The sequence below is a fragment of the Paenibacillus sp. J22P165 genome (genome assembly GCF_059692015.1).
On record NZ_JCAUAP010000008.1, the window covers coordinates 57,672 to 173,014 of the forward strand.

Annotated in this window: 115 protein-coding genes (2 of these 115 cut by a window edge); 30 read left to right on the top strand and 85 right to left on the bottom strand. The window is 41.7% G+C overall.

Annotation, left to right across the window (positions count from 1 at the left end):
* The 4 genes in view from AC58QM_RS20370 to AC58QM_RS20385 are tightly spaced (at most 58 nt apart) and all read right to left on the bottom strand, a layout consistent with a single transcriptional unit that may run on beyond the window.
* Nucleotides 1-1,160, bottom strand: partial view of an ABC transporter substrate-binding protein gene (locus AC58QM_RS20370; protein ID WP_497286682.1) — the 5' portion only. The gene continues 160 nt to the left of window position 1, outside the view; only the first 1,160 of its 1,320 coding nucleotides appear in the window; the start codon lies at nucleotides 1,158-1,160; the stop codon falls past the left edge of the window.
* Between the two features lie 33 nt (nucleotides 1,161-1,193).
* A complete protein-coding gene (locus AC58QM_RS20375) occupies nucleotides 1,194-2,744 on the bottom strand; it encodes an FAD-dependent oxidoreductase (protein ID WP_497286683.1) in 1,551 nt (516 codons plus the stop codon).
* A 58-nt stretch (nucleotides 2,745-2,802) separates the two neighbouring features.
* A complete protein-coding gene (locus AC58QM_RS20380) occupies nucleotides 2,803-3,927 on the bottom strand; it encodes a hypothetical protein (RefSeq protein WP_497286684.1) in 1,125 nt (374 codons plus the stop codon).
* 51 nt (nucleotides 3,928-3,978) lie between these two features.
* Entirely contained in the window at nucleotides 3,979-5,703 is a 1,725-nt protein-coding gene (locus tag AC58QM_RS20385) for an amylo-alpha-1,6-glucosidase (RefSeq protein ID WP_497286685.1), read from the bottom strand.
* 177 nt (nucleotides 5,704-5,880) lie between these two features.
* Between AC58QM_RS20385 and AC58QM_RS20390 the strand changes: the two genes are divergently transcribed.
* The 4 genes from AC58QM_RS20390 (at nucleotide 5,881) to AC58QM_RS20405 (ending at nucleotide 10,471) form a co-directional block, all read left to right on the top strand.
* Nucleotides 5,881-6,753: a helix-turn-helix domain-containing protein gene (locus AC58QM_RS20390; RefSeq protein WP_497286686.1), complete on the top strand. Its 873-nt coding sequence runs from the start codon at nucleotides 5,881-5,883 to the stop codon at nucleotides 6,751-6,753.
* A 205-nt stretch (nucleotides 6,754-6,958) separates the two neighbouring features.
* Nucleotides 6,959-8,281: a spore germination protein gene (locus AC58QM_RS20395; protein ID WP_497286687.1), complete on the top strand. Its 1,323-nt coding sequence runs from the start codon at nucleotides 6,959-6,961 to the stop codon at nucleotides 8,279-8,281.
* Between the two features lie 5 nt (nucleotides 8,282-8,286).
* Entirely contained in the window at nucleotides 8,287-9,381 is a 1,095-nt protein-coding gene (locus AC58QM_RS20400) for a hypothetical protein (protein WP_497286689.1), read from the top strand.
* A complete protein-coding gene (locus tag AC58QM_RS20405) occupies nucleotides 9,371-10,471 on the top strand; it encodes a Ger(x)C family spore germination protein (protein ID WP_497286690.1) in 1,101 nt (366 codons plus the stop codon). Before AC58QM_RS20400 ends, AC58QM_RS20405 begins: the two co-directional genes overlap by 11 nt.
* Before the next feature lie 82 nt (nucleotides 10,472-10,553).
* On the opposite strand, the gene AC58QM_RS20410 is transcribed toward AC58QM_RS20405, so the two are convergent.
* A complete protein-coding gene (locus AC58QM_RS20410; RefSeq protein ID WP_497287097.1) occupies nucleotides 10,554-11,441 on the bottom strand; it encodes a LysR family transcriptional regulator in 888 nt (295 codons plus the stop codon).
* A 118-nt stretch (nucleotides 11,442-11,559) separates the two neighbouring features.
* On the opposite strand from AC58QM_RS20410, the gene AC58QM_RS20415 reads away from it, so the two are divergent.
* Complete coding sequence (locus tag AC58QM_RS20415; RefSeq protein WP_497286691.1) at nucleotides 11,560-12,747, top strand: MFS transporter; 1,188 nt, start codon at nucleotides 11,560-11,562, stop codon at nucleotides 12,745-12,747.
* Between the two features lie 107 nt (nucleotides 12,748-12,854).
* Here AC58QM_RS20415 and AC58QM_RS20420 read toward each other — a convergent pair whose 3' ends face one another.
* The 12 genes from AC58QM_RS20420 to AC58QM_RS20475 all read right to left on the bottom strand — a co-directional run bounded on the left by AC58QM_RS20420 (nucleotide 12,855) and on the right by AC58QM_RS20475 (nucleotide 24,150).
* On the bottom strand, nucleotides 12,855-13,202 hold the full coding sequence (locus AC58QM_RS20420) for a VOC family protein (protein WP_497286692.1): 348 nt from the start codon (nucleotides 13,200-13,202) through the stop codon (nucleotides 12,855-12,857).
* Between the two features lie 191 nt (nucleotides 13,203-13,393).
* The gene (locus AC58QM_RS20425) at nucleotides 13,394-14,779 is read right to left on the bottom strand and encodes an FAD-dependent oxidoreductase (protein ID WP_497286693.1); all 1,386 of its coding nucleotides are present in this window, start codon (nucleotides 14,777-14,779) and stop codon (nucleotides 13,394-13,396) included.
* A gap of 138 nt (nucleotides 14,780-14,917) precedes the next feature.
* Nucleotides 14,918-15,874, bottom strand: coding sequence for an ABC transporter permease subunit (locus tag AC58QM_RS20430; protein WP_497286694.1), 957 nt, complete (start codon nucleotides 15,872-15,874; stop codon nucleotides 14,918-14,920).
* 2 nt (nucleotides 15,875-15,876) lie between these two features.
* Nucleotides 15,877-16,941 (bottom strand): ABC transporter permease subunit, encoded by a 1,065-nt coding sequence (locus AC58QM_RS20435; RefSeq protein ID WP_497286695.1) that lies wholly within the window; start codon nucleotides 16,939-16,941, stop codon nucleotides 15,877-15,879.
* Between the two features lie 158 nt (nucleotides 16,942-17,099).
* A complete protein-coding gene (locus AC58QM_RS20440; RefSeq protein WP_497286696.1) occupies nucleotides 17,100-18,176 on the bottom strand; it encodes a Ger(x)C family spore germination protein in 1,077 nt (358 codons plus the stop codon).
* On the bottom strand, nucleotides 18,173-19,261 hold the full coding sequence (locus AC58QM_RS20445; protein WP_497286697.1) for a GerAB/ArcD/ProY family transporter: 1,089 nt from the start codon (nucleotides 19,259-19,261) through the stop codon (nucleotides 18,173-18,175). Before AC58QM_RS20445 ends, AC58QM_RS20440 begins: the two co-directional genes overlap by 4 nt.
* 24 nt (nucleotides 19,262-19,285) lie before the next feature.
* Nucleotides 19,286-20,737, bottom strand: coding sequence for a spore germination protein (locus AC58QM_RS20450; RefSeq protein WP_497286698.1), 1,452 nt, complete (start codon nucleotides 20,735-20,737; stop codon nucleotides 19,286-19,288).
* A gap of 170 nt (nucleotides 20,738-20,907) precedes the next feature.
* A complete protein-coding gene (locus AC58QM_RS20455; protein ID WP_497286699.1) occupies nucleotides 20,908-21,669 on the bottom strand; it encodes an SDR family oxidoreductase in 762 nt (253 codons plus the stop codon).
* Nucleotides 21,670-21,834: 165 nt separating this feature from the next.
* Nucleotides 21,835-22,467 carry a succinate dehydrogenase cytochrome b558 subunit gene (locus AC58QM_RS20460; protein ID WP_497286700.1) on the bottom strand — a complete coding sequence of 211 codons (633 nt, stop codon included), beginning with the start codon at nucleotides 22,465-22,467 and terminating at the stop codon, nucleotides 21,835-21,837.
* Between the two features lie 194 nt (nucleotides 22,468-22,661).
* Complete coding sequence (locus AC58QM_RS20465; protein WP_497286701.1) at nucleotides 22,662-23,120, bottom strand: type II toxin-antitoxin system VapC family toxin; 459 nt, start codon at nucleotides 23,118-23,120, stop codon at nucleotides 22,662-22,664.
* 13 nt (nucleotides 23,121-23,133) lie between these two features.
* The gene (locus AC58QM_RS20470) at nucleotides 23,134-23,439 is read right to left on the bottom strand and encodes a hypothetical protein (RefSeq protein WP_497286702.1); all 306 of its coding nucleotides are present in this window, start codon (nucleotides 23,437-23,439) and stop codon (nucleotides 23,134-23,136) included.
* 105 nt (nucleotides 23,440-23,544) lie between these two features.
* Entirely contained in the window at nucleotides 23,545-24,150 is a 606-nt protein-coding gene (locus AC58QM_RS20475) for a TetR/AcrR family transcriptional regulator (protein ID WP_497286703.1), read from the bottom strand.
* 113 nt (nucleotides 24,151-24,263) lie between these two features.
* On the opposite strand from AC58QM_RS20475, the gene AC58QM_RS20480 reads away from it, so the two are divergent.
* The 5 genes from AC58QM_RS20480 (at nucleotide 24,264) to AC58QM_RS20500 (ending at nucleotide 26,920) form a co-directional block, all read left to right on the top strand.
* Nucleotides 24,264-24,491, top strand: a complete 228-nt coding sequence (locus AC58QM_RS20480) for a hypothetical protein (protein ID WP_497286704.1) — start codon at nucleotides 24,264-24,266, stop codon at nucleotides 24,489-24,491.
* 6 nt (nucleotides 24,492-24,497) lie between these two features.
* Nucleotides 24,498-24,743 (top strand): MFS transporter, encoded by a 246-nt coding sequence (locus tag AC58QM_RS20485; RefSeq protein WP_497286705.1) that lies wholly within the window; start codon nucleotides 24,498-24,500, stop codon nucleotides 24,741-24,743.
* 388 nt (nucleotides 24,744-25,131) lie between these two features.
* On the top strand, nucleotides 25,132-25,743 hold the full coding sequence (locus AC58QM_RS20490; protein ID WP_497286706.1) for a VC0807 family protein: 612 nt from the start codon (nucleotides 25,132-25,134) through the stop codon (nucleotides 25,741-25,743).
* Between the two features lie 174 nt (nucleotides 25,744-25,917).
* On the top strand, nucleotides 25,918-26,262 hold the full coding sequence (locus AC58QM_RS20495) for a winged helix-turn-helix transcriptional regulator (RefSeq protein WP_497286707.1): 345 nt from the start codon (nucleotides 25,918-25,920) through the stop codon (nucleotides 26,260-26,262).
* 121 nt (nucleotides 26,263-26,383) lie between these two features.
* Complete coding sequence (locus AC58QM_RS20500; RefSeq protein WP_497286708.1) at nucleotides 26,384-26,920, top strand: nuclear transport factor 2 family protein; 537 nt, start codon at nucleotides 26,384-26,386, stop codon at nucleotides 26,918-26,920.
* Between the two features lie 197 nt (nucleotides 26,921-27,117).
* Here the strand turns inward: AC58QM_RS20500 and AC58QM_RS20505 are convergent, their stop codons facing one another.
* Complete coding sequence (locus AC58QM_RS20505) at nucleotides 27,118-28,116, bottom strand: oxidoreductase (RefSeq protein WP_497286709.1); 999 nt, start codon at nucleotides 28,114-28,116, stop codon at nucleotides 27,118-27,120.
* 62 nt (nucleotides 28,117-28,178) lie between these two features.
* Entirely contained in the window at nucleotides 28,179-29,603 is a 1,425-nt protein-coding gene (locus tag AC58QM_RS20510; protein WP_497286710.1) for an MFS transporter, read from the bottom strand.
* A 108-nt stretch (nucleotides 29,604-29,711) separates the two neighbouring features.
* Here AC58QM_RS20510 and AC58QM_RS20515 point away from each other — a divergent pair, with 108 nt between their 5' ends.
* Nucleotides 29,712-30,056 (top strand): winged helix-turn-helix transcriptional regulator, encoded by a 345-nt coding sequence (locus AC58QM_RS20515; protein ID WP_497286711.1) that lies wholly within the window; start codon nucleotides 29,712-29,714, stop codon nucleotides 30,054-30,056.
* 10 nt (nucleotides 30,057-30,066) lie between these two features.
* Here AC58QM_RS20515 and AC58QM_RS20520 read toward each other — a convergent pair whose 3' ends face one another.
* Together AC58QM_RS20520 and AC58QM_RS20525 are read right to left on the bottom strand one after the other, a co-directional pair.
* Entirely contained in the window at nucleotides 30,067-30,588 is a 522-nt protein-coding gene (locus tag AC58QM_RS20520; protein ID WP_497286712.1) for a nuclear transport factor 2 family protein, read from the bottom strand.
* Nucleotides 30,589-30,968: 380 nt separating this feature from the next.
* Nucleotides 30,969-31,655, bottom strand: a complete 687-nt coding sequence (locus AC58QM_RS20525) for a YjgB family protein (protein WP_497286713.1) — start codon at nucleotides 31,653-31,655, stop codon at nucleotides 30,969-30,971.
* Nucleotides 31,656-31,902: 247 nt separating this feature from the next.
* Here AC58QM_RS20525 and AC58QM_RS20530 point away from each other — a divergent pair, with 247 nt between their 5' ends.
* Genes AC58QM_RS20530 through AC58QM_RS20540 form a run of 3 tightly spaced genes read left to right on the top strand, consistent with a single transcriptional unit; the run spans nucleotide 31,903 to nucleotide 35,657 of the window.
* A complete protein-coding gene (locus AC58QM_RS20530; protein WP_497286714.1) occupies nucleotides 31,903-33,393 on the top strand; it encodes a spore germination protein in 1,491 nt (496 codons plus the stop codon).
* Between the two features lies 1 nt (nucleotide 33,394).
* Nucleotides 33,395-34,546 carry a Ger(x)C family spore germination protein gene (locus tag AC58QM_RS20535; protein ID WP_497286715.1) on the top strand — a complete coding sequence of 384 codons (1,152 nt, stop codon included), beginning with the start codon at nucleotides 33,395-33,397 and terminating at the stop codon, nucleotides 34,544-34,546.
* 13 nt (nucleotides 34,547-34,559) lie between these two features.
* A complete protein-coding gene (locus AC58QM_RS20540; protein WP_497286716.1) occupies nucleotides 34,560-35,657 on the top strand; it encodes a GerAB/ArcD/ProY family transporter in 1,098 nt (365 codons plus the stop codon).
* A 28-nt stretch (nucleotides 35,658-35,685) separates the two neighbouring features.
* On the opposite strand, the gene AC58QM_RS20545 is transcribed toward AC58QM_RS20540, so the two are convergent.
* From AC58QM_RS20545 to AC58QM_RS20565, 5 genes are all read right to left on the bottom strand, one after another.
* Nucleotides 35,686-36,300 (bottom strand): cysteine hydrolase family protein, encoded by a 615-nt coding sequence (locus AC58QM_RS20545; RefSeq protein ID WP_497286717.1) that lies wholly within the window; start codon nucleotides 36,298-36,300, stop codon nucleotides 35,686-35,688.
* 158 nt (nucleotides 36,301-36,458) lie between these two features.
* Complete coding sequence (locus AC58QM_RS20550; protein WP_497286718.1) at nucleotides 36,459-37,727, bottom strand: MFS transporter; 1,269 nt, start codon at nucleotides 37,725-37,727, stop codon at nucleotides 36,459-36,461.
* Between the two features lie 40 nt (nucleotides 37,728-37,767).
* Nucleotides 37,768-38,343: a TetR/AcrR family transcriptional regulator gene (locus AC58QM_RS20555; RefSeq protein ID WP_497286719.1), complete on the bottom strand. Its 576-nt coding sequence runs from the start codon at nucleotides 38,341-38,343 to the stop codon at nucleotides 37,768-37,770.
* Between the two features lie 178 nt (nucleotides 38,344-38,521).
* Entirely contained in the window at nucleotides 38,522-39,187 is a 666-nt protein-coding gene (locus tag AC58QM_RS20560) for a cupin domain-containing protein (RefSeq protein ID WP_497286720.1), read from the bottom strand.
* A gap of 192 nt (nucleotides 39,188-39,379) precedes the next feature.
* The gene (locus AC58QM_RS20565) at nucleotides 39,380-40,033 is read right to left on the bottom strand and encodes a FusB/FusC family EF-G-binding protein (RefSeq protein WP_497286721.1); all 654 of its coding nucleotides are present in this window, start codon (nucleotides 40,031-40,033) and stop codon (nucleotides 39,380-39,382) included.
* 424 nt (nucleotides 40,034-40,457) lie between these two features.
* On the opposite strand from AC58QM_RS20565, the gene AC58QM_RS20570 reads away from it, so the two are divergent.
* Genes AC58QM_RS20570 through AC58QM_RS20590 form a run of 5 tightly spaced genes read left to right on the top strand, consistent with a single transcriptional unit; the run spans nucleotide 40,458 to nucleotide 44,999 of the window.
* A complete protein-coding gene (locus AC58QM_RS20570) occupies nucleotides 40,458-40,658 on the top strand; it encodes a hypothetical protein (RefSeq protein ID WP_497286722.1) in 201 nt (66 codons plus the stop codon).
* A 22-nt stretch (nucleotides 40,659-40,680) separates the two neighbouring features.
* Nucleotides 40,681-42,120 carry a glycosyltransferase family 2 protein gene (locus AC58QM_RS20575; RefSeq protein ID WP_497286723.1) on the top strand — a complete coding sequence of 480 codons (1,440 nt, stop codon included), beginning with the start codon at nucleotides 40,681-40,683 and terminating at the stop codon, nucleotides 42,118-42,120.
* Nucleotides 42,104-42,808, top strand: a complete 705-nt coding sequence (locus tag AC58QM_RS20580; RefSeq protein WP_497287098.1) for a glycosyltransferase family 2 protein — start codon at nucleotides 42,104-42,106, stop codon at nucleotides 42,806-42,808. Before AC58QM_RS20575 ends, AC58QM_RS20580 begins: the two co-directional genes overlap by 17 nt.
* Entirely contained in the window at nucleotides 42,805-43,944 is a 1,140-nt protein-coding gene (locus tag AC58QM_RS20585; RefSeq protein WP_497286724.1) for a glycosyltransferase family 4 protein, read from the top strand. The genes AC58QM_RS20580 and AC58QM_RS20585 overlap by 4 nt, the downstream gene beginning before the upstream one ends.
* The gene (locus AC58QM_RS20590) at nucleotides 43,941-44,999 is read left to right on the top strand and encodes a polysaccharide pyruvyl transferase family protein (RefSeq protein ID WP_497286725.1); all 1,059 of its coding nucleotides are present in this window, start codon (nucleotides 43,941-43,943) and stop codon (nucleotides 44,997-44,999) included. Before AC58QM_RS20585 ends, AC58QM_RS20590 begins: the two co-directional genes overlap by 4 nt.
* Nucleotides 45,000-45,058: 59 nt before the next feature.
* Here AC58QM_RS20590 and AC58QM_RS20595 read toward each other — a convergent pair whose 3' ends face one another.
* The 6 genes from AC58QM_RS20595 to AC58QM_RS20620 all read right to left on the bottom strand — a co-directional run bounded on the left by AC58QM_RS20595 (nucleotide 45,059) and on the right by AC58QM_RS20620 (nucleotide 50,661).
* Nucleotides 45,059-45,733: a DUF1361 domain-containing protein gene (locus AC58QM_RS20595; protein ID WP_497286726.1), complete on the bottom strand. Its 675-nt coding sequence runs from the start codon at nucleotides 45,731-45,733 to the stop codon at nucleotides 45,059-45,061.
* Between the two features lie 48 nt (nucleotides 45,734-45,781).
* Complete coding sequence (locus AC58QM_RS20600; protein ID WP_497286727.1) at nucleotides 45,782-47,131, bottom strand: DUF4179 domain-containing protein; 1,350 nt, start codon at nucleotides 47,129-47,131, stop codon at nucleotides 45,782-45,784.
* A complete protein-coding gene (locus AC58QM_RS20605) occupies nucleotides 47,124-47,645 on the bottom strand; it encodes a sigma-70 family RNA polymerase sigma factor (RefSeq protein ID WP_497287099.1) in 522 nt (173 codons plus the stop codon). Before AC58QM_RS20605 ends, AC58QM_RS20600 begins: the two co-directional genes overlap by 8 nt.
* Before the next feature lie 160 nt (nucleotides 47,646-47,805).
* Nucleotides 47,806-49,149: an FAD-binding oxidoreductase gene (locus AC58QM_RS20610; RefSeq protein WP_497287100.1), complete on the bottom strand. Its 1,344-nt coding sequence runs from the start codon at nucleotides 49,147-49,149 to the stop codon at nucleotides 47,806-47,808.
* Between the two features lie 147 nt (nucleotides 49,150-49,296).
* Nucleotides 49,297-50,073, bottom strand: coding sequence for a metallophosphoesterase (locus AC58QM_RS20615; RefSeq protein WP_497286728.1), 777 nt, complete (start codon nucleotides 50,071-50,073; stop codon nucleotides 49,297-49,299).
* Between the two features lie 30 nt (nucleotides 50,074-50,103).
* Complete coding sequence (locus AC58QM_RS20620) at nucleotides 50,104-50,661, bottom strand: TetR/AcrR family transcriptional regulator (RefSeq protein ID WP_497286729.1); 558 nt, start codon at nucleotides 50,659-50,661, stop codon at nucleotides 50,104-50,106.
* 224 nt (nucleotides 50,662-50,885) lie between these two features.
* Here AC58QM_RS20620 and AC58QM_RS20625 point away from each other — a divergent pair, with 224 nt between their 5' ends.
* Complete coding sequence (locus AC58QM_RS20625; protein WP_497286730.1) at nucleotides 50,886-51,242, top strand: hypothetical protein; 357 nt, start codon at nucleotides 50,886-50,888, stop codon at nucleotides 51,240-51,242.
* A 71-nt stretch (nucleotides 51,243-51,313) separates the two neighbouring features.
* Here AC58QM_RS20625 and AC58QM_RS20630 read toward each other — a convergent pair whose 3' ends face one another.
* The 5 genes from AC58QM_RS20630 to zwf all read right to left on the bottom strand — a co-directional run bounded on the left by AC58QM_RS20630 (nucleotide 51,314) and on the right by zwf (nucleotide 59,353).
* Nucleotides 51,314-53,419, bottom strand: coding sequence for a golvesin C-terminal-like domain-containing protein (locus AC58QM_RS20630; protein ID WP_497286731.1), 2,106 nt, complete (start codon nucleotides 53,417-53,419; stop codon nucleotides 51,314-51,316).
* Nucleotides 53,420-53,646: 227 nt separating this feature from the next.
* Nucleotides 53,647-55,065, bottom strand: a complete 1,419-nt coding sequence (gnd, locus tag AC58QM_RS20635) for an NADP-dependent phosphogluconate dehydrogenase (protein ID WP_497286732.1) — start codon at nucleotides 55,063-55,065, stop codon at nucleotides 53,647-53,649.
* A gap of 95 nt (nucleotides 55,066-55,160) precedes the next feature.
* Nucleotides 55,161-55,829, bottom strand: a complete 669-nt coding sequence (fsa, locus tag AC58QM_RS20640) for a fructose-6-phosphate aldolase (protein WP_497286733.1) — start codon at nucleotides 55,827-55,829, stop codon at nucleotides 55,161-55,163.
* 52 nt (nucleotides 55,830-55,881) lie between these two features.
* A complete protein-coding gene (gene tkt / locus AC58QM_RS20645; protein WP_497286734.1) occupies nucleotides 55,882-57,876 on the bottom strand; it encodes a transketolase in 1,995 nt (664 codons plus the stop codon).
* Nucleotides 57,860-59,353 carry a glucose-6-phosphate dehydrogenase gene (gene zwf, locus AC58QM_RS20650; protein ID WP_497286735.1) on the bottom strand — a complete coding sequence of 498 codons (1,494 nt, stop codon included), beginning with the start codon at nucleotides 59,351-59,353 and terminating at the stop codon, nucleotides 57,860-57,862. Before zwf ends, tkt begins: the two co-directional genes overlap by 17 nt.
* 94 nt (nucleotides 59,354-59,447) lie before the next feature.
* On the opposite strand from zwf, the gene AC58QM_RS20655 reads away from it, so the two are divergent.
* Complete coding sequence (locus tag AC58QM_RS20655; RefSeq protein ID WP_497286736.1) at nucleotides 59,448-60,326, top strand: LysR family transcriptional regulator; 879 nt, start codon at nucleotides 59,448-59,450, stop codon at nucleotides 60,324-60,326.
* 13 nt (nucleotides 60,327-60,339) lie between these two features.
* Here the strand turns inward: AC58QM_RS20655 and AC58QM_RS20660 are convergent, their stop codons facing one another.
* The 5 genes from AC58QM_RS20660 to AC58QM_RS20680 form a co-directional block, all read right to left on the bottom strand.
* Complete coding sequence (locus AC58QM_RS20660) at nucleotides 60,340-60,735, bottom strand: hypothetical protein (RefSeq protein WP_497286737.1); 396 nt, start codon at nucleotides 60,733-60,735, stop codon at nucleotides 60,340-60,342.
* A 215-nt stretch (nucleotides 60,736-60,950) separates the two neighbouring features.
* Nucleotides 60,951-61,880 carry a hypothetical protein gene (locus AC58QM_RS20665; RefSeq protein ID WP_497286738.1) on the bottom strand — a complete coding sequence of 310 codons (930 nt, stop codon included), beginning with the start codon at nucleotides 61,878-61,880 and terminating at the stop codon, nucleotides 60,951-60,953.
* A gap of 22 nt (nucleotides 61,881-61,902) precedes the next feature.
* Nucleotides 61,903-62,586, bottom strand: coding sequence for a DUF7002 family protein (locus AC58QM_RS20670; RefSeq protein ID WP_497286739.1), 684 nt, complete (start codon nucleotides 62,584-62,586; stop codon nucleotides 61,903-61,905).
* 205 nt (nucleotides 62,587-62,791) lie between these two features.
* Nucleotides 62,792-63,334 (bottom strand): NAD(P)H-dependent oxidoreductase, encoded by a 543-nt coding sequence (locus AC58QM_RS20675; RefSeq protein ID WP_497286740.1) that lies wholly within the window; start codon nucleotides 63,332-63,334, stop codon nucleotides 62,792-62,794.
* 93 nt (nucleotides 63,335-63,427) lie between these two features.
* Nucleotides 63,428-64,411, bottom strand: coding sequence for an SLAC1 anion channel family protein (locus tag AC58QM_RS20680; RefSeq protein ID WP_497286741.1), 984 nt, complete (start codon nucleotides 64,409-64,411; stop codon nucleotides 63,428-63,430).
* Between the two features lie 340 nt (nucleotides 64,412-64,751).
* Here AC58QM_RS20680 and AC58QM_RS20685 point away from each other — a divergent pair, with 340 nt between their 5' ends.
* Nucleotides 64,752-65,663, top strand: coding sequence for a LysR family transcriptional regulator (locus AC58QM_RS20685; protein WP_497286742.1), 912 nt, complete (start codon nucleotides 64,752-64,754; stop codon nucleotides 65,661-65,663).
* Nucleotides 65,664-65,708: 45 nt separating this feature from the next.
* Here AC58QM_RS20685 and AC58QM_RS20690 read toward each other — a convergent pair whose 3' ends face one another.
* The 20 genes from AC58QM_RS20690 to AC58QM_RS20785 form a co-directional block, all read right to left on the bottom strand.
* Nucleotides 65,709-65,915 carry a hypothetical protein gene (locus tag AC58QM_RS20690; RefSeq protein WP_497286743.1) on the bottom strand — a complete coding sequence of 69 codons (207 nt, stop codon included), beginning with the start codon at nucleotides 65,913-65,915 and terminating at the stop codon, nucleotides 65,709-65,711.
* Between the two features lie 43 nt (nucleotides 65,916-65,958).
* A complete protein-coding gene (locus tag AC58QM_RS20695) occupies nucleotides 65,959-66,279 on the bottom strand; it encodes an NIPSNAP family protein (protein ID WP_497286744.1) in 321 nt (106 codons plus the stop codon).
* A 233-nt stretch (nucleotides 66,280-66,512) separates the two neighbouring features.
* Nucleotides 66,513-67,031 carry a hypothetical protein gene (locus AC58QM_RS20700; RefSeq protein ID WP_497286745.1) on the bottom strand — a complete coding sequence of 173 codons (519 nt, stop codon included), beginning with the start codon at nucleotides 67,029-67,031 and terminating at the stop codon, nucleotides 66,513-66,515.
* 81 nt (nucleotides 67,032-67,112) lie between these two features.
* Nucleotides 67,113-68,498 carry a sensor histidine kinase gene (locus AC58QM_RS20705; protein WP_497286746.1) on the bottom strand — a complete coding sequence of 462 codons (1,386 nt, stop codon included), beginning with the start codon at nucleotides 68,496-68,498 and terminating at the stop codon, nucleotides 67,113-67,115.
* Between the two features lie 2 nt (nucleotides 68,499-68,500).
* A complete protein-coding gene (locus AC58QM_RS20710; RefSeq protein WP_497286747.1) occupies nucleotides 68,501-69,154 on the bottom strand; it encodes a response regulator transcription factor in 654 nt (217 codons plus the stop codon).
* Nucleotides 69,155-69,234: 80 nt separating this feature from the next.
* Nucleotides 69,235-69,702: a DUF2975 domain-containing protein gene (locus AC58QM_RS20715; protein WP_497286748.1), complete on the bottom strand. Its 468-nt coding sequence runs from the start codon at nucleotides 69,700-69,702 to the stop codon at nucleotides 69,235-69,237.
* 164 nt (nucleotides 69,703-69,866) lie between these two features.
* Nucleotides 69,867-70,649, bottom strand: coding sequence for a carbohydrate ABC transporter permease (locus tag AC58QM_RS20720; protein ID WP_497287101.1), 783 nt, complete (start codon nucleotides 70,647-70,649; stop codon nucleotides 69,867-69,869).
* 129 nt (nucleotides 70,650-70,778) lie between these two features.
* On the bottom strand, nucleotides 70,779-71,651 hold the full coding sequence (locus tag AC58QM_RS20725; protein ID WP_497286749.1) for a carbohydrate ABC transporter permease: 873 nt from the start codon (nucleotides 71,649-71,651) through the stop codon (nucleotides 70,779-70,781).
* 1 nt (nucleotide 71,652) lies between these two features.
* Complete coding sequence (locus tag AC58QM_RS20730) at nucleotides 71,653-72,747, bottom strand: ABC transporter ATP-binding protein (RefSeq protein WP_497286750.1); 1,095 nt, start codon at nucleotides 72,745-72,747, stop codon at nucleotides 71,653-71,655.
* 30 nt (nucleotides 72,748-72,777) lie between these two features.
* Entirely contained in the window at nucleotides 72,778-73,638 is an 861-nt protein-coding gene (locus AC58QM_RS20735; protein WP_497286751.1) for an HAD family hydrolase, read from the bottom strand.
* Nucleotides 73,639-73,719: 81 nt separating this feature from the next.
* Nucleotides 73,720-75,033 carry an ABC transporter substrate-binding protein gene (locus AC58QM_RS20740; RefSeq protein ID WP_497286752.1) on the bottom strand — a complete coding sequence of 438 codons (1,314 nt, stop codon included), beginning with the start codon at nucleotides 75,031-75,033 and terminating at the stop codon, nucleotides 73,720-73,722.
* A 209-nt stretch (nucleotides 75,034-75,242) separates the two neighbouring features.
* The gene (locus AC58QM_RS20745; protein ID WP_497286753.1) at nucleotides 75,243-75,875 is read right to left on the bottom strand and encodes a glycerol-3-phosphate responsive antiterminator; all 633 of its coding nucleotides are present in this window, start codon (nucleotides 75,873-75,875) and stop codon (nucleotides 75,243-75,245) included.
* Between the two features lie 43 nt (nucleotides 75,876-75,918).
* Nucleotides 75,919-76,764 (bottom strand): metallophosphoesterase family protein, encoded by an 846-nt coding sequence (locus AC58QM_RS20750; RefSeq protein ID WP_497286754.1) that lies wholly within the window; start codon nucleotides 76,762-76,764, stop codon nucleotides 75,919-75,921.
* A gap of 248 nt (nucleotides 76,765-77,012) precedes the next feature.
* Nucleotides 77,013-77,768 carry a hypothetical protein gene (locus tag AC58QM_RS20755; RefSeq protein WP_497286755.1) on the bottom strand — a complete coding sequence of 252 codons (756 nt, stop codon included), beginning with the start codon at nucleotides 77,766-77,768 and terminating at the stop codon, nucleotides 77,013-77,015.
* Between the two features lie 68 nt (nucleotides 77,769-77,836).
* Entirely contained in the window at nucleotides 77,837-78,421 is a 585-nt protein-coding gene (locus tag AC58QM_RS20760) for a TetR/AcrR family transcriptional regulator (RefSeq protein WP_497286756.1), read from the bottom strand.
* Between the two features lie 141 nt (nucleotides 78,422-78,562).
* Nucleotides 78,563-79,033, bottom strand: a complete 471-nt coding sequence (locus tag AC58QM_RS20765) for a cupin domain-containing protein (RefSeq protein ID WP_497286757.1) — start codon at nucleotides 79,031-79,033, stop codon at nucleotides 78,563-78,565.
* 611 nt (nucleotides 79,034-79,644) lie between these two features.
* Nucleotides 79,645-80,589 (bottom strand): ABC transporter permease, encoded by a 945-nt coding sequence (locus AC58QM_RS20770; protein WP_497286758.1) that lies wholly within the window; start codon nucleotides 80,587-80,589, stop codon nucleotides 79,645-79,647.
* On the bottom strand, nucleotides 80,582-81,520 hold the full coding sequence (locus AC58QM_RS20775) for an ABC transporter ATP-binding protein (protein ID WP_497286759.1): 939 nt from the start codon (nucleotides 81,518-81,520) through the stop codon (nucleotides 80,582-80,584). Before AC58QM_RS20775 ends, AC58QM_RS20770 begins: the two co-directional genes overlap by 8 nt.
* Nucleotides 81,521-81,726: 206 nt before the next feature.
* Complete coding sequence (locus AC58QM_RS20780) at nucleotides 81,727-82,728, bottom strand: zinc-binding dehydrogenase (RefSeq protein ID WP_497286760.1); 1,002 nt, start codon at nucleotides 82,726-82,728, stop codon at nucleotides 81,727-81,729.
* Nucleotides 82,729-82,847: 119 nt separating this feature from the next.
* Nucleotides 82,848-83,681 (bottom strand): helix-turn-helix domain-containing protein, encoded by an 834-nt coding sequence (locus AC58QM_RS20785; protein ID WP_497286761.1) that lies wholly within the window; start codon nucleotides 83,679-83,681, stop codon nucleotides 82,848-82,850.
* 145 nt (nucleotides 83,682-83,826) lie between these two features.
* Here AC58QM_RS20785 and AC58QM_RS20790 point away from each other — a divergent pair, with 145 nt between their 5' ends.
* The gene (locus AC58QM_RS20790; protein WP_497286762.1) at nucleotides 83,827-84,927 is read left to right on the top strand and encodes a GerAB/ArcD/ProY family transporter; all 1,101 of its coding nucleotides are present in this window, start codon (nucleotides 83,827-83,829) and stop codon (nucleotides 84,925-84,927) included.
* Here the strand turns inward: AC58QM_RS20790 and AC58QM_RS20795 are convergent.
* From AC58QM_RS20795 to AC58QM_RS20835, 9 genes are all read right to left on the bottom strand, one after another.
* Nucleotides 84,916-85,146: a hypothetical protein gene (locus tag AC58QM_RS20795; protein ID WP_497286763.1), complete on the bottom strand. Its 231-nt coding sequence runs from the start codon at nucleotides 85,144-85,146 to the stop codon at nucleotides 84,916-84,918. The two genes, AC58QM_RS20790 and AC58QM_RS20795, sit on opposite strands and share 12 nt — an antisense overlap.
* On the bottom strand, nucleotides 85,143-86,315 hold the full coding sequence (locus tag AC58QM_RS20800; RefSeq protein WP_497286764.1) for a Ger(x)C family spore germination protein: 1,173 nt from the start codon (nucleotides 86,313-86,315) through the stop codon (nucleotides 85,143-85,145). The genes AC58QM_RS20795 and AC58QM_RS20800 overlap by 4 nt, the downstream gene beginning before the upstream one ends.
* A complete protein-coding gene (locus AC58QM_RS20805) occupies nucleotides 86,312-87,907 on the bottom strand; it encodes a spore germination protein (RefSeq protein ID WP_497286765.1) in 1,596 nt (531 codons plus the stop codon). Before AC58QM_RS20805 ends, AC58QM_RS20800 begins: the two co-directional genes overlap by 4 nt.
* A 165-nt stretch (nucleotides 87,908-88,072) precedes the next feature.
* Nucleotides 88,073-88,531 carry a cupin domain-containing protein gene (locus AC58QM_RS20810; protein WP_497286766.1) on the bottom strand — a complete coding sequence of 153 codons (459 nt, stop codon included), beginning with the start codon at nucleotides 88,529-88,531 and terminating at the stop codon, nucleotides 88,073-88,075.
* A gap of 261 nt (nucleotides 88,532-88,792) precedes the next feature.
* Complete coding sequence (locus tag AC58QM_RS20815; RefSeq protein ID WP_497286767.1) at nucleotides 88,793-89,539, bottom strand: SDR family NAD(P)-dependent oxidoreductase; 747 nt, start codon at nucleotides 89,537-89,539, stop codon at nucleotides 88,793-88,795.
* A gap of 108 nt (nucleotides 89,540-89,647) precedes the next feature.
* Entirely contained in the window at nucleotides 89,648-90,055 is a 408-nt protein-coding gene (locus AC58QM_RS20820) for a MarR family winged helix-turn-helix transcriptional regulator (protein ID WP_497286768.1), read from the bottom strand.
* Nucleotides 90,056-90,302: 247 nt separating this feature from the next.
* Nucleotides 90,303-90,983, bottom strand: coding sequence for a Crp/Fnr family transcriptional regulator (locus AC58QM_RS20825; protein ID WP_497286769.1), 681 nt, complete (start codon nucleotides 90,981-90,983; stop codon nucleotides 90,303-90,305).
* Nucleotides 90,984-91,021: 38 nt separating this feature from the next.
* Complete coding sequence (locus tag AC58QM_RS20830) at nucleotides 91,022-92,053, bottom strand: NADH:flavin oxidoreductase/NADH oxidase (RefSeq protein ID WP_497286770.1); 1,032 nt, start codon at nucleotides 92,051-92,053, stop codon at nucleotides 91,022-91,024.
* Between the two features lie 65 nt (nucleotides 92,054-92,118).
* Entirely contained in the window at nucleotides 92,119-92,940 is an 822-nt protein-coding gene (locus AC58QM_RS20835) for an alpha/beta hydrolase (protein ID WP_497286771.1), read from the bottom strand.
* 265 nt (nucleotides 92,941-93,205) lie between these two features.
* Here AC58QM_RS20835 and AC58QM_RS20840 point away from each other — a divergent pair, with 265 nt between their 5' ends.
* Genes AC58QM_RS20840 through AC58QM_RS20855 form a run of 4 tightly spaced genes read left to right on the top strand, consistent with a single transcriptional unit; the run spans nucleotide 93,206 to nucleotide 97,169 of the window.
* Nucleotides 93,206-94,648, top strand: coding sequence for a spore germination protein (locus AC58QM_RS20840; protein ID WP_497286772.1), 1,443 nt, complete (start codon nucleotides 93,206-93,208; stop codon nucleotides 94,646-94,648).
* A 28-nt stretch (nucleotides 94,649-94,676) separates the two neighbouring features.
* The gene (locus tag AC58QM_RS20845; protein ID WP_497286773.1) at nucleotides 94,677-95,864 is read left to right on the top strand and encodes a Ger(x)C family spore germination protein; all 1,188 of its coding nucleotides are present in this window, start codon (nucleotides 94,677-94,679) and stop codon (nucleotides 95,862-95,864) included.
* Nucleotides 95,865-95,874: 10 nt separating this feature from the next.
* Nucleotides 95,875-96,972 (top strand): GerAB/ArcD/ProY family transporter, encoded by a 1,098-nt coding sequence (locus tag AC58QM_RS20850; protein ID WP_497286774.1) that lies wholly within the window; start codon nucleotides 95,875-95,877, stop codon nucleotides 96,970-96,972.
* Nucleotides 96,969-97,169, top strand: a complete 201-nt coding sequence (locus tag AC58QM_RS20855; RefSeq protein WP_497286775.1) for a hypothetical protein — start codon at nucleotides 96,969-96,971, stop codon at nucleotides 97,167-97,169. The genes AC58QM_RS20850 and AC58QM_RS20855 overlap by 4 nt, the downstream gene beginning before the upstream one ends.
* Nucleotides 97,170-97,172: 3 nt before the next feature.
* Here AC58QM_RS20855 and AC58QM_RS20860 read toward each other — a convergent pair whose 3' ends face one another.
* The 3 genes from AC58QM_RS20860 to AC58QM_RS20870 are packed head-to-tail and all read right to left on the bottom strand — an operon-like array spanning nucleotide 97,173 to nucleotide 100,689.
* Nucleotides 97,173-98,270 (bottom strand): Ger(x)C family spore germination protein, encoded by a 1,098-nt coding sequence (locus AC58QM_RS20860; protein ID WP_497286776.1) that lies wholly within the window; start codon nucleotides 98,268-98,270, stop codon nucleotides 97,173-97,175.
* Nucleotides 98,267-99,367 (bottom strand): GerAB/ArcD/ProY family transporter, encoded by a 1,101-nt coding sequence (locus AC58QM_RS20865; RefSeq protein WP_497286777.1) that lies wholly within the window; start codon nucleotides 99,365-99,367, stop codon nucleotides 98,267-98,269. Before AC58QM_RS20865 ends, AC58QM_RS20860 begins: the two co-directional genes overlap by 4 nt.
* Nucleotides 99,364-100,689, bottom strand: coding sequence for a spore germination protein (locus AC58QM_RS20870; protein WP_497286778.1), 1,326 nt, complete (start codon nucleotides 100,687-100,689; stop codon nucleotides 99,364-99,366). Before AC58QM_RS20870 ends, AC58QM_RS20865 begins: the two co-directional genes overlap by 4 nt.
* A 177-nt stretch (nucleotides 100,690-100,866) precedes the next feature.
* Between AC58QM_RS20870 and AC58QM_RS20875 the strand changes: the two genes are divergently transcribed.
* Entirely contained in the window at nucleotides 100,867-102,297 is a 1,431-nt protein-coding gene (locus AC58QM_RS20875) for a VanZ family protein (RefSeq protein ID WP_497286779.1), read from the top strand.
* 98 nt (nucleotides 102,298-102,395) lie between these two features.
* Here AC58QM_RS20875 and AC58QM_RS20880 read toward each other — a convergent pair whose 3' ends face one another.
* The 9 genes from AC58QM_RS20880 to AC58QM_RS20920 all read right to left on the bottom strand — a co-directional run bounded on the left by AC58QM_RS20880 (nucleotide 102,396) and on the right by AC58QM_RS20920 (nucleotide 112,717).
* Entirely contained in the window at nucleotides 102,396-102,566 is a 171-nt protein-coding gene (locus tag AC58QM_RS20880) for a hypothetical protein (protein ID WP_310224686.1), read from the bottom strand.
* 43 nt (nucleotides 102,567-102,609) lie between these two features.
* On the bottom strand, nucleotides 102,610-102,789 hold the full coding sequence (locus tag AC58QM_RS20885; RefSeq protein ID WP_497286780.1) for a hypothetical protein: 180 nt from the start codon (nucleotides 102,787-102,789) through the stop codon (nucleotides 102,610-102,612).
* Nucleotides 102,790-102,910: 121 nt separating this feature from the next.
* Nucleotides 102,911-104,407 carry an MDR family MFS transporter gene (locus tag AC58QM_RS20890; RefSeq protein ID WP_497286781.1) on the bottom strand — a complete coding sequence of 499 codons (1,497 nt, stop codon included), beginning with the start codon at nucleotides 104,405-104,407 and terminating at the stop codon, nucleotides 102,911-102,913.
* A 663-nt stretch (nucleotides 104,408-105,070) separates the two neighbouring features.
* Nucleotides 105,071-105,406 (bottom strand): thioredoxin family protein, encoded by a 336-nt coding sequence (locus AC58QM_RS20895; RefSeq protein ID WP_497286782.1) that lies wholly within the window; start codon nucleotides 105,404-105,406, stop codon nucleotides 105,071-105,073.
* A 74-nt stretch (nucleotides 105,407-105,480) separates the two neighbouring features.
* Entirely contained in the window at nucleotides 105,481-108,075 is a 2,595-nt protein-coding gene (gene ppsA / locus AC58QM_RS20900) for a phosphoenolpyruvate synthase (protein WP_497286783.1), read from the bottom strand.
* 211 nt (nucleotides 108,076-108,286) lie between these two features.
* Nucleotides 108,287-109,036, bottom strand: a complete 750-nt coding sequence (locus tag AC58QM_RS20905; RefSeq protein WP_497286784.1) for an SDR family NAD(P)-dependent oxidoreductase — start codon at nucleotides 109,034-109,036, stop codon at nucleotides 108,287-108,289.
* 38 nt (nucleotides 109,037-109,074) lie between these two features.
* Nucleotides 109,075-110,166 (bottom strand): GerAB/ArcD/ProY family transporter, encoded by a 1,092-nt coding sequence (locus AC58QM_RS20910; RefSeq protein WP_497286785.1) that lies wholly within the window; start codon nucleotides 110,164-110,166, stop codon nucleotides 109,075-109,077.
* Nucleotides 110,166-111,323, bottom strand: a complete 1,158-nt coding sequence (locus AC58QM_RS20915) for a Ger(x)C family spore germination protein (RefSeq protein WP_497286786.1) — start codon at nucleotides 111,321-111,323, stop codon at nucleotides 110,166-110,168. Before AC58QM_RS20915 ends, AC58QM_RS20910 begins: the two co-directional genes overlap by 1 nt.
* Complete coding sequence (locus tag AC58QM_RS20920) at nucleotides 111,320-112,717, bottom strand: spore germination protein (protein ID WP_497286787.1); 1,398 nt, start codon at nucleotides 112,715-112,717, stop codon at nucleotides 111,320-111,322. Before AC58QM_RS20920 ends, AC58QM_RS20915 begins: the two co-directional genes overlap by 4 nt.
* Nucleotides 112,718-112,979: 262 nt before the next feature.
* On the opposite strand from AC58QM_RS20920, the gene AC58QM_RS20925 reads away from it, so the two are divergent.
* Both AC58QM_RS20925 and AC58QM_RS20930 read left to right on the top strand, forming a co-directional pair.
* Nucleotides 112,980-113,681 (top strand): hypothetical protein, encoded by a 702-nt coding sequence (locus AC58QM_RS20925; RefSeq protein WP_497286788.1) that lies wholly within the window; start codon nucleotides 112,980-112,982, stop codon nucleotides 113,679-113,681.
* Nucleotides 113,682-113,894: 213 nt separating this feature from the next.
* A complete protein-coding gene (locus AC58QM_RS20930; RefSeq protein ID WP_497287102.1) occupies nucleotides 113,895-114,611 on the top strand; it encodes an NPP1 family protein in 717 nt (238 codons plus the stop codon).
* Between the two features lie 70 nt (nucleotides 114,612-114,681).
* Here AC58QM_RS20930 and AC58QM_RS20935 read toward each other — a convergent pair whose 3' ends face one another.
* Together AC58QM_RS20935 and AC58QM_RS20940 are read right to left on the bottom strand one after the other, a co-directional pair.
* Nucleotides 114,682-115,230, bottom strand: coding sequence for an NADPH-dependent FMN reductase (locus tag AC58QM_RS20935; RefSeq protein WP_497286789.1), 549 nt, complete (start codon nucleotides 115,228-115,230; stop codon nucleotides 114,682-114,684).
* An 85-nt stretch (nucleotides 115,231-115,315) separates the two neighbouring features.
* Nucleotides 115,316-115,343 carry the final stretch of a DoxX family protein gene (locus AC58QM_RS20940; protein ID WP_497286790.1) on the bottom strand. Its footprint extends 329 nt past the window's final position, so the window shows 28 of its 357 coding nt (coding positions 330-357); its start codon lies off the right edge, out of view; the stop codon is at nucleotides 115,316-115,318.

The window sequence follows — 115,343 nt, forward strand, 5'->3', positions numbered from 1 at the left end:
TCAATCCCTTTCGTATACGCTTTTTTGTTAAGAGGTTTGGTCGTCGATTTCTCGAGCTCTGCCAGAGCCGTTTTCTTCACTGGCAAGCTTGTGCCGCTTTCCGATAGCAAGCCTTGCCCCTCATCACTCAAATAGTACTTGAGGAATGTCCATGCGGCTTCCTTCACATCAGGTTTGGATTTGGAATATAGAACCCATTGATTCACAACCATCGGAACGAAGCGTTTGCCATCCATACCGATAGGCATCTTAACCGTGTCCCAATCAAGGTCCGGTTTGCTCTTATTGAGTGAAACTTGCGTTGCATACTGCATGAATGTCATCGCCGTCTTCCCATTTTCGAAAAACTTGCCTGTAGCTGCAGCTTCTCTAGTAGGACTAACCTTCAGTTTATTGATCGTATCGGACCAGGCTGTCAGCCCTTGAATTGATTTTGGATCTGTAAAAGCAGCTTTAGTTAACGTTGAATCGAGCGAGGAACCGCCGTACGCCCTCATCCAAGGCAACCAACCTAGTGTGATATTACTTCCTGCTTGGAAGCCGTAAATATCTGCTTTTCCATCACCGTTGGTGTCTTTTGTCAACTTCTTCGCAGCTTCTATCATATCATTGTAGGTCCAATCATCCGTCGGCAAGGGGATGTTATTATCTTTGAAAATTTGTTTATTAAAAGCCAATGCCCCAGGGTTGATCCCGTGTGGGATTCCGTATATTTTCCCATCCAGTTTGGCGGATGTAAGAGCACTTACATAGTCATCCGTCTTCATGTCACGCTTGATGTACGGTTCTAAATTCTCCGCAACCCCTCGTTTTCCATAACCTAGAACAACGGCGTTTTCTTGAAGCCAAAGATCTGGCGGATTGTTTCCAGCAATACGGGTAACGATTTTAGTAACAAAATCCGCCCAGGGTGTCTCCTCGATTTCTAGGGTAATGTTCGGATACTTCACTTGAAAGTTAGTGATGATTTTTTTGCTAGTGATGTCATAACCGCCAGGCAAGCCAATTTTTAGCGTGACATCTTTTAACGGTGCTGCTGTTGGTGCTGCCGTGGCCGTTCCACCTGCACTGCTAGGTAACGTTCCCGCTGCTTTCTCGTTTGAACAGGCCGTGAGTGATAGTGCTGCTATGATGCCAATAACGATTGTCTTTTTGTTCATGAGTATGACCTCCCTTTTAAGAACAATTTCGAATCAATGACCTAGGATTTGACCATCCTGCAGAAGCTGTTTCCGCAATAAATTGTAATCCAGATCCTGCAATGCACATTGATGCTCTAGCGCCAAAGCGGCAGCAGTCGCTGCAGATTGACCAAGAATCATAAACACAGGTTCCATTCGAATAGAGCCATAAGCAATATGTGAGGAAGACAAACAGACCGGCACGACAAGGTTTGTGCACTCTTCGCCTTTGGGAATGATGGCTCGATACGAAATCGGATAAGGCCCATTGGGACTAATTTCAACATTTCCTTCATTAATACATCGTCCATCTAGAACCAATCTTCTGCAATTGTGTGAGTCCATGGTATAGGCGGCTAAGCCTACCGAATCCTGTTCAGTTGTGAAGTGGCGACAATGATGTTCTGTCATGACAACATCTGAAATCATACGTCTTGCTTCACGAATATAAAGTTGGTGCGGCCATCCGCCAGTCGTGGTAAACTCATCTGCTGGAAGCCCCCAAGTCTGAACCTCCGCTCGAATCACTGCTGGGATCGTGTCATCATTGGCCAAAAAATAAAGCATGCCCATATTATAATGTAGATGTTCTTGATAGAGCCGCTCACGATTCAAATAGCTCGCTTCAGGCCAAGCATAATTACGTCCGATATAATCGGTTGAAATGGCTCCCCAATTATTCAAGTCACTCTTACCGCCGGGCATCTCCTTGTTGAGCTTTAAGGCATCCCAGACGCCGTTACGGATATATCTCGCCAATAATGCAAATTCATCACAATTGTAGTTAGGTGGTTCTGGAAAAGGAAGCTGACGTTCTCGATTGCTACTCAAACAAATCCGGAAGTTATAAGCCTGAACGGACTCATCTCCCTGTCCTTGCACACCGGGTGCTACGTCGGATATGCCTGCGAGCAGACCGCTGTCTATTTTACCTTCTCGTACATAGGGGTCTACCCAAGCGGTAAAATTATGTTTCGGATGACCAAAATGAATGCCATTCAATATCTCTTTATACACGGTGTTGGATTCTCTGCCTACATGATAGGAAACGCCTGCCCGAGCAAGTAGATCACCTTCGTAGGAGGCATCTATGAACATAGGCGCTGTATAGATTGTTCCGTCTTCCATGTGGATTTGTGTAATACGACCTGATTGGAGTTCTACGCGATCTAAATGCTGTTCAAAATAAACAGGTATCTCATCTCGCTGTAACCAACTCATAAAGATGTCTTCTGCGACGTGAGGTTCCAATGCCCAAGCCCTTCCATCCGGCTCATCACTCCCATAGTATTGACCCAGTGTTTGATAGAACTCGCTGGAAATCCCACCAATCGCACCGGTGTTACCAACATCCGTACGTCCGAGACCACTTGCTGTCATCCCTCCTACATGTTGACTGAATTCAGCTATCACCGCCTTGAGTCCCATGCGACTAGCTTGAATGGCTGCTGCTATGCCTGCGGGCGTACCGCCATAGATGCAAAGATCAGCCTCAATATGATTAGGTTGCCGAGGTAGAGGTTGTTTGGGCTTATAATAATACAAATTTGAAAAAGAACTCATTCTGGATCCTCCTCCGTATAATTTGCAAGTGATTATGTGTTAAACAACAGCATTTGTTCTATAAATCGATGCGCTCAACAGGAGAGTAACGGATAGATCGGAGCTGCGGAGTATGTACCTTTCTTCCTAAATGAAGAGATTCCATGCCAAGGTTAATCATTCCCGTTGTGAGAAATGTACGCTCCGCACTGACAGGAGAATGATTGGTCAGTACCATCTGCTCGATCAGTCTTGTCAGTTTCTCGAAATGCTTGTAAGGTCGACCTATGCCGCTTTCACAACGGGCCGCCGTAATCTCGCCACTCGCTCCACGAAAAGCAAACCCCCACTCCCTTATAAAACGCTGAAGCTGAAGAACGTAGCCTTTCAATCCGTCGTTATATTCAATAATGAACAAGACAGGTACGTCTACATGTTCCCTGGGATGACCGGGTAGAACATCTCGAACTGTGAGAAGTGCCTGAACCATGAGTTCCTCGGGAACCTCCCCTCGATCCATAGCGGCCCACACGGATCTCCCCTCCAGTGCTTGAACGGAACTGATCCCGGTCTCACCACCATATCTCTGCTCAGCTAATGCTTGCAGCACCTCCATGCCATGAAACCCATAGGATTCGACTCCGAGCCAACTAATCACAAAAATCTCCTTCACCTGTTGAAGTTGATTGGGTGAATAACTTGGTATTTGAGGTGCATGTGAAATGGAGGATCCTCCGAGAAAAGGCAGCCCCCTTCTTGTGAGCTCATTGTAAATCCACTCCGCATCCTGCATGAGATAAGATAGATGCTTATCATTAAATATCGGAATTGTAAGCCCTAAGCGATCCAATGCACGAAATGTTTCTTCAAAAAAACGACGGCGTGGATACATCTTTTGACGCTTCTCGTTCCACGGATACTCACCATGCTCACCAATTAATATCACGCCATCAATTGGAATTCCGATATGTGGAGCGGCAATAGCTTGCTCGATGGATGTATAGATAGGAATACCTCGCGATTGTGCTTCTGCAGTACCGATATCATTAGCAGGTACCTGATCTAGATAAAGCGAAACGACTTCGATTTGCGGAACATACCCGAACAATCCTAGCAAGCGTCCGATGATAACTTCAGCATGAGAATCAGGACGATATTCCGTGATGATGGCAGCTACTTTTTTTCGCTCGTTCCGCGCTTTCATAAAGCAATTCCCTGTTCAACTCCACTTATTTGAGGCACAAGTTGTTTCCTCCTATGCCTGTTCCATTAATAGGCAAGCCGTCAAGGCAGCCGACCAATGAAAATCTCTGATAACGTCCATCTTTTGACGAATATTATATCTACCCAGATGTGGCCCTTTTCGATCGCATTCTACAGGTGGTACTTGGTCAGCAGAATCAAAATACTCAAAAATGACTCCGTATTGCTCATAGTATTTCTGAACCATCTGGATACTTTGCTGTGCAAGCTTATCTGCTTCCTCATTCCTCCCTTGTCTCTTAAGACCGATATATACAAGATAGTTCATATTCATCCATACAGGACCTCGCCACATATCCGTGCTGTACGTTTTTTCAGAAGCTGCAGTCGTAGGAATAGGGAATTGTGTTTGAAAATGATTGGTATCCTGCAAGATGGAAATCAATCGCTCTGTACGCTCATGGGGTATATGATTTAGGAGCAGTGGGAGAAATCCACTTACCGCCTTCACTCGAGAAAAGTTTCCATCCATGTCTAGATCAAAATAAAACCCCTCACGCTCATCCCAGAGTAAATTGTGAATTTGACTAGTTAAATCAAGTGCTTTTCGGTGCCAGTGTTGAGCTCGTTCAGTTTCACCGAGTTCATCAGCGATCAATCCGATGTAATAAGCATCTTGGGCAACGAATACAGAGAAATCCACGGCGTCCAGTACTGCCGCTTGATCAAACCGAGGAGAATTGTCCATACCGGATTCCCCGGAACGGCAAAGTGGATTGCCTTCAATCATCCATTCCAGCAGCCCATTCCCATTGCGATCACGGTTCGTTATATCCCAATTCACATAACGTTCGAGTATAGGGAGTGCATAACGCAAGTAAGAGCTTTGTTTGGTATGAAGGTAGTTTTCCCAGACACCCCAAGCCAGTATAGGGGGCTGGGTTATGCCAGAGCCTGATCCATCCACTTTGTAGGTATGCGGAATCATGCCATCCTCCCACTGTGTATCCAGTACGGATTTGAGAAAATGCCATGACAGCTCTGGGTCCAACAGATTCATAGCAAGCGAATGAAAGACAGAGTCCCATAACCACATTGCTCTGTGAGGAACACGATCAGGCGTTGACCAGTGCTGACGAATCACGCCTTCAGGGGCAAGGGTGTTGACTTTCATTACACTAAAACACTTCAGGAGCAGTCGTTCTTTCATCGGATCATGAAGTCGTGGTGCATGTTGATAATAGTGTAGTCTGGCTTCAGCTTCCTCCAAAGAATCGAATGACAATCCCACCACGACTCGACTAACTGCTTCTTCAATCTGGCGACCATATGCTAAGGCCCATCGTTCCTTATCTCTTAGCAAAGCGATGACATCCTGTCCATTTGCTGACTCTGTAATGAAAAGCGAATCTTCAGCCCAGGCTTTACCACCATCTTCTACTTCAAAACTTAGCTGGATGTTAACTGACGAAGGAGCTTTCCCAATAAGTGTATGCCAGCTCTGATAAACCGCCATCAGTGGACCTTCCTCCAATTCCGTTAAAAGCACGTCTCCCGTGGCAATTTGAACATCACCGGCATGCGGAACGAGAAATTGTAACCTTCGTCTTTGAGGTGTATGAAATAGTAGGCTATACGCTCCCTCGCCCACTGTAGCAACGAACTGAGAATAGGAATCCGTTTGCCCGTCATAACCGGAAAAAGCAAACAGAGCACCTTCTTTCCATAGATTAGGTAAATTTTCTCGGACATTTAGCGCTATCTTGCTCCCCGTCAAATTTGCTCTCTCCCTTATGAACCCGTTTTATTGATATTATTATCTCGCAATTCAGATAAAGGGTTATATAGAACAATTTGCTCAATCGTTACATGATTTTGCTCTTTTCCTCATTTCGGTACGGAAATCACTGTGGTATACTCAGAATTATCTGATAGTTAAGGCGGGTGAACAGCAATGGATGTTTTGAAGAAAATTGAACCTTTCGAAGGTAGACGCTTCCCATTACGAATGACTGAAGTCATTAGCTGTTTTCACTTAGTAAGACCGCACTGGCACGAACACCTTGAATTTATACAGGTTATTGAAGGTGAGGTACAAATTCTTATCGACAATCGAACCTTTATAGCCAAAGCACCTTGTATTTTTTTTATAAATAGCTGCAAGATTCATTCCATGCATTCGTTAAACGGGAAGAACAGTACCATCCATGGGATGATATTCGACATGACCTTATTAACTGGCTCCTCTGAGCATTCCGAATTACAGCATGCACTCGCTCAATTCATTCAAACAGCTCCGGTCCAAGAGCCCATCTACCCCGTACATCCGTTATGGAACGAACTGAATCCCCATTTTGAAATCGCATACAAAGAATACGCGGAGCAAAATATCGGTAGCGAGCTCATTATCAAGTCGTCGCTATATCGCATGATGATCCCTTTACTTCGAAACTATCAGCAAGAACTTTCTCTTTCAAAAGACTTGAACAAAAGCTTTGATCAATACAAACGGTTGAAACCGGTCATTGAATATATAGAGTCCAGTTATGCTCAAAAAATTTATACGGACACCCTCGGTGGACTTGTGAATTTAAGTCCTTTTCACTTTACACGCTTTTTTAAAAAGGTAACGGGACTTACCCCGATGAACTACATTAATCGTTATCGGGTAGAAATGGCCAAACGATTATTAATCGAACATAACTTAAGCATCACGCAAATTGCTGAACGCACAGGCTTCTGTAATGTTAATTACTTCGATAAAGTATTTAAGGAAATGAACGGATTCACACCACTGGAATTAAGGAAGCAATTCACCGATGGTTAAACAATTTCAATAGAGAGCCAAAAATATCAATCTAACCACTCTCTTTAAGTGAGGGGTTATTTTCCTTATATTACCATAATATAGGTTGACATTTAAGTCATATTTCAGATATTCCCATTATGTTTAAACGTTTTAATTAATTGTTTTCCATATTATACATAATGCCTTTTAACAAGGAGACACTAGAGTACTGAGGTGATCTCCTATGCTCGTTTCAAAACTGTCGCAAACGTTTGAGGGTAACGACGATTTCGTAAGCCGTAATTTAATGCGAGCGGATACGGTCATCTCGCTGTATTATTTAAAATCTGTTGTCGATGACAAAAAAATTTCTGAACAGCTGATCAAGCCGTTTTTTGCTTTAACCACGTTCGAGTATGAGCAATTCCTCCAATCCTTCTCGGATTGGTCACAACTCCATGAAGAACAAAAAGCAGTGAATAAAATGTTAAACGGAGCGGTTGTTCTCCACATAGGAGAACGCTTTTTTACTGTTGGCATCCCCAATTATGAGGGTCTGACGGTTGGCGAAGTGATGACCGAAAACGTCATTGCTGGCCCGCAAACTAGTCTGAACGAGAATCTTGACATCTCGTTGAATTTGATTCGCAACCGCTACCGATCTGATACTCTTACTGTGTCGCATAAACAAATCGGCGAGATGAAATCTTCTAAGATCACGATCGTGTACGATAAAAAATATGTGGAAGAAAGTGTGTTGCAGCAAATTCAAACTAAAATAAAAGATATATCCCTCCTAACGATTTCCTCCAGCAGTCAGTTGCAACAGAAATTGAATGAAACGAAATGGTCATTGTTCCCAACGATGATGATCACCGAGCGATTAGATCGAATTACTAAAAATTTGCAAGGTGGTAAGACAATCGTTTTACTTGAAGGATCGCCATTTGCAGTCATAGCACCGGCGGTGTTTTTCGACTTTTTTGCTTCAATGGACGATATCATTCAACTTTCTATTGCTGCAAAATTTCTATCTTTCTTGCGTTATATCGCCCTTTTCATCACCGTTTTTTTACCGGCATTTTATATAGCTGTCGTTACTTTTAATCCTGAGTTTTTGCAGACACAAGTCGTCCTAATCGTTTCAGGCAGCCGTGCGACTGTGCCATACCCTGCTTGGATAGAAGTTCTATTCATGATGTTATTAATGGAATTTTTGATCGAGGCGACCGTACGTTTGCCCAAAACTATCGGACCAACTGCTGCTACAGTTGGCGGCCTTATTTTAGGACAAGCAGCATCTGGCGCCGGACTTGTCGCAGACGTCATGATCATCATTGTCTCGGTTGTGGCTATTACGAATTTTGTTATACCGATCAATGCGATGTCGTTTGCCATTAGAGTTATTCGTTATCCAATGATACTGTTGGCTTCTTTTTTCGGAATGCTTGGACTAGTGCTGGGGATAATTCTTTTACTTGGCTTTCTTTGCAGTCATCGGAGTTTCGGTAAACCTTATTTGAGATGGTTTTACGAGGATAAAGCACATGAGACATTAAAGAGGTGAGATCCTTGCTTGAAAAACGATATATGTACTATGTCATGTTTATTTTGATCTTGAGTGGTGCTGATGTATTTACGGCCAATTTCCTTCCTTATTATAGCTATAAAGGAGCCATAGCGGGAATGATAACGGCTACGATAGTGGCACTTATCCTTTGTTATTCGTTGCTAAAATCGTTAGGTAAATTTCCAGGTAAAAATTTGGCGGAAATTATGCGAGAAAGCAGAATACCACCATTTTTGCGTGTTCTATTTTTATTGGTTTTTTTACTAGTTTGGATCGCAATGGGATGGTTCATGCAGGGGCAATCCGTGATGGCCTATAAGTTTTATTTTCTACCGAACTTTCATCGCAGTACCATCTGGGTTGCTCATGCTGTTGTTGCAGCAGTTCTATCAAGATTAGATTCCAAGTCCATATTGTTCCTTTGTGAAATCATTTTTCTATTGTGCGTGGGTATTGAGATTGCAGTGATCTGGATGTTCAGTACGTATGAATTTTTTTCATGGCAAGACATTTTGCTTGCGTTAACCTATGCGCCGTCCAAGCCAACCTTTACGACGATTTCGTTATCCGCTATCGTATTCGCTGGGTTTTCGACAATGGCAGCTTTTAACAAAGAAATCGTACAAGAAGTCAAGAAAATCAAGGCAGCGGTCTTTATCGCGGCGTTCGGTTTGTTTATGCTTTTGAGCAGACAATTGCTAGTAATAGGAGCATCAGGAGTAGACGCGGCGATGAAGTATTCGATGTCCGGATTCTCAGCGGTAGATTCAATTCGCGTTGAAGCATTCATAACCGAGCGGGTTATTTATTTTTTTCTCGTTATGATTACCTCGGTTCTGGTTGTTGGAAACATTCTTCTTTGGCATTCTGCGATAGTGATGCTTAGAAACACGCTTAAGGTTTCACTAAGAACGGAATGGTTAATTATTGCTTTTATTTCACTTATCCCTATTGTTCTGCAAAAATGGTTGATGACTCCTGTCTTTCAGTCAGCATTCCGTTCCTTTACTTGGATTCATCTTGTTTCAGATGTACTGTTTGTTATTTTACTTATGTATTGCGCTAAAAGAAAGGCACATACAACATATGAAAGTTAATTGTGCAGCTGTTGCACTTCTCCTTTGTTTTCCGCTGCTCCTGATGGGATGCAGGTCCAAAGACATTGACAAGAGAGCGTTCGTAATCGCAATGGGGATTGACGCTGGAGAAATAGATTCGGATCACTTCATGATCTCGCTTAAGATCGCAGTTCCTTCTAGTGATCCTAAGAAGAGCGATAGTAATTTTATTACCATGGAAGAAGAAGCACGATCGATATCGGAAGCGATAAGTAAAATGAAATCCAAAATAAATAAGAAAATTGATTTTAGAACTGTAAAAGTGATCCTTGTCGGTCAAAAAGTAACGAAGAAAAACATGGATGCTTATACTAATTTTATTGTGAGGCACCCGGAAATCCAATTAATTGCTTGGACAGGAGTCGCAAAGCCTACCGCCAAAGAGGCATTAAAGAAGAAACCAAAAACTGAAAAAGGAAACAGGGAGTTTTTTAACTCCGTTTTTACAGATGCTGCCGCAGAATCGTACTCTTTGGTTCCTGAAACATTATCAGACTATTATCGCAGGACTGCAGCTAATGGTCAGGATCCTTATATGCCGGTAATTGATGCCGATACAGAGGATCTGAAAATATCGAGTACAGCCTTATTCGATAAGAAACATCAAGTATTGGAATTAAATGAACAACAATCAATGACTTTTAAAATACTCACAAAAGGCATCCAGACAGCGTCCATTAGTGTGGAGTCTGATGGCATACTCTATACAACCAATCTAGATATTAAAAGCGGAACGTTCTCTATTCACGCCGATTCGAATCCACCTTTCATCATATATAATGTAAAAGCAAGTGGCGTATTGCAAGAAACAAGCAATGATAAAACAATTAGCACAACTGATTTGATTAGAATCGAACAGTTGCAAGAAAAAATAATTAGCGAAAGAATCCTGGATTTACTCGGAAAAATCAAGAAAAGTAATCTCGATCCATTCGGATTCGGTTTAAGGTATAGGGCAACTCATCTCAATAACAAGACAAAATGGCAAAATTGGCTTAACATGTATCCTGACATCCAATTGAAAGCTAGTGTAAAAATAAATTTGTATTCGACTGGAGAGGTAAGATAACGAAATTGAGCTTATGGCAGATATTCAAAAAAGGCAACCGATCCACTTGGTCGGCTGCCTTTTCTGTTTACTTAACGTGGAATTAAACTGTCGCTTTGGACATGTCCTCGAAATATTCGATAACGACCTCCCGAAATTCTAAAGCAGCAGGTGATATGTATCGACTCTTGTGCCACAACAACGCGATTTTCCGCACCACTTCATGTGTCTCTATTTGGAGATATTTGATTTTCGCTAGTTCATTCCTCGCCGTGCTTGGTATGAAGGCTATGCCAATTTCGGCTTCCACCAGATTAACCAGCCTTGCCGGTTCATCCCCCTCGTACACATAATGTGGAGTAAATCCAGCAGTTTTGCATGCCGCGTCCATTAAATCGCGCGTACCGTAACCAATTTTTAACCCTACTAACCATTCATCCTTCAACTCAATCAGCGACACACTGCTTCGATCGGCCAGTCGATGCCCTACTGGAACAGCGACAAGGATGGGATCGATGTACAGGATTTGACATTCGATGTCATCCCGCTTCACAGGCGGCGAGGACAAACAATAATCTACCTCACCTCTGTCTAGCAGATCAACCATCTCCTGTGTGGTCAGCATTTGCACATGAAATTGAATATGTGGACGCTTTTGCCGAAATTTCCGAAGAATGTGGTGTAATACGCTTGCGCTAGTCACCCCTAGTTCAAGTGTGCCATGATCAGGACTTGATAAATTGGTAAGCTCCAGCCTCCCCTGTTCCAATTCAAACAAAGCCCTTTCTGCACGGCGAAGAAATATTCTTCCGAACTCATTCAATTGCAGCTTTCTACCTACTCGATCAAATAGCGAAACACCTAGATCTTCCTCCAGGCGTTGAATGGTTTTACTTAATGATGATTGTGTAACATGCAGCCCCCGGGCAGCTTCGGTTACATGCTCCGAACGAGCTACCGCGAGAAAATATTGTAATTGAAGAAGTTCCAATTTCGCACACCCCATTCATTCCTTCTAGTCAATGAGATTATAGCATGCAATGCGTTGGAATATATAACTGATTTCAAGTAAGATGACAATAATATTTCATAAGAAAGGGTTGAACATCTTGAATCGTAAATTGGTTCTTTACATTGTTGCTTTTGCCGCGTTTCTGGGGCCGTTCACGCAAACCATTTATACCCCAATATTACCTGAGGTTGCTAGTGAGCTTCACTCCACCTCATTCGTTGTAAACCTAACAATTTCAGTGTTTACCTTATTTCTTGCCATCATGCAGATAATCTATGGTCCACTTACGGACTTAAAGGGACGCCGCAAAGTCATGCTTTTCGGAATAGTGTTATATGTTATCGCTTCGGTGGGCTGTTTTTACTCTGATACGATAGCGTTACTGCTGGTCTTCCGAGCGCTGCAGGCAATCGGCATCGCTGCTGGATCAGTCGTAGCCGTAACCGTCATTAGTGATTTGTTCGAAGGGAAAGAGCGTGGCCAAGCGATGGGGACCTTTCAAATGTTGGTTTCGTTAGGCCCTGTGCTCGGGCCGGTCATCGGCGGATTCCTTAGCGGTTTGTTCAATTTTCACTCTGTGTTCATCGCTCTTGCAGCTACCGGTATGCTTGTGCTGGTTTTCAACTACCTTTATTTGAAGGAAACAAAGCCAGACAATGTCGAAGCCCGCCGATTTCAACTACGAGATTTTGTAGCCATTCTTCAGAATCGGGTTGGATCGTCCATTATTTACTTGGGCTTTATTCAATATTATGTGTTTTACTATTTCCTTGTTTTTCTGCCCAACATTTTAACCGATAGTTACGGCTTGTCAGCCCAGCAAAAAGGACTTGTATTTCTACCTATGTCGCTTGGCATTGTGGTCGGTAGTTACTTAGGCGGGAGAATACAAGCACGATTTGAAGGAGAAAAGCTTCTCGTACTAGCCACTTATCTTAATGCCATTTCAGTACTACTATTTCTCATATTTTACTCGATTTCTTTACCATTGCTGCTAATCGGAATTATCTGTTTTGAGTTATCGCTAGGGTTTTCGCTCCCTGTGCAAACGACTCTATTGACCAGTGCTTTCACGCATAACCGTGCGACTGCTGTCGGCGCGTATAACTTTTTCCGTTATATGGGAATGGCTGTGAGCCCAATCGTGGGGAGCCTATTCTACCAGATCGGTGGCTATGTCCTGCTGTTTGGATTTATCATTGTCATATATCTAGCATATGCCTTCCTATTGTCGCGACGTTACCTTGGTGCACAAGCAAAACGTCCATCCCTTGGAAAGGGATGAGTGTAATAACGGTGATTTTTGCAGATGAAATCCCACCCTTGGCGTGATTACGCTAAGGTGGGTTTATTTTCGTATAATGCATCGGTCAATCCTGTTACTCTATGAAGTTACTTGCATACCATAAGAAGATTACCATCAGGGTCCCTAAAATTAAACCAATGACCATTCTCGATGCCAGTTGTTAATTGCACATTCTTCGCTTGCATAAATGCGTAAGCTTGTTGAATATCTTCTGTACGAAACTGAAATGCAGGTACTTGATATACGTTTTTTGGCGAGAAAATTTTGCTATCCAGAACAATATTGGGTCCTTCCATTTGAAGTACATAAATATGACCAAAAAATAGCTCACCGTCCGTTGGCAAGCCTAATATGTCACAATACCAATCACGTGCTTTCTCAATATTACTTACTGGAATAAAAACTCCGCCAATTTGATTTTTTACCGGATTCATAACATTCCTCCAAAGTAATGAATAATATCTTACCTAAGGACAAGTCCTTTGATCGAGTTCATCAAAAATTGCCCTGTTATATATTCCATATTTTCCCTTGAAAGTCCTTTTCGATTCTATCAACTGTTTTCCCTAGGCAATACAAAAAAGCCGCACATACGCGACTTTTAAGCTGATATGATTTGCTACATCTATCTCGTCATTTGCTTGCTTAGTGTTTCTTGCGGTAGATAGGCATCATGCTCTCTCAGAGTTGTAATTAATTGCTCTGTATCCAACTCACAGGCCGCTTGTCCTGTACGAATCGTCTGTACTGCAGCAGTTCCAGCGGCCTGCCCCATCATTGCACAAGCGGGCTGTACTCGGATAGATCCATGTACCTGGACATCACTAGATACACATCGCCCAGCCACCCATAGATTGCGCCAACCCTTCGGCACCAGTACGCCATAGGGAATACCGAAGCATTCGCCAGGGTTTAAGCGACCTGCTTTTTCAAATTCATCATAATACCGTTTGTATTCTTCTTCAGAGTTGTTATAGGGATGGATATCGATGGACTTGTTAAAGAGTCCGATTTGGTCCGGAAATTGGCGACGAGCAAAATAATCTTTTACATTCAGCTCATATTCACCAACGATACGGCGTGATTCCCTGATCCCGATAAGCGATGCGGTCGTAACATGCTCCATATTCTCAAAGCCAGGAACATACTTTTTATAAAAGTCCATGTATTCGATTGCAAGTCTACGCCCCAGCATGACGCCGTCCGTCAAATCTTTACAGCGAAGTGCATTTAGGTTGAAAATATGCCCTCCGTTCAAATAGCCAACGGTATGATTGACCTTCGCCATCCCTGGCAAATGACGATCCGGCTGTGAGAAATGTCCGTCCCGAAGCGCAATTTGCAGCATCTCTTGTTGAATTTCATAGGATCTCCCTTTCGTTGGATCCCAGTCAATGTTAGAGAACAGAGAAGCAAGCGTCGCAGGCATAATGCCCGGTGTATCTCGTCCTGCTTCCACACAAGCGGCACCGCACAATTCCGATAATACGGCATCACCGGTACTATCAATAAAGGTTTTGGCACGAACATAAGTAAAGCCTTCAATGTTATGCAGAACAACTCCTTGCACAATTCCAGTTACGGAATTCGCTTCTGCATCTACAACTTTTGTAAAAAAGCGGACCTCCACGCCAGCATCTACGGCAAATTCATCCAGGACTAATTTATAGCCCTCGACTTGAAATGCGGTCCATTTGTGATAATTTTTACGCCAGCTGTCCGGGTCGATGTCAGGACGTAAGAGGCTCCGTCGATACAAGGTTTCAACGACTTCTTTCATAAAGCCGCCCACCAGCATGCGCTCACCGTTTGCCATCGGATCGAACGCCGTTACCAAGCCCGATGTGCCCATTCCGCCTAAGCATCCGGTGCCTTCGACTAGAAGAACCTTTGCACCTTGTCTTGCAGCACTGATAGCAGCCGCCGCGCCGGCAGGTCCGCCTCCTGCTACAACTAAATCATAGTATTCCTCCGCGATAGGAATGTTGCGATGAAATGAATACGTATGCATGGAATAAGTACTCCCTTCGTTTTCACGCTTTCAGTTCTCTTTCTATCGCTAAGTATAGGTTAACTATTACGCACGTTATAGTTTAATATTTGTTTAACTCTTAATCAGAAAAAGCCATGCGATGAGCGGCAGCCGTCCTCATCGAGTCCTCTTCTTGAATTGATACAGGAAAAATTGCAGAGACAGAATCAAGAGAGTAAAAGCCATTCCCGTTTCGATTACGAGATAAGGATAGACTTGGATGTACTTAGCTCCGTAAGCGATCAACGAGGTCCACTCGCCGGTTGTCGTCAGATAAATCATATAGGGCACTTCACCAGGGACTAACTTATCTACCATTTCTAATGTTTCTGAACCGCCGATGATGATATTGAAAATCGCCAATTGACCCATTAGGAATAGTACGATGGTAAATTCGCTTATGACGATATAAAGCAATTCAATACGCATGTTTGAAAAAATGTGCTTTACGATCCTATGAAATGACGAGCTGCCCATCAATTGCGATGCCTCGACGTATGGTTTCGAATTGTAGAAGCGGGCTCTTTCAGCAATCTGGTATGCAAGAGGAAAGATGCCTAGGACAGTTACCATAATGATAAAGATGAGCGTAAATTGCTTCAAGTTGTGTGGATTTGCTTTGTCCACATTGTTCAAGCCAAGTTTGAAGTACAAGCCAATCAGTGGTGGATACAAGAACAAAAATGCTGGCACGGCTGAGACGACCCACTGCATGGTACGCAGCACGCCTCCTCCTCTCCCTGTCGTCCCAGACCAGAGGCCTAGCGGCGCAGCGAACATGAATCTTAATGCCGTTAATAAAGCGGCATATGCCAACGTGTATTTCAATCCGTTCAGCAGCAGGCTCAATATATCCAATCCCCTGTGGTCGGTTCCTAGAAGATAAGTAGTATTCGGATGTAGAGGAGGCGTTTCATAAACCATTTTTCCATCGATTATTTTCGAAATTAAGTAGACTTTATCCGCGTTTGTAAGTCCATGGGGTTTAACCATCCCGCCAAATGCCGCTAGTAATACGATGAATATGATCATCGCGCAAGCGAAATAAAACAGTTTCGATGATTTCTTTTGCACGGTTATGCTCCCTCCCCTATTTTTACGACAAAGAGCTTACTGATCCATGCATATATAACATGAAAAATAATTGCAATGATAACAAGAACGATACAAAAGATTGGAGTAGCGCTGATATTTTGGACTCTGGGACTGACCAGATATCCGCCGAGACCAAGAATATCGCACATCGCTTCTGCAACTGCCATGCTTGCGATAGCCAAAGTCGTCGCTTTTGGCATCACCATCAACAGGTCCGACATAATGTTCCGAATAACGTGATGAAAAAGTACTTCCCTTTTGGTCAAACCCTTAGCCAACGCTGTTGTGATATAATCCTGCTTCATCTCGCGTTCGATTGCGAGCCGCAGCGTTCCGTAAATCAATACCCCGGGTATTAAAGCGATCGCAAGAAAAGGAATCGTAAACGGAATATGATTACCGTAATGTGCTACCAGTATGATGTTTCTTCCCGTCAATCGAGTTAAATAAATGGACGCAAGCTGAATAAGTATGATCAGTAGAAAATCCGGCAAACCACTTAATAGCGCATGTACCGAATGCAACAATCGCCCTATCGTCCCCCACATCGAAGCCACCAGTGATAATAAGGTGGAGAACAAGACCCCAACGATCAGACCAGGTATTAAATAAGTACAAGTGCGGAAAACCGTTTCTTTTAAAACTTTCTTTACTGGAATGTCATAATTTCCAGTGCGGATTAGACCTAAATCGCCATGCGAGTAGTTAAGTAAGAGTTCCTTAAGGGAAAACAGATAGTAGTGAAACGAAAATGCTGGTTTCTCAAGTTGTACTTTTCTCGGAAGGAATACACCTGGAAGTTTACTAGCCAACTTTCCGTATTCGTCGACTCTTCCGTAAGGTACGGATATAATGTGTAGCTTCGCGTCAACAATCCTGCTTCCTGGAAGCTGAGAGACGACCTCTTCATTCGTTGATTCAGAACTAAGGTTTATCCTTAACAAGTCAGGAGCCTCAAGTATGAAAGCTTTGCTGATATTACTCATCAGAATGACAGCTGTGATGGTAATGAAGCTTAGAAAACCCCATTTCATAATGAATTTCAATATGATCATTCTCCTTTCTGGCATAAATAAGACAATTGGAAACGTCAATATGTGACTTTTTTCATGGTAATTTGAGATATAAAAAAGCACCCCCGCGTCTGATTTCATGATATAAAAATTCATGATCATCCACTAAAGTGCTGTCCGATTTTCAATCTTTATTTCCTGATTCCCATTTCCGTAATATTCACTTTAACAATCAATGGAATGGTCATCGTTTGATATTGTTGTTTCCATTGCTCTTCGTTCCAATTTCGCGTTTTACTTCTAACGAAATCTCCTAATCCAAGCGGGTCGATCCCCTCTTTTTTAAACGTTTCGATGAGATCCATGCCAGTCGTAGTTAAATCTTTTTCGAAAAGCGCTTTTATTCGATCTTGCTCCTGTAAGGTTAAGTAAATCCCCTTTGAATCAAGAATTTCACCGTTTAATGTAAGATTTATCGTTACCGTTGGATTATTCGAATCTTTACTGACCCGATTTTTCACTTTTGAACCAACATTTCTCACTGCTATATAAGATCCATTGTCTAGCTGTGCTTCAAGCATTCCGTACTTCGCATCTTCTAGGAGTAGTTTGATCACTCGCATCTGCTTTTCGTTCAGTGACATGACATATTTGTCATTTTTAAACAAAGCTAATCCAGTAATCATAACCTGATTATTCTGTAAGCTAAGTATTGGCAAAAAGGGGTCCATCCCTTGTCCCAAATTAGCATACTCGAAATCGTGAAGATTTTGTCTGGGAACAAGCCCGCTCTTCACATTCGTATCGATTAAATGGTATAAAAACATTCCTTTTTCCTCATTTGAACAAAAATTAGCTTTCAATAGATCCTTTGCTTTTCCATCGACAACAGCCAAATACATTCTTCGAGAAGCAACCGCCTCACGTAAAAATACATCCAATTCATCTGCTAATCCTTTTTCCGCTAACTCTTTGCCAAGCAGTATCACCGAAAGATTTCCTGGTTTAATTGGTCTGCTTAATTGCATCTCCATTAATTCTGTGATATTTCTAGTTGTGTGGCCAATCTTTGAATACAGGATATTTGTAACTGAAGTCGATTTACCAGCTTGAAACTTAGGCATGGCTATCGTAAATTCGATTTGATCGTTGGGTGCTTCATCTAAGGAACCGACAAAAGTTATCGTAATTTTCTCTAAAATTTGTTGCTTTACGCACCCCGTAAATAGGAAACAGATGAGCAAAAGTAAGCATGATGATCTATTCATACGGTTTTTCTCACTTTGATTCTGACAACGTTGACTATGTACAACAATGGGAGATACGCAAGGATCATGTAAAACCCGATCTCAGATAACATGGTTTGAAGAGCTTCAATATGCGTACGATCCGGTATCAAACATACAGCTGTAAAGACTAGAATTAATAATATCGGTAAGGCTGTTACTTGTTTTAGCGGAAACATCATTTTACACATTCGACTTGAAGCCCAAAGACAGAAGCATAGAATCGGAATGACCCATAAGATCTGTGCGGCTGCACCAATATATTCAAATCGTTCGATAAAAGGAAAATGAATAAATTTATATTTGGTTAATTGCGGCCATATTTCCTTTGATAATTGTTCAGGTTTGAACATGAGTATGGAAAACAGAATAATTAAAAGATACGACACGGTTGAAACCAAATTCGCTAAATGTGCCCACTTTTGAGATTTTTTTGGTGTGTCAATGAAGGTGTAGCAGAAAAATAGCGACTCAACACCTAAAAATGGAAATGTCAGATGCTTTCCCGCGGTCATGATATCATTCAGCGAATGATCTAAAATAGGTGTTAAATTATTAAAATGAAAATAGGCTACTGGAAAAAACAAAGCCAAAATGGTAACGTATCTGACCAAACTAAACATACAAATACCTACGATAACTCGAAAACCTCCCACAACAATATAATAGACAAGTAGGAGTAAAACCAATGCCAATGGCCATGTCTCCAGCTCAGGAAATAGCCATACTTGTATAATTTCTATAAATAGCCGTAATATGAAACTGGCAACGAGCACAAAGTAAATGATAAAGATAAAGTTAAGAACTCCACCAACCCATTTTCCGAAAAATCGTTGATGAATATGGATAAGATCGGTCTCATTCTGATTAAGAATGCGATAAATCATCCAAATAGCGATGTGAAAAATCAACCCGCAAAGGATGACTGAGATCCAAGTATCTTGACCAGCCAATTGAATTGGTTTAATTGACATGGACAGATACTCGGGTCCGAACTGCATCGAATGAATCAACACAAATACTAGAAATGGCGAGATTGTAAATCTTCGTTGTTCGGTTGATTTCATCTTGGTATCACTCCCAAAGCTGATTCATTCATCTATATCTTTTTTTGCGTTTGCGTCTTTTTGGTTGAATCTTACAGGTTTTCTTGTTCTTAAAAAGCTGTATCTATGGTGAAACTTGGAGTATGGTGGACGAATTACCGTATCAAATAAATCGGAAGTGCGAAAAGGATAAAACGGAACCAAATACGGCATCCCAAGAGAAGTTAATCGCAAAAGATGTGCAACCATCGCTAGGATACAGATAAAAATCCCCAATAACCCCCATAATTGCGCAGCAAAAATAAATGGAAACCGAAGAATACGGATGGTAGCGCTCATTCGAAAAATGGGTGTAGTGAAAGATGCCAAAGCAGATAACGCAACAATGATCAATAAAAAGTTGCTAGTAAGTGCGGCTTCTACAGCGGCCGTACCAAGCACAATGCCTCCAACAATACCGATGGTTTGCCCGATTTTTGTAGGTAATCTGGCTCCAGCTTCTCTTAACAATTCAATGACAAGCTCCATAATGAGCACTTCAATAATAGGAGGAAAAGGTACATTAATCCTCGATGAAATGATCGTTGGCAAAAAGACGCTTGAAATACTCTGACCATGATACGTGATAACGGCAACATATAAAGGTGAGGCAAAGACAGAAAACAATACGGAGAACATGCGAATCAACCGTAGTATGGAGGCAATAATCCATGGCAAATAATAATCTTCATAGGTAATAAAAAATTGCCACAGGTTGACCGGAGCAAAAAAAGCAGTTGGGGACCCATCCTTCAAAACGCAGATTTGACCCGATGATACGGCCCAAGCTACGTAATCAGGTCTTTCAGTCCCGATCGTCTGTGGAAATATCGAGTTAGAATTATCTTCGATCATTTGTTGAAGCAAAGTCGTATCCGTTATCTGATCGAACTGTACATCCTCTATGCGCTGAATGCATGTATGTAAATATTGTTCGTTCGTTAATCCCTCTAAGTAAACAATTGCAACTCGCGACTTGGAAAGACTCCCTGTCGTGAGTTCTTTGATACGTAATTCTGGACAAGGAACGCGCTTGCGAATCAAATTAAGATTAACGTCTAATGATTCAACAAAAGCTTCTTTTGGTCCCTCAACGGTGAATTCGGTTTCAGGTATCGATACGTTACGACCCATTAATGCTGCGGCATTGACCAAAATACATTGTTGGCTTTGAACGCCATACCGAATAGCAACATAACCCCGAAAAATTTTATTTTGAATATTGTCCCAATCGGAGGATATTTCTTTTTCCGCTACAGGAATCAATTGATACAAATCCTCGAAGGAAATGTCTGAACTGCTGCTCAAGCAACTGAGGATATGCCAATGCAGGACTTCTGGCTCCGTAAGAGATTTAAAATATCCGATGAACAAAGAAATCGTGTTTAATTTATGTTCGTAGCTTACGAAATCCGCTGAATCACTAAGCTCCTTCCATATCCGAGGGACTGAAGTCACTTCTAATCACTCTTTTCTAATAATAATTTCTAGTTCATTGTGTCACTTCAAAGGGATAATTATGCAGATTCTAAGCCTGTACTGCTCAATCTTTGTTGTTGGCGCAAAACACAAAAAAGGAGCCCGTGTGTACGGGTCTCCTCTAGTTCTCATATTTATAACTTCGTAACTTACTTTTGCGCTACGTAACGGCCTAACCAATCCTTAAAGTGCGTCGAAGTAATGGTTGCCTTGTTATCAATTGGAACGAGGGATTGATCGTTCACCGCAACTGAGCCGTAGTAAGGCGCATTTGCGTCCGTGACAACCTGGCGTGGGTCTTTCGTTGCGTTAAAAAATTGTCGAACGAGCTCGTCCATTCGAATCTGATCTGGTCCAGCCACATCGACGATGCCATTCGCTGGCGCTGCAAGTGTGAAGTCGACTAGCGCTGCTGCAACATCATCCGAAACGATAGGTTGCATAAGAGCGGAAGGCAATCGTACGGTATCCCCTTGCGTTGCTACATCGGCAATGCCGCCGATGAATTCGAAGAATTGGGTCGCGCGTACGATCGTATAGGGAACCTTGGACTTCTGGATAAGCTCTTCTTGCGCCATTTTTGCACGGAAGTAGCCACTTTGGAGAAGTCGTTCCGTACCTACAACCGATAAGGCAACATGATGACTTACACCTGCGGTAGCTTCAGCAGCAAGCAGATTCGTATTGGATGTAACGAAGAAATCCAATACGGCTTGATCTTCCCACGAAGGCGCATTTGATACGTCAACGACAACCTGCGCGCCATTAAGCGCTTCTGCCAGCCCCTCACCAGTGATCGTGTTAACACCCAACGAAGGTGATGCCGCGAGTACATCGTGACCAAGCTGACGAAGGTTGTTTACAAGTTTTTTCCCAATAAGTCCACTACCACCGATAACTACAATTTTCATGTTAATTCCTCCTAGTTTGTATTGCCATCAATTATGGCATGAAATGTTTTTATAATTCATAACAGCTAACTTACCTCTTTGTGTAACACTATAAAGACAATTGGCGATCTGAATGTGTGACATCAATTGATTTATATTTTCCCTTGCTTATATCCGATATCCATTTTATTTAAACTCCTCACCTGTAAAAGCAAAGAGTGAAAACAAGAAAAGCAATGAAATAAGCACAAAAACACCCATACATATATAAGAAGATATTTTTTGGGAGCGTGGTGAGATCGTAATCCCCCAGCTTATGAAGAATGCCCAGAGACCATTGCTGAAATGGAATACAGCCGACAATACGCCGATGACGTAAATGATAAAGAACATAGGATTCGTAGAAATCTGATGCATCGTCGAACCAAGTTCCTCATGCGTAATGTTCCCTAAGTAAATTTGAAACCGAGTATTGAAAAAATGCCAAAATACGAAAATAAATGTGAGAACACCAGTAATACGTTGCAAAGTAAATGCCCAGTTACGACCGTACGTGTATTGTCCGGAGTTCAACTTGGATTGATAGGCCATATAAAGGCCATAAATGCCATGAAACAATATCGGAAGGTATATCCCGAAAATCTCCAGCAATGGCTTAATTGGCAGACTGTTGATGATATGCACGTAGTTCGCAAAGCCATCTGGTCCACGTTCAAACGCTTGAAAATTGATCGACACATGCACAAGAATAAAACCACCAAGAGGAATTACCCCAAGTAGCGAGTGCAGTTTGCGCCAGTAATATGAATTCCCGTTCATTTTCCACCTCTCTAAGTTGACTTGTTCACACTACTAAGACAATTGGCAGCTTCAATGTGTGACATGTGTGACATTCCCCTACTATGAAAGTGAGCATGAACGTTTTTTAGACATAACAAAAAGAGGCTGTCATTATGTAGATTTCTCTACATATGACAGCCTCTTGCCTTTAAAGTATCGATAACTTTGTTCGATTAATTGGAAGGAATGATTCGAAAATCTTTATCTAAATTGACAAGCATTAAGAAATTTGGATTGAATGTAAAAATGCGTTTTACCTGGTAATAGGACATGGTCACAGCAGTGAATGCTTCACTGAGCGAGAAACGCAGTTCTGGCCTGTCCATTAGCAGTCTGCGTGATTCACCCTCGAATTCATGGCCGCTTGAAATCACGACTAGCTTGCCTTTACTCACTGATTTATCAATTGCACTCAGAAAGTATTCCGCCTGCTCGTAGCCGTATTCATTGCGAAGCCATTCGTGAAGATTAAATATGATGGAATTAGTCGTCGTATAATTACGTTCAAGATCATGTAAATCTAAAAAAAGAGAACGAGCTTTTGCATAGTGCGGGTCTTCAGGATTCATTAAAGCGGCTAAAGCTGTTTCATCCAGAAAGATTGCATCCTGAATGTTCAAGTGGTTATCCATATATCAGCACTCCTTAAACCTCTAGTTTGCAAAGACCATCCAAATATAGAAGAGGGTTATCTTCCTTTTGATTCACTGAGATGGGGGTTGATCCATATGTAGCGTTTGCCAGGTACTGAACAATGATCCCATTGACGACCGCTTGCACGGTCGTATGCCGCATATCAGCGATTGCTTGCAGTTCAACAACATATTGCGGATTCAGTTCTATAGCGCCTTCATCTTCTTGTTTTTCATTTCGTGGAGAAATGAGTTCAGAAGCAGTGGACATCGCTTTTTCATATTGATTCTGGATAAAGCGTTTGTAATTATTCGCCAATGTGAGTCACTCCTTATAACATAGCCTCTAAAACGATTCGTCTATTTTTGTCGATATAAGGGGGTACTCTTGTATGACCTACTCTACCGCGGGGCGCAAGTGGGATTATCTCCTCGTCACAAGCGGTAAAAACACCTCATCTACGATCTGCGCAATTGTGTCCTCGGACATCGGTTTGTTATGAAGAATCAATTCATGGCGAGCCAGATCAATAGGCAAATTCATCTCGCGTTCGGTTAAAGAACGATCTGGCAGTTCTCCCCTTTCCATTGCGCGCTGAACGATAATGGACATCGACCTGCTTTGTCTGCCTTGAGGAAACATGACTTCAGCGATAGAAGTCGTCCCGATCTCCATGACGAGCCCGAATATAGCCTTCGAAAGCAGCTCCGAGGCGTTCCGATTCATCGATCGCAATGCGTCGCATACATCGTCCCTTAAATTACCATGATTAGGTATTTCATCGAGCGGTAAGGGAATGCGCTCACGAACGGCTGCTAACACGATCTCCGCTCTGTTGGTCCATCGCCGATATAAGACGGCTTTGCTTGTCCCCGAACGTTCTGCTACCCCCTCCATCGTAAACTGAAAATACCCCCGTTCATTCAACTCTTCGCGGACTGCTCGCATGATCGCGGATTCCAATTCTTTGCCTCTACGCCTTGATTTTACCGAATCTTTATCTTTATTTTTATCTTGAATAGCGTCCATGGCTGGAGACAACCTCCTAGTAAAAACATGTTGAGTTTTATCTGTAGATAGTATATCATAAAAACCGTTAAGATACGACGCGTTTCTTATTTTGAATAAGGAGAGTGATCATATTGCAAAAACTAGAACCAGCGGCGATGCCAACTCCGGAACAGCAAAAAGCCACTAAAAAAATGATGCTCATTCTCATGATTGGCATCTTGGCCCCATTATTCGACACGACGATTACGAATGTAGCCATCGAAACACTAGTCCGTGAATTTCATTCAACTGTGTCAACCATTCAATGGGTAATGACTAGTTATCTACTTGCCTTGGGAATGGTCATTCCGATCACGTGATGGGCAGTGGAGCGGTTTGGCGGCAAAGCGACATGGATATTTTCGCTCATCGTGTTCCTGCTTGGATCCGTACTATGCAGCTTAGCTTGGAACGTAGAAAGTCTGATTGTTTTCCGTATTATTCAAGGGATCGGCGGTGGATTACTAATGCCGGTCATGCAGACAATGGGAGCTCGTGCTTCCACTGGGCAAGGTACGAGCAAAGCCATGGCCGCGGCGTCATTGCCAGCACTACTCGGACCCATCTTCTAGGTCCTGTTATTACTGGTCTAGTAGCATTGGTAGCTTTCGTTCTGTACGCGTCAAAAAAGGGAAGCGAAGCGCTCCTCGATGTGAAATTGTTTAGAACAGGTTCATTTACGGTAACCAGTATCCTTCTCTTTTTATCCGGTCTGACCACTTTCGGTGCCATGTTGTTACTACCACTCTATTTCCAGCAGGTCCGCGGCGAATCGGTGTTAATGTGACATCTCACGATCCAGCTGCTGTAGCCATTGCATTTGATCACACGTTTAGTTGGTCGATTATTTTTACTGCGCTGGCGCTCATCCCTTCAGCTTTTTTGCTAAAAGTAAAAAAAGAAGTAACAAGTTTTTAAGTAAGAAATTAAAATTCACCCGAAAGAGAGTGAGAAATTCATATGCAAATATCGCAAGGAACTTCCCCGAAGAGTGCTATTAAAAGAATGCTAATCGTCAACGTCGTTATTCCATATCTCATCTATCGCTTATTGGAGTCTCATATGAGCAGTGTAGCCGCGCTATCTATTGCAGCTGCCATTCCCTTGCTGGAAACGATCTATGGTTTCATCAAAACTCGTAAACTTGATGCTTTTTCTCTGTTTATTTTTTCATCATTGATTCTTGGTGTGCTAGCCACGCTCATCACAGGTGACGAAAGGTTCATTTTATTGAAAGAATCTTATGCCATAGGGATTATGGGTTTAGCATTACTAGTTTCGCTGCTATTTCAAAAACCGCTTATGTATGTTTTCGCCAAACGAACGTTAAACGATCCGCAGATGACGTATAAATATGAAACCAACCCTGCCGTTCGGGCTACCTATCGCAAATTAACACTCGTCTGGGCTGTGGTGCTACTGTTCGAAGTCAGCGTGAAAATTTGCCTAGTCTTTCTTTTGACTACAGATCGCATGTTAGTTATCGCTCCGATTGCCTCCATCGTCATCATTGGATTAGGGGTGTTATGGACAATCCGATATGTGAATAGTCGTAAGAAAGGAGCGCGTTAAGGCATTTCAGAAACGAAGCCTGAGGTAAGTCTTCCTCGGGCTTTTAAATTTATCTGCTTTAGAAATGTAACGTCAATCATGTGGATCTTTTCAAACTGTTTTTATTACGCTATAATTTCGTCACTACTTTAGGTTTTAGTCTAACAATAAAATAATGGATGGAAGATGATAAATATGGCGTGTTTAAAAGTTGAGAATATGTGTGTCGCAACCATTTCTGAAGTTTTGCAACTTTTCTCTGGTAAATGGACTTTTTTAGTGTTAACTGAGCTATTAAAAGGACCTCAGCGTTTTAATCAATTGCGCAGAAGTTTAGATAATGTAAATACAAAAGGTTTGACAGATACCTTACGTAATTTAGAACAACACGAATTGATAAAACGTGAAGTGTTTCCAACTGTACCTGTAACAGTCGTATACTCAATTACTGAAAAAGGAAAAGCCTTTTCAGATGTCTCTAACGAAATTTTTCGTTGGAAAACCGATTGGGATCCTTCTGATCAAACATCGAGATTCTAAGAGATGAAACTGACTAACTTTATATTTATAAAGCATATTTAAAAAAAGTGCCTTCTTATGAAAAGAATGAATAACTGCTATAGTTGACTCCTAAGACAAAATAAAAGGAGATTAACAACATATGAAAAACCAACAAAATACTGATCAAGAAACGCTTGTCATCAGAATCAATCAATTAGAACAAAGAGTCCAGCGAATGGATGACATCGAAGAGATAAAAAAACTGAAAGCTCGTTTTTTCCGGTATCTTGATGAGAAAAAATGGGAGAAATTTGGTAATCTTTTTACAGCAGATGCTTCTCTTATTTCACAAGGTCAAGATTTTTCTGCTATCGGTGGGCAAGGCTACGGGAAAATGATCGGAGATCTTGTGGGTAAAGCACCTACGGTTCACCACGGACATATGCCCGAGATTGAGATGATCGACAAGGAAAATGCTGAGGGTATTTGGGCCATGGAGGACTTGTTGTCCTTCCCTGATGCAAAGGATGCCTATCCTGGGCACAACGGGTATGGTCAATATCGTGAAATGTATAGAAAAGAGAATGGCACTTGGAAAATCAGCAGCACGGTATTAACTCGATTCCGCATGGATCCTCTTACCAATTGGAATCCGAATACGGACCCTATAACCGGACAGCCTGTAAGCAGCAATTAATTCGATGCTTCTATCCAAAATATAATATATATAAACTATGAAATCCCTTTGGAGCTCAGTTTGAGCATTCAAAGGGGTTTCTTGTATGAGCATGTAGTTTTATTCCTTGCTAATATACAAATAGAGCGTTAACCCTAGAGGTTAACGCTCTACCCATTTTCAATTAAATACTAAGACTAAAGTAAATCTAGTGATAATTACACAGGAAACTTGACACCAGTCAACTCTTCACTAAGACGCCAGAGTTGCTCAGCGTATTCAGGATTAATCGCCCAATGCTTAACTCCCGTTCCTAGAGGGCTGTCCGCGGCAACTGCCTTTGCAATATCGACATTCTCGCAATACACGCCTCCTAGACCTTCTAATTGCTTGTTTACAGCACACCATATAATTGTAGATGCACCTTCGGAAACGGTCTTCAGCTCATCGTTATACGTACTAAAACGTCTTTCCCCCCGCTCATCTAGCGCCCCCATTGCACGCATTTCATCGTTCGATAAATGACGTGACAAATCGGTTACGATAGAACCAGGATGTACGGAAAAAGCACGAACACCATGATTTCTACCTCTCCTATCTAACTCAACGGCAAATAGTGCATTGGCAGTCTTGGATTGTCCATAAGCGATCCATTTATCGTATTCACGCTTAATAAAATGGGGATCGTCGAAGTCTATTGCGCTAATCACATGGCCGCGAGAGGAGACAGATACAACTCTAGCCCCTTCTGCTTTGATTAAAGCTGGCCAAAGTTTAGCAGCTAATTGGAAATGTCCCAAATGGTTAGTAGCAAACTGGGATTCGTACCCGTGTTTATCGCGTGAAAGTGGAGATGCCATAATCCCAGCACTGTCAACAAGGATATGCAATGGGCGATTGGAATGAAGAAAGCGCTGGGCAAAAGCATTAATGGAGTCAGGATCTAATAGATCCAACGATTCTAATTCAACTCCAGGAATATTGGAAATTGCAGCCTGTGCCTTTTCTGGGGTACGTGCGGGTACAATTACTTTAGCCCCTGCTTCCGCAAGTATGCGTGTTGTCTCCAAACCTAGACCAGAGTAACCACCCGTAACAATGGCCACTTTGCCACTTAAATCTTCTCCTTGAATAGCTTCCTTCGCCGTCGTTCTAGGACCAAATCCTGAATGAATAGGCATTTGTATCGTCGATTCGATATTGTTATTTTTCTGCATTTGTATCCTCCTCCAATGTTGATAATTCTTAATCTTGATTGAACAATTCCCTGTGCCCTGCTTTAGACATGTATTTCTTGTGCAACGACTCCAGCAACTTTACTCTTGTTCCCACTCATGAAAGCAAGGATCAAAGCAACTATCGCAAAATAGCCGCTTACGTTTAATGCCGTGTGAAAGCCTGATAATAACGCTGTGTTTGCAGATTGATTGTGTGCCGATGCGGTAACCGTAGTTGCAATGGTTGCTAGAATGGACAAGCCTAAGCTCCCACCCAATTGCAGGAACGTATTGACTATGCCGCCAGCAATTCCGTGTTCCTCGGGTTTAACATCCTGAACAGAACCGACGATAACTGCTGTGTAGGACGCACCGATGGACAAACCAAGAATGATAAAAGCAGGAAGAATAAAGGATGAGTAATTTTTACCCATATCCATATGACTTAACCAGAACATGCCGAGTGCATTGATGGTTTGCGTAACAATTAGTACTTTTTTGGCACTGAATTTACGCATAAAGAAAGGCGTGACTTGCGTTACGATGATGGATGTCAGACCTAACGGCATGAATGCTAAACCGTTTGCTAGAGATGAATAGCCAAGTTCATGGAAGTACAATGTCGAGAAATAGTTGAAGCCGGTCGTATAAGAAAACATCAAAAACCCGATAATATTGGACGTAACGAGCGACCGAAACCTGAACAGACGAAGCGGCATCAATGGATTTTTAGCATGTTTTTCAATAATGATAAAAACAGCCAATACCAATATTCCGATAATAAACATGGCGATCTTCGCTGAGGTCCAGTTTCCATCGACATCCGGCATTGAAATGGCGTAGACTAGAGCGAAAATACCTGCTAATACAGAAATCAATCCGAGAATATCGATCGTTTGTTTTTCTACTTTGATCAATGGACGTACTTTAACGAATAACAATCCGATGATGAGCAATATCGCTAGTGGAACATTAAGAAAGAATAATGATCTCCAGCTCGCGGAATCCGTTAGCAAACCTCCAACAATCGATCCTGATGCCGCTCCTGCGGACCCTAAAGCGCCAAATATACCAAATGCTTTGTTTCGTTGCGAACCTTCCGCAAAATTATTGCTAATAAGGGACATAGCAGCTGGAATTGAAAAGGCCGCTCCAATACCTTGAACAGCTCTTGTCGCAATCAGCCAGACTGGATTCATTGCCAAAGAGCCTGCCAAAGAAGCTAGCGCGAAAGTCGTTAAACCTATCAATAATACTCTTTTTCTTCCGAGTAAATCACTGGCTCTTCCACCGATCATCAGGAAACAAGCGAAGGTAAGAACATACGAAGTTACGATCCATTGTAAGTCGTTTGTCTGCATGTGAAGCGCTGCTTGAATGGATGGGAGCGCGACTACGACGGTTGAACTGTTCATAACTTCGATAAACTGGGTTAAAGAGACAATAATGAGTAAAAGCATATTCGCTTTCGAAATTCTATCACTCACTTTTTTTTCACTCCTATCTATTTAAAATGGGATTCTTGATATCTACTTACTGGACTTAGCCATCTCAATTGCTTTAGTGACTGCATCCAATGATTGGAGATGTTTTTATTGGAATCATCTGAATTTGAGAGTAATTGTAAAACATCGATTTCTGACGTTTTGGATATTCTTTCAGGAAAATGGACTTTTCTAGTAATAACAGAACTATTAAAGGAACCACAACGTTTTAACCAATTAAGAAGAAGTTTAGGTAACATTAATACGAAAGGATTAACAGATACTTTAAGGAATTTAGAAGATCATCAATTGATAAATCGCGAAGTATTCCCTACCGTTCCAGTGTCAGTCGAGTATTCTATTACTGAAAAAGGAAAAGCTTTTTCGGAAGTATTTACGGAAATGAACCGTTGGAAAACCGTATGGGATTCTCCTGACGAGAGTCTTACTCAATAAACTTTCAAAATCAGTTCTTATTTAATGGTTTCCAGTTAGCGAGAGGATCCATACGGAATCTAGTAAGGACTAAACTACTGATTTTCCATAATCCATCGACACGCTCATAGCTTTCCCTGTATTGTCCATACCCGTTATGCCCCTCAGGTGCACCCTCTACGTCAGGAAAAGTTAATAAATCTTCCATCGCCCAGATACCAAAGGCGTGATTTTCATCAATCCAATCTATCTCCGGCATATGTCCGTGGTGAACAGTTGGTGCTTCTCCCACAAGCTCAGCTATTACTCTGCTAAACTCTTCTCCGTCTTTAAACACATGTCCATCAGGTTCAAGCTTTACGCCAGCCGTAAATATCGTAGATAATTCCGACCAATTCTTTTCATCCACAAATCGGAAATAACGTGCTTTCAGTTTTTTTATCTCTTCAATGTCTTCCAAACGTTGGTACCTTTGTTCCAGTTTTTTAATTGTATTGAGTATGTTTTCTCTCTCAGTTACGCTTTCTTGTTCTGTATTTTGAATATTATTCATATAGGTGTCTCTCCTTCGAATTTTAGTAGTAAACGAAATAGTCATTAGATTCTTTTGATTCTTTTCTCAAAGATACTGTTCAAAAGTTGGGTAGTGATGAATGACTAAAAGAAAGATAGTTGGATATTTTGTACCCACATTTTGAACAACCTCTTCTCATTTAGGATGGTAATTGATCGTGTCAATTGCCTCGGACACAACTATAACAGGTATTCGTATTTAACATAAGGAGGCTATTTTTTTATATATGCTTTAAAAAAGTAAAGTAATTAAGAGGACTCTGATAAAATAAAAAACCCGCACTTCTGCGGGTGTTGATCGCTTCATACAAAAAAGGATCGTCTGACTGATATCAGCCAAACGATCCCTACTCTACTTATTTAACGAGCCATGTTATTGACGGTATGCTTGGTATCAAAAACAGAAATGTGATCTACTTTTCCGCTTGATTTGGGAATAATAAATTTAAGTTGGAACACATCGGATGCTTTATAAATATAAATCGTATCATTGCCGTTCACCTTGGTATCTACTGGTTTTCCTAGCGCTTGTTGAATTTGGTTTAATGTTATAGTTTGCAGCTTTGGATCGTTGGAACGAATATCAATGATTTGATCTCCCTTATTAAAGCCAATGACGGCATTTTTCTTGCCATAGGTCGCATATATGAAACTACCTACCACATCTTTGTGATCCGCACTTCCCCATGCTTTCTCCACATCTTCGAAGAATCCTGTTTCTCCTGCAAACGTAATGCCAGCCACTTTACCAACTTTCGCTAATTCAAACATCTCTTTAATTTGTTTAGTAACCGTCGTTGCTTCAGACGGTGCGGATACTGGCTTTACAGTGATGTTGCCATTTGGAGTTGAAAGTGGTGCAGATGAAGCTGCTGGTGTTTCGGTTGGTGCAACTGTTGGTGTAGGTTCAGCTACGACACTAGGCGTGGTACTAACTATAGGAGCAGCTGAGTTCGCTGTTGGTTTTTCAGTAGATGCACAGGCTGTAAAGATAAGCATATTGGCAAATAACATGGAAATGACGATTGCTTTATTTCTATTATTCATAGTAAGTTCTCTCCTATCTATATTTCATTAGTGGCAAATTAAGAGTATTCGAGTGATTATTTCTTCTCTATTGCTGTCGCTATCGAATGACTCCCTCCTTCAAACAAAGATTATCATATCAAGAACGATCGGTCAAGATTATTTTGACCGATCGTTCCAAATAAGTGATATGTCGTTTTCTTTACAGTTTGCATAAGAAATCTTCATTAAAGAGATAATATGGAAAATTTATTGGAGTTGTGTACACATGATTTCTTCGCTGAATTCCGTTTCGTACCCACAAGAAACGATTAGCGCCGACATAGCGGAGAATGAAGCGTTGCTTCGTGGTATATTCGTAGATTGTTTCGACATCATATTCCAAAAGGTCGATTTATCTGACGAATGTTCAATTCTAATGGTCTACGTTGACGGAATGATCGACAAGACTATATTTAAATCAACGTTATTTCAGTCATGGCTTATGGAAAAAACCGGCGCAGGCAATGGGCAGAAGGTCGACTTTCCGCTATTGAAAGACCATTTTGCAGCCGTACGGCCCATACAAAACGAAAACCGAATAAATGTAATCGTTGAATCCGTCCTGAAGGCCTACCTAGCCGTCTTCGTTGATGGTGAAGAGAAAGCGATTCTTCTGGAAACTTGTGACTTGGAGCACCGCGGAATCGAAGAACCTGCCTCCGAGGTAACCATACGTGGACCAAGAGAAAGCTTTACCGAAATGCTTCAAACGAATACGAGTTTAATTCGCCGAAGAATACAATCGCCAAAACTAAAGCTTGAATCCGTCGTCCTCGGCACGATTTCGCAAACTAGAATCGCCATTGCCTACGTGGAGGGACAAGCTTCTCAGGAATTAATAGCACTCGTTAAAGAACGAATATCCCGTGTGCAAATGGACATTGTGCTGGATTCTGGTTATATAGAAGAATTCATCGAGGATGAATCATTCACCCCCTTCCCTCAAATCATGAATACTGAACGTCCGGATATTGTTGTCGCCAATCTAGTGGAAGGGAAAATTGCTATTTTGACCGACGGCTCCCCTCAAGCATTGATTCTCCCGATGACATTCTGGATGACTTTTCAATCTGCCGAGGATTATTTCGAACGATTTATTTATTCCACTTTGCTTAGATGGACGCGATTTATTCTGTTTTCTATTTCTTTATATCTCCCATCGATGTATGTGGCGATTACAACGTTTCATCCATCGCTATTGCCGACGAACTTTTTGCTAAGTATCACTTCGGCTCGTGAAGGGGTCCCGTTCCCCGCTGTCATTGAAGCGTTATTGATGGAGTTTCTTTTTGAAGGCTTACGTGAGGCTGGCGTACGACTTCCGAGAGCTGTCGGGTCCGCTGTCAGTATTGTCGGTGCTTTGGTTATTGGGGAAGCTGCAGTTCAAGCAGGAATTGTATCCGCTCCGATGGTCATCATTGTCTCTTTAACTGGGATCGCATCGTTTGCAATTCCCCGTTACAACATGAGCATCGCTTTCAGGATTCTTCGGTTTCCACTCCTTATTATTTCGGGAGTGCTCGGCTTATTTGGCATAACCATGATGTCCATCATTATCTTAATCCACCTAGTCAGATTAGAGTCTTTCGGTGTTCCCTACTTAACGCCGATTGCTCCATTCCAACCGAAACAAATCAAAGACGTTCTCATACGTGCTCCCTGGTGGAAAATGATTTCCCATAAGGCCTTAATTATTGGAAAGCCTAGACGGAGGTAATATGCGAATCCAAAAAACTGGCTTGCTATTCGCAGCCATACTTCTGTTGCTTCCGTTAACTGGATGTTGGGATCGACGCGAATTGAACGACCGTTTATTTGATTTGGGTTCAGGTATCGATACCCTCGATGCGGGAAAAATATTGCTAATTGGACAATTCATGATCCCGTTGGAATCCAAAGGAGCCGGTAGCGGAGCTAATAAATCGTACTTTATCGAAACAGGGATCGGAAAGACTTTGCCTGAAAGTATCTTTGATTTGCAAATCAAGTTATCGCGCAAAATAACGCGTAGTCATCGACATAACATCTATTTCGGAGAAGCAATGGCAACCGTAGGTATCTCTGAACTAATGGATTCGATCACTAGGGATCCCGATAGTCGACTCAAGACAGATATTTGGGTTGTAAAAGGACAGAGCGCACTTGAATTTATGCAAATGTCCTACCCACTAGAAAAAATGCCCGTCATCGCTACCTCCAAAATTAGAGAAACCATTGGCAAAGAAATCGGCAATTCGCTTCTTGAATTTTTAATCGAGTCCAATGTTGAAGGCAGCGGTCCTACGCTTCCAGCTATCGAAATTCAGTTTGATCCAAAACTCAAAAAAAAAACATTTCGTATTTACGGACGTGCAATTCTTAATCGTAAGCAGCAATTGGTTGGCTATTTCGATGCCATAGAATCTGCTTATCGGTTATGGGTAATCAGAGAAACGAAACGCATGCCAGTCACAGTCCCCCTATCGAACGATACAACGTTCAGTGTTGAAATCCAGCAAACGGGTTGCAAAGTACGTAGCGAGATAGACGTTGACAGAGTAAATTTGGAGGTAGAAGTACATGGTGACGCTACCGTGCAGGAGAGCAATACGTCTTTGGAACTTCGAAATGCGGAGAATTTGTGGAAATACGAAGTGGAATTGAACAACCAAATTGAAAAGTCTATATTTGCCATGATTCAAAAAGCGCAAAAGCAGTTCAAAATCGATGTATTCCATTTCGGAAGAGCGGTCAGTCGACAACACCCGAAAGAATGGAAGGAAATGAATTCTCGTTGGGAGCAAGCGTTTACTGACGCGAAAATTACCGTTCATTCACACGTGAAGATCAAGCGAATAGGGCTCCAAGGGTCACGCCCCTATATGCAGTAAATAAGGAGCTTATATGATGAAGTTGACGAAATATCAGTTTTTTTGGCTATTATTATCGATGGAGATCACAACACTGCTGCTAACACCCAGTCTTACATTTAAAGAAGCTAAACAAGGCGCACCACTGGCGATTCTCATAGCTGGTGTGATAGCGATGTTTGTCACCTATATCGCGATAAAATTAAGCCTACTCTATCCTGAAGAAACGTTCGTAGAATACGTTCCGAAAATTATTGGCAAATGGTTGGGCAAGACGATCATCTTCGCATACCTTATTCTCTGGATTGCCACAGCGGGTATTATCCTACGCCAATATGCAGATTTTGTTCATTCAGTCTTATTTATGGCTACTCCTTTTTGGGTTGTAGTCCTATTCATGATGTTCGTAATGATATACGCTGTGCATGGAGGCATTCATATTGTTGGGCGCTGCAGTGAAGTCATTGGGCCTCTCATTATTTTCAACATTAGCGTGTTCAAGATTCTAACTATCATTAATTATCGCCCTGAACGAATGCTACCACTCTTGCCTATCGAGGGCATTATTCCAGTGTTAAAAGGTAGCACATTAGCTGCTTCTTTCTTGAGCGAATCGTTTATGATTGTGATGCTTGTCTCTTTCCTTACCGATAAAAAAAAGGCCCTATCCTCGGGGTTATGGGGTGTAGGAATTGCCGTGGCCATTCTTATTACGGGTGTCATCGATGTCTTGTTGATTATGGACAATACAGTTCCAGCCAAGCTGTTGTACCCTATTTATTATATAACGCAATACATTTCCATTATGGAATTCATTCAAAACCTTGACATCTTGTTGGTCGTTGGAACGATTTTTAGTTTTTTTATTAAGTTATGCCTGTATATGTTTATGACAAGTTACGGAGCGTCTAAGTTATTTCATATTAAAAAATGGCGATACATGATTTGGATCGTCGGGATCTTAATTGTAGCTGTTGCCTTGTTTCCGAGAAATGTGGTCGAATCTCAAATCATTTACCCGTATTTCTGGAGAAGTATCGCCTTACCCATTTTTCTATTCGGATTGCCATTATTACTGTGGATGATCGGGAGTGCTCGAAGTCGGATGAAAAGAACAGAACGGAGCTCTTAAAGAGCTTCCGTTCTTGTGAAATATGTGCTTACAACAAAGCAAGAAGCTCTTCAGTTGTGAGTATGGCATGAGCAAAGCTTGGACCGTTAATTTCATGGGCTGCATGCATGGCTTCTTTGCTAAATGCTGAGGTTGCATCTTTGACAAGCGTAACATGGTAGCCAAGCTCCATGCCAAATCTGGCGGTCGATTCGATGCACGTATTGGCTAGCATGCCAACAACAATAATTTTCTGCATCCCATGCATCTTAAGCTGATGATCTAGATCAGTGTTTGCGAATCCACTGCTTCCCCAATGCTCTTTTATTATCACATCGCCTTGTTGTGGCTGGAAATCCGAATGGAATTCCCCTCCCCATGAATCTTTCGCAAAAACTTGTCCTTGTTTGGCTTTAAGTTGATAAGGTGTCGGGTGCAACCAGGAATCAAAATCATTAGGTTCGGATCTGTGATGGGGAACATAAAAAATACGAATGCCAGCTTTACGAGCGCCATCAACTGTCTCTTTTAGATGTTTAATTGTGTTAACAGAATCTGAGACTTCTTTCGTTCGAGGATATAGTTTGCCTTCCTCTGCCAGAAAATCATTATAAGGATCCACCAAAAGAAGACCAGTCATTGATTTATCATATATAGTTGTCATGGTTATGGGCTCCTATCTCATCAATAGCGACATGAACATTTCAAGATATGATTAATTTCCCCTTGTCCCGAATGGTTTAATCATTTAAGCAAAGCGAGATTAGGTTAGCAAAAAAGACTTTCAACCTCGCTGCCGCGCGGCTGAAAGTCTCTTTAGTATCATGCAGCCAACACTTGTTGTCTGTTTTTACGAATACGCAATGCGAACACAGCAGCTAACAAGCATACGAAGCCTGCTGCCACAAAAGGCACCGTGTAGCTGCCGAGAACATCTCGCAGGTAACCTGCCCCATAAGCGGCAATGGATGCGCCTAGCTGGTGTGCAACGAGGATCCAGCCGAACACCATACCGGCTTTTTCAGCACCAAACGTTGATGAAGTTAATTTTGCCGTCGGTGGTACCGTTGCGATCCAATCCAGCCCGTAGAATACGGCGAAAACTGTCAATTGCGTATAACCGCCTCCAAGCGCATAAGGCAAAAAGAGTAAAGATAGTCCACGTAAGCCATAATACCAAAAAAGCAACTTTCGACTGTCAAAGCGGTCTGACAACCAGCCCGACAATGTGGTACCGACGAGATCAAACATCCCCATCAGTGCTAGCAGGCTCGCTGCAGTGACGACAGGAATACTGTAATCTCCACATGCTGGGATGAGATGCGTACCGATAAGCCCGTTGGTGGAAAAGCCACAGAAGAAGAAAGTGCCTGCGAGGAGCCAAAACGTTCCACTTCGGGACACCTGCTTCAAAGTATTTAATGGCATTAAGAAAATATTGCCTTGAAACGGTGCAGGTTTCACTACCTCTTGTGCGCCAAGCGCAGGCGAGCCGACGTCCGATGGATGATTGCGCATCCAGATAGCAATAATAGGCAGCATCAGGATGAGAGCCCCCATGATAACGTAAACAGCATTACGCCAGCCTTGTTCTTCTGTTATTTTGGCTAGTAAAGGCAGAAAGAGAAGTTGCCCAGTTGCCGCGCTCGCTGTCAGCAGGCCAATAACCAAGCCTTTATGCTTCACGAACCAACGATTGGCAACCGTCACCCCTAATACATTCGCCAACGTTCCTGTGCTTAGTCCGCCTAACACTCCCCACAGCAGCACAAGCTGCCACACGGAATGAATAAATGGGGTTAACCCAAGACTAAACAACATCACAATAATCGCTGAAATCATCATACGGCGTACACCGAATTTGGCCAACATGGCAGCGGAGAAGGGCCCCATTAAACCGTATAACAGAATTCGAATCGAGATAACGCCGGAAATGGCTTCTCGCTGCCAGCCAAACTCTCGCTCTAATGACTGAATGAGAACACTGGGGAAGGAACTGATGGCCGCAGACACAATTAAAGTCATAAATACAATAAGTACGATAATCCAACCATAATATAGCTTAGAAATATGTGTATTAGCAGTTTTCATTTCTCTAACTCCTATCTTTAACTTTTAGATCTCATTCCTCTCATTTCAATAGTGACATATTCATTTCAATGATAGGAGTCAATTTCCCCTTGTCAGGAATGGTTTTAACCATTACGCGAAGTCCAATTAAGGCATTATTCAAAAAGTAGGCAACCTGATCGGCATCAAGCGTTTCAGCAAATTCTCCGGACTGTTGCCCTTCCACAATCAAATCGCGGATCATCCTTTCAGTACGTTCCCATTCCAAACGTACGCAATCCCTTGCTTCAGCATCATGGTGAGACAGTTCAACGGCAGTATTTACAATAAAGCAGCCTTGTGGAATTTCTTCCCGCTGACGAATGGTGATTTCAAACAACAGCCGTATGGCTTCTTTGGCAGATTGGGTATCATCTATACGACGTTTTAGCGACGTATCAAGATTTTCGCTATAACGCTTTAATGCGCTGATATAAAGAGATTGTTTTTCTCCGAAGGTATCATACAAGCTCCCTTTATGAATCCCCATTGTGGAGACAAGTTGCTGCATCGTTGTCTTTTCGTATCCTTGTTCCCAAAAGAGATGCATGGCTTTAAGTAACACAGCATCTTGATCAAATTCTTTTGTCCTAGCCATCCCAGTTTCCCTCCTTTCAAAGTAACAATACCATTTCAAGAACGGTCGGTCAATAATTAATTTGAACGATCGTTCTTGATATGTAATAAATAGATTTCTCAGCAACAACAAAAAGAACCGAAGTTAAAATACGGTTCTTTTTGTTCTGTATTTTACGCCCAAATGCACATTGCTATGCTCACCTATTGTAGCCGTTGCCGATTCCAGGATATGAAGAGGACTGTCTCCTCTCCCCGTACACCGGATAGGAAACTAACGGGTGTTGCTGCACTTGTGGTTCGTAACTGTCTTGCCGCACCAGAGGTTGATTCGGGCAATCGACAGGTGGACCGATCGTCGTCGTGCTTTTGATTGGTGCAAGTGCTTGCGTCACCACGGCTTGATCTAGGCAGTACGTATGTGCGAGCATGTTTCTCGGCGCCAGCCTGAGAAAATCGGAAACCGCGATGAATTCGGGAACAGGTGCATCAAATATCGCTAACAGATGTGTATCATCTTCAGTAGCCATCTCCCAGTGGAACCAACCTTGCGGAATATTAGCCACTTGGCCAGGTGTAATCGTATAGTTAAGCACGGTTTTAGTGAACGGATTCAGGATCGACACAATAGCTGCGCCACGGATGCAATATACCAGCTCAGATGCATTCTGATGAATATGCGGTTCTACGACATTTCCTTTGGACAAGTAGATGTCTAGCAGAGATACGTTGCCAAGCGTATTAAGTTGCTGAATACTCAAGGCGTTAATGAAATTATGCCTATCCTTCGTGAAAGTACGATTGTTCTTCATATCGTAGAAGTATTGCACGTTCGGAGAAGTGAAATCCATGTAAGATACGGCCATCCGCTCAGCCTCCTGATTGTAGAATCATCATTACTAAGCGTATTCCATTGTATATACAGCCATGACTATGCACGCCTTCCTGCTAAAAACAAAAAAACCGGTCTGAACCTAAGTTCACACCGGTTGGTATAGTAGCATTTCAAGCAGCAGCTGCTAATGCTAATTGTAATCGTTGAGCTGCAGCGCACTTCGTTATCTCAAAACTTCTTGTATGAATCTTTCGAGCGCTGTGATATCTGTCATGTTCTTGTTGCATTCCTCACTATTCATGCACAAGTAATTCCCAACCACTTTGTAATAATCAGGTGAAGCCTGTGCCGGCCTCGACTTGGATACCGCGGTAAATAACGCGATCTCTTCTTGCTTGTTGCATAAAAAACAATAGCCCTTTTTGTTTGTAGGGGTCATCTTCCCTTCAATCCCGACGATTTGCCCATCTAAAGGGTACACCATGAACAATTTTCCCGTTGCAATGCTGGTCCATCCCAGATAGGACAAATACCTGTTATCGATAGTCAAATCAGGAATTGGCAGTTTTTTATTTTTGTGAAACAACTTTTGGATCTGTTTTTCCGTAACTTGCGGAAAAGTGGTTCTATAAGTCTCCAACAACAGAAGGAATTGCTCGAAATCCTCTGCGGTCTGAAGCGAGAGTATAGTACGAAACAGCTCTCTTGGGATCTCCTTATCTGAATCCGAAAATAGCTCTATAATCTTGTATTCCGTGCTATCTCGGACGGCTTCTATGACCTTGCGGTCGGATACGGTTTGATACGTCCGTTGCAGATAGCTAATTTCTTTTTTAATAAAATTATATTGATGGTTTCTAATGAATTGTTCGTACATGATGACTCAGCCCCTTATCATGAAATGAAATTTAAATAAGGTGCAAAGCCCATTAATTAGAAACGATACACGCTGGACATGGGCGATGTAATCTCAAATGTTCCCCCACGCAAAGATTCGCCCCAATAAGTAGGCTTTGCATGAGTTAAGCTAGTCCCGGCAACATGATTTGCCATGGTCTACCACCTCCCGAATTCATAATTATTATGATAATACCATCTATTCATTTTTTCAAGGCACGTTTAATGGGATAAAAACACCCCATTCTGCATGACATTTTCACTAGATCATGATGCTTCTTCATAAAAACTCCACACATCAATATAGTTACTTACCGCTACCCCCTGCTAGTTTCTTGAATATATTATGTTTTATGTGGACTCTATAAAGTTTGCAAAATTCTAATAGATTTGGAGGAGATTTTGTGAGATTTGTTATGAAACTACGCATGTTTATCGAAAACAATGTAGAGCTGGTTCTTTCAAACGGAGACATCGTGAAAGGTATTCTGGCAGAAGTGAACTGTTCTTACGTTATCGTTCGGACAGCAGGCGTACTCGGTTACGATGGTGAAGAAGAAGTACTTATTCGCACCCGTCTGATTGATTATGTTCGGGTTATTTAATAAGTACCGAAAGAGATCTGAGATGACCGTTTGCCTAATTACAGTTTCGTACCGGAGTCTCGATACGCTTACCCAATTCGTAACCAACTGTGGCAAAGTTTCTTTAAGCGTTCCTATTTATTTAGGGGATGTAGAGAAGAATCTCTTGACCTTGTATGGAGAGTCTAACCATCTTGAGCCTACTGAAAAATTCGTTTTGATTACAGATGACCTTAGCGATCCATTGGAACTGAAGTGGATGATCGAAACGCTTCAAAATGGGCACTCTGATGTTATTTTAACTCAAGGGGAAGACAGGTTGGACCCAAGCTTAAGTGTTTCACCTTTGCCTCTATGGGACAGGTTAATCAACGAGTTCTCCGGTAAACCTGAGCTGGGCAGTGCCTCACTTGCGAATCTTCCCTTTGCCCTGCCCTTCTCTGAGTGGAGCTCTCACAGCGGACTTCAAATCCTTAGAAATCCTATTAAATCGCACCTCAAGTTGACCAAGTCCGAATGGCGTATAGGTGTAAACGACCGATTATCATCCCGACGATCTCCTCTCGAGCAGCATTGTGTAAAGACTTCTTTTGAGATAACTGAGCGGCTTGAAGCTTTCCTCTCTCTATTGCCTCCTCTTAGGGGAGGTTGGAATGACGGAGCTCGAAGAAGGGATATTGTCGACAGGCTAAACCAAGGCAGTTTATTATTGCCTCCTCCGTGCCCCGGCACGGACTTCTCTTTTAAAGGGAGGTCCCTTGCTGCGAAGTCGTTATCCGTTATCATCCCTGCACAGAACGAGGAAGCCACGATTGGGCAAGTCATACTGGAAGCTCAGATGCTTGCTCCAAATGAAATTATCGTGGTCATCAATGGATCAAGCGATCAGACCGAGATGATAGCCCGGGCGCATGGAGCTGTTACCCTTAGCTTTCAGGAACCGCTTGGTACAGATGTAGGCCGAGCAATTGGAGCCTATGCTGCGCAAAGTGAGATTTTGCTATTCTTGGACGGGGATTTTATCATCCCGTGGAAAGATCTTTCACCTTTCGTAGAATCTGCTGCAACCTGCTGTGATTTGGCGGTCAATCAGTTAAATCAACATTTGGGGATGCGCATGCCTCCAGGGACGGTAACAGCTCTGAAATATGCGATGAACGTCGCGCTTGGTAGAGAAGATCTCGAGAATGCATCGCTCGTTAACGTACCGTTTGCCATGAACCGGCGAGCGCTGGAAGTCATTCATTGGACAGAACTGCAGTGTCCACCCAAAGCTTATGCGCTGGGACTTCTTGGAGGGTTGCAGGGCTTGCCGGTACACCATGTTGAGGTAGACAGACTGAACCGTTACCGACATGGAAAGCATGATTTGGCGGGAGAACGATATTCTCAAGCAGCAATACAAATTATTGGCGACCACATCGAAGCCATGCATGCTATTTTGGACAGAAAAGGAGGAATGTACCATCATGATGAAGCGTGAACCCGGCATGGTCAGTGTTGTTATCACCAACTATAACCGAGAAATATATCTGAATGAATGTCTCGACAGTCTGCAACATCAAACCTATCCGAATAAAGAAGTCATATTTGTAGATGACGCCTCCACAGATCGATCGATCGAAGTCGTACAGTCGTGGATGAAGGAAAATGAGGTCAATCTCGATCGTTTTGTCCTTGTTCGCCTACCGAGAAATGTGGGCTATGCCGGTGCATTGTCCATGGGTCTATTCTTAGCCCGAGGGGAGTATATCGCCGTTCAAGACTCCGATGACTTCTCTCATAGAGCCCGTTTCGAGAAGCAGGTGAATTTCCTTCAAACCCATCCGGAACTTGCATTGGTTGGATGCAACTACGCTTCCTTTAAAAGCGAAAATACTCGACAATATATTCCGGCTAACTGGCTGAAGTACGGTGAGGAAATCCGTAAAGTTTACCAAAATGGCGGCCACTGCGTTTGCAATGGCACGATCATGTTCCGGGGAGCGATATTCGATCAGATCGGAGGACTTACAAGGCGGATCGATGGCGCTGAGGATTACGAATTTATAGTAAAGTTTCTCAATATTGGAGCGCGAATCGAGAATATTCGCGAAGTTCTGTATTACTATCGTTTACACAGCAATCAGAGGTCTCTAGCGTATTTCGGAAAAGGGGGAGATCCTACATGATCGTTTCTCCACTATCTGTGTTGATGGTACTCGATCAATTAGCTCCCGCTGGCACGGAGACGCATGTACTAAGTTTGACCAAGTCTCTGATTCAAAGAGGTCATCAAGTTGGACTGGTGTCATCCGATGGTGAACTTCGTTCCTCGTTTGAACAAGGTGGGTGTACGGTATACCTTTTGGATTCTCCTGAAGGTGGGTCTACCAATCGCTCGGAATGGACCAAGAAGCTGCAAAGTATCATGAAGATGGGCGATTTCGACTGCGTTCATGCGCATCAAACTCCCTCTGGTCTTTTGGCTGCAGAAGTTGCTAACAGTGAAGGCATCCCTTTCATTTTCACTACCCATGGGACGTATTACCCCAAAGACAGTCTTGGCTATCTCCTCTCCCAATCGAAAGCTGTGATCAGTGTAAGCAAACCTGTACAACAGTACGTACATCAAATCGGCTATCCGTCGTATTTAATTCCAAACGGTATCGACCTTGGGGAGTTTTATCCGTCCCAAAGTACCAGGGTGCGCTCGGAACTCGGCATTTCCGAATCATCCGTTCTCATCGTTTACGCTAGTCGTTTAGCCTGGGGCAAAGCGGCGGCCTGTGACATACTGCTGCGTGCTATGAAGGATCTCCATCGGTATGGCTGGCAGCAGTTCGAGCTTGTCGTCGTCGGTGACGGTCCTAAGCGGGATGCGATTCAGCGACTAGCCGATTTTATTCATAAGGAAAGCGGCAGGACGTTCATTCATTTAGCCGGGCAGCAAACTCAAATGCATGATTATTATAACGCTGCCGATATCGTGATCGGTACTGGACGAGTGGCGCTCGAGGCATTAGCTACGGAGAAACCGGTGCTCGCCATCGGCAACAATGGTTTTTTCGGATGGGTGGAACCTGAAAATTACGAGGATGCTTGGTCGCTCTATTTCGGTGATCACGGGTCGACTGCCTCACATTCACGTTATCTTTTTGCCGATCAAATTGTGAGAGGTTATCAGAGATTGGATGTCTTAAAGGCGCAAGGGCGAGAAAACAGACGGTGGGTCGAACGCTTGTTTCATAGTGAGCGTAATACGGAACAGCTGCTCCAAATCTATCGGTCAGTTTCAATGCTATCGCGAGAAAGGGGACAAATATGAAACGCATTTTATATTTAGGTTGGATTGGCTTTAATAATATCGGTGATGAGCTGATGTGGCAATTGTTTCGAGAATTAAGTTGGAAATATCTACCTTCCAAAACGTATGATGTCATCCCCTCGATTCCAGGTGTGGATATTCGTAATCACGGCCCTTACGATACGATCGTAATGGGCGGTGGATCCCTATTAATTCCTGGCTATATCGACGTTGTTTATCAGGCTATTCAAAAAAATAAAAATGTTATCATCTGGGGAAGTGGACATGATCGTCCAGAGTACACACCATTAAATGAATTAGGGCAAACCTCCCTCCATCTGGCTTATACCGGTGAACATAAACCGACTAGTGCAAAACTCGCTGAAGTTGTCAGCCAATCTGCCTTCTGCGGAGTACGAGGTCCACTCTCTCAGCAGTTTCTCCAGCATTCCGGTGTTGCCATGGAAAAAACCGTGATCAGCGGCGATCCCGCATTTCTGCTACCTAGCCCTGCCCGTTTGAAACGCGAAGGTTCGAAACGCGTCATTGGTGTCAACTGGGGAACTGCGTATAATCGGATTTTTGGTGGTAGTGAGGAAAAAGTAGAAAAGCATTTAGTCGAGGCACTGCGGCGTTTGATCTGGCAAGGTTACGAAATTACAATTTTTCCGGTATGGGGTCCTGACCGCGAAGCATGTGAGCGTCTTTACCGTAAACTTGGTGATACGGAGCATGTGAAGCTTGATCTGCGACTGCATCATTACGAGGATTTGATCGAAATCATGCAAGCCTATGACTTAACGATCAATTTCAAACTCCATAGCAATTATCTTTCCGCAGCTGCTGGAGTCCCCTTCATTTGCCTAGGCTACCGCTTTAAGTCGCTGGATTTCGGTTATTCCATTAACCTTCCAGATTATATACTGCCTACTCATCATGACCAGTTAATGGAAGCCATTCTAGATAGAGTTGCGAAGATCGAGGAAAATCAGGGCTACATTACGGAGCAATATGAGGTAAACAGGAACTCTTTCCAGACGTTGCTGGAGCTGCCATTCAAGGAAAAGCTTTTCTAAAACAAGCGTATGTGTACAAACATTCAAGCCGCGGTTTACGCGGCTATTACTTCTCCTAATTAGTATCGTTCTGATTTACTCACGTTGTTTATTAATACATAAATCGTTACATACACGGTACCAATAAATAAGCCAAATAATAAACAAAAGAAAATCGAATGACTTGTTAAACTCTCTTTTATGATGTCAGTTACTTTACTCCAATCCGTAATTGCTTCCCAACTATTTAATCGGTATTCTCTTCCCAACAAAATGCCATACCCACCTGCAACTGATGTTAAAATAACAAAACACCACGCTATAATTTTGTTGTATACATTCATTATGATGTATTGAAGTTGATACATGGATATGGCTCCAAGTAACAAACTAGTCCAAGAAAATAGATTTATAACTAAAAAATCAATCCAATACGCATAACGCATATTCGTGTTATTTACATATATCTCGTTCTTTAAATTTAAATGAATGAGATCCGTTATTACGTATGGAGAGTTCGGAAAGAAAAGCAACCATAGGATACCAATTGCAACAAGAAAAATAGTCTTTACGTTACTTCGCTTGTAAATTAAATAAATCAACGTAGATAAAACAAAAGGAATCCAAGCCAAAAATAAATTCCAGATTAAGAAATCATAATAGGTTTTATTCCTACAAATGATATAAACAACAATATTCAATATAGACAGGCTGACTAGAAAGACAAATAGGCTTTTATGGTTTAGATCCTTCATTAAAAATCCCCTTTAGGTTACTAAAATCCCCGATTTACGGGGATCTGGTTACTTCAACTTGATCTCAAATGGTTGCTCAATCCAAGATGGATAGTTTGTAATTTCAAATGTGAATGGATTTGTAAAAGGTTTATCTAAGATTAATTGTGTGCTTATCATACTCTCTTTGCCGTCTACGTTCGTGGAGGTCGTGCGATAGCTTCCCCATCGAAACTCCGCCCCACTCGCATCATGTACCTTTCCATCAAGAATGGAAAACCCGAAATGGTCTCGATCCGGATCCGATTGGACACCTAATACGATGCTATAATGATCATCAGCAGCTTTATCTACGGTTATGATTCGAACTTTATCGTCTGGCGCTTGCACGATTCTTTTCTCATCCAAATTGAGCTTCATTTCCAGTTTCGATTTATCTAGTGCCATGATGCGGCTTCCTTTTAAAACAAGATGCTTCGGCTTGGAAAAAAAGGCACTCTCAAACTGCAGTGTTTGTCCCCCGTCTTGATTACCAAACCAGCCTTGATTACGAAGTTCCTCACCTGTATCCGTTACAATTCGTAAGTCATTTATTCCAAACAGCTTCATCGAATTACTTGCATTGAATGCGACTTCAACTTGAATGCTAGTGGGATTAATCGTAACTTCCTTAAACAACACACGTTGACCATCCACAGTAACAGTTTGCCCAAGCTGAATCGTTTCTTTCAACCCTTTAAATCGCGCTTTATCAATGGGAATGACAGCGTTCCATGTTTTATTTTCGAAAGGCATCAGCCTAAAACTAACCCCAACGCGATCGGGCATCTTTTGATCAGCGGAAAATGTTATATCCATCCTATCTAGAAATTCCTGTCTCGGCTCCCCATGTGTACCTGTCGTTGCATAACCAAAACCGATTCCAACTGGAAGCTCTTCTCCTGTATCGGCATCATATATCCGAAGATGATCGTAAGGTATCGTTTCTACTGCAGATGGCATTTTCATAGTGAAAAATACATTTAACCGAGTATCGTCGGCTATTATACCTTGAACTGTAAACGTGACACCGTCATGACTGTCGCTCACTTCCATCGGCTGTACGAATTCGCTCCTGACAGCTCCCTGAAGCCCTTTGTCGCCAGCCACCAATGTTACGATACCCGATAGGCCGGGCAATCCCGCAATAAATGAAGCAAATGCAGGAGATACGCGTACCATACCAAGTAAAAACATGCCCACGATCAGCATACTTACAGCTGTTGCATAACGTCGGCGAGCACGTTGACGGTTCCGTCTTTTTGACATGCTCATCCCTTGTCGTATCACTTCATCTAGTTGGGTTGGTATCGCAAAAGCCTGTAATTCCGCCCCTTCTTCCTGTAATAGCTCTTCCAATCCATTCTCAGATTTAAGCAAAGCAAGTTACCTCCTCGCCAAGTGTTTGCCGCAGCTTGACAAGCGCTTTATGCAGCCTTGTTTTGACTGTACCTTCTGGACATTCGAGCAATGCGGCGACCTCGCTCAATGTAAATTGCTGATAGTATTTTAATATAATGATTTCCTTCTGCTCAGGAGGCAACTGATCCACGGCTTGACGAAGGCTGACCCTCGTGTCGCTCGTATCTTCAAAACCTGATCTTTTTGATTCTTTCCCTGTATAAGCCGTCTTTCGTTTCCTTCGATATTCATCCGCACAGGCATTTAGTAAAATGCGTACAAGCCAAGTATCGAAATACTCGGGCTGCTTTAGCTTTTTCAGGTTTTGGAAAGCTCGACATACCGTCTCTTGAACGGCATCTAATGCATCCGTTTCATTATGAAGGTAGCCAATAGCAATCCGAAACAGCCGCTCCTTTCGCGTTTCCAATAACGCAAGGAAGGCGTCTTCCTTTCCTGCTTTTGCTGCTGCTACCCAATCTTTCGTATCCAGCCAAAACCCCTCCTTGCCGTTTTCCTACCTATTAGACTGCAAAAAGATGGAAACAGTTTTGGTAGGCGTTTACTTTTTTAGTTCAATGCCAAAAAAAAGCAGCGCAAGAGTCGCGCTGCATCCATACGTCAATTACTTATATTTCAGCTGACATGAACAATCATTTAGCTGGAGGAATACTTTGCGGATTATTAAACACGTTATTAGGGTCATACTTAGCCTTTACTCTCCGCAATCGCGCGTAGTTTTTTCCGTAATAGACCGGTCCCGAACATTTGATCCCTTGATCAGGAACATTTATATAAGACCCTACAATATAAGGTTGAAGCTTCTTCCTTGTGTTCCTAGTTAAGGCAATATTTTGAGCAGCATGAGAAGGTTTAACCCATGAACTGTTCCATTCAACGTAGAACTTTGGATCACGCCAGTAGAACGCGGTAGCTTTAGGAGCTATGCGTTTTATAGCCCCACCCCAGTTGAGGAAGTAGAACCCGGCTGGAGTACCTGCCTCTGCTTTTTCTAGGAATGTACGCATCGTCTTATAGGCCTTATCTGGAAATGGACGTCTGCCAAACCCACTGGAGAATTGATTGCTGAATTTCTGAGTAAGTACCGGATCAGGAGCTAATAAGAACTTCGTTGCTTCCAAGTATGGTAGGAACTTGATGGTTTTTTGAGTCGGAGTTCCAACACTTAAAATGGGTTCTAGAAAGTGAAGTGCTTCTTTTTTTGAACCGAGATATAGTCCTAACATACTAACATTGCCGCCTTTTTTAGGACCAACCGATAACTCACTGCCTAGTTTGGTGCTTGTGGAAGGCGCCCATAGCTGCCATTTTTTTACGACATCTTCGAACTGTTCCCATGGCCACGTGACCTGGAAGACGGTAACCTTGGCTGGTGCTCGAAGCACTTTAAATTTATATTTGGTGTATACACCAAAGTTCCCGCCACCACCTCCACGCGAAGCCCATAGAAGATCTGAGTTACGTTTTTTGTTAGCAATAATGACTCGTCCCTTGGCGTCAACCATTTCGATTCCGAGTAAATTATCACAAATGAGGCCTGTTGTCCGTTGGAGTGGACCGATTCCGCCGCCGAGTGCGATTCCGCCGATTCCAACAGTAGGACTGTCACCAAAGGGAGCTATAAAACCTTTACGGGCAAGCGTGTCTACTATTCTTCCCACCCGATTGCCTGATTCCACAACAACAGTTCCGAGCTTTCTATTGAGTTGAATTTTCTTCATTTCACTAACATCAATTACAATGCCGCCATTAACTTGTGACAGGTTTGGTTCTAAAGCATGTCTTCCACTTCTTGGCCGAATGGGGACATTATTTTTACGTGCCCATTTAATTGCATTGGCCACATCCTTTGAACTTTGAGCGAACACAAATACTTTTGGAAATTTATTCGTATGGGGATCCCAATTCTTTCGTGCCGTATCATATCCCAAATCACCTTTAAAGATCACACGTCCCGTAAGTCCTGTTTTTGATATCACAACTCCAACTCCCTATGAGCTATTGACAAATCATGCGGACATAAGTCATACATCCTATAACGTATGAAGGATATTTGTCGAAGGTATAGGCTTATGCTTATAGGGAGGGTATCTATTTACGTCATATATGGTTATTTCTATTTTTCATAAATCATGTATTGTTATTTCGCTTCTAACCAAAAATCTAGCATTGATTCCTGTTTGACCGATACCCTTGGATATGTAGTAAGCCCCATTCGATTGTTTATGCAATCCCTTATAAATACCCATTCTAGGTAACTTACCTGCGTCTTTTATTTTAAAGAAATAAGGAATATTGAATTGTTTACCATGAAGATGACCAGCCATTAAATAGTCATATGCTTTATCTATGTGTAGGACTACGTTAGGATCGTGCGTAATAATGAGTTTCGGTTTACTGGGATCAACGGTTTGAAACGCAGCATCAATGTCACTCTTATGTGAATCGAAATCATCAATACCTATTAAATCAAACTTCTCCAAGTGCAGCGACTCATTTCTTAACAAATGAAGCCCATATTTTCTTAAAAGTTGGACAAGTTCCGTTACATTTTTCTGCTGATAATCATGGTTACCAAGCACGCAGTAGATAGGTACATGACAAATGGACAGCGCTCTTAAGTACGCTTCTAGTCTAGGAAGGCTTTTGCGGTGCTTGGTAAAATCGCCAGTTATAAAAATATAATCGGGTTTTTCTTTATCGATAATGGCAGCTATTCTAGCTGGACTAATACGTAACCGCTCAACATGCAAATCACTAATTTGGAGGATTCTCAAGTTAAGCTGAAGTGGATATGCGATTCGCTCCATTTTTAGCCATTGTGTAGGTAAGATAAAGCTTATGTAGAACAAAAGGATGAACAGCAATATGTAAAGGCAATTCAATAAATTCCCTTCCAAGTACTCCCTCCTTCCCAATAAGAATTTTATTTAGGATGTCATGAATAGATTTCGCTCTAATAACATCCCGACGTGTTCAGCCACAACTTTAGGCGATTCTGTCATTTCATTCCTTATATACGCTTCGATTATGCCTGCAATAGCAGTCCCCAAGAATGTGAGAATAATCCCTTTATTTAACCCTTTATTAATTCCTTGGGTAATATCTACTTCATGTTGTAATTGTTCAATAAGAAACGCCAGAAGACGACTACGAAATGTCGTGACTCCATTGCTTGCGAGCATCGTTGAAAAAAATGTCTGATTGCGATCAAAATGTTCAAAGATCATCACATTTGCTGATACGAAATCTAAGTCTGAAGTTGATTCGCAAATTTTCCTCAATTCGTTGATATGTTCTTCAATCAGTTTATCTAGTAGATCGAACTTATCTAAATAGTGGTGATAAATGGTTCTTCGACCGACATTTGCTCGATCGGAAATATCTTGGATCGTAATTTCATTAAAATTTTTCTGAGACATCAATTCTATAAAAGCGCTTTTGATTGATTCTCGAGATTTGACAACTCTTCTATCGATCACGTGCATGTTATCATCACCAGTCTTTTATCATCGTATTGCACAATAAGTTACCATATGTGCCATTAGGCACAAAAATCGCTTTTTTGATAATTGTAGATGGCAAAATTTCACTTTATATTATACACATATGTGCCATATCGCATCAACATGCAAGATCAAAAGGAGATTAGGGATGAATATTACAATACATCTAAAGAACGTACGTACGCCTGGAAGGTTAGAGGTTCCTATTGTCATTCAACCGAGTCATCCGAGTCATACTATCTACACATAACGAAATGAACCAAGTCGAAAGTGTGCAAAAAGCGCAATTGACACTTGAAACTGAAGCATTAAGTTGGTCAAGTGACCCTGTGCGCTCCGCACGGCTAAGAAGTAAAGCTGCTGAGTTAGATGGCAAAATTATAGATACTTCTCAAAAAGTTATGCATACTTTGAATCATGTTAATGAACATAGTAACGAGGATATTCAAACTCCGTTACCTACTGACGAAAACGGTGAAAATGAAAAACCAGTCACTAATCCTAGTGTTGAATCCGTTACGGAGGAAAATAAAAAGACTCTCCCTATGAATAAGACGCTATAAAGCAAATGAAACAAACCATTCCTTTTATCCGGGAATGGTTTGTTTTTATGATGAATGCCGTTACTTCATTCTTACTGCTTGAGAAACCTTACTGCATCGGCGATTGTGTACCCCGGCGCAGAGGCTACAATCTTAACTGAATTGTTCGTAGAGGATGCGGTGAATGTATAAGTACCTAGATCAACCCACGTATTCCCATTCAAAGTTTGATTTACGGTTTTCGTTGTATCCATCAAGCCGCCGTAGGTAATTTCCAATGGAGCGGTTGTCGGACGGTTCGCTGCAGCAGCCCAACGCATAAATACTTTATAATTCCCTGCTTCCGTAATCGTCGGTGTCCATACGGCGGATTTATCCGCATTTGCAGCGGCGGCTCCATCATGTAAGTAATTTGTGTTATAGTAGCCAGCGTCAAATGTGCTGGATGTCCATGTACCCGTTGTTGTGAAAGCAGGTGCCGAATCGTTATTGTCCACGATTACTTCAACTTGAACGCCTTTTACTAGTACGTTATCAATCGTAGCTACTTGATTGTAAGTACGGATCCCGATTTTGCCTGCTGTATGTGAGGTGTCATTGACGGTTAGCTCGTTCACCCCATTCACCGATCCAACAAGCGTACTGCCTTTCATCGATAGTTTAAGGTTATATACGGTATTCGGGTTCACTGTATAGGATTTGTAGGCCAGCGTTGTAAATGTCCCATTCACCTTTTTGAGCAATTGAACTTGATTCGTACTAAGCCTCAATAAGTAGTAGTTGTTATTGTCTACAAATCTGCCAATGATACCTGTCGCTGCTCCAGATGTAGCCGATTTCGGACTAATATCCGCTTGAATGTCGTAATTCGTCCAGTATCCGTCGCCTGCCGTTGCAACTGCCTCAGCGGCGATGTTCGTAGATTGTTCGTAAGCATACGTTGCATCTGTAACGACCGACCAGCTGCCGTTAAGTGCTGTCCAGCCCTGCGCATTGCCATCTTCAAAATTATCCGATAGTAATGTCTGCATGACAGGTTCTGTCGGTACAACAGGAGTCCATGTACCTGCAGCTGCATCAATCTCCCAATTTTTATACCCATTTATGGTTGGAACTCCCGCACTATTAAATGTTAAGGGGTACCATCCATTTCTGCCTATCCCTTTACTACCATCCCAACCATTATTGGTCCAGCGGTCGCCGAGATAAACATACATCAATCCCTCCGTTCCTTGGATCGGTAGAACTTGGTCAATCTGCGTATCAAATGAATTGCCTGAACTTGGCGATGTCAGTATGTCCCATTTGTACGTCCAGGCTCCCGATAAGCTACTTGTAGTGTAATAATAAGAAGGTGTTGATTTGAAACCGTTCGTCATTGAGGCAAACAGATAATACTGGGATCCACGCTTAATTAATGTTGTTGCTTCTTTATTACCTTCCGTCCATCCAAAATATTTCGTGCTTTCCGCAATGTCTAGATAATTGCTAGTCAATTTACTAAGTTGGAATCCACCGTTCCAATTCGAGCCAACATCCACCGTAAACGTAATGTACGTACTGCCATCATCGTCAGTGAAAATAGAACCTAAATCGCCCATGCTATATCCATTTGGCCTCGCAATGTATCTTTGAAACGTAAATGGACCTTCTGCTGAAGTACTTGTGAAAAAAGCTAATTTATTCCGTCCGAAAACGGCAATATTATTATCGAAACTATTCCACTCTGTAATCATGACATACTGAGAGTTTGCACTATTATAGGCAACCACAGGTCTACCAATCCATTGACCGGAGTCAAATCGTTTTGTTTTCCCAGGTGCATATGTCCCTTCTTGCTCATCCAGTTTGGGATTGATGGTACTGAAATCAACGATCCCCTTACCGCTTGGTACGGTACTTGCTTGTTTCGTCCAATTCACCAAATCAGTTGATTTGAGCAAGTTTACATTTTTAACGCCAGATTCGGAATAGTCCATGCCATACCATAGGAATGTATCGTCTTCCTTGATCATCCAACCGCCTTGCGCCCAAATCGGATTACCCGCCGTATCGTTCCAAACGCTTTGGTCTGTATTTGACATAACTGACGCTGCCTTTGCCGATTGCGCAACACCTAAGATTAATAAAATTAATAGTACAGCTAGCGAAGCCGTAACAACTTTCCTTGCGCTTTGAATACCATGCCTAATTATCATCTCGATCACCCTTTCGAATACTTGTATTAACTTACAAAATCCAATCGCAATACGAGCAAAACGATTGCCCTTTGTGCATTCCTCCCCTCAATAAATAAAGCGCTTACACAAAATTTTAGTAAAATTTAGATGAAATGAACAGTCATTCAATCAACGATTTATAAACTTTTCCTAAAAAAAAGAGACGGATCATGAATGATCCATCTCTTTTTTTGCCATTTTACATGTTATTCATTATTGTCCATCCATTGAAAGTGAAAGCTACCCTCTTTATCAACACGTTGGAACGTATGTGCTCCAAAGTAATCTCTTTGCGCTTGAAGCAAATTAGCAGGTAATCGCTCTGTCCGATAGCTATCGTAATAGGCTAAAGCAGAAGCAAACGCAGGAACAGGAATCCCTCTCGTAACAGCAAGTGAAATTACTTTTCTCCAAGCATCCTGATAATTTTTAACAATGCCACCGAAATATTCATCTAATAGCAGGTTTTTAAGTGATGGGTCTCTGTCATAGGCGTCTTTAATATTTTGCAAGAATCTTGCACGAATAATACATCCTCCACGGAAAATCATTGCAATACTGCCATAATTCAAATTCCACTTGTATTCATCGGATGCCGCTCTCATTTGAGCAAAACCTTGGGCATAGGATGCAATTTTGCTAGCGTACAAAGCTTTACGAACAGCCTCAATGAATTCTTTAGAATCTCCTTCATACTTAGCTACTGCTGGCCCGCTCAGACGTTTGCTTGCAGCTACCCGTTCTTCTTTCATAGCTGAAATGAATCGTGCAAATACAGATTCCGTGATGATTGGTAAAGGAACGCCGAGATCCAATGCACTTTGACTCGTCCATTTTCCAGTACCCTTTTGCCCTGCCGAATCGAGAATTACATCTACCATCGGTTTGCCCGTATCTGGATCTGTTTTCGAGAAAATATCGGCCGTAATTTCGATCAAATAACTATCCAACTCGCCATTGTTCCATTCAGTGAAAATCTCATGCAGCTCGTTCGTAGATAAGTGAAGAACATCCTTAAGCAAGTGATACGCTTCGCCAATCAGCTGCATATCCCCATATTCGATGCCGTTGTGTACCATTTTGACATAATGGCCCGCGCCATCTTCACCAATATAGGTCGAACAAGCATCGCCATTCACTTTGGCCGATATGGCCGTTAGGATGGGTTCTACCAAGTCATACGCATCTTTTTGACCACCAGGCATAATCGATGGGCCATGAAGGGCTCCCTCTTCACCGCCTGAAACACCGGCGCCGATAAAGCGGAATCCTTTGGCTTGCAGCTCTTTATTTCTACGTTGCGTATCTGGGAAATACGCGTTTCCACCGTCAATGAGAATATCTCCTTGACTGAGGTAGGGTACAAGCTGATCAATCGTATCGTCCGTTGGTTTGCCCGCTTTTACCATAATTAATATTTTGCGCGGCGTCTCGAGCGATTGGACAAATTCTTCCACGCTATACGTACCAACGAAATTCTTTCCTTGCGCTTCTGCTACGAGTTCCTTCGTTTTCTCAGGTGAACGATTATATATCGCAACAGAGAAGCCTTTACTTTCAATGTTCAAGGCCAAATTTTTGCCCATAACGGCCAAACCTACGACACCAATTTGCTGTTTATTCATCGTCATTACCTCCCTGTTAGTTTCTAGTTGGATTATTTAAAGTTGATCGAAGCGTAGGTCTGTGCCGCGGCAGCAGACCTCGATCTTTAATCTGATCAGCCTTTTACAGCTTTTTTCCAATCGGCAGCAAATTTCTCAAGACCTTGATCTGTTAACGGATGCTTGGAAATTTGTTCGATAACGCTGAATGGTACGGTTGCGATATGTGCGCCAGCCATAGCTACGCGAGTGACATGATCGGGATGACGTACAGAAGCAGCGATGATTTGCGCATCTAAGCTGTGGACGCGGAATAACTCAGCAATTTTCACGACTAATTGTACGCCATCTTCGGAAATATCATCGAGTCGACCCAAGAACGGGGACACATACGTAGCTCCTGCCCGCGCAGCTAGCAAAGCTTGATTTACTGTAAAGATCAAGGTCACGTTTGTTTTGACCCCTTTGTCAGCTAAGTAACGGCATGCTTCTAATCCATCTAAAGTCATTGGCAGTTTGATCGTAATGTTCTTATCATAATTGTTAATTTTGATGAGCTCTTCCGCTTGAGCAATCATTTCCTCAGCCGTAACGGCATCCGGTGTAACTTCAGCAGAAACCGATTCAACTCTAGGAACTAATTTTAAAATTTCTTCAATACGATCCTCGAATTTCACACCTTCTTTAGCTACCAGGGATGGATTTGTTGTCACACCGGACAGAACGCCCACTTTATAAGCTTTTTGGATATCCGTTACATTTGCACTGTCGATAAATAGTTTCATTTTCATTACCTCCATAAGTTGAATTGAATGGTTATGCTGTAAATTATATGATTTACGAATTACCGAGTAAACCCTTGGATAAGCGAGTGACATTCTCTACGGAGAAACCGAAATGTGCCATAACTTCAGGTCCCGCACCGGATGCTCCAAACGTATTTATAGCTAGCACTTGTCCACGCGGACCTACATAGCGTTCCCAACCCATTGAAATTCCTGCCTCAATGGAAAGTCGGTTGGTAACAGAAGAAGGAAGAATCGTTTCTTTATAGGAAACTGGTTGGCGTTCAAATAACTCCATACTTGGCATAGCTACGACTCTGACGGAAATATTGTCCTTCTCTAACTCCTGTTTCGCATTTACGGCCAAGGAAACTTCCGAACCCGTTCCAATGAGGATGAGATCTGGTTGCGCGTTGGTTTCTGTTAAGATATAAGCGCCCTTCTTCACATCTTCTAAATTTGCTTTCGTCGCACTGTAAATGGGAAGATTTTGTCGACTAAGGACAAGTGCGACTGGTCCATTCTTGTTCTCCAGTGCATAAGCCCACGCGCTCGCCGTCTCATTGGCGTCACTCGGACGAATGACAGTAAGTCCTGGAATTGTCCTTAGAGCAGCTAAGTGTTCAACTGGCTCATGCGTCGGGCCATCCTCACCAACCGCGATGGAATCATGCGTGAAGACATAAATAATCGGCAGTTTCTGCAAGGCAGCCAATCGAATGGATGGTCGCAGATAATCGCTAAAGACGAAGAAGGTACTTACAAATGGAATGACGCCTCCGTGCAAAGCCATGCCGTTACCGGCTGCTCCCATCGCATGTTCACGCACCCCGAAATAGACATTTCGTCCTTCATAGGATCCGGAGCCGAAGATTGTTTCGCCACTAATATCCGTCATTGTGGAGTGAGATAAGTCGGCGCTTCCTCCGAAGATGGCCGGCACTTGTTTGATGAAATGATTGATCGCATTCCCGCTCGCCACACGCGTGGAAATAGCTTTTGACTCATCGAATGTAAGAATATCGGCAGCTTCGATTAGAACCTTGCCATTGATAGCATTTTCGAGTTCTTGGCCAAGCTCAGGAAATGATGATTTGTAAGAAGTGAACAGTTGGTTCCATTCTGCTTCTTGAGCTTGCCCTAGTTGCTTCAACTTATCAAAGTGAGTTTGTACCTCTGTAGGAACGGTAAATTCATCATGCGTCCAGCCGTAGACTTCCTTCGTCGCTTTGGCTTCTTCCAAACCGAGTGGATTACCATGTGCTTTGTTCGTTCCAGCAACCTTGGGACTTCCGTACCCAATAATTGTTCTGATTTCAATCAGGGTAGGTCGTGAAGAATCCTGTTTGGCGAGTTCGATTGCTTTTGAAATTTCAGCTAGATCGTTGCCATCTTCTACCCTCAGGTATTGCCAATTTGCTGATTCTGCTCGTAACTGTGCATGATCCGAATAGGAAACGTTCAGATCTCCGTCTAAAGAAATATCATTGGAATCATACAAAACGATCAATTTATCCAGCTTCATATGACCAGCCATGGACATCGCCTCATACGAGATACCTTCCATCAAGCAGCCGTCTCCAACAAGCGCATACGTATAATGGTCAACGACCGGAAATGCTTCTTTGTTAAATTTGGAAGCCAAATGAGCTTCAGCCATCGCCATTCCTACAGCCATTGCAATTCCTTGCCCTAATGGACCCGTCGTTGCGTCAACACCATCCGTATGTCCGTATTCCGGATGACCAGGCGTTTTACTTTCAAGCTTACGAAATTGTTTAAGATCATCCAATGTCACCTGATAACCCGATAGATGCAGCATGCTATATAGGAGTGCAGATCCGTGTCCCGCGGACAATACGAATCGATCGCGATTAAACCACTGGCCATGGAACGGATTGTGCTTAAGATGTTTGGTCCATAATGTATAAGCCATTGGGGCAGCTCCCATCGGCAGTCCAGGATGTCCCGAATTCGCTTTATTGATTGCATCAATGGATAATGTACGGATGGTATTTACGGATAATTGATCAAGTGTTGTATTCATAAGTATAAGATTCTCCTTTTGTTGCATCGTTATTTAATACGTTTTTAGAATCGAACCACCAATGGAAGCCGTCTTTCTCAAGTAATTTATCGGATTCCTGAGGTCCGTATGTTCCTGCTGGATAAATGTGAAGCGGAAGAAGATTTTCTTGGTAAGCATCCAATAAAGGCTGTACCCACTCCCATGACAATTCCACTTCATCCCAATGGGCAAAGAAGGTTTTATCTCCTACTAAAGCATCATGGATTAGGATTTCATAAGCATCTTTAGCACCTTCTTTCAGTGTGTTAAGTTGGCTTCTAGCAGCTATATCTTCATTCGAAAGTTCCTTCCCTGCCTGACTGCTTTGAAAACTAATAGCTTCGTTAGGTCCAATCTCTATGATCAAAAGATCCTTTGAGGAGCCTTCTGTTTTAAACTCTATAACGATTTTCGTTACTTTTTCGTTCAGACGTTTTCCAGTTCGGATGTAAATGGGAGTATCTTTCCAGAACGGGTCTTTGATTTGTAGTCTGGCTGCAATGAACGTATCATTTGTTGAATCCATAGCGATACCCGATTCATCTGTATAGCCGACAACCTTCTCCCCTTTCATGACGCCAGCACCATATTGACCACGAACAACATGGTTGTGAACGTCCATTTTGTTAAGAGGGACTAGGGACTTTATCACTTGCCCTTTGAGCTTCCCAACCTCTTCTACCTTGCTTCGAGTCGGGAATTCGATAGTTAACATCATTAACAATTGAAGCATATGATTCTGGAACATATCGCGGATGGCTCCAGCATGATCATAGTAACCAGCTCTTTCCTCCACACCTAATGTTTCAATTGCGGATATTTGTACACTGGCTATCTTGCGCGATCTAAAATCGAGCTCGGAAAGCGCAGCGTGCAGAAGCTGTCTCATTTGTTGAACCATAGGTTTGCCTAAGTAGTGGTCGATGCGATAAATTTCATTCTCATTAAATGCTTGGTTCAACTTCTGATTCAATTGTCTTGCCGACGTCAAGTCATGTCCGAATGGTTTCTCGATCACCAGACGCTTCCAGCCATTCGCTGAACCAAGTCCGCTTTCATGAATGTTAGCTGCGATTGTTTCAAAAAATTCAGGGCCAACAGATAAATAGAACATGCGATTCGGCACTAATTTAAGCCCTTGTTCCCGTTCTTCAACTAACTGCAATAGCTTCTTGTAATCCTCTTTACGGTTAACATCCAATACTTGATAACGAAATGCACGTAAGAACTTTTTCATTCCTTCAGCATCTTTCACTCCACTTCGGGAGAAAGTAAGGAGGGATTGCTCTACATTTGATTGAAATGTTTCATCAGATAGTTCTCTTCTACCAAGTCCAATCAAGGAAAAAGAAGCAGGTAATTTCTGCTCGATAAATAACTGATATAAAGCTGGATATATCTTTCTTTTGGCTAAATCACCTGTAGCTCCAAATAATACAAAAGTTGCTGGCTCCAATTTAATCGCTCCTTTACTGGTTTCTACGTCATAGCTCATCTATAATGTTTCTATATATCCATTAAACGAATCTAGGAGCTATAGCTGAAATTTTATGAACAATAACTATGAACTCTACAAAGTATTTTACTGGGCTGCGAAGACGGGCAGTTTAACACAAGCTGCAAAAGTCTTATACCTTACCCAACCTAGCGTCAGCCACGCCATCAAACAACTGGAAGACAGCTTTGGTATGACATTGTTTTTCCGAAATTCAAAAGGTGTCACACTCACGCAAGAAGGCGAAGTTTTATATTCCTACATTGAGAAGTCACAAATCTTAATCTCACTGGCTGAGAAACAAATGCTCGCACTTAAAAATTTAGATAATGGTGAATTGCGGATTGGCGGCAGTGATTCTCTGTTTAAACATTACATACTTAAATACTTGGAGAACTTCCACAAGCAATATCCTGGCATAAAACTTCATCTTAACCATGGAACAACGCCGGAGATCATAGCCCTCTTAAAAGAAGGTGAAATTGATTTAGGCGTTGTTCGAATGCCGATTAGCGACTCTCAACTAGAAGTAAAAGAAAGTTTTCAACTTCAGGATTGTTTTGTAGCAGGCTCTCTCTATTCAGAGCTTCAAGATGTCGTTCTCTCACTGGATATGCTACTCCAATACCCAATCATTCTATTCTCACGCAATAGCCGGGCTCGCATGGCCATCACCGAATTATTTCAAAGTTATGGTCATCAACTCAAGCCTGAAATTGAAGTTGGAAGTGTAGATCTGCTGATTGAGTTAGCTCGCAAAGGACTTGGTATTTCCTACGTAACTAGAGAATTCGTGTCGAAAGAATTAGAAGAAGGAACTCTCTTCGAAATTCAATTGGATGTAACGATACCACCCTCACACGTTGGAATTATGATTATGCGCAATATGCCCATATCTAATGCAGTAAGCAGGTTTATTGAAATGGTTCAATAGTCGCTTCTGCCTATCACGCAGATACTTCGGATAACCAACCGACCGCATTGTGTATATGTTCGAACTCATGGTAGTTGATTGGAAATGTTTCTTTGTCTATCGCATTTTTCATATCGAGAGGAGTCACTGTATGCTCTGGAATCACGGTAGCCGTATATTGAATGCCCGCATTTAGGAGCTTAGGTAACCACTCCATCGCAAACCATTCAGCATCCTCTGCTAAAACCATTTTAGGACTTTTATCAATAAGTACTTTTTTTGCTTTTTTTATAACGGCAAGTTCAATCAATTTATCTAACGGGACGCGAAATTCCTCTGCTTTAGCTACCGAATTCCAACGAATCACAACAGCTTCAATCACATCATCCCAAAAGATATGAGCTTTATCAGAAAAATAATAGTGCATCATCGTAATCTCTCCTCTCACGCGGAATGGAACTTTCCATGCCGTAATCGATGTCTTCTTTCCGTAGTTCTACTATAGTACGAATTTGATGCATACAAGTAATTAATATATTTCACAGTAGCCATAGACCACATGAATGGCTCGCTTCGATACCCTCTTAATTTGGGACACGATCTCATGAAAAAAAGCCGCCAATAATGGCGACTTTTTCTCATGAATTAATTTTGCTTAGACATTTGTTGTTGTATCACTTGTCTGTTTCTGAATTGACGATAGGCGGCTGACAACCCCATCAATACGCCTGTCGTAACAAATACACCTACTGGAAAAGCCCAAGTCCCCCATGCAGGAACGATCAGTGGCATTAGTGAGACACCAAATGCAACAGGTACAGGTGTTTTAAACAACACACAGAGAATGAGCGTGATCAGTACATTGATTACGCCAACCCAAATGATGGATCCTGATAACAAGTGATAGACACCAACCGCAAAAATAGCTGTCAACGTCAATACCGCTAACCGGGAAGGAATCAGTTTCCAACTAAATTTCTCCGTATGAAATATCTCGAAAATAAGGGCAAATACAGGTGGAACCACGATAACTTCTAGATTTGTCGCATATGCCAATCCGATCCAAAGACATAAGATGATGCTAATGATAAGCGTATCGGTTATTTTCCGAAAATTTTGCGGACCACTTGGCGTCAATATTTCTGGTTTCCTCCATTTATAAGCGGCTATCATGATCACAAAAGTAAAAATACCCGTCGTAATCGCAAACACATAGTCATGCAATCCTAAAAAGATCGGCAGTAAAGCTGCTGGAATCGTTGGTCCGAAATTCACGCGAAATATGTGCATGAGTATGACGATAATGACAAAACCTAACCAAAGTTTCGAAAGAGGCGTTAGGGACAGCCCGTTCAAGGAAGTACCTAGGAATGCAGCGATTGTCGGAGAAAGCCACAGGTGAAGCGGCTTCTTCATCCAATGTGGAACTGGAAATACCATAACTCCTATGGCCATACCTGCAATTTCCGGAAAGAGAATTTCCTTTTGTTGTAGACATACGGATCCAACTAGCATGAGAATAATTAGCAGGTAAGCCGATAAAAAACCTCTCGATTTCAATGTAGTCCAAATCATGTTAAGTCCTCCTATATGAAGCCTATATATAAAATCCTTGTAATGGCTGTGCATGCTTTTTCCAATTGTCATTCAATAAACTAGTATGATCACAATACACGGTTTGTAAATAACGGGTCAGATTCGTTACTTTCCCTTCCACAAGGACTTCGCGTATTTCTGATGGTTTTGAAGGTACATCATTTCGATTTATGATCTCAAACTGCTCTAATGGCAAGAACATTTGCAAACTTTTTTTATATGATGTGCGAGTTGGGTAGCGAGGGGAGCTTCCCGAATCGTACTTCGTTAACTTTATCTTGTCATAGAAGTCAGTCATCAATGATTGCGCATCGAATTGAAGGATAGCGAAAGCTTCGTTGGGTTCCCTTTTTGAATAAATCTCTAGCATTTTCTTACAATCTCGTTGTGTCGGCCAGAAAAATACATGCTTATCGACATATTGATGAAATTCCAGATGAGAAGTGTTTGTCTCCATGACTTGTTCCGCAATTTTTAAATGTGCGTTTGCTACAAATAAATGGCCATTGAATTGAATTTCGCTCCTCACTTCTCTCCTTGCATCCGATAGATGAGGATTTACATAATGACAAGAATACAAAGCATCGACATGCGTAATGGAAGGTAAATTTCGTGCTCTAGTAAAGTGAAACAAGGACTTCCTTTTCGAGCTGTTCGTTATTTTGTTCACAGTCGTTACGTTCATAGGTGGATACCTCTTGTCTGCCATTTTGTGCGCTATTTGATTATAGTAAATCTGTATGTATACCATCAATATCCCGTTTTCTATCATAATGATGCGTTATTTCTATAACAAAATTGATCTAATGAAGAAAGAAACAACAGTCCAAAGATTTATAAGAAATCATTGGACTGCTGCTTAATTTTTCGGGTTTATACAATCATAAATTTCATGAATGAACCATGGCTGGTTTGACAGTTTTAAGATGTTGAATGTAGTCCTTGCTGCTCTTGGCCAGTCGCTCCGCTGTCACGTTTGTTGTATCGTTTAATGAGAAGTGCGGCAAATAAGTGGCGCTAATGAAATTAGCAAGTGCCTCTATAGGCCGCAGCAATTCTTGAAGTGTAAATTGATTGGAGCCACTATGCTGATAGGAAGATTCCGTACCATAAGTTGAAATGGCAACGCCGATTTCTTTGCCTTTTGTTTTTGAACCGTCTGGACCATAAGCCCATCCATATTGCAATACTTGATCAAACCACTTTTTGAGTAGCGGTGGCGTGCTGTACCAATAAAACGGGTATTGGAAAATGATTCGATCATGTGACTCCAGCAATTGCTGCTCTTTGGCTACATCGATCTTTTCATCCGGGTACGTTTTGTATAGCTGATGTATGGTGAATTCATTATGCTTTTGTAATTCCTCAACCCAGGCTTTATTCCAGTTGGAACCCTCGATATTCGGGTGCGTAACGATAACTAATGTTTTCATTTTTGTTTGCTCCATTTCATAGTAATGTAGTCGTATTTAAAACAAATGAGTTCAGAATTACGCTAGTAGTATCTGAAGAAAAGAGCTCTATTATCACCCTTTTAGCAGATTTCCATTAAATAGCGACTTTAAAGTTCGGACAAACAGAACGGCCAGAACGATGTTCATCAAAATAAGAATGATTGCAGCTACGGCAATGAGCGGCCAAGAATCTACAAACATCGCGTATTGTAAGGCAGCATTGCTGAGTGCCGCTATTGGAAAGCTTACGCCCCACCAAGAAGCGCCAAACGGAATTGATTTTTTAAATACTTTGAAGAATAATACAATGAACAAAAACAACCCAAAGTAAAATAAGATGGATGCGAACTGGTCAATGCGATGCTCAAAATTTATATATCCAAGAAATCCAACTTCAAACGGACCGATCATGATAAGCATGGAAGGTGTTAAACCTGCATGCATGGGAGCATGATGTATCAATCGGGATAAAATCATGGTAAGGAAAACGAGAGCCACAATTCCACCAATCGCCAGAGATAATAGATTAATTTCATGCGCCCAGGCAAACGGCATATTTCCACCTGCAACTGCAATATCAAGGGTCCCTACTCCAGGAATAAGCCAAGCAGGTACGGCATGACCGTGCTCGTGATTCCCGCCTAACAATCTTGCAACGATGATATAACTTAGTGCTAATGTCGTTACGGTTCCGATGATCCAGAGCACTTGACCCGTTCGTTCACTGTAAGTCCCAACAACGGAGGATAACAATAGAATGGCAATCGTGATCGTACCAAAGAAATTACCTATGATGGGATGTTTAAATTCATCTTTGACCTTTTGTGGGTATTGGATCCACTTAGCGATATAACCTAAGCTTAATACGATAAATATAAGCACCGCGACGAGACCAATGATATCAGCGATAACAAGTGAAGTACCGAAAAGCTTACTTGCTTGTCTCCATGCCAATGACAGACCTGAGATTCCCATAACCGACGCAAATAGATTAACGGGTAAGAATTGAATGGAACCTATACTTTTTTGTTTTTGTACGACTGTTATGGTTTGCATGGATGATGTTCACTACTTTCTATCATGTATTCAACGCAACTTACTTGTTCCTATGTTCAAATTCAAAAGGATTAAAGACATCCCCTCCAATTTTACCTATTAAAAGGTAGTTGTTCTTGCAAGATAAGTATCATTATTGAATAATTGATGAAAAGTATCAATATTCAAAATTCTATCGTTATCATTCATATTATGGATGATTGACTTCCCTTTCTTCCCTACATAAAAAGATGTCGTTTATGATAAAGTATAAGTTTAAAGGAATGATACCGCGCGCATTTACTTTTCGCGAAATACATACTACTATTTGTCATTATCAATATGAAAGTGAGGTATACTTATGGAGTTTCGGCAACTGGAATATTTTATGGCCATATGTGAAGAATTGCATTTTACGAGGGCTTCAGAAAAACTAGGCATGAGTCAGCCGACACTGAGTCATCAAATAAAGTCGCTCGAGGATGAGCTAGGGGTTCCATTATTTGATCGAATCGGTAAAAAAATTGCCATTACGGAAGCAGGAAATATTTTATTAAATGAATGCAAAGTGATTTTTTCTTCCTTATCTAACGTCAAAGTTCAAATTTTGGAGCTTCAGAAGGTAAATCGCGGCACATTATCCATTGGTGCACTCCCTGGTGAGCTAACTCAGCTCGTTTCGTCTTTGTTACTTGACTTTCATCACATTTATCCTGAAGTACAGATTAAAATTCTAAATCTTGACGATATTGTCGAACGAGTTATCCAAAACCAAATTGATCTGGCTATTACTATTTTTCCAGTCGAAGATGAACGTATTCGCAAAATTCCATTGTACAAAGAAGATATCTATTTGGCTGTTTCTCAAGAGCATGCATTGGCCAACCGTGACCATATTAATTTTGACGAAATCAGCAGTTACCCGGTCATCCTCTTCCCACAATCACATAAATGCCGCCAAGTAATTGATTTAAACAGTACCGCTTGTGGTATTAATATCGAACCTATCATCGAAACAACGGCCATTGAAACCATTATAGACCTTGTAAAGTCAGGTACAGGCGTGACCGCGCTATCCAGAACGTACTTGAATATGTATAATGATAAACAATTAAAAGCCATTAAAATCATAAATCCAACACTCCAAAGGGAAATTGGCATCATCCATCATAAAGATAAATATGTCAGCTCGGCTGCTCGGTTATTTATCGACTTATTATCACATCATATTGTTAAATTGAAGTTAGCAGAAGAAAGTACAATACTAGCTTAGTTGATGTTCAAAATAAAAAGAGCCACTTCGAAGTGGCTCTTACTATTAATAGTACATAGAAGTTTGTGGTGCTGGCGACACAATAAACGCACAATTTTTACGTGAATACCATTTTTCACTCACTTTAACCTCATTGTCATTCCATTCGTCAATCATACCCCCACCAATAATTCTACCGTCCTTCACGACTATGATAAATTGCCCAAATAATATAGCATTATCGAATTCAATGTCATATTGAACTGTTTCCATGTTATGTTATTCCACCTTTCTATAAGAATTATGAATTATCAACTCATCCTTTAAAAAAAGGTGCATTCTTCATGAAGATGCTCTCTATTTTTTCGTACAGAGGACCATTTAATTCAGTTCTATACTGAATGTCCAGCCATTCTGGATCTTGCAGAAAAGCTTCAAAGTTCCGTTCGCGAGAAGTTGCGTTCTCATGTTCTAGTACGTAATAGAGACGATTTTTCGATTCGTCTGCGTCTACCCAAAAATTCGTTGTTTTCATTTCATGTTTGGCTAGAAGGGCTATCACATTATCCCGAAACCGATCTAGGATAGCTTCCATGCGCCCAGGTACAATATCATATATCCGCAACTCGTATAGCATAAGATCATCCTCCATTCTTTCCTACACACTTACTTATTAATAGGTAAGTGCACTAAGTCACATATTTTTATACACGTCACTTGCTTCTTCTTACAGCCTCATTATTAAACAATTGATCACAAGTTACAATACGCGATATTCTATTATTATCATTAATAAATTGAATCCATATACAAAAAGCCCGACAAGAAGTCGGACTTTTTCGCATATGGATCTGTCATATGTGTTGTAAGTTATCCACCGATTGGATTGTTGGCTACTGGATTTTTTTCAGCAGAAACAACTTCACCCGTTTTGGAATTCACATTTACGATATAGACATCGCCTTCGTCATTCAGCTGCTGCTTTGTTTTACCATCAACTGGGGTTGTAAAGAATACTGCGTAGTATGTGCCTTCCTTGTCCACCAAATTTACAAAATAAGTAGTTTGATCCAAACCAGCTAAGGAATCATTGTATTTGCTTTGCAACGCTTTTTTGGCAATCTCGATTGCCTGCTCCTCTTTCATATCTTGGGACGTTTTAACCGGTTCACGATAATTAGGATTTGGTGTAAATCCTTCCATCGTAGATCCTTGAGCATTAGAATCTACAGGTTGCGGTACAGCCACCTTCTGTTGACCTTGACCTGTCACATTGACACTTGGTGCTGAATCCACAGATAGAGCAAAAGCTGAAATTGCACCGTTGCCTGCAATCAACGCCGCCGCTACGCCTGCCGTAAGTAGTGTTGCATACATCTTTTTCTTCATTTCCATTACCTCCATCGTTTCATTGATATCGCTTGTTACACTTATAGAATAAGGGAGCGATATGATAAACTTGTTTCTTCGTTATGATGGAGTTGTAAAATCAACCGAAACTTTCGTAAATTCGTTCTCTATCGATGTAATTTGGATGCGCGCATGATGAAGCTCAGCGATTTGACTGCAAATCGCTAAGCCTAATCCGATTCCGCCCAGTTCTTTGGTACGTGATTTGTCCACCACATAGAATGCCTCTGTTAGTTGTGCAATGTCCTTCGCAGGAATACCTTTCCCATAGTCGAGCACTTCGACAATAACGTCTTTTTCTCGGTAGCTGCTTCTCAACGTAATCTTCCCTCCAGGATAGGAGGCTTTCACACTATTTTCCACTACGTTTATGAATAACGATTGCAATAGCGTTTTATCACCAACGATGTGATGAGCTAAACATTCGGTTTCAACTGTTATTTGTTTAACATCCAACTGGTGCTGCACCATGGTTACCACATACATAAACAGTTCATTTAAATCAACGCGTTCTAAGGAGATTTCGCCATTTTTCAAATATAACAATTCCATCATCTTTTTTGAAAGCAGATCCAGTCGGTTGGCATGCTCATGAATGTAACGGATGGCCATTCTCCGATCATCTTCATCATAGTTGGCGTGAGTCAAAAACTCACTATACCCCTTTATTGCCGTTATCGGCGTTTTTATTTCGTGGGTAAGATTGTTAATAAACGTTTGTTTCTCTTCGTTTGCTTTTTGAATCGTTTCAATATTCGTAGAAACGGCATCAACCATCTTGTTGAAATTTTGTGCTAACTCCCCGATTTCGTCATTGCCACTCACCTTAACGCGTCTATGGTAAGCACCCGCGGCTATGTCCTTAACCCCTTTATTTAACCGTCTAATCGGTGAAGTTAATTGAAATAGGAGTAAAATGAGCACAACCGATAATAGCACTGATATCACGACACTGAGCGTTATAAAATAATGGAGCAGAGACTGATAATATGCTTGCAGATAGTCGGAATTTCTGGAGAGGACCAACCTGAGTCCCTGAAAATCCATCTTCCCCCCAACAAAAATCCAGAGCTGTCCCTGCAACTTTCTGTATGTGCTTTTACGGGAATCCCCCTGCAATTCTTCACGTTTGCCATCAAATTGATAAGCATTTGAAAAGATCAGTTGGTTCCCATTGTACACTTCAGCTTGAATCCCTTTTTTATAATAATTGGCTGCAAAAGCACCAATAACGGAGCCATAGTCGGCTCCGCCAGTACTTTCAATATAAACATTAAGTATATAACTTAAGGCATTTTCAAAGCCCTCAAACTCGTTAATCCCTCTTGCGATGTCCATCTTCTCGTTTAATTGATAACTCTTTTTAAGAAGTCCATATGCACCTAGATCGAAGACAATTAGAAAAACAAGCAGGACAAGCAAATACGTTTTCTGCCAAAACTTCATACTTACACCTCAAGCCTGTAACCGTACTTATACACTGTTTTAATCTGATTGTCCCAATTAAGCTTCTTTCTCAGCTTCTGAATGTGGACGTCAACCGTCCTTGTATCTCCGTAGAAATCGAATCCCCATACGCGTTCGACAATTCTTTCTCTAGACAAGGCAATATTTTTATTTTGAATAAGCAGTTCAAGCAGTTGAAATTCTTTGTATGTCATGTCAATGAGTTGTCCCTGAACCATCACAGTATGCTTGTCTAAATCTACAGCAATACCATCTAGCTTGAATTCGTTATTCTCCCGATGGTTTCTTCTCAATATGACATGGATGCGAGCAATTAGTTCCACGGCTTCAAATGGTTTGGCTATGTAGTCCTCAGCACCGATTTCCAAGCCATGAACTTTATCAGCAAGTGAATCTCTGGCCGTTAAGTAGATCACAGGTACGTTTCGTTTCACGATTTCGGAGATAACTTCAAACCCGTCTTTGCCTGGAAGCATCACATCCAGAATGACCAAATCAATTTTATGCTCATGCAAAACATCAGAAACCTGATCCCCGCTATACAATTGAACATATTCGTGCCCGACCATTTTTAAATTAACCGCGATTAAATCATTGATTGCTCTCTCATCATCTACGATGAGTATTTTAGCCATACGATCACACTCCATAACAAGCATATCAAATACTTCATTGGAAGTTGTTATCGAGTTGTAAAATTTGTTCCCCATCCATATTAATGGTTCCTATTTTTGATTGGCTTTTGAAGTACGTCTACGATGGCTGCGAAGATACTTGTTACTAGAATAGCCATTAGACATAATGATGTAGGACCCGCAGCGTCATCGCTAACTGTAACTTGAGCAAGTACCCGCAAGCTTACAATTCCTATCAAGAGGAGGAAAATGACGGCAAAAGCGCATCTCTTTATTATTTTCAAAGAAGTAAGCGATAATTCAGAGATAGCATTGTTCTTTTCGATGTAGGTTAATAGTTTATAAGCTTGAAACAACGCAACCGAAAACGCCACACAGAATCCGTAAGCACATACTAAAAAGGGGATTAAGAAATAGGCCGTATCTGGATGTGCTTTTGCATCTTTAATGGCTATCACTGGCAACCAGATACACAAAGCAAGTACTGCAATTCCCGCTAGAAAAATTATGACCTTTAAGAAAGTGGTTGAACCTCGTTTAACATTCATCTATGACACCTCACTTATTTAATGACAACATGATTCTAACACATTATTTATCGTTATTCAATAAAATAACATTGTTTTTAAATATACTATTATTGTTATCTACATATGAGTCGAGTACAAAAAAAAGAACCATGATCAACATGGTTCCCTGCATTACTACCTATTTACTTAACCCCCGTATAAACAAACGCGCGAATGATATGCCGTTGCGCAAAAAAGAATGCGATCAGAATCGGTGTTACTAACATCATATTGCCGGCCATTAACACATTCCAATTGGCTACGCCCTCTTCTTCCCTAATTTTAGCAATCCCCAGAGGCAATGTTCTTGCGACATCATCTGTCGTCATAACGAGTGGCCAGAAGTAATCGTTCCAATGCGCAATAAAGCTAAACAAAGCAAATGTGGCTAATACGGGCTTGGCCATCGGTACCATTAATTTGACAATAATCTGCCATTCTTTGGCACTATCCAACCTCGCTGCTTCAATCAATTCTTCTTGAACTTGTTTAAACGATTGCCGCAATAAGAAAATACCGAAAGCGCTGGACGCAAAGGGGAGAATCAGAGCTAGATGTGTGTTCAGCAATTTCCATGTACTTAATTGTAAATAAACAGGCAAGAAAATTAATTGCGACGGAATCATTAACGTTATCATAACCATGCCAAACAAAAAGCCTGAACCCTTAAATTTATAGCGCGCAAAAGCATAGGCTGCCGGAATAATCGTTAGCATCTGCGCTACGAGAATACTAATCGAGATAATAACACTGTTCGTAATATAGTGTAAAAACGGACCTGAACCCCATGCTTTTGAATAATTGCTCCAAATGAAATGTTTGGGGATCCAATTTGGCGGGAAAATCATGGTTTCAGGCAGCGTCTTCAGTGAAGTAGAAAGCATCCAGCCAAATGGCATTGCAAAAATAAGGACTAGAGCAATCATGCAAATGACACTTATAGTCTTGATGATATAGTGGGAAATTTTTGATACAATCTCTTCTTTGCTTCTTACGTATATCACGGTACGATCAGAATCAATTGTCTGCTCGGCTTTCAATGCATTCCCTTCTTTCTATTGATAATGAACGCGTTTTGACATCAATTTAAAGTAAATAATCGTTAATATCCCGACAATAAATAGTAAAATGACACCAGCCGCAGAAGCACTGCCGATTTTGAAGAATCGGAAACCATACTCATAAATGTAATAGACAAGCGTATTCGTTGAGTTAACCGGCCCTCCCTGCGTCATAATCGCGATGGTTTCAAACACCTGGAACGAACCGATCATATTGATGACGACTAAGAAGAAGATGGTTGGCGAGAGCATCGGGAGAATTAAGCGGTAAAAGGTCGTCCAAGGCTTGGATCGATCCAGAGCTGCCGCTTCATAGATGTCCCTAGGAATACTTTGTAACCCAGCGATAAACACAAGGGTATTATAGCCAAGCCCTTTCCAGACAGCGACGATGACTAATGAAATCAAGGATGTACTTGGTGAGGAAAGCCACGCTAGTTTACCAAAGCCAAACAAACCGATGAACCAGTTCAGCAGGCCATACTGCGGGTCCATTACCCACACCCAGATCATGGAAATAGAAACCCAGGAAACAATATGCGGACTGAAGATTGCACCTTGGACAAAGGTTTGAAACACACTGGCTTTATTCAACCAGAGTGCGAGTAATAGGGAAAAAACTATGATACATGTAACGGTCAACACTGTGTAAATTGTTGAGTTTGAGATCACTTGTAGAAACTCTTTCTCCGTAAGAAGATCCGTAAAGTTCTGCAAACCAACAAAGTTTTTCGTTGGGCTAATAAAGTTCCAATCATACATACTTAGGTACATCATATAAATGATCGGATAAATAAAAAACACTGAAAATACGGCAATCGCTGGTGCAACCATGGCATACGGACGCAGTTTTTCCCACATTGTCATCTTACACACCGCCGCCAGCAACAAGAATTTTTTCTTGTCGTGCTTCTTTTGATGTCTTCTGCACATCCATATTCCGAATTCTTTCACCATTCTGATCAAAATAGTAGAGCTTATCGAATGGAATTACTGTTTTGATCTGATTTTCCATGTGTAAGGGAGAAAGGAAGGTCTTTACGAAAAAGATACCCATATCCGATTTGATCTGATAAATATTTTCCGAGCCTAGACTTTCTCTAGTAAGGATCTCCCCTTCAACCATAAATCCATCCACATGTTCATTCGGTGACATCACCACATGCTCTGCTCGGAAGCCAATGGAACCAATTTTCGAGGTTGAATCTAGCTGTAACCCTCGTACATCAGCAAACTTAAAGATATTCATAGCCGGAGTTCCGATAAACTGTGCTGTAAACACATTATCCGGATCGTTATAAAGTTTCAGAGGTGAGTCCGCTTGCTGAATGACCCCTTTATTCATGAGCACGATCTCGTCACCCATAGACATGGCTTCCACTTGATCATGGGTAACATAGACAAAGGTAGTACCTAGCCTTTTATGAAGCTGAATCAATTCCGTACGCATTTGATTGCGCAGCTTGGCATCTAGATTGGAGAGCGGCTCATCCAAAATAAATACTTTGGGATTCTTAACCATGGCTCGAGCAAGGGCTACCCTTTGGCGCTGTCCACCAGATAAGTTTTGTGGTTTCTTGTCCAAATAAGGGGTTAAAGCGACGATCTCACAAATATCATGGATCAGAGCATCACGTTCATTTTTCGGTACTTTTCTGTTTTTTAGACCAAATTCAATATTTTGACGTACGGTCATCGTCGGGTATAATGCATAGTTTTGGAAGACCATGGCCACATCTCGTAGACCAGGCTGCGTATCATTTACACATTTATCACCGATCCATATTTGTCCTTCGCTCTGTTTTTCGAGTCCTGCAATCATGCGCAAGGTCGTTGATTTACCACACCCGGATGGGCCGACAAGAACAGTAAACGACCCATCCTTAATCGTAAGATTCAAACCGCTGATAATCGTTTCGTCTTTATACTTTTTGCCGATATTGATTAATTGGATCCGTGCCATACGTTCATCTCCTTCACAAATAGGCTGCTGTTACGCCTCAATTTTGATCGTGTTATTCTGAATAGCCTGCATCAACTGAGACAACTCGTCTAACGAATGCAATCGTAAATCCCATTGCTGTTCATCCCCGCTCTGATAAGGAGAGATGAAACAAGTTCGACCGCCAGCTTGTTGGACAGGGTACAAATCATTCCATGGATTATCGCCAATCGATAAAACCTCATGTGCGTGATATCCCTGCTCAAGCAACGATGTCATGTACTTTTGTATGCCAAACGGTTTATCAGCACCACAGTAAATTTCGTTAAACATATGGTGTATTTGCATATAGTGCAAAAAGTCGATACCGGATTTTTCGTAGGTATTGGTCATCAATATTTTTCTATCAACTGCGGTTACGTTCTGAATGGTTTGAAATAGGTCATTGTGCAGTCCAAATTGATAAGGAGCAAGAATCATTTCCTCACGTACTTGTTCAAAAGCAACTTTCATTTTATCTTCTGAAATGTTGAGCTTATGACGGGTTGCATTTACGATTCCCCAAGGATCTCCCATATAGCTCAGATTGGCATCATACATGGATAAAGCTGCGTATTTCTCAGCAAATTCTTGCCCTTCGAGCTCAACACCGTTCGATGAAAATCCATGAACAAATCTCCCGGATTTCTGAACAAGCGCAACCCCATCTAATTTGTGATAGAAATGGCCTAGTTTGATCGGGTTCGTGCCTGCTAAGATTTTTCTAGATGATTCTATGGTAGCTTTCGTCTCTTGTTCCCATTCTGTACCTTCCAACAAATAGCGGATATACCGATCCATGAAGGTGTCTTCTTGATAAAGCGTTCCATCCATATCAAAAATAATTACTTTAATGTCAGATAACCATTCCACAGGTAGGATCAGCCTTTCTTCTAGTTGAATTTAGTCGTTGGCCAGCTTCTTAACTAGGAAGCTGGCCCTTCTCTTCCGGTGTTACTTGCTCAACAATTTATTCGCTTTTTCCGCAGCCTCGTTCATCGCATCTTGTGGTTTCACATCTTTTTCAAGAATGGACTTGGTCATGGCATCGATGATTGTTTTCGAAATTTCTGTGTAAGCATTTGCGCTCGGACGAAGTACAGCATACTGTAATTGATCCGAAGCAACCTTGTATTGCGGGAACTCTTTGTAGTAAGTTTGCAACTCTTCACTTTGTAAAGCAGATAGACGGCTTGGCAGGTAACCAACATACTTATGCTGATAAATCGTATTTTCTTTGGTCGTCATAAACTTAATAAACTCCCAAGTTGCTTCTTTTTCTGCGTTGCTTAGCTTCGATGTGATGGACAAATGACACCCACCTGTCGGAACACCATACGTTTTGTTAGCAGGCATAAAGCTGGTCGCCATCTCAAAATTATTTCCTTTTGCTACCTCCATGCTTGCAGAAACGCCTGCGGTGGATCCGATTTTAAATGCCGAAAGCTGGTTCGTCCAATCCTTATCGGCATCAGCTCCTGCTGTCTTTCCAACTGTAAATTTGATTAAACCTTCATCGGACATTTTCTTCCAAAACTCAACCGGTGCTACGCCTTCAGGAGAGTTGAACGTTGCTTTTTTATTGTCGTCGCTGATCACCTTACCACCGCTTTGTGCTACGAGTGCCTCATATTCCCAGACGCCGACAGCCATTGTCATTGGTGTCTTACCTTTTGCTTTCAATACGCGGCCATATTGCTCCAACTCTGCCCAACTTTTTGGACCTGCAGGATCTAAGCCAGCATCTTTTAACATCGTGATATTCTTGTAAAAGATCGGCGTGCTTCTCATAAATGGAATCCCGTAGAGCTTCCCATCCACATACGCGTTCCCCATGAGTCCTGGAATAAAATCTTTCAAATTGACTTGAGCCTCATCCCTTGCAGCAAGTGAAGTTAGATCTGCTAGCATGCCTGAGCGGGAAAAAATACCGGTAGAAGAAATTTCAAGATCGAATACGGCTGGCGCATTGCCTGCAGCAAATGCTGCTTGTACTTTTGCATTAAGATCATCGTATGTCCCTTGGTTTGCTTGCTGCACTTCAATTTTGTTCTGAGACTCATTAAATTTTTTGACGAGGTTTTGTTTTGCTTCTTCAATTTTACCGCCGTTAGCTGTCCAGTATTTAATGACGACTTTACCACCTGAAGCGGCGGAGTTACTTCCTGAACCTGATGCCGACTTGTTGTCTGTGCCACCTGTTCCACATGCAGTTAACATAACAATGGAGCTAAGCGTAAGAAGTGATACCCATTTTTTCTTTAACATTTTCAATTTCCTCCTAATTTTTGATCATCATCAAAAAGAAAGAAGCCTAAATCAACCGCCGACATTATGTCGGCCGCTAATCAGGCTTCTCCACTACTCCAACCTACTGCTATTTACTTGTCATAATCATCATAAGCGTCCAGTATTAACCCAGTGTCAATACAATGTGAATGTTTTGAAAATTCATAGCTTGTTCCTAACAGGCAGACTCAAACAATAACGCGAAGCTTCTGTTCTTGTTCTGCATACGTTTCACGCCATAATTCCGATTTGGAAGATGATACCGCGGTTGCTCCATACTTAAAGCATTCGAGCGCATGACTTCGTTCAAAAAGCAGACCTCCCGTAATAATTGGAATGTTCGTAAACTTTTTGATCTCTCCAATCATTTCTGGAATGCGTGCGGGCATAACCTCAATAATGTCTGGTTCGATTTGAGTAACGCTTTTGGATATGTTCTCCATCCCCTCGGTATCCACGAGGAAAAAGCGTTGAATGGTGAAAAGGCCCATTTTTTTCGCTGTTTTTACAACATTCGTTTTTGTAGTAATAATGCCTGTTGGTTTAATGACCTTCGCCAAGTAATCCATCCCATAGAAATCCGTACTTAAACCGCCTATCTTTTCCATATGTAGAAAGACTGGTAACTGATGACTTTTGAACACATCCACATAACTTTTAATGACACCAATATGTCCTGTTAGCAGAAATACGCCACTTAATTGGTTTCTAAGCGACAATGCTATTTCAATTTGTTTCGGTTCCTTAATGGAAGCCACCATCCGGTGAGCATCTAATCTTTCGAAAAATTGTCCACCCTCATCATGCTTAAGTCTCTTCATCTATCAGCACCTCCTCATTAGCCTGTGGGTCAAAACTAAACACTTATTTCTGTTCAGCTGCTATCCGCAATGAGACGCTGCATGCTCGATCCGAATCTGTACCGCGAGCGTTAGCATTGTGTCTAAAATGCTTCATCGTGTTGTACAACATCTCTACATTCTCAGTTAAAGCAGTATCCCCTAGATCGATTGCTGAAATTCGAATTTCTTCCTCATCAATCTCCATAATCCGTAAACCATGTTGATCGAGACAAGCGGATAATTGAACAAATGTCCAGTTATTCTGATTGACAATCGAATCAATGTGCGTATGACCATTCACATAAATGCCTACGCCTTCTTTCTTGCTTAGAATCTTCCACATATCAATACTAGGATGAATGGATCCTTTGTCTTTATCCGAATTAGTTGTGGTTTGGTGTACGGGATGATGAGCAAATACGATAACAGGTACGGATCCAGATGATTGAATGACATCTTCAAACCATGTCAGTTGTTCTTCGTCAACCCATCCTCCCCAATCCTCAAAATCCATTTCTTTCGCTGTATCCAAAAATACAAGAACGGCTTGTTCCGTTGTAATCGCATGATAGCGTGGTTGTCCGCTTATTGCGAGTACTTCTCTTCTCGTTTGCGCATAAAGATCATGATTCCCCAAAGCATGATAAAAAGTTTTTCCACTTTTGCGTACAATCTCATACACTTCCTGTAACTCCGAAGTGTGACCATAATTGGTAAGATCCCCCACTGAAATATGAGCATCTGCTTCCAATTCCAAAAATCGTTCTAGAAATGTTTGAAAGAAAGTATCACGTGCCTCTAACCATCCTGGAATTGTTTCATCAACCTGGTGATAATGTAGATCTCCCATCAGTACTAGTTTCATCATTTTGCTCTCCTTCTCTCTATCAAAAATTGGATGTGATGACATCACTCACTTCATGATAGATAAGGATTATTAAATCTAGTTGCAATAATCATGGTTAAATTGTAAATATTTCAAACCAAAAATTACATATCACCTTAGGTATCAAATACGCTTGATAGTAAAACCTAATTAGTGAGTTTGATCCAATATGAAGAAACAGAAAAGCAGACCAAGTGTACTGGCCTGCCTTATCTGTCTAATTTAAGCGATTAATCGATCTTAATATCGTGGATATCGACGATAATCGGAATAAAACTGCGGTCTACAGTACCATCTGGATTACGCGGATAAACATGGCGTCGGGTTGGAAATACCATACCGTCGAACGTTTTGTATTCCTCAATGTAATGAGCGATAACGGCATCACCGTTTACGTCCACTGTATAGTCCATACGTTTAAGCTTACCTTCGTTGTCATAATAAAAAGTCTGTTCTGCCGTATGTGTCGCAATCGATTCAGGGAAGGTTACGTGCAGTCTGCGCCACGTTTGACCATCCTCTTCCCAAGGCTCGATCTCACGAGTCTCAACACCTGGGAAAGTGAACAAATAAGGTGTAGTAAGGTAATTCCACATCGCATAACTAAGGAAATAGCCGACTTGCAATTTGTCCCAAGGCGTAAACATATCGTAGCCTGCGAATGAAGCACGCGCGTTAGTACGGCTTTCTACAGTCTGACCATCGGCGTATTGCAAGGTAACTCGATCGGCTTCACCGTCAAAGATTAATTGCTGGTCGGACTCGACCCATGGTGTAAAGATGGTGTGCTGACGTTGGACGTCGATTTGCAAAGTCTCTTCCAAGAATGCGTCTTTGTAGCCTTTGAGTTCCCAGAATGGGCCGCTTGCTGCCAGCTTTGTTGTAAGTGTTTGAATATTCGACCAACGTTGAAGTCCTCCAGATGCCTCGAGTACTAGTTCTAGCAAGTCATTTTTATGTTGAATGTTATTAGGTTGATTCGTCATGAGTAATTTCTCCCTTTAATATATTCGTGTATGTTTTGAGAATGATCGTTCTCAAAATGTCAAAAAAATTATTTCTTCTTTATCATAGACATTGTCGTTTCGATAATTTTATTTAACTTCTCTTTGTCATCTGTGGTCTTCGACATTACTAAAAGCCCGGTATAGGCATTGTTAAAATAATAGGACATCATTTCAGCATCTAGTGAGATATCCAATTCGCCGCTCTGCTGACCTGCTTCAATTAATTCACGTATCAATTGCTCTGAGCTTGTAAAGTTCTGTGTAACCCATAATTTCGACTCCGGATCATGAGTTGCCATCTCTACGGCCGTATTTACCATTAAGCAACCCTTAGGAAGTTCATTTTTATCCTGATTGATTGCCATTTCTAGTACTAAACGAATACCTTCTGCAGCTGAACATGCGCCATTTACCAGGCTTTTAAAGGATTGCTCTATCATTACATGATAACGTTTTAACGCTTTGATATATAAGGAATGTTTATCACCATAAGTGTCATACATGCTTCTCTTGTGAACGCCCATTTGTGTGACCAGATCCATCATGGATGTTTTCTCATAACCCTGCTCCCAAAATAATCGCATGGCTTTTAGCAAAACAGCATCTTCATCAAACTCTTTGCTTCTGGCCATTCCAACGCCTCCCCTTCTGAAGAGTATCTTAGCATATTGAGAACGATCGGTAAAGAATTATTTTGTACCGATCGTTCTCAAATTGACTTTACTCATCCTAAGGTTCCCTGTCCTATCGATCTCTAGTCTGTCATTTGATGTTTAGTTCTTACCAGCAAGCAATGGAGGACCAATAATCCATGTGTCGTAGCTTTCTGATAATTCCTGCCATCCTTCGGGCGGGGTAAGCCCAATTTTGGTGAAGAATTCGTCTATCCCGCCAGGTGCAAACGTAAATAGGATACGTCCCGTTTCAGATCCGATATTTGCCCATGTGTGAGGAAGTCCGCGAGGAACCACGACGCTAGTTCCTGGAGTAACCTCGAATTCTTCGTCACCGCAATGAAAGCGGAATGTGCCTTCAAGTACTTCAAAAATTTCTTCCCGATCTTTATGAAAATGCTTAGGTGGTCCGCTTAAGGTTGGCACTCGTGCTTCCATGATTGTCACTGCCCCGCCAACCTGGCTGCTGTGAATTCGGATTGCCATTTGCTCCCCTGGCATTGTAGTAAACCAATTTAAATCTTTACCATGCGTGATTGCTGCTTGCTTTGTTTCGTTGTTCAAATTCATAGAATAAGCTCCCTCATATTGCTGAATGTAAGTCAACCGAGTTTGTCTCGTTCGCTTGCCACACAATATAACTGGGTTTTCGAGCATCCGTCAAATGGGAGGAATTGCCGCAATCGAATATCTAATATAGAATTCAATCGATTTATTTTCAAAGATCATATAGTAGATTGTCATTCAATTTCGATAGGATTTCACTTCGTATTTTCCAATATTTGCATACCTTCTTTACATATTCCTTACATCACCTTCCTATTCAAGAATGAGACAACCAATTCCCCTCATACCTTGTTTAAAAAGATGGAAGGAATGAGACAATTCGTGATTAACCAGCCTCCAAAGTACTATTTTTACACGATAAGAGCGTCCGTCATCAAAAGAATCATTGTATTCGATATCCTTCTAGGAACAGTGATCTATTTGGGGATCAAAATTATTTCCTCCAATGTGTCAGTTGCAACAATAGGAAGCATAATCGGCACTGAGGGAGTTAAAAGAACCATAGGTAGAAAACTGCTATAAACTTACTTATGCAGTGACACTCATCCTGATGTATAACGAATAAGGAGCAGTTGCCGCGGCAATCTGCTCCCTTCGTATTACTTTATTGTAGCTTAAGCTGCCACATCTCTTCGCGTAAACATAAGCCACGAGATCAGATTAAATACAAGAAAGTACACCGCAAGCATTCCAATGGAGAATGAAAGCGTCATGCCAGATTGATAAGGTCTCCCACTCAAATACTGAGTAAGATCGGTATTCGCAAATAACAGGTACCTGCTCCAATCAAACCGGTGCAGCGCCTCCAACAGAATATTGCCTGCAAACATGGCAACGATGGAAAACGAGATCGCCATGGTGCTGCTACGGAAAGCGGATGAGATCATAAAAGCCATGGTGACATACAGGATCGTGGATACCCCGTTAAGCAGATACGTTTTCCACAGATTGAGAAGCATATTTTTCTCCACGATATACCCTTCATTGGTGACATCGACTAAAGGAAGCTTTAAATCGCCAAACCCGTACAGAATACCATTTATCGTGACAGATACAACGAATAGTATGAGCAGTAACAGCAGGCCGAACATCAATGATGCTGCATATTTAGCTATGAGGATCTTTAGACGATTTGCCGGTCTGATTAGTAGCAGCTTAATAGTACCCGTCGAGAATTCGCCTGCCAAGATGTCGCCAGCGATAATAATGGTGAATACGGTAATCACAAGCACCATCGAGGCTGAGCCATTTATGCCACCCCACATCGTTCCATCCGTTGTGTGGATATTTTTCTCAAGGTGATAATCAATGAGCGCGATCCTCTGTAAGTTATAAGTACGGCTTTCTGCCTCTAGTTCCGGCTTTGTTAGCAGCTCGGTTCGGTGCTCTTTCTCCTGCATCAGCCCCGTTTTCCAACTTTCGCCTTGCGACTGCTTACCATCCGATTGCCAATCCATGATGTTGACAAAAAGCACCAGTGCGATCATAAATCCGACTAGGACCCATGTTCTCATCCTTCGGTAGATTTTCATATTTTCATTGCGTACAAGATTAATCACTCTGCTTCCTCCCTGTACCCGTAATTTCCAAGAATCGATCTTCCAATGACGGTCGAACCTCCTGAACACTATAAAGACGAATTTGATGCTGCATGAGCTGGACCAACATGTCCGGCACGTGATCCCGTTCGGTTGTGACTTCAATGAGCCCCTCCTCGACGAGCTTAATTCCTTGTATGTCTTCCATTTGCCCCAATATATCCACCGCTCGTTCGATTGGCTGTACTTCGATTCGATATGTGGATGCTTGTCCGCTTCCTTTGGTAAAATGCTGGATTGGCTTCACGTCGATCAGCTTGCCTTGCTGCAGAATGGCAACTCTGTCGCACATAAGTTCCATCTCGGATAATAGATGGCTGGATACGATAACCGTAATACCTTCCATTCGGGTCAACAGACTCAAATAATCGCGCAACTCCCGGATGCCTGCTGGATCCAGACCATTCGTCGGCTCATCCAGTATCAACAGGGACGGGCGGTGCAGCAGAGCTTGAGCGACTCCGAGCCGTTGGCGCATGCCTAACGAGTATTTTTTGACCTTGTCATGTATGCGGTCCTCCAGCTTGACCAGCTTGACGACTTCGTCAATCCGTTCTTTCGTCACACCTGGCGTCATGCGGGCGTAATGAACGAGATTTAGATACCCACTCAAATACTTGTACATCTCTGGATTTTCTACAATGGCTCCGACGTGTTGGATCGCTTGTTCAAATTCGGTCTTGATATCTTTACCTTTGATCAGAATCTTTCCCTTGGTGGTCGACATCAGGCCGACGATCATCCGGATGGTTGTCGTTTTGCCGGACCCGTTCGGGCCAAGGAAGCCGAAAATTTCGCCTTGCGGCACATCAAACGTAAGATCGTCGATGATGGTAGTTCGGCCGATCCTTTTCGTCACATTCTGCAAACTAATGATAGGTTCGTTGCTCATACTCGGCCTCCTTTTTTCACTTGTACTTTCGATTCTATAATTTATTAAGAACGTTCATGTCAGATTGAATTTAGCATAATAATTATCGTTTTGCAATAAATTATTATTGTTGTAATGAAAATGCCCAATAAAAAACCACCCCCTAGTAGGAGTGGCTAACAACGTATAAGTGCCTTAACATTTATTAAACGATTGTCCAATTTGCATTATTCCACAAGCCGCTTCCAGTCAAAAAGAACCCCCATCGCCGAGCTTCGATTGTTAACCAACAACTCGTACGCTTGCGGTGCATCATGAGGTGAATACCGATGCGAAATTAATGGTTTAACATCCATTCTCCCTTGCAACAGGTAATTTATGAAGAGTTCTGCCATATCAGGATGCTGCCATCCTTTGTAAGACATTTGGGCATGAATACCTAGAATAGATACTGAGTTAGAAACCACGTTACGGCCCATTCCTTGAACAGATGGCGTAGCTGTGTCTCCCAATAAAATGACTCGTCCCAAAGGTTTAACAAGTTGTGTAGCTTGCGCTAATACAGCAGGATGTCCGGTAATATCAAAAACAACATCCAGCATCTTGCCCTTCGTCTGCTCAGCGATATAAGCATTCGCCTTCCCTGCATCCATCGCCAACCGATGAATCCCCGGTTTATCCCACACAAGTTGAACACGGCTTTCCGCTGGATCCATGGTGTAAACTTCTTTGGCTCCAGATAGATACAGATATTGTGTCACGAGCTGACCAAGTAGTCCTAGCCCAATAACGCCTACTGTTTCTCCGAGAAACAGTTCTGCTCTTCTCACACCAAGCTGGGTCGTTTTGGATAAGTTAATCCACGCACCTTCTTCAACGTCTATCTCCTTTGGCAGAAGTACAGCACGTGTAGACTCCGTCTTAAAATACTGGGTATGCGAATTTTCTACAAACACTCGGTCCCCTTTTTGTACATGCTGAACGGCCGTCCCTACTTCAATCACCTCTGCCACCATGGAATAGCCGGGACGAAAAGGATAGTGCACCCAGCTTGACCAATTGGTATCCGGATCAAAGACGCCTCTCAGGCACTGAAGCTCTGTCCCTGTGCTGATTAGCGAACAAATCGCCCCGCATAAAATCTCCGTCTGTCCAAGTGAAGCGTCAAAAGATTCCGTGATGACCTCCACCCTTTGCTTTTCAGAAAAAACAATGCTGACTGTTTCCACTTGTTTTCCTCCTTATATAGGAATTAACTCCCTTCTGATAAGTGTAGATGAGGATACTTTTGGAAAACAGTGCAAATGTTTGTTGATATTTAACACTTCTACAGGTGGTCCATCGCCACTTAATGTATGCGACTAAATAGTTCCTTGTATTGACGGGGTGAAATACCTGTATATTTTTTGAAGAGTCGTGTAAAGGTTTGAATATCGTTAAAGCCCAGCATGTTACTGATCTCCGTAATGGTCATCTCACGCAACTCAAGTAATGACTTAGCTTTCGCAATTTTGATTTCCCGGTGCAGCAGAATCGGTGATTTGCCAAACATCGTTTTGAAATGATTGCTGACATAGGTCGGATTCATGTGCAGTTCGATAGCCAACTCGGCGAGCGAAAGCGAAGCTTCGGGTTGATTAACAATTTTCAACAAAATCGATAAGAAGCTGTGAGAAGGCTGACTCTCCATAGAGGTCTTAACGCTACCAAACGCATTATCCAAAAGTAAATATAGCAATTCCAGTGACTTCGCCTTTTGCAAAATAACATTCGGTAAGTGTCCTTTTCTGGACATGGAAAGCATCAGTTCATCGAAGACTTCTTCGAACTTTTGATGATTTTTAAGAGAATACGTGTACGGTATCTGTAAAAAAGGCAGAACATCGACCACACGCTGAATCATATACGTGAAGTGCCACCAAAGGAATTCCGTTTCCTCATCACTATCTTTATATTGATCATGCTTGAGGTGAGGAGGAATAAAGATAACCGTTCCTGGGGCCAAATGATAGACCTTGTCTTGCACTTTCAACTTGGCAGTCCCTTTTCTTATGTACGTCATCATGTAGTACTCTTCGAGAATTCGATTGCGATAGTTCATCTCCACGCGATTATGGTTATCGAATTTGAGAATGTTCAAATCGGCAGTTTCCAACAGAGCGGAGATTACATCTTCTTGCACGTGTGCCACTTCCTTCTTTTGGACAAGTCTTCTGCTGATGGTTACATGAGAATTGTAGCATTCTACGAGGTTTTTTTGTATAAATTTGTATCGAAAAGTCAATACTTGGAGCAACCTCTGTGAGGTTAGGAGAGGGAGGGTGAAGATGCAGCCTACTGAACAAATCACGGTTAAGCAGTTTGGAATTATTCTATTCTCTTTTGTTGCTTCTACCATCATCTTAACGCTTCCTGGATTGATGGCGATGTATGCCATGCAGGATGCATGGATTTCGGTAATTCCATCTACGTTGACCGGATTGTTGAGTATTTGGGTGATGATTCTACTTTCGAAACGATATCCTGGTTTGACCATCATCCAATACAGTCAAAAAATCCTTGGGAAATGGTTAGGAACATGCCTGGGATTATACTATATTTATTTTTGGTACTTGTCCCTTTCGGTTATGACGATCCAACATACCTTTTTCATTAAAGCACTGTTATTACCAAGAAGTCCGTCCATTGTAGGTAGTCTGACATTGCTAATTCTTTGCGGTCTGGCCGTTTATTTGGGAATAGAAGTCATAGGAAGAGCTACGGAGTTTTTAACACCAATGAAATTGATTTTCCTGATTCCTCTCTTAATATTAACGATTGGGGCCGTAGATCCCGAACAGCTAAAGCCTATTCTGGGTAACGGAATATTGCCGGTTTTACAAGGAGCCATCCTACCAGGAGGCGCATTTATGAATCAATTGTTTATTTTGGGTTGGCTTCTCCCTTATTTGAATCAGCCGAAAAAGGCATTCAAGGTCTCTTTACTTGCCCTTTTAGCTATTTTCATTTTTGTTTTTATCGTTGTCATATCGGCGATTATGGTTCTCGGTTCATTAACAGGGCAACTGAACTATTCGTATTTAAGTGTCATGCAATACATTGGCATTGAAGGTTCATTTGAACGACTAGAGGCAATCGCAGTCATGATATGGGTTATTGGAAGTTTTTCAAAAGTATCCGTTTCGTTGTTTATATTATGTATTAGTATAAGCCAGATTTTCCGTATCCAAAATTATCGTGATCTCGTTGCACCGGTAACCCTACTCGGCCTCATTGGATCTGTCTGGGTATTTAAAAATGGTGCAGAACTTCAAACATATCTGACGTTGATTTACCCAAGCGCTGGTTTTGTCACGCAAAGTCTTATCCCACTACTACTTCTCATGATCGACACGATGAAAAGAAAAGTGAACCCTTCACTGCTGTAACAGCATAGTCCCAATGGGTTCAAAAATAATTTTTAACGGGTCAACAATGCTAGGCACGTTGACCCGAAACATTAATAAGGAACCGACTATTGACGATATGCCGATTAATATCCCGAATACAGCCGCTTCTTTGTATTTTTGCATACTCAGGAAAGATCGAATTCTAACAAATGACCATACAAGCAGGACACCAATATAGGCGATTGCGCTTAAAATCATTTTTTTATTTCCTTTCTCTCCAAGTGTAAAGGAGGACCCGCCATCCCGCTGCCTAAGATATTGATTGACACCTCAAGAGAAACGTCCACGTCTGGAAACCTATCATTCCACTGATTTTTCAACACTTTCCATTGTTTCGGCTTATTGCGGTAAATTTCCCGGCCGAACCCCACACTATCAACTTTGTATTGCGACTGAACTTTAGATAAGGCATCTTTGACTTGTTTTTGGACGGAGTTCTCCAACGCCTTTTGTACAAGTTTAATATTATGTGGCTTGCGAATATCTAAGTTTGTGTTGTTTTCCCAAATGTTTCCTTCTCCTTGCAGTTGTATCTTGAATGTTACCTTATCACCTGTGATCTGCGTGGTCATCTTTCGATTCGTCTTTGCCAGAATCATCCCCACCGTGCCATCAGCTTCTGGTAAGCTGGCGTTAAGACTGCCATGCTTCATTCGATCGGTTATCCATAGGAACCCATTGGTTTCATTCTCATTTAGAAACCCAGCTAACTTAAAATCCTTGAAAATGGCTGATCCCGCTAGCTTGAATATATGGTCTTCCTTTAAACCTTCTGTTATACCATCAGGTGTTATAGCTCCCAATACGGGACTGATTCCCTCTCCAGATGAAGCTAGAAAAAAGTCACGCAATGTGATTGCTAATTCGCTATTTAAAGCTTCCATTTCTTTAATAGCTTCACTGGGCACTTGTTCAAAGGGGTATTTCACTTTCAAGATGTCCCGCCCTTCTCCCCCCTTAACCACCATCATGTACGTTTTTAAACGTTGTTTCGAATCGTGCGTATAGATGTCCAGAATATCTGCAATACCGCTTTTTGATAACCTCTCACCTATAAAAATAACAACGCGATGTGCCGTAAACAACCTGCGTGAACTCTTCTTCTGGAGCCTATAGAACGCTTCATTAATGTTCTTACCAACTGCAGATATCACAAAAAACTTCTCATTGCTGCTTCCACCACTTCCTGGCCCTCCTTGGGAGGATGAAGGAATCGCAATTTGATGTGATAAGATATATTCCCCATCATCCGTTATGTCAAATGCCGTCCCCATAATGAAGGCAAGATCATTAATTTCGGTACGATCCCAACATCCACTTGTGGTTAATAGTGTAAATAGCAAACCAATGTAAAGGAATGGTTTCATTCTGAACTCCCTTTCCCTTTTGTCGCATTTTCTGGGCTTGGTTTTTGACCTGCAGGCTCACGGACCGGGTTACTTGCTGCTGTAGTTAGTGGCCGTTGTGTCTTCGCCCATATCGGCGCCCGGATGAAGACATCCTTTAACTCCGTGAAAGTCATCGGTGCTGCCGGAGTGAAATAGGGGATACCGAATGATCGAAGCGATGTGATATGTAACACGATGGCCATAAACCCTATGACAATGCCATAGAGTCCGAGTGTTCCGGCCAAAAATAGCATTGGAAACCGTAGCAAGCGGATGCCATTTCCAAAGCTATAACGAGGAATCGTAAACGCGGCAATCCCCGTAATAGAGACAATAATAACGACTGGAGCGGAAATAATGCCCGCAAGTACAGCCGCTTGACCGATAACCAATGCCCCAACTATACTAATCGCTTGTCCAATCTGTTTCGGTAATCGAATCCCTGCTTCCCGTAAGGCTTCAAAGATAATTTCCATGATGAAAGCTTCAACTACAGCTGGCAAAGGAACGGGCTCTCTAGAGGCGGCAATACTTAACACTAGATTGGTAGGAATCATTTCCTGATTAAAAGTCGTTATTGCCACATATAGTGGAGGAGCAAATATCGCAATACTGATGAACAGGAAACGAATCCACCGTACAAACGTTGCAATTGGCCAGCGAACATAATAATCCTCACTTGCTTGGAGACCCGTCCAGAATGTCATGGGAACAACAAGTACAAATGGAGAGGTATCGACGATAATTGCTATTTTCCCTTCTAATAGCTCGGCTGCAACAACATCGGGTCGTTCCGTACTGTGTACAAGTGGAAAAGGTGAATAAGGACTATCTTCAATAAATTCCTCCACATACCCAGAATCAATAATTCCATCAACTTGAATCCGAGATACCCTTTGTCGTACTTCTTCAATAATCGTTTCAGAAGCAATACCAGCGATATGCATAATGGAAACTTGGGTTTGGGTAAGTTCACCAATCGTAAAGCATTCCAACTTAAGTCTTGGCGTTTTAAGCCTGCTGCGAATTAATCCAATATTCGTGGAGAGATTTTCTATAAAACCATCCCTAGGACCACGAATAACAGGTTCAGATGAAGGTTCTTCAAGACTTCGTTGTGACTTACTATTCACTTTGACCATCATGGCTTCACTGTTCCCAATTGTAAGAACAGCTGCTTGTCCCTTTAACACTTGGTTGACAATTTCACTTACTTTGGAAGTAACACACGTCCACCCATTTGAGATAATATGATCATCCAACTCGTCTGTTTTTTCAATAACGACATGTTCCTGTTTGTCCGATTTGGCAATCATCGGTTTTAATACATAGTCGTCAATCAGAACTTCATCAACAAGCGTTTCAAAGTAGATGATCAGCCAATGATTTTGTCCACACATTTGAACTTTGCGAAAAACGATATCATCACTTTTTTGGAATATATGTCTAAAAATAGATTCATTGTGCTCTAAATCTGTAGTTAACTTAGAGTGCTCTTCTTCAGATAAATGATCCTCAGGTATAATGGGATACCCAGGTTTCGTGTGTAGCCATTTCCTAAACCATTTCACTGAGTGGGCCTCCTAAAAAATACTAATACAGCTAATTTTCCATTATTTCACCAAAAATATTCGGAAGATCGTGTTCACGTATTCTGCTGCAACGCAAAAAAAGAAACCTGCCCAAGAGCAGATTTCCATTTTGGTTAATCTTTATTCATAATTGCGATGATTGCTTTATCCTAACTTAATACCAATGGCAGCATTATCGGCAGGCGTTCCGAGCCAGTACCCATAAGCAATGGCTACTTGAATAAAATGGCCTACTACTTCTGGGGCAGGAGGCCCTGGAGGCACAGTATCCACTGGGCGTCCAATTTCATTGAAAAATTCCCCCATTTTCACTGTAGAAGCTACCAACAAAGAGACCGTTTCATTTGAGGAATTTCTCCATGCGTGCTTCACATTTCCCGGAATATCAACGCTATCGCCTGCCTTAACTGTTTCCCAACTATCTTCTGTGAAACATTCAAGTTCCCCATGAAGAATAACAAACGTTTCTGGATCTTCATGACTGTGAACAGGAACGATAACACCTGGTGGAACCACAGCTTTCATAAGAGAATAATCTTTGTTTGCTGACAAATCCGTTACAAATTGAATTTGTGGACCCATAATATCCAATACAGTTGACATAACGAATGGCCTCCTAAAATTAATAAATGAAATCATTATTGCAGCTATTGCTGATTCTGGTTCGGGTTCATCCCTCCTATACGTTGGTGGGCTTCCCTCTTATCCTACTATTAATTATCTCTATCTGATGAATCCTATGTTTAGGACATGTATTATCCTAGCATTAGGATGTGTGAGGTGTCAATCGGATCCTCGATCCAATTCGTGGGAATGGAAAGAGCCGCGATGTACGCGGCTCTTTCTACTTCTATTTTCAGTAAGTTATGAAATAACGAGTCCGCCATCAACCCCAATAATCTGTCCAGTGATCCAGCTTGAGTCTCTATCAGCCAAATGAACAATCCAACTTGCAACATCATCTGTCACGCCGCGACGCCCTAATGGAATCATCTTGCGTTCCTGTTCCTTCACTTCATTAATCTGCTCATGACTAAGTCCCATACGATCTCGAAGGAAAGCAGTTTCAACGGGTCCACTAGCAATCGCATTCACGCGAATGCCTTTCGGAGCGAGTTCGAGAGCCCAACAACGAGTCAGATGTTCCACTGCTGCCTTACTTGAAGCATATAGGGATAAACCTGCCGCCGCTTTACTTCCGTACGTACTCGACATGTTAATGATGGATCCATTTGTTTTTTCGAGGTGTGGGATGGCAGCAGCGGCTAACAAAGTCGGCCCCATAACATTGACAGCGAAAATATCATTGATCGATTTCGCACTTACATCGGCGAGAGGCTGGATAACGCCACCCCCTGCATTATTCACGACGATGTCTAGGCGTCCCCAATGTTCAATAGCAGCAGCAACCGTCTTGCTTGCCGACTCCGGATCGCTAACGTCTGCGACAAATGCTTTAATGTTCGGCTCGCTAGCAGTTATTTCTTCCAAAGGTGCGATTTGACGTCCGGTGATAAGCACTTTTGCTCCTTTTGCAGCAAATAAACGAGCCGCAGCTAGCCCGATACCACCTGCTCCACCTGTAATAATGACAACTTTATTTTTCAACATGTTCAAAACTCCTTTGTTATATAATTATATCTACACATTCATTAATTAACTAATAATTAATTGATTAACTATTGCGGAAGCCTGTCCGTGAAGGACAGAATTTAATGACTACACCAATTTTTTCAACAACAGTTCCAACTGTTTTTGTTCTTCATAGGTAAGTTTATTCCCCACACTCTGTGCAATTGTTTGTTCATAGACAGGCCAAACTTGCAGAATCATATCATGACCTTCTGGCGTTAAACTAACAAGAATCCGTCTTCGATTGCTCGGATCTAAATTTCTTTGGATGCGCCCTGCCTTCTCCAAAGAATTCAATAAATTGCTAATATTCGCCCTAGTGACAGCAAGATCATCACTTATTTCTGATGGAACCATTGCTCTCCCACTAGACTTAAGGGCAACTAGCACACACCACCGTCCCAAGGTTAAATCGAACTTAGCGAGTTGCTCCTCTAATTGTTGAACCACATGATGATTCGTTTTGTAGAGTGTCAGAAAAACATGGACTGGCAACGGAGATTGCTCAAATGGTTTCCATTCTTCTATATGATAAAACCTCCATTCCATATAGTTAATTAATTAACTGTTTACCCATTAACAATACGATTATCTCATTCACATGTCAAGTCAGAGCGTTTTCCAAATACTAACTATTATTATTTCTGTCCTTATAAGTAAAATACACCCCCAATTGTTAGCATCTATCTAACAATTGGAGGTGTATTTCATGATGAGTTGGCTATTTAGATTTGATCCTTATTTATGACTCCACATACTGCTCGAGCGCGTTAAGATCTTTAATCATGATTTTCCCTCTAGAAAGTTGAATAATACCTTCCTTCTCTAGCGCCTTTAATGTTCTGCTAATTACCTCTCGTGCGGTCCCCAACTCAACGGACATACTATCATGGGTAATGTGAAGCGGTTCGGATTCATCGCCTTGTTGAGCCAATAGAACAAGAAATTCCGAAACTCGCCCACGAATAGATTTAAAGTTGATGCTGTCTAGCAGATTGGACATAATCAGAATTCGATTAGCGAATGATTTAAAAATGAACTGGCGGAACATCTGGTAGTGATCTGTCCAATGGCGGAAAATATCCACTGGAATCAACAGCACTAAGCCTGTCGTCTCTACGCAAGCGGAAGCTTCATATTCCGCTTCGCATAATATACTTGAAGACATCAATGGACAACATTCCCCACTGTGTATTCTGTATAGTGTGTATTCTCGGCCGCTGGCACTTAATTTGTACATTCGGACTGTCCCATCCAATAGCAAAAAGGCATACTCTAACAATTGACCTTCTTTAATTGTATAGTTGGGTTCCATTTCTACGACTCTAATGCCGACTTGATCCCAATCCTGATCTGATATGTCAGCCAGACTGGGGAATTTTGAATAGATTACTGGTAAATATTCAGATAGATTTGAACTCAACCGCTTCAACTCCTTGAGTCATTGCGTTGTTTTCTCAGTTACCTCACTCCAAATCCCATGCCATAGACGCCAGGCATTGCGATTTCTTTACCGAGCTTGGTAGCTGCCTCAAGAGCCCAATAAGGATTTCTTAACATACCGCGACCTACGGCCACGAGATCCGCTTCTTCGTTGCCGATAACAGCATTAGCTAATGCGTGCTCGTCCAACCGTCCTACCGCAATGACCGGAACGCCTAGAGCGTTCTTAATTTCTCTTGCCATAGGGACTTGATACGCTACATGTGTACCGGGTCTTCCATGGGCTAGAATAGGGCCTTCTCCTCCGGAACTGACATGGAAAACGTCCACGCCTGCATCTTTATACACTTTAGAAAATGCAATGCTCTGCTCCAAACCATAACCGCCATCGACATACTCTCTTGCAGAAATCCGCATGAGAAGCGGCATATCAGCCGGCATTACGCTTTTAACAGCTTGAATGACTTGCTGACCAAATAACGTCAAATCTTGCCCATATTCATCTGTACGTTTATTCGTAAACGCTGATTGGAACTGATGGATTAAGTAACCGTGAGCTCCGTGGATCTCAATGGTATCTACGCCAGCTTTAATCGCGCGTTCTGCAGCCAAACGGAATTTTTCAACCATTTGCTTCGTTTCTTCTGTTGTTAATGCGCGCGGCGTCTTCGATTTATCATCGAATGGAATGGCAGAAGGTGCAACTGGCACTTCCGCATCTTCGGCCTTACGACCCGCATGGGCAATCTGAATGCCAACTTTAGCACCGTATTGGTGTAACGCATCGACAATACGTTTTAAAGGAGCAATGTGCTCGTCTGACCAAAGTCCAAGGTCGTGATTCGTAATTCGTCCATCCGGCTCAATATCTGTCATTTCAATGATGATCAAGCTTGTGCCACCGATTGCACGACTTAGATAGTGGTTATAGTGCCAGTCGTTTACGATTCCGTCATTATTCATTACGGCATACTGACACATCGGAGGCATCACCACGCGGTTTTTCAATTCTAGTCCTTTAATTTGAAATGGTGTGAATAAATGTTTCATTTATTACATCCCCTTAATTTTTTTTTATATTGTAAATCCTATTTGTTTAGCCTCATCATAGCTGTTTAAGCATGGGTTCTGTTTCGCTGAATCCAGTTTATTATGTGATCGGCAACTTCTTCGTATCCCTTTTCGGCTATGATCCAGTGTGACCGTTTGGGAAATTCAATGAACTGAGTTGTTGCTCCAGAGTTTTGATTGTAGAGCTGAAAATTTTTCTTAACCATCGCGGCAGGCACGATATGATCCGCTTCACCCGCAATGATTAGAAGTGGTCCTCGATTACCGTTATCAAAGTTAACCGTTAGAGGACTATTCGAATTGAAGGAAGCAAATGCGCTTTGAAAAAATATTCTAGTCGTTTCCGGAACTGCATATTTGAAGGCTTCTTTTTGTTCGTTTAATGACATGGTATTGACAAAAGCATATTGGAATTGCTCAAACGTTAGGCTAACGGTCTTTCTCCAAGGCTTCAATAGGATGGATGCTACCGACTTTGAAGCCGTCTTGAAAGCCCCAGCGTTGATCCCTTTCGAAGCAGCTGGGTCAATCGCGATACCCGCGGCTCCTAAGTTGCGATCCATGAGGATTTGAGTAATCAAACCGCCAAAGGAATGACCAATTAGAATTGGTTTTTCCGGTAATGCCTTGATAATTCGGACATAATGATCAACGACCTCCGCCAAGCCAAGTTTACCAAGTTCACCTGAAGGGTTATTTCTAAGTTCTTCAATACTGCGGGCATGGTATGGCCAGGCGGGAGCCATAGTTTCAAATCCTTGCTTAATGAAATAATCTCTCATTGGAGTCCAGCTATCCGGAGTCATAAAGGCGCCATGTATGAAAAGAATAACTGGTTTTTTAGTCAAAATCGTATTGATTGTCATATTCAAATCCCCCCTGATGTTTGGATGATTTATTTACTCTGCATCTTGCTTTGCTTTGTGCTTGGTGCTTCTCACAGTTACGATCATATCAGGGTTGATTCAAACGAACCGTAACTTTGTCACATAAAAACAAACGTCGACATTTTGCCGACGTTTGTTTGGTGTTATGTAACCCACACACATTAAATTCTTAGGGGTATAAATAACCCTAGCTTTACCAATATTAACAATCATGTTGGGTTCTAATTAATGAGGAGGTTTGCTAATGAGTCCCCCCTCTGTTTCGACGAATGCCATTATTTCTTATATAACAGATGCTCTTGGTCATTCCCCTGACTTTAACCAGCACTTGTTACCTGTTATCGGGCATGAGGGTGTTCATTGTTTCTATATTGAATCCTTGGTGGATAAAACACGGTTTGAAGAATTCATCTTACAACCGCTTATTAAACTTGAATCTGATTCCAATTTCGAACAGCTAACTAGCGTTCTCACGAACAAGATGCCTAGTTCTTTTTTGCAATCGGTGGATACCGGGCAAACAGGACTCAAATATGTACTAGATGGTTTTATCCTATTCGTCCCACTTGGTGAAGGTAAACCGTTTGCTTTGGATTTCTCTAACATCCCTTTTCGAAGTGTAACTGAGCCCGTAAATGAAGTGACCATCCGTGGACCTAAGGAAGGTTTTACGGAAGATATTAAAGTGAACTTAGCTCTGGTACGCAAGCGCTTGAAGTCGAGTCATTTAACTTACAGCAAACTTTCGATAGGTCAAGAAACCCATACGGACGTATACCTTGTCTATTTGCAAAATAAGGCCTCCCCTGCCATTATTGCTGAAGCCAAACGTAGACTGGAAACCATTCAAACGGATAGCGTTTTAGAAAGTTCCTATATTGAAGAGTGCATTCAAGATACGTCATGGACACCTTTCCAACAAGTGTATGCGACGGAAAGACCTGATGTCGTAACAGCACACTTATTAGAAGGTTCATTCTGTATCATTACCGCGGGTACGCCATGTGTATTAATTGGTCCCATTACTTTTTTTCAATTATTTAATTCGCCGGAAGATTATTATGAGCGAGCGGATATCGCAACTTTGATTCGTTGGCTGCGGATGTTTTCCTTTTTGCTTGCCATTTTCGTCCCTTCCGTCTACATCGCGCTTGTCACATTTCATCAAGAAGTGCTTCCTGCTTCTCTCTTGATCAGTTTGTCCTCACAGCGAGAAGGCATTCCTTTTCCAGCATTTTTAGAAGCGATGATTATGCTCGGCACTTTTGAAATTCTGCGAGAAGCTGGGCTTCGGATGCCTCGAATCGCTGGACAAGCGATTTCCATTGTAGGTGCGCTAGTACTAGGACAATCGGCAGTTGAAGCAGGACTTGTGTCTGCCTCTATGGTCATCGTGGTTTCCATCACGGCTATTGCAAATTTTGTGACTCCCTCTTACAGCTTTGGGATTGCACAGCGCATCATCCAGTTCAGTTTTATTATCTTAGCAGGTATTGTTGGGATGTTCGGCATTACATGTGGCGTACTCGTGTTGCTTACTCATCTAGTGTCTATTCGTTCATTCGGTGTCAAATACTTTACACCGCTCGCTCCACTGCATTTAGCAGAATTCAAAGACACGTTGATTCGCGTACCCCGACCTAAAATGAAACGTAATGACCGTTCTTTTTCAAAACGTCAACCTTAACCTCGATTCGGGACAAGGAGAGCCTGTCATGAAACCCCAGAAATTAGCCGTAGTGTTCTTTATACTAATCGTACTGACGACGGGATGCTGGGACAAGAAAGAAATTAATAATTTGGCAATCGTAGATGCTATTGGGATTGATTACGATCCTGATACAGGCAAAAGAATTGTTTACTTTCAAGTTGTCAATCCCACTGGGGCAGGCGGCAAGTCTGGTGAAGCTGCTAAAGCTTCTGTCTACACCTACAAAGCCATACAAGAAATTGAAGCGGTTTCAGGATTCAGTATATTTGCAAACAATCAAGTCCCTCGCTTCGTTTTCACGAATCAGGTTCAAGTCTATATTATGACACATCGGTATGCGATGAAATATTACCGCGAAATTCTAGACTGGACGGAAAGTAACCCGACTAGGCGTTCAACCGGATTTTGTTTAATTACGGATGATCCTTTGGATAAAATAATGAATACCGTGGTCCCATTGGATCGTATCCCAGGTGAGGCGATGCAAGCCATGGTGGATCTTCAAAACAAAGTAAATGGCAGTTATGTGCCTGTACGCGCGCGTGATGCCATTAATTTTCTTTCGCGGAAACAACCTTTCGTCGTACCTAATGTTAAGCTAATGAATACCAAACCGAACACTCAGTTCTCTAAGCTAGAAGAAATCAATGCTCCGGCTAGCAGTGTTATGATAAGCGGTGGAACCGTCTTTCTTCAGGACCACAATATTGGCAAAATTGATGATCAAACGAACAATTTAAACAATTTATTAAATAATAAAGTGGATCAATTTTTACTTACGCTCCCCCACCCTGAAGGAAACATTGAGGTGTTCCTTGGGGATACGAAAGTGGTTCGAAGTTTAAAGATTGAGGGAGATAAAACGAAGCTCCAATTAAAAATAAAATCATCACTGCGTTTCATGTTGGACAATAGGCCTATGGACGCTGCGGATTCTTTCAATTATGTAGAAATTGAACAAATGGCGAATAAAGAATTCGAAAAAAAATGCAGGCAATTCGTACAATTTACAAAGGAAAAGAACTGGGATTTGCTTGGTATTCAGGATCAAATTGATCGCATGCACAGTAAGAAATGGTCCATCTATAAAGCTGACGCGTCGACATGGAAAGAAACGGATATCAGTCTGTCAGCTGATCTCAAAGTAAAGTGGTTTGGACGTATCAAGTCTTCCTACCGCAGAGAGGGGTAGCGTTTAGATTATGGAAAATGCGCAACTAACAGCTTGGCAGATGTTCCTACTTACCATTTCTTTTGTTCTCGGAACATCGTTCTTCATCCGTCCAGGTGGCATGATTACAGCCGCTAAGGAATATGCCTGGATTATACCGCTTGGAGGCGGAATTTATGGCATCCTTATTGCTACGCTATGGCTTCATTTATCCCGGAGACACCCCGGATTAAGCATAGTCCAAATCTGCATAGAAATTCTCGGCCGCAAAGTAGGATTTTTCTTCGCAGGCTTATATATCCTTCTTTTTATACAACTTGCTGCCTGGGTCGTACGTAATTTAGGTGATTTTATCAAGATGAATATACTCATGAGAACACCAATTGAAATCGTTCATCTCATGTTTCTACTTGTTTCTGCTTATGTAGTTATAAAAGGTGCCGAATCAATAGCCATGCTAAACGAATCTTTAACCCCGATATTAATTATTGCTTTTTGGATTGTATTCTTTCTCATGTTAAAAGGTTGGGATTGGGCAAATTTTGGACCCGCACAAGTATTCCGACCTATCACACTTTTACGCAACACGAAGGAGATTCTTGGTTTTCCTTTTAGTGAAGCGGTATGTCTCATTATGTTCTTTCCATTTGTAAGGAAGAAACTTGTAAGTTCCTTTCTTATGGGAATTGGCGTAGCGGCGATTATTCTCAGTTTAATCGTCTTTTTCGTACTAGGTATTGTTGGCAGCTATCGATCATCTCATTTAATGTATCCGTTGTTCACGTTAGCGCAAGAGCTGCCATTCTCCTTTTTTTTGGATCACATGGAGGTCGTGGTTGTATTTATTTGGTTCTTAGCTATTTCGATAAAACTTTCTATCGCGATGTATTGTTCGGTTCTTGGCATAAGTCAGCTATTTGGACTAAAAAACAGAACCTTCACTTCCCTATCACTAATCGGGATCATACTCCCTATTTCATTGTTATTTGATAATGTTATAGAGAATATGAATTGGGATCACCAATATTCCTTTGCTTTTGATTCTTTATTTGCTGTCGTAATCCCGTTGCTTCTCATCGTGGTTTCTTGGATCAGAAAAGATCAATTCAAACGGATGCACACGGTATGATTCTAATCACCCTGATCTACCTTATTTACTTGATTCTATCTTTTTGGTCCATGATGCGAGTGCACACATCAACGCGTGAAAAAATAATCAATGTGGTGTTAACCACAATTGGCTATTTGTTGTTTGCAAGTATCCTCATCGATCATCCTATCGATACGAATAAAATGATTGGTTGGATGATTGATAAGGTCATGTAACTATCAATTCAATAATCCATGATTCTCAATTCGCACTTTCACATGTGCATGCAGATCAATATTGGTAAATTCTTTGTTCCAATCAAGCGTCTTCCATAGCTTCGGATGTAGTCCTTTTAACCGAAGACCTATGCCAAGCCCATCGCAATTTGCCTCCTGTAGTTTAAGAAGCGATTCATCTGCGCGTTTTGTTAAGATTTCCCCTAGTTGGTGTTCCATTAGCTCTAGATCCGCTTTCTTTAATCGGACACCTGATGGGTTGTCGATCAATTCGCAGTTCATTTTGACATAAACATCTGCTTGAATCGGCCCGTTTGTGTGTAGTTGAATGGAATGATTCGTAGTGCCATAGGTAAATGTAGCAAAGGATTGATTAGGACCAACTTGTTCAGTAACTGCCCCATAGACTCTCTTATTCGTTAAGAGAACATAAGCTCTGGCATGTGTTTCGTCCAATCTCCCCGTCATGGAGGTATTATGAAACAGGGCTACACCATCAATTTTTGCGCGATTTCTCATTGTGGATTGGGACAGATAAGGTAGAACGTTGTCAATTCCTTCAGCAAACATGATCTGCGTAATTAAATAAGGAGATTCTGTCGGAATTAACCCCTCCTCCTCCCCGCTAATAAGCAAGTCATACAAGTATTCACTAATTAGAGAGCGGTCCTCGATATCAAGTTGTACAATCTTTTGAGCTGATGGATCAGTAACGGCAATGTATACATTGATAGGAAAATGTGCCTCTCGATAGAAAAAGTCCAAACCCTCATACAAATTTTTCTCAGCCAATTGACTATTGACTAGGAGAATACGTGTTTCGCGAAGATCCATATGTTGTGACACGATCCGCTGTAAATTCATGCTAGCCTCTTGAACACTATGGCCTTCGCCACTAACTTTCGGAGTAACAACCTTCCCTTGTGATTCAACTGAAGTTTTGACAGTAGGTATGGAGACAGTTAAACGAATGAAATCGTTTTCGAGCAAATCGATACCTGCTGTGTGCACCATGCGAATATTTTTCAATTCTCTTTGATCCCAACAACCGCACAGGCACAAACACAAGATAATCAAAAATGATATACGGAATAGCTTCATGATTCTTGCCATCCTTTCTTCCCAAAAGCTTTAATAATCACTACGATTACGATAATGAATAGGAATGACATAGCTGTAACCCAATCCTTCATGATGTTATAAAGGGAGTCTAGTTGATCGGCGGTAAAAGGCCATATACCAGCGATAAAGAACAATCCGCCACTACTGATAGATAACCAGAGCGGCGTCTCCCTTTTCTTTAACATCGCTGAAATAGACGAAACGAACAACATTAAGTAGGAATAAAATGAGGTCATGACGAAGAGGATCCAGATCGAGATGACGATGAGGTCCATCCGTTCAATAATATTGAACGAAATAGCTTTCATTTGATATAACAGAGGTTCTCGGATATAGCTAAGCATGTCACTACCGAACAATATCGTAGATGAAAACACGCTAAACGTATAGAACAAGACGGTTGTCCCGTTGCTATACATAGCGATTCGCAATACTTTTTGAGAACCTAGATGTTGTACATACTGAGGTAAGATAAGCAAAATTTCGATTCCGGCTAACGCCCATATGACGATGCTTGCCCCATGGAATAACCTTAATGGGCTTCCATCAATTAGCGGCAGAATGTTATATATATTCCAATCTTTTACCGAGTACAGGGCAAAAATAACGAAAATGGGAGCCAAACACGTTGTAATAACGGCAAATCTGGCATAAACGGTAATGGGCTGCACCATGATATAAACGCATATCGTGATAAAAATAAACAGCAGAACCCCATTAGGGGTTCTATCGTAAGCCCATAGATTCGTGGTATGTATCCAATTAGCTAAAATTAAGTAAGCGATTATGGCATAAAACCCAGCTAACAGGGCTAACAAAAATCGACCGAATACTTTGCCAAGACGCTGCATGAGTACTTGAAACACGTTGGCATTTGGCGACTTACTTACCGCAAGACAAACGAAATAAACGAAGAGACTATTGATGCCCCCTCCGATTAAACAAGCAATCCATGCACTAGTACCGCATTGCGTATTAATTTCACTTGCAATTGAAATGATCGCAGAGCCGAACTGAGCTTGCAGCAACATGCAATAAAGCTGAATAGGAGCAATCCTCAGCACTTGCTTTGTCATTTGGCATTGCTCCTTATAGGCATGCTGTACGGTACACCGAATGGCTCAAGAGATAAGAAGTGAATAAGTAATGCAATCGTAACGAAAACGATGCCATAGAAACCAAGAATCGAAGCGCCGACTAACAGGATGAATTGAGCGACCAAGGCGAATATTCGCATTTGATAGGTTGGAATCATGAATGACCCAATCATAGATAATGCAACAATGACAATGAATACATTCGATACGAAACCAATTTTCACAAGCGATTCGCTAATGATGATCCCGCCAGCAACGCCAACCATTTGGGCCAATTGCGAGGGTAATCGAATTGTTGCTTCCGCAATCAATTGAAAGATCAAGATCATAATGATAGCCTCAATAATTGGTGGATAAGGTACATTTTCCAATGAACTCTTGATATTAATGGTCATTTTAGCGGGTAATATTTCATGATGAAAAGTCACCGTCGCGATATAAACACTGCAAACATATAAGCTGAGCAATAATCCAATTGCCCTTAAGCTTTGTAGAATCCAAGCGGTTGTGTGACCTAGTAATATCGAATCGACTGATTTTAAAAACGTATAAAAAGAAGCGGGCACAATTAAGCAAGTTGAGCTTTGATCGCATAATACCGCAACTCTGCCTTGCATCAATAAGCTCGAAGTTGTATCTACTCTTTCCGTACCGAATATTTGAGGGAAAATCGATCGTCTCGCTGTCAATTGATGTTGAAGCTTACCTGGATGGACTTCTGTCTTGGATGTAAAGCTGGATATGCGATTGATCGTTTCTTGCACGATCCCCTCATTTGCGACTCCTTCGATCCACACAACTGCAACTTTGTGATTCGCTTCTTTACCAATAAAAAAATACCGAATAATTAACTTATTTGAGGATGCACGAACCCTAATAAGGTTCAAATTCACGTTTAAATGTTCCACAAATCCTGCTCGTTCGCCAACGATCGAAAGCTCATTAATGGGTTCCTGGATAGAGCGAACATTGGATTGTTCCGCGTTAAACGCGTAGAGTACATCTGAATCGGCAATCCCGATAAGTCCGTTACCTTTCATAAGCACTTTTATCGCATCATGAATCTCGTTAATGGACTCAACATTTGTTGTCGTTAGCAGTTGAGCAATGTTCAGGTTCTCATAAGCGCTCGAGTTGGTCTCAAACCATTGCTTGAATACACTTTTTTCTAGTTTTTTGACGTCGCAAAGTGTTTCAAGATAAATCAAATTAGCTTCTTTTCCTTCAATTTCAAACGCCCTTATCTTTAAATCATCCGTATGAAATAATTCCTTTTTAATTTGCTCTAATAGCTTTTCCATGACCAACCCTCTTTGGACGTAATTTCTGAATTATGCCCAACTGAAGGGATTTTATGTAAATTAAGTATTGACCAGAGTGATCCCGTTTATAGATTGTTAATAAACCATTTAGAAGGAATCAATACACTTGATTTAGACTAAATGAAACAGTTTGAAATGAAAGGATCGAAACTTGTTATGGGTGTAACAGATATTCCCTACATGCTTATGCGTTGGGCAGTGCCTGCTTTATGGTTCATTGCAGCATGCATCGTCGTTTTTCTGATCAGCTATACATTGATTTATCAAAGGCTCCTACATAGACCGAAGAAAATTCCCTGGTTTAAATTCTCGCTAGCAGTCCTTCTACTAGGTTATCTATTTATGGTATTTGCTTTGACCATACTAAATAGAGGCGCAAGTCATGACAAGGAAATTAATCTAAATCTAACCAGTAGTTATCTAGATGTTTGGAACACCTGGTCAATTACGTCATTTCTACTCCTTGTTTATAATATTGCTATGCTCTTCCCCCTCGGAATCCTATTACCACTTGTTAGCCGTAAATTTCAATCTTTGAAAGCCATTTTATGTATATCCTTTGGTTTTACGCTAGGAATTGAGACTTTTCAATGGGTAACTCACAAGGGAATCTTTGAGCTTGATGACCTTGTCCATAATACAATAGGTGCATTGACTGGATACTTGATTGTGAAAGCAATTCTGGATATTAAGACAGCAAATAAAATCAATAAAAGATCCATACTCTCGGCTGCCATTATTCCATTATTTTTTGTATGCCTTTTTGGAGGTGCACGAATTGTTTACCAAGCACAAGAATTCGGGAATATGGGCATACGTCCAGCAATAGGCACGAACATGTCGAAAGTTACTGTGTCTAGCCAGATTACATTATCGCCAACCAGTAGCATCCTTCCTATCTATTACGATGAAAATGCGAACCAACCTGAATTGGCGCTGAACATCATTTCCAAATTACAACATAGCATTCCGTTGCCACTCGTTCAAAGCAGCGGAAGAGACGGTGACAATCAGCAATATAGTTTTGGCAAAACCAATGATTCGGCCTATTACTTAAACTACTTTATTCGTACAGGAACATGGTCCATGTACGATGAAATGGCTGATTACAACCAAAAGCTTACAGATGAAACGACAGGTCATAAAGTGGAACAAATCTTGAAAGACAATGCGTTTATACCCTCAGATGCTGACTTAAAACTTGATCAAAACGGTACATTCCGTTGGGATGCCCCATCTGTTGAACCTAGCACATTATCAAAAGATTATGTACACGGCGTGGTTATGGTGGATGTAGAGAGCTCAGGTCAAATTTCTAGTTTAATGTATGGTGTTTTCAAAAATAAATATATTCGCCAAGTAGAGGTCATAGCTCCAGCGACTGCTTTAGAGAAAATCAAAAAAGGTGAATTTGATAGTTATAATACTAGAAACCCTTTCACACCGGGCACTCAGATTCTAATCACCGCTATGAATATCATTTACTTGTATGACAGTAAAGGCTATTATCAGCCAGTTTATCAGTTTGAAGGTTCTGTTAATGATGAAGTGGAGAAATTTAGTGTTACTATACCTGCATTACCTTAGACTGATTTGTCAAGCAAAAAAGACCCCGATGTCGGGGTCTTTTTTCATCGATGCTGATCCAGCAGAATTTGATATTCCCATCTGGATCTTCGCATCAATCACACTTGATCTTTAGGAATACCATTTAAACTAGGGACATAATCAGCAGCCTTCTCGCTTGTTAAGGTCTGTGCTTCCTCCAGAAAATTGGCATGATTCTGTTGATTATTCTTACTGTCTGCTCGGTTATCCTCACGGTCATGCTTAGGATCTGCGTCATTTTTGGGCATATATGTTCAACTCCATTTCTTCGTAGTTAGTAGGAATAGCTGATTATTCGTGCGTCTGACTCTGTTCGTTTTCATCTACTGACGATGAAATTTCACAAGCTTGATTGGCTGCGGCTTCAAACTCTGCCTCATTGCTCGCACCGAGTTTGTCACCATACTGGTCTAACCGTCCCGGATGCCCAGCTGGTCCATCATTGTCTGGCTTGTTGTTTCTCCCGCTCATACAATCACCTCTTATGTTAATGGATGGATTGCCAAACACATTGTCTTGGCATACGCGTTAGTATCTCTCAATCGGTTTGAAACTATCCTACTCGTCTCAGCTCGTGGTTATCACCCTGCTTTTAGTGTCCCATCATCATAGACGGGTCCGGTTTTTCGCCCTCACCTAATTGATCTTCTTCTGTCAATCGTGGCTTACGTAGAATTAGCGAAAGTGCTACACCCGCTGATGCAATGCATGCGGACAAGAAGAAAGTATCCCCATATCCCGCCACGACGGCAGTTAACGGATTGGCTCCTTTTCCCGCGCTTGCCGCATGAGAAGTAATCTGCGACGTTAGATAGCCAGTAAGTCCAGCGACTGCGAACGAGACAACAACTTGTTGGGCAGCCGTCGTAAGTGGCGTTACGCGGCTTACTAATCGACGAGGCGCTGAGTTCAGAACATGTGTGTTCAGTGGCATCATGGAAAAGCCCATTCCAAGTCCCATCAAGCAGATAGCTATGATAATAAGTCGCAAGCTGGTGTCAACGGATACACCTGATAACATGAACAATGCAACGGAGACAATTGCCAACCCACTAAAAGCTAACGGTCTAGCCCCTATTTTATCAAATAGACGCCCGCTGATTGGCATGCCGATTCCCGCACAAATCGCTTGTGGCATCAGAATCCAGCCCGTTTCAAGCGCTGTATAATGTTTCACTCCCTGTAAATAGAGTGGAACAATCAACATGGCGCCAAATAGTGCGAGTTGTACGATCCATGTCAAAATAATGCTTCGGGTGAAATCGGAAGATTTGAAAACTTTCAATTCTAGGAGCGGCTGATCCTGCCGTAGTTCCACAAAGATAAAAGTAATTAAAGCAATTCCACCGATCGTTAATCCTAGAATGGTAGAGGTCGAAGACCAGCTTGTGCCCCCTTCGCTCACACCAAAAGCAAGCATTGCAAAGGCAATCGGAGCAAGGCACATGCCAACAACATCCAAGTGAGGAGCATGATGACGATCGGATTTAGGCAAATATTTTACACCGAGAAAGAATGCGATAATACCAATCGGCAGGTTGATGATAAAGATCCAATGCCAGCTGACCGAATCAACTAACCATCCTGATAATACAGGGCCAAAAGCCGGTGCCATTAACATCGGAATGCCTAATACGCCCATAATCGATCCGCGACGTTCAGGTGGCGCAAGTTTAAATACCATGGCCATCCCAATGGGGGATACCATACCTCCACCTAAGCCTTGAATAACGCGGTAAATAATGAGCTGTAGCGGACTTTGAGCAATCCCGCACAACACAGAGCCAATCGTAAACAGGGTAATCGTCAGTAAAAAGATCTGCTTAGAGCCGAACTTATCCGTTAACCAACCTGCGAGAGGAATGACTGCGGATAAAGCAAGCGTATATCCTGTCACTGTCCATTGAATCGTCTTCAGATCCGTTCCGAAATATTCGACTAGATGCGGAATAGCGTTATTGACAACTGTACTGTCCAAAATAACCATAATCATACCTACGATAATAGCCATAAGTGGAGGAAGAATGGCCTTAAAAGAGAAGTCGTCACCATTATTCTTTAGTGGTTGTGCTTGTGCTCGTGCTGACATAGACAAACCTCATCTTTCTACTCCTAGAGTTGTATAGTTGTAGTTATGAATACCTAGCATTTCTACTCATTAAGCGTTGTTTTGCTTATTAGCTTCCCCCTTGATCCCCAATAATAATTGCCGATTACGATTATTCGATTGCCATCTTATTCTTCGTATCCGCGTTAGAGGAGGATTTGTTAGAAGAAGAATTTTCTTTAGAAACATTAGAGAAATTGAACGGGAAGACGAATAATTTTTATCTCAATCTCACCAACGAAACAGAGGCTGTCCAAGAAGTCAATTATGACTTTTTGAATCAGCCTCTTCTTTCGTTAATGACCTTTGAGTCATGAACCTGCTTACTTTGCTTCCCGCAATCTAACTGGATAATCTCCATCTATTTGAAGAGGATTTCTAGAATTCGAAAGGTTAACTGTATTTTCTGTAGTTAATTCCCTTCAAATTGCTCATATCTTCAAACTTTCCAGCAAATTAGCTGTAGTTTTTCCATCTAATCCTGCAAACAGGTCAGATTCGGACAAATTAGCTGTAGTTTATACATCTAAACACGCAGTGGCAGCAATAAAGAATACCCAAGCGTTTAAAGTTTTCTACTTCGCGTCTTCCAAAGGTTACTTATGGGACAGCCTCTTACGTTTTTACTATATTTATAACTGCTCATCACACGCAAGAGTCGCCCATGGTTGCATATTCAATGATTTTCTGCTTCAACATTTCTTTACTTTGCTGACCCACCCATGTTTCTAATTGATAACCGTCTTTAAAAAGCATTAATGTTTGCACGCTCACTACACCGTACTCCGTTGCCAGTTCTTTTTCCGAATCGATATCAACTTTAGCAATGTTAGCTTGATATCTCACTTCTGGCACGAGTTCCTCAATACTTGTAAGCTGCCTTTGACTAGATTCGCTCCCAGGCGAATAAAAGTCAATGAGCGTAATCCCATGATTGACCTGTCCTCTGAACGTTTCTTTATTTAAAGAAATGATTCCCACACTTTTACCTCCTATGTTCTACTTATTTTTTTAAGATTCACGGTTATATCGTCTTTTATTCGGAGACATCCTAATTACAAGATTTCAATATAGCCTTCGGTTCCATGCACGCGAATCCATTGACCGTCCTTTATTAAAGTGGTGGCATTTTCCACGCCAACTACAGCAGGCAAACCATATTCACGCGCGATAACGGCGCCATGCGTCATCAGACCACCAACCTCGGTGACTAAACCTTTTATAGATACAAACAAGGGTGTCCAGCCAGGGTCTGTGAATGCTGTAACTAGTATATCGCCATCTTCCAGATTAGCTTCTTCCATATTTAAAATAACACGTGCCCGTCCTTCGATTACACCTGAAGAAACGGGTAGACCAACTAGCGCATCAGTCGGGATATTTTCTCGATTGTAAGTACCCGAAATGATCTCACCATCTGAAGTAATAACACGCGGGGGAGTTAGTTTCTCATACAATTGGTATTCGTCTTTACGTTTGCTGATGATCTGATAATCAAGTGTGTGGGTGCGTACGACTTCATGAAGTTCTTCAAAAGTGAGATAAAATACATCTTCTTTCTCAAGAATGACACCCGCTTGTACGAGCTGTTCAGCTTCTCTCAATATAGCCTGCTTATAAACAAAATAGCGATTAACCCAACCGTATTTGGGATATTCACGATAACCAATGTAATTCCGAATTCGGCGAATCATTCGTTTTGTCTCTTCAACTTTGTGTTCGCCATCCGGCAAAAGGATTAACCGAGCTACTAACTCTTGTTCTTTTTCCAACGCTTCCTGGCGCCCTTGTTCAAACTTTCGTTGGCCTTCATTAGGCTGAAAGGCTTTAATGTTACCCAGAATCATGGGAACGAGTGTAATTGGTTTTTCACTCCAACGCGTTTTAGAAATATCAATTTCTCCAGCGCATCGCATTCCGTATTTCTGGAGATACGCATCGATTGCATCATGAGCTTCCTGTCCACCCTCGAACTTAACTAGTTCATCCAGAAAGTTATCCTCTTTTACGTGCTGTAAATAATCAATGACTTCTGGATAAGGGCGAATCACATCCGCGACACCCATTAATGCCAGACCCATTTCTGAAGTAATATTGTTCGGTACCGATTGAGAAAGCGTATCTGCTGCGTTTTTTTCACCTAACCACTCGTTCATTTTTTCATTGATCCATAAGGAAGCATTGATGGCCGTCATAAACACAGCCGTACTAAGAGGGTCAAATAATGTTTTTCTCAATTGCTGGATATCTGCCAGAATAAAATCAATGGCTTCCGCTCCTGATTTCGTCTGAATGCTTTGATTTAACTCTTCTACCGATGCGCGATTACTCTGAATTAACTCAGATACGATGTTCGTATTGTTTTCAATTTGTTCCAGCATATCTGGATTATTTCTGTTCGGAATCGCCGCTGTTTGATCATTTGGTAACAATTTTATATAATCTCGCTCTATGATGGTCATGAGTGCGCTTTTTATAAGCGGATCGGATCCGATGGTAGTTAATAAAGCTTCCCGGCCAACTGCTGTAGCCATCCTAGGCGCTACATCAATAAACAACCTCCCACCAGCTTTACGCATAGGTGCAGGAGTAATTAACAGATAAAAAGACAAACCCAATGGTTTTATGGGATCTGTCATCATTTGTTGATGGCCAACAGATAAATAGACATGATTTTCTTGATCATTAGCTTCAGGAATCGGGAATAAGGTCGTGATGGGACGACTCTGGACGATATAAAATGTATCCTCCGCTAAACACCATTCAATATCTTGTGGGCTGCCAAAATAGGATTCGATCTGTCTTCCAATATGAGCTAACTGTTGAATTTGCTGATCCGTAAGTGTTTGTGACTTTTGTTGTTGGGGTTCAAGTTGTCGCGTCTCTGTTCCTCCATCTTTACGTCCGTAGATGGCCAACTTCTTGGTTGCTATCCGCTTGTCAACGATTTCGTCTCCTTTTACTTGATAACTATCGGCAGATACCAACCCCGAAACCAGAGCTTCCCCTAGGCCAAAACTGGCATCGATGGATAGCAGTTTTCGATTAGAGCTCATGGGATCCGCGGTAAATAGAATTCCAGAAGTTTGCGGGAAGATCATCTTTTGAACAATGACGGATATTAACACTTGGCTGTGGTCAAATCCATTTTGCATACGGTAGATAACCGCGCGATCCGTGAATAGCGAAGCCCAACATTTGCTGATATGCTGTAAGATGGATTCTTTCCCGATAATATTTAAGAAGGTGTCTTGCTGACCAGCAAAAGAGGCATGTGGTAGATCTTCCGCCGTCGCACTTGATCGCACAGCATAGGCATCTCCCTCACCAAATTGAGTAAGATAATTAGTAACAGCTGTCACAACATCGCTAGGAATTTCTACTTCAGTTATGAGTTCTCGAATCCTCCTGCTGGTTTCACCAATTTGTTCTCGATCATCTACTTTTAGGAGTGTTAGTTGATTCACCAAAGCATGGTACGTTTCGTTTTGTTCGATGACGTTCAGATATCCCTTAGTTGTAACACAAAATCCTTCTGGTACTTGAATCCCTTGAATTTTGGATAATTCCCCTAAATTCAACCCTTTTCCTCCGACGAGCGATAGCTGTGTTTTTTCCATTTCCTGAAAACTGAGTACCCAAGAATTCACTCAACATCTCTCCTAATCACGAATTTGAAAAATATTTGACAAGAGGTCACTGGCATGGTAAGATTAAAGTATAAGATGGATTTACTATGATCATTTTACCATAAACAGTCTTGAGTCGATTATATCATCGTGACTCTTCCTATGCAATATAGAAGAACCTGGCAACATTGCCCAGGTTCTTTTTTGATTTTCTGCTACTGTACTATTCACGCTATTCTTCTAGATACATCATTTTAACTGTCATCCCCCCATCTACCGTGAGGTTCTGCCCAGTAATGAATCCTGCTTTCTCACTCGCTAAAAATAAACATGCCGCGGCAATATCTTCTGGTTTCCCAACTTTACCTACGGGATGCTGCTTGCGATCTATCTCCGTGTGGGAATAACTGCCTTCGTCTCGCACCTCAATCCATCCTGGCGAAATTGCGTTAACGCGAATGCCATATCCGCCTAAACTGATAGCCATCGCATGGGTCAGAGACGAAATACCTCCCTTTGAAGCGGAATAAGCCTCCGTATTAGGCTCTGACATCGCAGCTCTAGTGGATGAGATATTAATAATAGCACCACCGCTGTCTTGTGCTTTCATGATTCGGGCTGCCGCCTGAGAGCAATGAAAAGTACCTCCCAGATTTATGGAGATAACCCGCTGAAATTGTTCTGCACTAAGTTCTAACACATCGGTATTATGCATGATCCCTGCATTATTCACTAAGACATCAATGCTACCCAAATCTGAATACGTACGCGCTATCCATTGGTCAACATCCGCTTGCCTAGAAACGTCAACCTTCATAAAAATGGCATCTTCTTTAAAGGGACGTAGGAGTTCTAAAGTTTCCAACCCTTTCTCTTGGTGAATATCTGCTATGGAAATGCCATAACCTTCTTGTGCAAAAGCTATAGCAATTGCTCGCCCGATGCCCTGACTTCCCCCTGTAATGACTGCGACTTTACGCAAACGAATCCCCTCTTTCACTTTTATCCGAAACTAAATGTCTACTTATGTGCCAGTGATCGACCTCTAAGATGGCTAACGAGCAGGAAGAAAATCGGTAAACCCACAATGAAGATTGGAAAAATGTAAATAATCCAGACGAATTTTGCATAATCCAACAGACCTATGATGTTAGCAGGTACTAAGGATATCGTATAAATAACGATTGCAGCAAATCCGATGACGATTCGCCAGTTCTTGATGCCCAGCAATTGTGCAGTTCCATAGCTATTAATGAACAAGTAAATCGCCAACTTTATGAATACGCTGAAGATCCAGATGAACATAATCCAAACATCCATGTTTTGAATAAATTCTAGATAATTAATAAACCGAACCATACTGAAATATGGAAAAATTAATGTACCTCCGATATTGGTTCCAAATGTCATTATAACAAATATTGCCGTTAATACGCCGATTAAGGAAGGAACGCAAATGGCAAGTAGCGTAGGCTTGAGCATCTTTTGTGAATTCGCAATAAAAGGCGCTAGCATCATGATCATCATCGACTCTCCGAGGAACGATGCGTTTACCATGGAACCTTTCAGAATGGGGATGACCCCAGTGTCTGCATAGATTGGTAAAAGAAGCGCTGGGTGCAGATTCGTTAAATTCAAACCAAACGTAATTAATATGCCGACCAGCAGTAAGGGGCCAGCCAATTCACTAAAGCGAGCTATAGCTTCGATGCTTCCTGAGTAATTGATGTAAACCATCGCAGCAACCATAAGCGCGGCTATGATCCATATCGGTGTATCGTGAAAAAGAAATTGCTTAATAAATAACGAAAATATTCGCAAGATATCGGCTGAAACGGAAAACCAAACCATAATATAGAGCGTAGCTATTAGCTTTCCGATCCATTTCCCAAATAACTTTTGTGCAAACTCCACCAATGTTTGTGAAGAATGACGCTGACAAATAAGGACTAGAATCAGTGTCACAGCTAGTCCTATTACACCTGCTATGAGAAGTGAGATCCATGCATCTTGTTTAGCAATCTCAATCGAAGGGGATACAGTGAGCCAAATACTCATTGAAATTTCTAACGTGGTGAACATCCAAAACAACTGCCATGGAGAAATTTTCACTATCTATCACCAATTCCTGGGATACGCTTGCCAATATCCCCCGTATTCTGAATTTTTAGCTTGACACTTACCGATACATCAACTGTCGGGAATATCTGATCCCAATTATCTCGCAATTCTTTCCACTGGTATGGATGCTCTTTGTGAATTTCTTCTCCGATACCAAACACATCCTGACCGAATTGCTGTTGCAATTTTTTTATGGTTTCCTCTACTTTTTTTGCTTTGAGTTCATTCAGTTTATGTTCTAAAGGAATACGTTCTGCGGAAACGGAAATATCAATATCCGAGTTATTCTCAAGAACTCTTCCAGTTCCCTCAAGCTTCACATAAGCTTTAATTGAGTTCCCATTAATTTCGGTACGAATAGATCTTTTTAAATTGGATTCGTATAAGGATATAACCCCCTCCTCCGTTTCTTCCGTAAGAAATTGATCCTTTAACACCCCTTTGACCCAAAACATCTCCAAGGATTCTCTTCCGCTTACTTCCCCTACCATTTGCAGTTTTTTATTAAATATAGCTACAGATTTAACCTCGATGATTTCATTTTTTTCTTGTTCATTATTCGGTGATATTTCGACCATCGGCATGGAAGGCCGGATACCATCACGTCCTACATCAAGTAAGACATCTCGTAAAGCTGTGTCACCTAAACGACAAAATCGGTCCTGATCAACGGCTACAATCGATGAGAATTGATTAAACGGACTGTTGATTTTCAAGACATCTTTTCCTTCACCATTGTTCACAACAAATATATCTGTACGCATACGCGTATCGGTATTTCGTGTAAATTGATCCATAATTTCTACTAGCCCTTGTTTCGCCAGCTTTTCTCCAATGAAAATAGACCTACGGTGTCCGAGAAAAACCCTTCTAGGCAGCTTGTCTTGAATTTGCTGGGTCAAATCGACGATTGAACTACCGGTCGCTGTAAGCACAATATTTGCTCTTTGCCCACTAGTCCCTCCTCCTTTGGTGCTTTTGAAATCTGCGGGGACTGCAACCTGGGCACTTTTTTGAAGTTTTCCACTATCTGAGATATCTAAAGCCGTTCCAATCCAGAAAGCGTAATCATTAATTTCATTCCTGTCCCAACATCCGGAAACGAACATCATCGGTATGATCCATAGGATTAGCCACATTTTTTTCATTGTTTTCGTTGTGTCGATACGTATCGTTTATTCATGCGTATCAAGGTATCCTTCCAGAATCTTTGTCCTATGGGTGCTACTGGTTTTAAGTAAGGAACACCGAATGACTTCAGCGATACAAGATGAATCATGACGAAAATGACACCGATGGCGACGCCATACAGACCCAGGAATCCACCTAAGATCAGAAGTGGAAACCGTAGCAGTCGAAATGGCAATGCCAAACTATAGCTCGGAAATGCAAATGAAGCAATCCCTGTACCCGCAACAATCATCACGATAGGTGCCGAGATAAAACCAGCTTGCACCGCTGCTTCTCCAATAACCAGTGCTCCTACGATACTCACGGCTGAACCGATTGCTTTTGGCAACCTAAGACCGGCTTCCCGCAACCCTTCGAACATCAGTTCCATTAGTAATGTTTCTATCACTGTTGGAAACGGAATCCCTTCTCTTGATACTGAGATACTAAGCATTAAAGCAAGTGGAATCATCTGAGGATGGAACGTCGTAAGCGCCACATATACGGAAGGAAGTAAGCAAGACATTATAGCTAACAAGAACCGGATTAGTCGGACTGCGGAGACGTACAAGAAGCGTTCATAATGGTCTTCTGCAGCTTGAAATCCAGACCAAAATGTCATCGGCAACAATAAAGCATTCGGTGATCCGTCAACGATAATGGCCACTCTGCCGGCCAATAGACTCGCAGAGACGGTGTCCGGACGTTCTGTATTTTGGATTTGCGGAAAAAGGGAAAAGGTCTTGTCCTCGATAAATTCTTCAATATATCCAGAGTCTAACAATTGATTCGTACGAAAAGCATCAAGTCTTCTTGTTACTTCTTGAAGCAGCTCTGGTTTAACCTGCCCTTCAATATACGCTACGACAAACTCCGTATTAGTTAGATCCCCTGCCTGATGCCTTTCAAATTTTAATAGAGGATTGCTTATTTTTCTTCGAATCATGCTTAAATTGGTTTTTAAGCTTTCGGTGAATCCTTCACGTGGTCCGCGTATCGACGCTTCATTGCTGGGTTCATTAATCGCTCTTTGAGCGAAAGACGTCAGTTCAGCTAAATATGCAAAAGGTTTCCCATCTAGAAAGATAGCCGTACAGCCTTTTAAGACATTAGCTACAATTTCCGACAATTTATTAGATGTTGTATATTGTGTCAGTCGATCAGAATCTCGGTTTATCATGCAAGTTGAAATAATAAGTTCTAACTTTTCTGTGTCCGTCAGTTCTTGAATATAAACGAGTAGAATATCAAGATGATCTGAAAGCTTTAACGGTCTAAATACGACATCAGCACAATTATGAAAAATATGTAATAAGGCGTCGTGATTAATCTTTACACTTTTGTTCACATCCAACGGACTCATTTGCTCCATTTCACATCCCCCTCCTTCCCAAAATCTCGCTTTTTATTTTGTGTGTTTAGCTCTTGCTTTATTCCAAGAACTAGAAATAGAAGCCCTGCTCGTGATTCGTAGCGTGCTCCTTGGATTCGAGACCGTAGTTGGGATTTCTTAAATCATGTCAATAAATTCCAATAACTTTATAGATTTTTCTAGAATAATTTAAGGTATGCCCTTCTATTTTTCCTATAATTAAGCTTATAGTGATTCGTCATTCAAAAAGGAGGCAGCGGCTTTGCAGAATCAGCAAATTGAAATGGATGTATCGTTAGCCAAAACATACGCACCACAGCTGTTATTTGATCAATTGGAGCCCTTTTATCCAGTACGTGTTGGCGTAACCATTTTTGATCAAGATGGTCAATCCCCTTCCTTTCGTCGCATTATCAGTTTCGAGTCGGATGCTAGGATTGAAAAGGTCATTGAATATGCGATCTACTGGGATTATGATATCGAGCATTTGTATGAATTAGAGCATGTGTGGATTTATGTAGGACGCGATGGCAGTGTTATCAATTGTGAGTGCAGCTTCCACGGCAAATATTTTAAGGGATTACTCAAGGATCGAAGCAATATAGCTGAAAGCAATCCTAACCAGGTAAGACTGTATTCTCAGCCAGGTAAACACGCTTTTTCCCCACTACTTGCTATGCTTGAACTCATCCCGAATTTAGCTACGTGTACCTATGAGACGGCAGGCAGAGCAGGTTTGTTAGTCCCAGACATGCTGCAAGATAAGTTAACTGCTGATAAGGAAACTAACGAATTAGTTGAACGCTACTTGCAGACGTTTCGATTTCGACCTACGATGTCCTTTATCGAATTTGAATGGGACGATTCATTATTCGTACCGTGGCCAGAGCTTCTTAAGGAGATTCCAGAGCGTGTGAACCATGAATTGAATGTAATCAGGCAATACTTCGGCATCTCCGAGTAGGTTCTCTTATCTCTAAAATTCAGTAAACCTTTCACGCGCTAAAGGAGGTGATAGAAATATAACCAATACGAAAATACGCAACTAGTTTGATGAAGTTTTGAAGTGGCTTTTGGTAGCAAAATGTTCCGTTATAAAGACTTCAGAGGTAATTTGACATTAGTTTGTGTATGTTATCTTAATAAAATTGGAGGTTCAAATAACATGTACAGTAAAATGAAAGCACTTACAATTATGTTCTCCTTGACAATGCTAGCTTCTATCAACTTTGTTCCAACTGCTAGTGCAGCAGTCCTAGCTCATAACCAAGTGGTAGGATTCGCAGAAGTGACTCCTACAACGACCACTCAAATCGCAGCTAAGCTATTCCAGCCAACTTTGAAGGTTACTACCGGATGTGTGCCATTTCCAGCCGTAGATGCAGCAGGGAATACAAATGGTGGTTTAGCACCTAGTGGAGCGGCTAATGGGAATTGCAGTTCCAGTACAGGACAAGTCTATGCACGGTCAGCTTGGTACAATGGGGTATGGGCAATTATGTATGCCTGGTATGCTCCAAAAGATTCACCTTCTTCGGGATTAGGTCACAGGCATGACTGGGAAGGTGCTGTTGTCTGGATTGATAATCCAGCAGCTGCCAATCCACAAATTCTGTCCATTTCCTATTCTCAGCACGGTGACTGGTTAAATGTAGCTAAAAGTTCCTCAAACACGAATGGAACTCATCCTAAGATTGAGTATAAGAGTGTTTGGCCGCTTAACCATGCGCTATATATGACGAGCACGGCAGGTGGGTACCAACCGTTAATTGGCTGGGACGATCTAACTGCTGCCGCCAGGACGGCATTAAATACGACTAACTTCGTAGATGCAAACGTTCCTTTAAACGACTCCAATTTCACCAATAATTTAGCTAGCGCATGGTACCAGTAATTGAATTCATTAAGTTCTTAGAAATTGAAAGAGCTGCCTCTTGGCAGCTCTTTTGTTGTCATTTTTTTTATTATCTGATTGTTTTTAATGCGCCGCTCCAAGCAATAAGTTGGTCGAGCATGCCAGTTACATTCGTCAGATGTAAATCAGCAGGTTTAAATGTCGTATAATTTTCAAAATCCGTAAATAAAGACAACGTAGGATGTACACGAACATCGGCAACCAGTAATTCACCCAAAATGCCACGCAAATGTTCTGCAGCGCGCGCACCGCCAGTCGAACCATAACTTACGATACCAGCTGCTTTGTTATTCCAGGCTTCACGTGCAAGATCCAGCGCATTTTTTAGTGCTCCTGATATGCTGTGATTGTACTCTGAAACGATGAATACGAAACCGTCCAAGCTGTTAAGTTTTTCATTCCAAGCTGCAATTCCTGGCTCCGTTCCATCGGTGGTCCCCAAGAACGGTAAGTGATATTCAGCGATATCTACGACTTCATAGTTCGCATCTCCACGCTTTTCAGCAATTCCTTTTACCCATTCTCCCACTTGCGGGCTCACGCGTCCTGCTCTTGTACTACCTAAAATAATTCCTACATTCAATTTTCCATTACTCATTGTTTTCTCCTCCAGTAAGGTTAGTTTATTTTATTTATTAATGTTTCCAAAACCATTGTGCTCATACCACGTTCACTTTATTAAATTAATTAGTTAAAGCTCCAAAATTAATC

Bases quoted from the DNA above. Each gene is read 5' to 3' on its own strand.
- AC58QM_RS20390 (WP_497286686.1), top strand. From the start codon at position 5,881: ATGGATGTTTTGAAGAAAATTGAACCTTTCGAAGGTAGACGCTTCCCA.
- AC58QM_RS20815 (WP_497286767.1), bottom strand. From the start codon at position 89,539: ATGTTGAAAAATAAAGTTGTCATTATTACAGGTGGAGCAGGTGGTATC.
- AC58QM_RS20475 (WP_497286703.1), bottom strand. From the start codon at position 24,150: ATGGACGCTATTCAAGATAAAAATAAAGATAAAGATTCGGTAAAATCA.
- AC58QM_RS20630 (WP_497286731.1), bottom strand. From the start codon at position 53,419: ATGATAATTAGGCATGGTATTCAAAGCGCAAGGAAAGTTGTTACGGCT.
- AC58QM_RS20710 (WP_497286747.1), bottom strand. From the start codon at position 69,154: ATGGCTAAAATACTCATCGTAGATGATGAGAGAGCAATCAATGATTTA.
- AC58QM_RS20880 (WP_310224686.1), bottom strand. From the start codon at position 102,566: ATGCCCAAAAATGACGCAGATCCTAAGCATGACCGTGAGGATAACCGA.
- AC58QM_RS20715 (WP_497286748.1), bottom strand. From the start codon at position 69,702: ATGAATGTTAAACGAGGTTCAACCACTTTCTTAAAGGTCATAATTTTT.
- AC58QM_RS20685 (WP_497286742.1), top strand. From the start codon at position 64,752: ATGGAGTTTCGGCAACTGGAATATTTTATGGCCATATGTGAAGAATTG.
- AC58QM_RS20445 (WP_497286697.1), bottom strand. From the start codon at position 19,261: ATGAAATCAACCGAACAACGAAGATTTACAATCTCGCCATTTCTAGTA.
- AC58QM_RS20550 (WP_497286718.1), bottom strand. From the start codon at position 37,727: ATGAAAACTGCTAATACACATATTTCTAAGCTATATTATGGTTGGATT.
- AC58QM_RS20675 (WP_497286740.1), bottom strand. From the start codon at position 63,334: ATGAAAACATTAGTTATCGTTACGCACCCGAATATCGAGGGTTCCAAC.
- AC58QM_RS20760 (WP_497286756.1), bottom strand. From the start codon at position 78,421: ATGGCCAGAAGCAAAGAGTTTGATGAAGATGCTGTTTTGCTAAAAGCC.
- AC58QM_RS20520 (WP_497286712.1), bottom strand. From the start codon at position 30,588: ATGAATAATATTCAAAATACAGAACAAGAAAGCGTAACTGAGAGAGAA.
- AC58QM_RS20525 (WP_497286713.1), bottom strand. From the start codon at position 31,655: ATGAATAATAGAAATAAAGCAATCGTCATTTCCATGTTATTTGCCAAT.
- AC58QM_RS20665 (WP_497286738.1), bottom strand. From the start codon at position 61,880: ATGATTTGGACTACATTGAAATCGAGAGGTTTTTTATCGGCTTACCTG.
- AC58QM_RS20420 (WP_497286692.1), bottom strand. From the start codon at position 13,202: ATGAATCCGGTAAAAAATCAAATTGGCGGAGTTTTTATTCCAGTAAGT.
- AC58QM_RS20730 (WP_497286750.1), bottom strand. From the start codon at position 72,747: ATGGCACGGATCCAATTAATCAATATCGGCAAAAAGTATAAAGACGAA.
- AC58QM_RS20440 (WP_497286696.1), bottom strand. From the start codon at position 18,176: ATGAATAGATCATCATGCTTACTTTTGCTCATCTGTTTCCTATTTACG.
- AC58QM_RS20720 (WP_497287101.1), bottom strand. From the start codon at position 70,649: ATGATTGCTCTAGTCCTTATTTTTGCAATGCCATTTGGCTGGATGCTT.
- AC58QM_RS20690 (WP_497286743.1), bottom strand. From the start codon at position 65,915: ATGGAAACAGTTCAATATGACATTGAATTCGATAATGCTATATTATTT.
- AC58QM_RS20865 (WP_497286777.1), bottom strand. From the start codon at position 99,367: ATGACAAAGCAAGTGCTGAGGATTGCTCCTATTCAGCTTTATTGCATG.
- AC58QM_RS20775 (WP_497286759.1), bottom strand. From the start codon at position 81,520: ATGAGCAACGAACCTATCATTAGTTTGCAGAATGTGACGAAAAGGATC.
- AC58QM_RS20840 (WP_497286772.1), top strand. From the start codon at position 93,206: ATGAGTCCCCCCTCTGTTTCGACGAATGCCATTATTTCTTATATAACA.
- AC58QM_RS20565 (WP_497286721.1), bottom strand. From the start codon at position 40,033: ATGTACGAACAATTCATTAGAAACCATCAATATAATTTTATTAAAAAA.
- AC58QM_RS20890 (WP_497286781.1), bottom strand. From the start codon at position 104,407: ATGTCAGCACGAGCACAAGCACAACCACTAAAGAATAATGGTGACGAC.
- AC58QM_RS20460 (WP_497286700.1), bottom strand. From the start codon at position 22,467: ATGAACGGGAATTCATATTACTGGCGCAAACTGCACTCGCTACTTGGG.
- AC58QM_RS20860 (WP_497286776.1), bottom strand. From the start codon at position 98,270: ATGAAGCTATTCCGTATATCATTTTTGATTATCTTGTGTTTGTGCCTG.
- AC58QM_RS20855 (WP_497286775.1), top strand. From the start codon at position 96,969: ATGATTCTAATCACCCTGATCTACCTTATTTACTTGATTCTATCTTTT.
- AC58QM_RS20745 (WP_497286753.1), bottom strand. From the start codon at position 75,875: ATGAAGAGACTTAAGCATGATGAGGGTGGACAATTTTTCGAAAGATTA.
- AC58QM_RS20530 (WP_497286714.1), top strand. From the start codon at position 31,903: ATGATTTCTTCGCTGAATTCCGTTTCGTACCCACAAGAAACGATTAGC.
- AC58QM_RS20850 (WP_497286774.1), top strand. From the start codon at position 95,875: ATGGAAAATGCGCAACTAACAGCTTGGCAGATGTTCCTACTTACCATT.
- AC58QM_RS20545 (WP_497286717.1), bottom strand. From the start codon at position 36,300: ATGACAACTATATATGATAAATCAATGACTGGTCTTCTTTTGGTGGAT.
- AC58QM_RS20800 (WP_497286764.1), bottom strand. From the start codon at position 86,315: ATGAAACCATTCCTTTACATTGGTTTGCTATTTACACTATTAACCACA.
- AC58QM_RS20885 (WP_497286780.1), bottom strand. From the start codon at position 102,789: ATGAGCGGGAGAAACAACAAGCCAGACAATGATGGACCAGCTGGGCAT.
- AC58QM_RS20660 (WP_497286737.1), bottom strand. From the start codon at position 60,735: ATGATGCACTATTATTTTTCTGATAAAGCTCATATCTTTTGGGATGAT.
- AC58QM_RS20670 (WP_497286739.1), bottom strand. From the start codon at position 62,586: ATGAACGTAACGACTGTGAACAAAATAACGAACAGCTCGAAAAGGAAG.
- AC58QM_RS20540 (WP_497286716.1), top strand. From the start codon at position 34,560: ATGATGAAGTTGACGAAATATCAGTTTTTTTGGCTATTATTATCGATG.
- gnd (WP_497286732.1), bottom strand. From the start codon at position 55,065: ATGAATAAACAGCAAATTGGTGTCGTAGGTTTGGCCGTTATGGGCAAA.
- AC58QM_RS20405 (WP_497286690.1), top strand. From the start codon at position 9,371: ATGAAAGTTAATTGTGCAGCTGTTGCACTTCTCCTTTGTTTTCCGCTG.
- AC58QM_RS20595 (WP_497286726.1), bottom strand. From the start codon at position 45,733: ATGAAGGATCTAAACCATAAAAGCCTATTTGTCTTTCTAGTCAGCCTG.
- AC58QM_RS20790 (WP_497286762.1), top strand. From the start codon at position 83,827: ATGCAGCCTACTGAACAAATCACGGTTAAGCAGTTTGGAATTATTCTA.
- AC58QM_RS20740 (WP_497286752.1), bottom strand. From the start codon at position 75,033: ATGTTAAAGAAAAAATGGGTATCACTTCTTACGCTTAGCTCCATTGTT.
- AC58QM_RS20575 (WP_497286723.1), top strand. From the start codon at position 40,681: ATGACCGTTTGCCTAATTACAGTTTCGTACCGGAGTCTCGATACGCTT.
- AC58QM_RS20490 (WP_497286706.1), top strand. From the start codon at position 25,132: ATGCAAATATCGCAAGGAACTTCCCCGAAGAGTGCTATTAAAAGAATG.
- AC58QM_RS20455 (WP_497286699.1), bottom strand. From the start codon at position 21,669: ATGAAAATTGTAGTTATCGGTGGTAGTGGACTTATTGGGAAAAAACTT.
- AC58QM_RS20560 (WP_497286720.1), bottom strand. From the start codon at position 39,187: ATGGCCGTATCTTACATGGATTTCACTTCTCCGAACGTGCAATACTTC.
- AC58QM_RS20845 (WP_497286773.1), top strand. From the start codon at position 94,677: ATGAAACCCCAGAAATTAGCCGTAGTGTTCTTTATACTAATCGTACTG.
- AC58QM_RS20380 (WP_497286684.1), bottom strand. From the start codon at position 3,927: ATGAAAGCGCGGAACGAGCGAAAAAAAGTAGCTGCCATCATCACGGAA.
- AC58QM_RS20875 (WP_497286779.1), top strand. From the start codon at position 100,867: ATGGGTGTAACAGATATTCCCTACATGCTTATGCGTTGGGCAGTGCCT.
- AC58QM_RS20795 (WP_497286763.1), bottom strand. From the start codon at position 85,146: ATGATTTTAAGCGCAATCGCCTATATTGGTGTCCTGCTTGTATGGTCA.
- AC58QM_RS20750 (WP_497286754.1), bottom strand. From the start codon at position 76,764: ATGATGAAACTAGTACTGATGGGAGATCTACATTATCACCAGGTTGAT.
- AC58QM_RS20810 (WP_497286766.1), bottom strand. From the start codon at position 88,531: ATGTCAACTGTATTGGATATTATGGGTCCACAAATTCAATTTGTAACG.
- AC58QM_RS20700 (WP_497286745.1), bottom strand. From the start codon at position 67,031: ATGAAGAAAAAGATGTATGCAACACTACTTACGGCAGGCGTAGCGGCG.
- AC58QM_RS20935 (WP_497286789.1), bottom strand. From the start codon at position 115,230: ATGAGTAATGGAAAATTGAATGTAGGAATTATTTTAGGTAGTACAAGA.
- AC58QM_RS20500 (WP_497286708.1), top strand. From the start codon at position 26,384: ATGAAAAACCAACAAAATACTGATCAAGAAACGCTTGTCATCAGAATC.
- AC58QM_RS20495 (WP_497286707.1), top strand. From the start codon at position 25,918: ATGGCGTGTTTAAAAGTTGAGAATATGTGTGTCGCAACCATTTCTGAA.
- AC58QM_RS20425 (WP_497286693.1), bottom strand. From the start codon at position 14,779: ATGCATACGTATTCATTTCATCGCAACATTCCTATCGCGGAGGAATAC.
- AC58QM_RS20915 (WP_497286786.1), bottom strand. From the start codon at position 111,323: ATGAAAAAAATGTGGCTAATCCTATGGATCATACCGATGATGTTCGTT.
- AC58QM_RS20695 (WP_497286744.1), bottom strand. From the start codon at position 66,279: ATGCTATACGAGTTGCGGATATATGATATTGTACCTGGGCGCATGGAA.
- AC58QM_RS20680 (WP_497286741.1), bottom strand. From the start codon at position 64,411: ATGCAAACCATAACAGTCGTACAAAAACAAAAAAGTATAGGTTCCATT.
- AC58QM_RS20655 (WP_497286736.1), top strand. From the start codon at position 59,448: ATGAACAATAACTATGAACTCTACAAAGTATTTTACTGGGCTGCGAAG.
- tkt (WP_497286734.1), bottom strand. From the start codon at position 57,876: ATGAATACAACACTTGATCAATTATCCGTAAATACCATCCGTACATTA.
- AC58QM_RS20705 (WP_497286746.1), bottom strand. From the start codon at position 68,498: ATGAAGTTTTGGCAGAAAACGTATTTGCTTGTCCTGCTTGTTTTTCTA.
- AC58QM_RS20870 (WP_497286778.1), bottom strand. From the start codon at position 100,689: ATGGAAAAGCTATTAGAGCAAATTAAAAAGGAATTATTTCATACGGAT.
- AC58QM_RS20395 (WP_497286687.1), top strand. From the start codon at position 6,959: ATGCTCGTTTCAAAACTGTCGCAAACGTTTGAGGGTAACGACGATTTC.
- AC58QM_RS20585 (WP_497286724.1), top strand. From the start codon at position 42,805: ATGATCGTTTCTCCACTATCTGTGTTGATGGTACTCGATCAATTAGCT.
- AC58QM_RS20765 (WP_497286757.1), bottom strand. From the start codon at position 79,033: ATGAATTTGAACAACGAAACAAAGCAAGCAGCAATCACGCATGGTAAA.
- AC58QM_RS20920 (WP_497286787.1), bottom strand. From the start codon at position 112,717: ATGGAGCAAATGAGTCCGTTGGATGTGAACAAAAGTGTAAAGATTAAT.
- AC58QM_RS20725 (WP_497286749.1), bottom strand. From the start codon at position 71,651: ATGACAATGTGGGAAAAACTGCGTCCGTATGCCATGGTTGCACCAGCG.
- AC58QM_RS20505 (WP_497286709.1), bottom strand. From the start codon at position 28,116: ATGCAGAAAAATAACAATATCGAATCGACGATACAAATGCCTATTCAT.
- AC58QM_RS20465 (WP_497286701.1), bottom strand. From the start codon at position 23,120: ATGGATAACCACTTGAACATTCAGGATGCAATCTTTCTGGATGAAACA.
- AC58QM_RS20835 (WP_497286771.1), bottom strand. From the start codon at position 92,940: ATGACAATCAATACGATTTTGACTAAAAAACCAGTTATTCTTTTCATA.
- AC58QM_RS20620 (WP_497286729.1), bottom strand. From the start codon at position 50,661: ATGCACGTGATCGATAGAAGAGTTGTCAAATCTCGAGAATCAATCAAA.
- AC58QM_RS20555 (WP_497286719.1), bottom strand. From the start codon at position 38,343: ATGGCTAGGACAAAAGAATTTGATCAAGATGCTGTGTTACTTAAAGCC.
- fsa (WP_497286733.1), bottom strand. From the start codon at position 55,829: ATGAAACTATTTATCGACAGTGCAAATGTAACGGATATCCAAAAAGCT.
- AC58QM_RS20590 (WP_497286725.1), top strand. From the start codon at position 43,941: ATGAAACGCATTTTATATTTAGGTTGGATTGGCTTTAATAATATCGGT.
- AC58QM_RS20830 (WP_497286770.1), bottom strand. From the start codon at position 92,053: ATGAAACATTTATTCACACCATTTCAAATTAAAGGACTAGAATTGAAA.
- AC58QM_RS20375 (WP_497286683.1), bottom strand. From the start codon at position 2,744: ATGAGTTCTTTTTCAAATTTGTATTATTATAAGCCCAAACAACCTCTA.
- AC58QM_RS20930 (WP_497287102.1), top strand. From the start codon at position 113,895: ATGAAAGCACTTACAATTATGTTCTCCTTGACAATGCTAGCTTCTATC.
- AC58QM_RS20755 (WP_497286755.1), bottom strand. From the start codon at position 77,768: ATGACGAATCAACCTAATAACATTCAACATAAAAATGACTTGCTAGAA.
- AC58QM_RS20535 (WP_497286715.1), top strand. From the start codon at position 33,395: ATGCGAATCCAAAAAACTGGCTTGCTATTCGCAGCCATACTTCTGTTG.